The organism is Blastococcus sp. SYSU DS0552, from assembly GCF_054050815.1.
In genome coordinates this window covers 112,068-202,142 of record NZ_JBJHAB010000008.1, presented here as the reverse complement: position 1 = coordinate 202,142, position 90,075 = coordinate 112,068, and the positions used below count along the sequence as shown (strand labels likewise).

At 72.2% G+C, this 90,075-nt stretch carries 75 protein-coding genes, 2 tRNA genes, 1 pseudogene and 1 other annotated feature (1 of these 79 cut by a window edge); of the genes and pseudogenes, 30 read left to right on the top strand and 48 right to left on the bottom strand.

From position 1 onward, the window contains the following. Positions 1-115: 115 nt before the first annotated feature. The 5 genes from ACI8AG_RS10795 to ACI8AG_RS10775 all read right to left on the bottom strand — a co-directional run bounded on the left by ACI8AG_RS10795 (position 116) and on the right by ACI8AG_RS10775 (position 5,644). Positions 116-1,120 (bottom strand): tripartite tricarboxylate transporter substrate binding protein, encoded by a 1,005-nt coding sequence (locus ACI8AG_RS10795; protein ID WP_456597037.1) that lies wholly within the window; start codon positions 1,118-1,120, stop codon positions 116-118. A gap of 42 nt (positions 1,121-1,162) precedes the next feature. Then, positions 1,163-2,167 (bottom strand): tripartite tricarboxylate transporter substrate binding protein, encoded by a 1,005-nt coding sequence (locus ACI8AG_RS10790; RefSeq protein WP_456597036.1) that lies wholly within the window; start codon positions 2,165-2,167, stop codon positions 1,163-1,165. 124 nt (positions 2,168-2,291) lie between these two features. Beyond that, entirely contained in the window at positions 2,292-3,842 is a 1,551-nt protein-coding gene (locus tag ACI8AG_RS10785) for an acetolactate synthase large subunit (protein ID WP_456597035.1), read from the bottom strand. A gap of 97 nt (positions 3,843-3,939) precedes the next feature. Further along, the gene (locus ACI8AG_RS10780; RefSeq protein ID WP_456597043.1) at positions 3,940-4,341 is read right to left on the bottom strand and encodes a MarR family winged helix-turn-helix transcriptional regulator; all 402 of its coding nucleotides are present in this window, start codon (positions 4,339-4,341) and stop codon (positions 3,940-3,942) included. A gap of 139 nt (positions 4,342-4,480) precedes the next feature. Continuing rightward, on the bottom strand, positions 4,481-5,644 hold the full coding sequence (locus ACI8AG_RS10775) for a hypothetical protein (RefSeq protein ID WP_456597034.1): 1,164 nt from the start codon (positions 5,642-5,644) through the stop codon (positions 4,481-4,483). 321 nt (positions 5,645-5,965) lie between these two features. On the opposite strand from ACI8AG_RS10775, the gene ACI8AG_RS10770 reads away from it, so the two are divergent. Continuing rightward, the gene (locus ACI8AG_RS10770) at positions 5,966-7,246 is read left to right on the top strand and encodes an alpha-hydroxy-acid oxidizing protein (RefSeq protein ID WP_456597033.1); all 1,281 of its coding nucleotides are present in this window, start codon (positions 5,966-5,968) and stop codon (positions 7,244-7,246) included. A gap of 149 nt (positions 7,247-7,395) precedes the next feature. Here the strand turns inward: ACI8AG_RS10770 and ACI8AG_RS10765 are convergent, their stop codons facing one another. The 6 genes from ACI8AG_RS10765 to ACI8AG_RS10740 form a co-directional block, all read right to left on the bottom strand. Next, on the bottom strand, positions 7,396-10,077 hold the full coding sequence (locus tag ACI8AG_RS10765; protein ID WP_456597032.1) for a transglycosylase domain-containing protein: 2,682 nt from the start codon (positions 10,075-10,077) through the stop codon (positions 7,396-7,398). Positions 10,078-10,302: 225 nt separating this feature from the next. Continuing rightward, positions 10,303-12,537 (bottom strand): MMPL family transporter, encoded by a 2,235-nt coding sequence (locus tag ACI8AG_RS10760; RefSeq protein ID WP_456597031.1) that lies wholly within the window; start codon positions 12,535-12,537, stop codon positions 10,303-10,305. Between the two features lie 208 nt (positions 12,538-12,745). Next, positions 12,746-12,868, bottom strand: coding sequence for a hypothetical protein (locus ACI8AG_RS10755; protein ID WP_456597030.1), 123 nt, complete (start codon positions 12,866-12,868; stop codon positions 12,746-12,748). A 195-nt stretch (positions 12,869-13,063) separates the two neighbouring features. Then, a tRNA-Arg gene (locus tag ACI8AG_RS10750) sits at positions 13,064-13,136 on the bottom strand. Between the two features lie 20 nt (positions 13,137-13,156). Continuing rightward, positions 13,157-13,245: transfer RNA gene (locus ACI8AG_RS10745), tRNA-Ser, on the bottom strand. A gap of 159 nt (positions 13,246-13,404) precedes the next feature. Continuing rightward, positions 13,405-14,604, bottom strand: a complete 1,200-nt coding sequence (locus ACI8AG_RS10740; protein WP_456588402.1) for an MFS transporter — start codon at positions 14,602-14,604, stop codon at positions 13,405-13,407. A 103-nt stretch (positions 14,605-14,707) separates the two neighbouring features. Here ACI8AG_RS10740 and ACI8AG_RS10735 point away from each other — a divergent pair, with 103 nt between their 5' ends. From ACI8AG_RS10735 to ACI8AG_RS10720, 4 genes are all read left to right on the top strand, one after another. Beyond that, positions 14,708-15,238, top strand: a complete 531-nt coding sequence (locus ACI8AG_RS10735) for a CGNR zinc finger domain-containing protein (protein ID WP_456597029.1) — start codon at positions 14,708-14,710, stop codon at positions 15,236-15,238. 119 nt (positions 15,239-15,357) lie between these two features. Beyond that, positions 15,358-15,876, top strand: a complete 519-nt coding sequence (locus tag ACI8AG_RS10730; protein WP_456597028.1) for a phosphatase PAP2 family protein — start codon at positions 15,358-15,360, stop codon at positions 15,874-15,876. A 107-nt stretch (positions 15,877-15,983) separates the two neighbouring features. Beyond that, a complete protein-coding gene (locus ACI8AG_RS10725) occupies positions 15,984-17,354 on the top strand; it encodes a TrkH family potassium uptake protein (RefSeq protein WP_456597027.1) in 1,371 nt (456 codons plus the stop codon). Then, entirely contained in the window at positions 17,347-18,009 is a 663-nt protein-coding gene (locus tag ACI8AG_RS10720) for a potassium channel family protein (RefSeq protein WP_456588398.1), read from the top strand. The genes ACI8AG_RS10725 and ACI8AG_RS10720 overlap by 8 nt, the downstream gene beginning before the upstream one ends. Positions 18,010-18,018: 9 nt before the next feature. Here ACI8AG_RS10720 and ACI8AG_RS10715 read toward each other — a convergent pair whose 3' ends face one another. After that, positions 18,019-18,351, bottom strand: coding sequence for a hypothetical protein (locus ACI8AG_RS10715; protein ID WP_456597026.1), 333 nt, complete (start codon positions 18,349-18,351; stop codon positions 18,019-18,021). A 102-nt stretch (positions 18,352-18,453) separates the two neighbouring features. On the opposite strand from ACI8AG_RS10715, the gene ACI8AG_RS10710 reads away from it, so the two are divergent. From ACI8AG_RS10710 to ACI8AG_RS10695, 4 genes are all read left to right on the top strand, one after another. Continuing rightward, entirely contained in the window at positions 18,454-18,636 is a 183-nt protein-coding gene (locus ACI8AG_RS10710) for a hypothetical protein (RefSeq protein WP_456588396.1), read from the top strand. Between the two features lie 159 nt (positions 18,637-18,795). Continuing rightward, positions 18,796-19,368, top strand: a complete 573-nt coding sequence (locus tag ACI8AG_RS10705) for a DoxX family protein (protein WP_456588395.1) — start codon at positions 18,796-18,798, stop codon at positions 19,366-19,368. Next, a complete protein-coding gene (locus ACI8AG_RS10700; RefSeq protein WP_456597042.1) occupies positions 19,365-20,414 on the top strand; it encodes a PHP domain-containing protein in 1,050 nt (349 codons plus the stop codon). Before ACI8AG_RS10705 ends, ACI8AG_RS10700 begins: the two co-directional genes overlap by 4 nt. A 181-nt stretch (positions 20,415-20,595) precedes the next feature. Next, entirely contained in the window at positions 20,596-20,778 is a 183-nt protein-coding gene (locus ACI8AG_RS10695) for a hypothetical protein (protein WP_456597025.1), read from the top strand. A gap of 16 nt (positions 20,779-20,794) precedes the next feature. Here the strand turns inward: ACI8AG_RS10695 and ACI8AG_RS10690 are convergent, their stop codons facing one another. Together ACI8AG_RS10690 and ACI8AG_RS10685 are read right to left on the bottom strand one after the other, a co-directional pair. Then, positions 20,795-21,640 (bottom strand): hypothetical protein, encoded by an 846-nt coding sequence (locus ACI8AG_RS10690; RefSeq protein ID WP_456597024.1) that lies wholly within the window; start codon positions 21,638-21,640, stop codon positions 20,795-20,797. Between the two features lie 117 nt (positions 21,641-21,757). Beyond that, positions 21,758-23,827, bottom strand: coding sequence for an acyltransferase family protein (locus ACI8AG_RS10685; RefSeq protein WP_456597023.1), 2,070 nt, complete (start codon positions 23,825-23,827; stop codon positions 21,758-21,760). Between the two features lie 340 nt (positions 23,828-24,167). On the opposite strand from ACI8AG_RS10685, the gene ACI8AG_RS10680 reads away from it, so the two are divergent. Next, positions 24,168-24,812, top strand: coding sequence for an arsenate-mycothiol transferase ArsC (locus tag ACI8AG_RS10680; protein ID WP_456597022.1), 645 nt, complete (start codon positions 24,168-24,170; stop codon positions 24,810-24,812). On the opposite strand, the gene ACI8AG_RS10675 is transcribed toward ACI8AG_RS10680, so the two are convergent. After that, entirely contained in the window at positions 24,809-25,777 is a 969-nt protein-coding gene (locus ACI8AG_RS10675; protein WP_456597021.1) for an LCP family protein, read from the bottom strand. The genes ACI8AG_RS10680 and ACI8AG_RS10675 overlap by 4 nt on opposite strands. 368 nt (positions 25,778-26,145) lie before the next feature. On the opposite strand from ACI8AG_RS10675, the gene ACI8AG_RS10670 reads away from it, so the two are divergent. Continuing rightward, complete coding sequence (locus ACI8AG_RS10670) at positions 26,146-27,339, top strand: glycosyltransferase (RefSeq protein WP_456597020.1); 1,194 nt, start codon at positions 26,146-26,148, stop codon at positions 27,337-27,339. Between the two features lie 7 nt (positions 27,340-27,346). On the opposite strand, the gene ACI8AG_RS10665 is transcribed toward ACI8AG_RS10670, so the two are convergent. The 6 genes from ACI8AG_RS10665 to ACI8AG_RS10640 form a co-directional block, all read right to left on the bottom strand. Further along, entirely contained in the window at positions 27,347-28,708 is a 1,362-nt protein-coding gene (locus tag ACI8AG_RS10665) for a hypothetical protein (protein WP_456597019.1), read from the bottom strand. 313 nt (positions 28,709-29,021) lie between these two features. Next, positions 29,022-30,320, bottom strand: a complete 1,299-nt coding sequence (locus ACI8AG_RS10660) for a hypothetical protein (RefSeq protein WP_456597018.1) — start codon at positions 30,318-30,320, stop codon at positions 29,022-29,024. 77 nt (positions 30,321-30,397) lie between these two features. Then, on the bottom strand, positions 30,398-31,510 hold the full coding sequence (gene wecB, locus ACI8AG_RS10655; protein WP_456597017.1) for a non-hydrolyzing UDP-N-acetylglucosamine 2-epimerase: 1,113 nt from the start codon (positions 31,508-31,510) through the stop codon (positions 30,398-30,400). Between the two features lie 30 nt (positions 31,511-31,540). Further along, positions 31,541-32,647, bottom strand: coding sequence for a polysaccharide biosynthesis C-terminal domain-containing protein (locus ACI8AG_RS10650; protein ID WP_456597016.1), 1,107 nt, complete (start codon positions 32,645-32,647; stop codon positions 31,541-31,543). Further along, complete coding sequence (locus ACI8AG_RS10645) at positions 32,644-33,675, bottom strand: SDR family NAD(P)-dependent oxidoreductase (protein WP_456597015.1); 1,032 nt, start codon at positions 33,673-33,675, stop codon at positions 32,644-32,646. Before ACI8AG_RS10645 ends, ACI8AG_RS10650 begins: the two co-directional genes overlap by 4 nt. Positions 33,676-33,739: 64 nt before the next feature. Further along, a complete protein-coding gene (locus ACI8AG_RS10640; protein WP_456597014.1) occupies positions 33,740-34,957 on the bottom strand; it encodes a glycosyltransferase family 4 protein in 1,218 nt (405 codons plus the stop codon). Positions 34,958-35,150: 193 nt separating this feature from the next. Between ACI8AG_RS10640 and ACI8AG_RS10635 the strand changes: the two genes are divergently transcribed. The 4 genes from ACI8AG_RS10635 to ACI8AG_RS10620 are packed head-to-tail and all read left to right on the top strand — an operon-like array spanning position 35,151 to position 38,632. Continuing rightward, positions 35,151-35,807, top strand: coding sequence for a sugar transferase (locus tag ACI8AG_RS10635; protein ID WP_456597013.1), 657 nt, complete (start codon positions 35,151-35,153; stop codon positions 35,805-35,807). Further along, complete coding sequence (locus ACI8AG_RS10630; RefSeq protein ID WP_456597012.1) at positions 35,804-36,595, top strand: GNAT family N-acetyltransferase; 792 nt, start codon at positions 35,804-35,806, stop codon at positions 36,593-36,595. Before ACI8AG_RS10635 ends, ACI8AG_RS10630 begins: the two co-directional genes overlap by 4 nt. Before the next feature lie 31 nt (positions 36,596-36,626). Further along, positions 36,627-37,571: a DegT/DnrJ/EryC1/StrS family aminotransferase gene (locus ACI8AG_RS10625; protein ID WP_456597011.1), complete on the top strand. Its 945-nt coding sequence runs from the start codon at positions 36,627-36,629 to the stop codon at positions 37,569-37,571. Then, on the top strand, positions 37,571-38,632 hold the full coding sequence (locus ACI8AG_RS10620; protein WP_456597010.1) for a GNAT family N-acetyltransferase: 1,062 nt from the start codon (positions 37,571-37,573) through the stop codon (positions 38,630-38,632). The genes ACI8AG_RS10625 and ACI8AG_RS10620 overlap by 1 nt, the downstream gene beginning before the upstream one ends. Positions 38,633-38,653: 21 nt before the next feature. On the opposite strand, the gene ACI8AG_RS10615 is transcribed toward ACI8AG_RS10620, so the two are convergent. The 3 genes from ACI8AG_RS10615 to ACI8AG_RS10605 all read right to left on the bottom strand — a co-directional run bounded on the left by ACI8AG_RS10615 (position 38,654) and on the right by ACI8AG_RS10605 (position 43,210). Continuing rightward, complete coding sequence (locus ACI8AG_RS10615) at positions 38,654-39,811, bottom strand: DegT/DnrJ/EryC1/StrS family aminotransferase (RefSeq protein WP_456597009.1); 1,158 nt, start codon at positions 39,809-39,811, stop codon at positions 38,654-38,656. Continuing rightward, positions 39,808-41,622, bottom strand: a complete 1,815-nt coding sequence (locus ACI8AG_RS10610; protein ID WP_456597008.1) for a polysaccharide biosynthesis protein — start codon at positions 41,620-41,622, stop codon at positions 39,808-39,810. Before ACI8AG_RS10610 ends, ACI8AG_RS10615 begins: the two co-directional genes overlap by 4 nt. A gap of 112 nt (positions 41,623-41,734) precedes the next feature. Continuing rightward, positions 41,735-43,210: a polysaccharide biosynthesis tyrosine autokinase gene (locus ACI8AG_RS10605; RefSeq protein WP_456597007.1), complete on the bottom strand. Its 1,476-nt coding sequence runs from the start codon at positions 43,208-43,210 to the stop codon at positions 41,735-41,737. A 229-nt stretch (positions 43,211-43,439) separates the two neighbouring features. Between ACI8AG_RS10605 and ACI8AG_RS10600 the strand changes: the two genes are divergently transcribed. Then, positions 43,440-44,141 carry an arsenate reductase/protein-tyrosine-phosphatase family protein gene (locus ACI8AG_RS10600; RefSeq protein ID WP_456597006.1) on the top strand — a complete coding sequence of 234 codons (702 nt, stop codon included), beginning with the start codon at positions 43,440-43,442 and terminating at the stop codon, positions 44,139-44,141. 16 nt (positions 44,142-44,157) lie between these two features. Here ACI8AG_RS10600 and ACI8AG_RS10595 read toward each other — a convergent pair. The 4 genes and pseudogenes from ACI8AG_RS10595 to rfbB form a co-directional block, all read right to left on the bottom strand. Next, a pseudogene (locus tag ACI8AG_RS10595) lies at positions 44,158-45,376 on the bottom strand (IS3 family transposase). Continuing rightward, positions 45,028-45,156: a sequence feature (AL1L pseudoknot), on the bottom strand. (Overlaps the previous pseudogene by 129 nt.) A gap of 225 nt (positions 45,377-45,601) precedes the next feature. Then, positions 45,602-46,366, bottom strand: a complete 765-nt coding sequence (locus ACI8AG_RS10590; protein ID WP_456597005.1) for an SGNH/GDSL hydrolase family protein — start codon at positions 46,364-46,366, stop codon at positions 45,602-45,604. A 189-nt stretch (positions 46,367-46,555) separates the two neighbouring features. Beyond that, positions 46,556-47,440 (bottom strand): SDR family oxidoreductase, encoded by an 885-nt coding sequence (locus tag ACI8AG_RS10585; protein WP_456597004.1) that lies wholly within the window; start codon positions 47,438-47,440, stop codon positions 46,556-46,558. Then, entirely contained in the window at positions 47,437-48,432 is a 996-nt protein-coding gene (gene rfbB, locus ACI8AG_RS10580; RefSeq protein WP_456597003.1) for a dTDP-glucose 4,6-dehydratase, read from the bottom strand. The genes ACI8AG_RS10585 and rfbB overlap by 4 nt, the downstream gene beginning before the upstream one ends. Positions 48,433-48,757: 325 nt before the next feature. Here rfbB and ACI8AG_RS10575 point away from each other — a divergent pair, with 325 nt between their 5' ends. Then, a complete protein-coding gene (locus ACI8AG_RS10575; RefSeq protein WP_456597002.1) occupies positions 48,758-50,086 on the top strand; it encodes a hypothetical protein in 1,329 nt (442 codons plus the stop codon). A gap of 149 nt (positions 50,087-50,235) precedes the next feature. Continuing rightward, positions 50,236-51,741 carry a sugar transferase gene (locus ACI8AG_RS10570; protein WP_456597001.1) on the top strand — a complete coding sequence of 502 codons (1,506 nt, stop codon included), beginning with the start codon at positions 50,236-50,238 and terminating at the stop codon, positions 51,739-51,741. Positions 51,742-51,798: 57 nt separating this feature from the next. Here the strand turns inward: ACI8AG_RS10570 and ACI8AG_RS10565 are convergent, their stop codons facing one another. Beyond that, a complete protein-coding gene (locus ACI8AG_RS10565) occupies positions 51,799-53,061 on the bottom strand; it encodes a hypothetical protein (RefSeq protein ID WP_456597000.1) in 1,263 nt (420 codons plus the stop codon). 205 nt (positions 53,062-53,266) lie between these two features. Here ACI8AG_RS10565 and ACI8AG_RS10560 point away from each other — a divergent pair, with 205 nt between their 5' ends. Then, positions 53,267-53,437, top strand: coding sequence for a hypothetical protein (locus ACI8AG_RS10560; protein WP_456588369.1), 171 nt, complete (start codon positions 53,267-53,269; stop codon positions 53,435-53,437). Here the strand turns inward: ACI8AG_RS10560 and ACI8AG_RS10555 are convergent. Beyond that, a complete protein-coding gene (locus ACI8AG_RS10555; RefSeq protein WP_456596999.1) occupies positions 53,434-54,240 on the bottom strand; it encodes an arsenate reductase/protein-tyrosine-phosphatase family protein in 807 nt (268 codons plus the stop codon). The genes ACI8AG_RS10560 and ACI8AG_RS10555 overlap by 4 nt on opposite strands. 250 nt (positions 54,241-54,490) lie before the next feature. Here ACI8AG_RS10555 and ACI8AG_RS10550 point away from each other — a divergent pair, with 250 nt between their 5' ends. Both ACI8AG_RS10550 and ACI8AG_RS10545 read left to right on the top strand, forming a co-directional pair. Continuing rightward, positions 54,491-55,327 (top strand): ATP-grasp fold amidoligase family protein, encoded by an 837-nt coding sequence (locus ACI8AG_RS10550; RefSeq protein ID WP_456596998.1) that lies wholly within the window; start codon positions 54,491-54,493, stop codon positions 55,325-55,327. A 10-nt stretch (positions 55,328-55,337) separates the two neighbouring features. Continuing rightward, positions 55,338-56,450: a glycosyltransferase family 4 protein gene (locus tag ACI8AG_RS10545; protein ID WP_456596997.1), complete on the top strand. Its 1,113-nt coding sequence runs from the start codon at positions 55,338-55,340 to the stop codon at positions 56,448-56,450. Positions 56,451-56,472: 22 nt separating this feature from the next. Here the strand turns inward: ACI8AG_RS10545 and ACI8AG_RS10540 are convergent, their stop codons facing one another. From ACI8AG_RS10540 to ACI8AG_RS10520, 5 genes are all read right to left on the bottom strand, one after another. Further along, on the bottom strand, positions 56,473-57,948 hold the full coding sequence (locus ACI8AG_RS10540) for a sugar transferase (protein WP_456596996.1): 1,476 nt from the start codon (positions 57,946-57,948) through the stop codon (positions 56,473-56,475). A 298-nt stretch (positions 57,949-58,246) separates the two neighbouring features. Beyond that, the gene (locus ACI8AG_RS10535) at positions 58,247-59,800 is read right to left on the bottom strand and encodes a polysaccharide biosynthesis tyrosine autokinase (RefSeq protein WP_456596995.1); all 1,554 of its coding nucleotides are present in this window, start codon (positions 59,798-59,800) and stop codon (positions 58,247-58,249) included. Positions 59,801-59,951: 151 nt separating this feature from the next. Beyond that, positions 59,952-60,989 (bottom strand): glycosyltransferase family 4 protein, encoded by a 1,038-nt coding sequence (locus ACI8AG_RS10530; protein WP_456596994.1) that lies wholly within the window; start codon positions 60,987-60,989, stop codon positions 59,952-59,954. After that, complete coding sequence (locus ACI8AG_RS10525; protein ID WP_456596993.1) at positions 60,986-61,951, bottom strand: glycosyltransferase; 966 nt, start codon at positions 61,949-61,951, stop codon at positions 60,986-60,988. Before ACI8AG_RS10525 ends, ACI8AG_RS10530 begins: the two co-directional genes overlap by 4 nt. 133 nt (positions 61,952-62,084) lie before the next feature. After that, positions 62,085-63,584, bottom strand: coding sequence for an O-antigen ligase family protein (locus ACI8AG_RS10520; protein WP_456596992.1), 1,500 nt, complete (start codon positions 63,582-63,584; stop codon positions 62,085-62,087). A gap of 324 nt (positions 63,585-63,908) precedes the next feature. Between ACI8AG_RS10520 and ACI8AG_RS10515 the strand changes: the two genes are divergently transcribed. After that, positions 63,909-65,228 (top strand): UDP-glucose dehydrogenase family protein, encoded by a 1,320-nt coding sequence (locus ACI8AG_RS10515; RefSeq protein ID WP_456596991.1) that lies wholly within the window; start codon positions 63,909-63,911, stop codon positions 65,226-65,228. 51 nt (positions 65,229-65,279) lie between these two features. Next, the gene (locus ACI8AG_RS10510; RefSeq protein WP_456596990.1) at positions 65,280-66,611 is read left to right on the top strand and encodes a hypothetical protein; all 1,332 of its coding nucleotides are present in this window, start codon (positions 65,280-65,282) and stop codon (positions 66,609-66,611) included. 3 nt (positions 66,612-66,614) lie between these two features. Here the strand turns inward: ACI8AG_RS10510 and ACI8AG_RS10505 are convergent, their stop codons facing one another. Beyond that, entirely contained in the window at positions 66,615-67,595 is a 981-nt protein-coding gene (locus tag ACI8AG_RS10505; protein ID WP_456596989.1) for a heparin lyase I family protein, read from the bottom strand. A 301-nt stretch (positions 67,596-67,896) separates the two neighbouring features. Here ACI8AG_RS10505 and ACI8AG_RS10500 point away from each other — a divergent pair, with 301 nt between their 5' ends. The 3 genes from ACI8AG_RS10500 (at position 67,897) to ACI8AG_RS10490 (ending at position 70,798) form a co-directional block, all read left to right on the top strand. Beyond that, the gene (locus ACI8AG_RS10500; RefSeq protein WP_456596988.1) at positions 67,897-69,129 is read left to right on the top strand and encodes an acyltransferase family protein; all 1,233 of its coding nucleotides are present in this window, start codon (positions 67,897-67,899) and stop codon (positions 69,127-69,129) included. A gap of 187 nt (positions 69,130-69,316) precedes the next feature. Continuing rightward, the gene (locus ACI8AG_RS10495; protein WP_456596987.1) at positions 69,317-69,592 is read left to right on the top strand and encodes a hypothetical protein; all 276 of its coding nucleotides are present in this window, start codon (positions 69,317-69,319) and stop codon (positions 69,590-69,592) included. Between the two features lie 153 nt (positions 69,593-69,745). After that, positions 69,746-70,798 carry an LCP family protein gene (locus ACI8AG_RS10490; protein WP_456596986.1) on the top strand — a complete coding sequence of 351 codons (1,053 nt, stop codon included), beginning with the start codon at positions 69,746-69,748 and terminating at the stop codon, positions 70,796-70,798. Positions 70,799-71,044: 246 nt separating this feature from the next. Here the strand turns inward: ACI8AG_RS10490 and ACI8AG_RS10485 are convergent, their stop codons facing one another. From ACI8AG_RS10485 to ACI8AG_RS10455, 7 genes are all read right to left on the bottom strand, one after another. Further along, the gene (locus ACI8AG_RS10485) at positions 71,045-72,556 is read right to left on the bottom strand and encodes a sugar transferase (RefSeq protein WP_456596985.1); all 1,512 of its coding nucleotides are present in this window, start codon (positions 72,554-72,556) and stop codon (positions 71,045-71,047) included. A gap of 235 nt (positions 72,557-72,791) precedes the next feature. Then, the gene (locus ACI8AG_RS10480; RefSeq protein WP_456596984.1) at positions 72,792-74,165 is read right to left on the bottom strand and encodes a polysaccharide biosynthesis tyrosine autokinase; all 1,374 of its coding nucleotides are present in this window, start codon (positions 74,163-74,165) and stop codon (positions 72,792-72,794) included. Positions 74,166-74,271: 106 nt separating this feature from the next. After that, a complete protein-coding gene (locus ACI8AG_RS10475) occupies positions 74,272-75,384 on the bottom strand; it encodes a polysaccharide pyruvyl transferase family protein (RefSeq protein WP_456597041.1) in 1,113 nt (370 codons plus the stop codon). Between the two features lie 5 nt (positions 75,385-75,389). Then, positions 75,390-76,430 (bottom strand): glycosyltransferase, encoded by a 1,041-nt coding sequence (locus tag ACI8AG_RS10470; protein WP_456596983.1) that lies wholly within the window; start codon positions 76,428-76,430, stop codon positions 75,390-75,392. Continuing rightward, the gene (locus ACI8AG_RS10465) at positions 76,393-77,454 is read right to left on the bottom strand and encodes a hypothetical protein (protein WP_456596982.1); all 1,062 of its coding nucleotides are present in this window, start codon (positions 77,452-77,454) and stop codon (positions 76,393-76,395) included. Before ACI8AG_RS10465 ends, ACI8AG_RS10470 begins: the two co-directional genes overlap by 38 nt. Before the next feature lie 53 nt (positions 77,455-77,507). Beyond that, a complete protein-coding gene (locus ACI8AG_RS10460; protein ID WP_456596981.1) occupies positions 77,508-78,773 on the bottom strand; it encodes a lipopolysaccharide biosynthesis protein in 1,266 nt (421 codons plus the stop codon). A 1-nt stretch (position 78,774) separates the two neighbouring features. After that, positions 78,775-79,251: a serine O-acetyltransferase gene (locus ACI8AG_RS10455; RefSeq protein ID WP_456597040.1), complete on the bottom strand. Its 477-nt coding sequence runs from the start codon at positions 79,249-79,251 to the stop codon at positions 78,775-78,777. A gap of 912 nt (positions 79,252-80,163) precedes the next feature. Here ACI8AG_RS10455 and ACI8AG_RS10450 point away from each other — a divergent pair. The 3 genes from ACI8AG_RS10450 to ACI8AG_RS10440 all read left to right on the top strand — a co-directional run bounded on the left by ACI8AG_RS10450 (position 80,164) and on the right by ACI8AG_RS10440 (position 83,254). Next, positions 80,164-80,961, top strand: a complete 798-nt coding sequence (locus tag ACI8AG_RS10450) for a hypothetical protein (protein ID WP_456596980.1) — start codon at positions 80,164-80,166, stop codon at positions 80,959-80,961. 351 nt (positions 80,962-81,312) lie between these two features. Further along, on the top strand, positions 81,313-82,140 hold the full coding sequence (locus tag ACI8AG_RS10445) for a hypothetical protein (RefSeq protein ID WP_456596979.1): 828 nt from the start codon (positions 81,313-81,315) through the stop codon (positions 82,138-82,140). A gap of 145 nt (positions 82,141-82,285) precedes the next feature. Next, the gene (locus ACI8AG_RS10440; protein ID WP_456596978.1) at positions 82,286-83,254 is read left to right on the top strand and encodes a hypothetical protein; all 969 of its coding nucleotides are present in this window, start codon (positions 82,286-82,288) and stop codon (positions 83,252-83,254) included. Here ACI8AG_RS10440 and ACI8AG_RS10435 read toward each other — a convergent pair. The 5 genes from ACI8AG_RS10435 to ACI8AG_RS10415 form a co-directional block, all read right to left on the bottom strand. After that, positions 83,212-84,081 carry a polysaccharide deacetylase family protein gene (locus ACI8AG_RS10435; protein ID WP_456596977.1) on the bottom strand — a complete coding sequence of 290 codons (870 nt, stop codon included), beginning with the start codon at positions 84,079-84,081 and terminating at the stop codon, positions 83,212-83,214. The genes ACI8AG_RS10440 and ACI8AG_RS10435 overlap by 43 nt on opposite strands. Next, positions 84,078-85,592 (bottom strand): hypothetical protein, encoded by a 1,515-nt coding sequence (locus tag ACI8AG_RS10430; RefSeq protein WP_456596976.1) that lies wholly within the window; start codon positions 85,590-85,592, stop codon positions 84,078-84,080. Before ACI8AG_RS10430 ends, ACI8AG_RS10435 begins: the two co-directional genes overlap by 4 nt. Continuing rightward, a complete protein-coding gene (locus tag ACI8AG_RS10425) occupies positions 85,589-85,762 on the bottom strand; it encodes a hypothetical protein (RefSeq protein ID WP_456596975.1) in 174 nt (57 codons plus the stop codon). Before ACI8AG_RS10425 ends, ACI8AG_RS10430 begins: the two co-directional genes overlap by 4 nt. Next, entirely contained in the window at positions 85,762-86,967 is a 1,206-nt protein-coding gene (locus ACI8AG_RS10420) for a glycosyltransferase (RefSeq protein WP_456596974.1), read from the bottom strand. The genes ACI8AG_RS10425 and ACI8AG_RS10420 overlap by 1 nt, the downstream gene beginning before the upstream one ends. Before the next feature lie 855 nt (positions 86,968-87,822). Then, on the bottom strand, positions 87,823-88,107 hold the full coding sequence (locus tag ACI8AG_RS10415; protein WP_456596973.1) for a hypothetical protein: 285 nt from the start codon (positions 88,105-88,107) through the stop codon (positions 87,823-87,825). Positions 88,108-88,306: 199 nt separating this feature from the next. Here ACI8AG_RS10415 and ACI8AG_RS10410 point away from each other — a divergent pair, with 199 nt between their 5' ends. Further along, on the top strand, positions 88,307-90,075 hold the 5' portion of the coding sequence (locus tag ACI8AG_RS10410) for a putative bifunctional diguanylate cyclase/phosphodiesterase (RefSeq protein WP_456596972.1). The gene runs 550 nt beyond the window's last position; 1,769 of the gene's 2,319 nt are visible here — the first part of the coding sequence; it begins with the start codon at positions 88,307-88,309; its stop codon lies beyond the right edge, outside the window.

The following is a 90,075-nucleotide window of genomic DNA, read 5'->3' as shown; positions in this document are numbered from 1 at the left end:
CGGGGGGCATTGGTGTCAATGGTGTTAGACAGGCGGGTGGCGGGGGTTGGGGGGGGGGGGGGGGGGGGGGGGGGGGGGGGGGGGGGGCCGCCCCCCCCCCCCGCGACAGGATGGCTCACTCCTGCAGGATCGGCCCGTAGGCCTCGACGATCTCGTCGATCCGCTGGGAGAAGGCGTCGCTGCCGATGAACTCGTCGGGCACGTACTGCTCGCCGAGCTGCTCACGCACCTGGTCCTTCTGCAGGCACGTGTCGACCGTGTCCTCGAGGGTCGAGACCACGTCGTCCGGGACGCCCGCCGGGGCGGCCAGGCCGAAGACCGACACGCTGTTGGTGAGCTCCGGGTACCCGGACTCGGCCAGCGTCGGCGCGTCGATGTAGTCGACCGGCTCGGGCGGGCTGACCGCCAGCGGGACGAAGTCGCCCGCGTCGATGTTCTCCAGGACGTCCTGCGAGGAGTTGATGAAGACGGCGTCGACGTTGCCGCCGCGGATCGCCGTGGTCATCTCCGCGTTGCCGGTGAACGGCACCGCGGTGACCTCGACGCCGTACTCCTCCGCGAGCCGCCGCAGCTCCATCGCCTGCGACGTCGTCGTCCCGGGGACGCCGACGTTGAGCTCGCCGGGGTTCTCCTCGGCGTAGCTGAAGAACTCCTCGGCGGTGGAGAACCGGGAGTCCGGCCCCACGACGAGCGCCGAGGGGATCTCGGTGACGGCGGCGATCGGGACGTAGTCGTCGTTGGTGTAGCCGACGTCCTGCTGCAGCGGGTTGGTGGCCGAGGCCGGCACCGCGATCAGCGACAGCGTGTGCCCGTCGTTCCCACCGGCGAGCATCGCCTGCATCCCGACGGAGCCGGAGGCGCCCTCGCGGTTCTCCACGACGACGGTCTGGCCCAGCTCCTCCTCGATGCAGCTGCCGATGGTGCGCCCGGCGAGGTCGGTCGGGCCTCCGGCGGCGTAGGGGACGATCAGGGTGATGTTCTCCGTCGGGTAGTCCGACGCGGCGGCGTCGCCGCCACCGCCCCCTCCGCCGGTGTCGCCCCCGTCGTCACCACCACAGGCGGCGAGGGTGAGCACGGACGCGGCGATCAGCGCGGGCCAGGTCGAGCGGGTACGGCGCATGGGTTCCTCCGGTGGTCGGGGGTGGGTCGTGCGGGGATCGGGTCAGCCGAGGATCGGCTCGTAGACCTCCTGGGTCCGGTCGAGGACCTCGGCGAGCTCCTCGGCGCCGGCGAACTCCTCCGGGACGTACTGCTCGCCGATCCGCTCCTGTACCTCCGGCTTCTCCAGGCAGGTCTGCAGGGTCTCCTCGAGCGTCGAGACGACGTCGTCCGGGAGCCCGGCCGGGCCGGCCAGGCCGAAGGTCGAGCCGGAGAGGGTCAGGCCGTCGTAGCCGAGCTCGGCGAAGGTGGGGGTGTCGGGCAGCCAGGAGAGCCGCTCCTCGGGCGAGGCGACGAGCGGGACGAAGTCGCCCGACTCGATGTTCTCGACCACGTCGATCGAGGCGTTGATCAGCACGGCGTCCACGTTGCCGCCGAGGAGGGCGGTGGTCATCTCGGCGTTGCCGTTGAAGGGGACGGCGGTGACCTGCACCCCGTGCTCGTCGGCCAGCCGCTGCAGCTCGATGGCCTGGGGGGTCGAGGCGCCGGGGGTGCCGACGGTGACCGTGCCGGGCTGGGCCTCGACCGCGGCGAAGAAGTCCTCGGCGGAGGCGTACGGCGAGTTCTGCCCGACCGCGAGGACCGACGGCACCTCGGCCATGACCCCCACCGGCGCGATGTCGTCCTTGGTGTAGCCCACCTCGTTGGCCAGCGGCGTCAGCACCATGGTGCCCGCGGTCACCAGCGAGAGGGTGTGCCCGTCGGGCTCGGCGGCGATCAGCTCGGTCGTGGCCAGCGCGCCGGAGCCGCCCGGCAGGTTCTCGACCACCACGGTCTGCCCGAGCTCCTGCTCGAGGCAGGTCCCGACGGTGCGGGTGGTCAGGTCGGTGGGCCCGCCGGCGCCGTACGGCACGAGCATCCGGATCGACTCGGTCGGGTAGGACGCCGCGTTCCCGCCCCCCTCGGCGGTGGTGCCGGTGGTGCCGCCGCCACCGCCGCCGTCGTCCCCGCCGCACGCGGCGACGAGTCCGACCAGCGCGACGGCCGCGATGCCTGACGAGATGCGCATGTCTCTCCCCCAACGATCGCCGTTGATCGCTCCGCCGGACACGCCTGGCGGTGGTCCGGATCACCTGGATACAAGCACAGGGGTGGGTGGCCAGCGCCCCGAAAAGACAACGATCCGGACTCGGTCAGGGCACCGGGAGGACGACGTCGATCAGGTACGGTCCGGGCTCGGTGATCGCCCGGCGGAACTGCGCGGCGAACTCCTCCGCGGTCGTCGCCCGGCCGCCGGGCACGCCCATCCCGGCGGCCAGCGCGACGAAGTCCAGATCCGGCCGGGCCAGCTCCAGCAGGTCCCTCGACCGCGGCCCGGAGGCCTCCGCCCCCACGTTGCGCAGCTCCCCCTCGAGGATCCGGTAGGAGCGGTTGCTGAACACGACCGTCGTCACGTCGAGCGACTCCCGGGCCTGCGTCCACAGCGCCGAGATGGTGTACATGGCACTGCCGTCGCCCTCCAGGCAGACGACGCGCTGCCCGGGGCGGGCGATCGCCGCACCCGTGGCGACCGGGAGCCCCTGCCCGATCGCGCCGCCGGTGAGGGTGAGCCAGTCGTGGCGCGGCGCCCCGGTGGTCGGCACCGGCATCTGCCGGCTCGACGTCACCCCCTCGTCGACGACGATCGCCCCCTCCGGCAGGAGGGCGCCGAGCACCGCGCCCACGGTGTCGGGGGTCAGCGCGCCGGTGGGGAGGTCGGGCCGCTCCAGGGGCTGCTCCTCCGGCTCCTCCGCCGGGCCGACGAGGTCGGCGAGCCGGGCCAGGGCGTCGACCACGTCGTCCGCGCCCTCGGCGAGCACGTGCACCTGGCACCCCTCGGGGACCAGGCTGCTGGGCCGGTCGGGGTAGGCGAAGAACTCCACTGGCGGCCGGGCGCCGGCGAGCACGAGGTGCCGGACGCCGGCCAGCCGCTGGGCGACCTGCTGCCCGGCCCGGGGCAGGCGCTCGACCGGCGGCAGGCCCGCCCCGCGCTCCAGCCTGGCCGGGAAGGTCTCGCAGTGCAGCCGGGCGCCGGTCGCACGGGCGACCCGGCTCGCCGCCCGCAGCCCCGGTGCCCGCGTCGCCGCTCCGCCCACGAGGACCGCGCAGGGCTCACCGGAGGTCAGCAGCCCCGCGAGCCGGGTGACGACGTCGTCCGGCACCGCCCGCGGCCTGCCCGGCTCCGGGGTCGCGGCGGGCTCGGCGCCCTCGGACCAGGAGACGTCGGCGGGCAGGACGAGCGTCGCGATCCCGCCGGGGGCCGTGCGGGCGGCGGCGATCGCCTCCGCCGCATCGGCCCCGACGTCCGCCGCCCGGCCGGAGCGGCGCACCCACGCCGACACCGTGCCGGCGAGCGCGTCGATGTCCGACTCCAGCGGGGAGTCGTACTCCTTGTGGTACCCGGCGTGGTCGCCGACGACGGTGACCATCGGCGTCGCCGCGCGGCGGGCGTTGTGCAGGTTGGCCAGGCCGTTGGCGAGACCCGGGCCGAGGTGCAGCAGGACGCCGGCCGGCCGGTCGACCATCCGGCCGTAGCCGTCCGCGGCCCCGGTGGCCACGCCCTCGAACAGGCAGAGCACGCCCCGCATCCCGGGAACGGCGTCGAGCGCGGCGACGAAGTGCATCTCCGAGGTGCCCGGGTTGGCGAAGCAGACGTCGACCCCGCCGTCCACGAGCGTGCGGATGAGGGCGCGGGCGCCGTTCACGCCACCACCCCCGCGCGGCCGGTGCGGACGTGGGCTGGATCACGCTGGGCACCCATGGGGGCACCGTACGCGGGCCGGCAGCGCGCGGACGGACGGGTCAGCGGCGGGTGCGGGTGGCGGCCGAGACCCGTGCGAGGGCATCGGTGACGACGGCGGCGTCGTCACCCAGCAGGCTCAGCAGGTGCGCGACGAGCTCGTCGTGCGTGGTGCGGGCCGCGGCCACCCGTTCCCGCCCCGCGGTGGTCAGCCGGGCGTGCAGCAGGCGCTTGTCGGCCTCCACCCGTTCGCGGATGACCAGCCCTTGGGCGACCAGCCGGTTGATGGTGCTGGTGACCCCGGGCCGGGAGAGGCCGACCGCTTCGGCCACCTCTCCCATGGAGGCCCGCTCCCCCGGCGACTCGGCGATGCGGCGCAGCGCCTCGAAGCCGGTGAGGGAGAGGTCGTGGTGGCGGTGGAGCGCCGAGTCGACCCGCCGGGTGATGCGGTCGTGCACCTGCACGATGCGCAACCACGTCTCGGCGGGGCGGGGAGCGACTCCGGGAAGAGCGGCAGCATCCCGGGGGACACCGCGCGCGAGCGCGTCCTCGGACCGTGGCACCCGCTCAGACTCCCCGGATCACGCGCCGGTGAAACCGAACTCAGACGGCGGAGATCGAGCCCACGGCGCGCCGCCCGGCGTGCTGGCGCCCGGCGACCGAGACCAGCCCGCCGGCGGTGGCCACGAGCGCCACCGCGGCGACCGCCAGGGAGGCCAGCGACACCACGCCCCGGGCGGGCGCGGCCTCCTCCACGGCGGCGGCGACCTGCAGGGCGACACCGGTCCGCACCGCGGAGTCGGCGCCCACCAGGTCGAGGGTGGCGGGGCCCGCCGCGGCGCCCTCGGGGATGCGCACGTCGACGCGGACCTCGCCGGCGAGGTTCGCGGTCGCCGTGGCCAGCACGGTCTCGCCGCCGTGGAACACGATGCTCACCTGCTCCCCGGGGTTGAAGCCGGCGCCGCGCAGCACCACCGTGCCACCGGGCTGGACCTGGGGAAGGCCGCCGCCCGGTCCGCCCGCCGCGAACGCCCCGACGTCGCCGGAGGTGCGCGTCGGGGTGCCCGTGGTCGTGGTCCCGGAGCCCGTCGGGGTGCCAGTGCTCGGCGGGGAACCGGGCGTCGTCGTGGTGCCGGGGGTCCCCGGCGCGGTGGTCCCCGGGAGGGTGGATCCCGTGGTCGGGCCGCCGGTGGTCGGGGCGCCGCTGGTCGTGGGCGCCGGTTCGGACGGCTCGACCGTGGCCGTCGGCGGCGCCGGCGGGGGCGGCGGTGGGGACAGGGCGACCTGGCAGTCCTCGACCGTGGGCCGGGTGAGCGTGTAGTCCGCCAGCTCGTCGACGTAGGTCCGGCCCGACCCGTCGCGCGCGGTGAACTCCAGCCGCGGGTCGATCGTCTCGCCGGGGGCGACGTCGTCGGTGCGCAGCACCACGCTGCCCAGGGGCGCGAGCGTGGCCTCGTCCTCACCGGACGGCGTCCGGGTGGTGGCCAGGCGCACACTGTAGGGAGCGGTGCCGGCGACGACCTCCACCACGATCCCGCCCGGGTGGCAGCTGGGGCCGTGGGTGACGCGGGCGTCGGGCCGGGTGGGGTCGTCGAGCGCCTGCGCGGGGGCGGCCGTGGAGACGGCGAGGCCGAGCAGGACGACGAGGAGGCCGGTCACGACACCGGCGGGGAGGGCGCCGCGGACCACCCGGGCCGACGTCGTCCGCGTCTGCCCGGTGATCCGCTCGAAGCTGCCGTTCAGCCCGCTCTCCCCTTTGCGATGCACTCGAGTTCCAGATGATGACGGAAGTGACGCTTCGTTGCTAGCCCGTTACGCGCGTGTCGGGCGTGTCGTGCGGCGTGTCTGGATCGACCCGCCGTCCCCCCGTTCGGGGGAACCGCCGGACGCCCGTTCGTCATCCCCGGCGAGCTCGGGCACTACCCGGATCCCCCGCTCCTCACCCACGGGACTTCGCCACCCCCAGCGCCCGCCACCACGCGCCCCGGGCCTCCGGTCGGCCATGACCGGGTGCGGACCAGGCAACGAGCCCCGGAGCGACCGCGCCCCTCCTCCTGCCGCCGTGAGGGGGGTCACTACGGTGACCGCGTGGACGAAGCGGGTGCGGGCCGACGGCGGCAGAACGAGGTGTACCGGGCCGGGGTGTACGGCCGCTCCCCGCGGGTGCCGGTCGGCGTCCGGCGGCTGCAGGAGCGCGCCAAGCGGGTCCTGGACGCCCGCGCCTACGCCTACGTCGCGGGCGGAGCGGGCGACGAGGTGACCCAGCGGGCCAACCGGGCAGCGTTCGACCGGTGGGCCGTGGTGCCGCGGGTGCTGCGCGACGCGAGCGTCCGCGACACCTCGGTGGAGCTGTTCGGGCGCCGGCTCCCCGCCCCGCTGCTGCTCGGCCCGGTGGGCGCGCTGGAGCTGGTGCACCCGGAGGCCGACCTGGCCGTCGCCCGCGCCGCCGCCGCCACCGGCGTGCCGATGGTCTTCTCCAACCAGGGCTCGCGGTCGATGGAGGAGTGCGCGGCCGCGATGGGCGGGTCGCCGCGGTGGTTCCAGCTGTACTGGTCGACGTCCGACCAGCTCGTGGAGAGCCTGGTCCACCGGGCGGAGACCGCCGGCTGCGAGGCCCTGGTGGTCACCCTCGACACGACGATGCTCGGTTGGCGCCCGCGCGACCTCGACCTCGGGCACCTGCCGTTCGCCCTGGGCAAGGGCATCGCGCAGTACACCTCCGACCCGGTGTTCCGCCGCCTGGTCGAGGAGCGCGCCGCGGCCGCCGGCCCCCGCGAACCACAGCCCCGGCCCACCCCGGCGGCGATCAAGGCGCTGGTGTCGATGGCGCGGGCCTGGCCCGGGTCGTTCCGCGACAACCTGCGCTCACCGCTGCCCCGCGCGGCAGTGGAGACCTTCCTGGCCATCTACTCGCGGCCGTCGATCAGCTGGGCCGATCTGGCCTGGCTGCGCTCCCGCACGAAGCTGCCGATCCTGCTCAAGGGCGTACTGCACCCCGACGACGCGCGGCGCGCGCTGGACGAGGGCATGGACGGCGTGGTCGTGAGCACGCACGGCGGGCGCCAGGTCGACCGGTCGATCGCCGCGCTCGACGCGCTGCCCGACGTCGTCGCGGCCGTGGGCGACCGGGCGCCGGTGCTGCTCGACAGCGGCATCCGCAGCGGCGCCGACGTCTTCACCGCCGTCGCCCTGGGTGCCCGCGCGGTGCTGCTGGGCCGGCCGTTCGCCTGGGGTCTCGCGCTGGCCGGCGAGGCGGGTGTGCGGCAGGTCGTCGAGGATGTCGTCGGCGAGTTCGACCTGACGCTGGGGCTGACCGGGCACACCGCCGTCGACCAGCTGACGCCGGAGGTCCTGCGCCGCGTCGGCTGACGGACGCTCCGGCGCCGCGGGTTGACGCCGCCTGTGGCCTGGGTCACAGTGGGAACCGGGCGGGGGCAGCCGGGAAACAGTGGCTACCCACTGCTGGGTAGACCGACCAACGCGGCCAGACCGTCAGGACCGGCCCCCCGCCCCCACTCCTACTGCACCGCGTCCGGCGGGGGGTCCGCCGTCTCCGGGGTCGGCGGTTCCGCGGGCGGCTCCGTCGGCGTCTCCGGCTCCGTCGGCGGGTCGGGCTCGGTCGGCGGCGGAGGCGGCGGCTCCGGCCTCGTCGGCGGAGGGGGCGGCGGCTCCGGGGTCGTCGGCGGGTCGGGCTCCGTCGGCGGCGGAGGCGGCGGAGGCGGCGGCTCCGGGCTCGGCGGCGGAGGCGGCGGCTCCGGGCTCGGCGGCGGAGGCGGCGGCTCCGGGCTCGGCGGAGGCGGCGGAGGCGGCTCCGGGCTCGGCGGAGGCGGCGGAGGCGGCTCCGGGCTCGGCGGCGGAGGCGGCGGCGGAGCGGGGGCCGGGGACGGCTCGGGCGCGGGCCGCGGCGCCGGGGTCGGCGCGGGGCGCGGCGGGTTCCAGCGGGCGCCGTTGCTGACCAGCACCGTCACCGTGTCACCGCGCTGGAGGAGCGTGCCCGGCGCGGGGTCGACGCCGACGACGGTGCCCGGGCGGAGCGCGCTGCTGACGCGGACGAACGAGGCACCGAGGTCCCGGGCGGCGAGCAGCTGGCGGCAGCCGGCAGCGGACCGGCCGGGGCAGCCGGCGGGCACCCCGGCCCGGGTCCCCTCCACGAACTGCGGGTCGGCCGGCGGGAAGGGCACCGGCTCCCGGGTGCTCAGGACCGGCTGCATGGCGTCGTGCCAGATCTGGGCACCCTTGCCGCCGCCGAAGCCGCCGACGTCCTGGTTCTCCACCGGGTTGTAGACCATCACGCTGGCCGAGACCTGGGGCGTGTAGCCGACGAACGCGATGGAGAAGTTGTCCTGCGTCGTCCCGGTCTTGCCGGCGATCTGGTGGCCCGGCACGTACGCGCGGCGGCCGGTCTGCCCGGGGTGGCCCGGCTCGACGTCCTTGCGCAGCGCCTGGTTGAGCGTGTTCGCCAGCCCGGGGGCGACGACCTCCTCGCATCGCGGGCCACCGAGCGGCTGCCCGTCCTCGCCCAGCACCGGCTCCCCGGAGCGGTCGAGCACGCGCTGCACCGGCATCGGCTCGCAGCGGGTACCGCTCGCGGCCAGCGTGGCGTAGGCGTTCGCCAGGTCCAGCGGGCTGGTGGCCTCGGCGCCGAAGGTGAACGACCCGCGGTTCTCGGCGACGATCTGGTCGGCGACGGGGTCGAGGGAGCGCAGGCCCAGGCGCTGGGCCATGCGCACCGGCGCCTCCACGCTGCCGAGCTGGTCGGACAACGCGAGGAAGTAGGTGTTGGAGGACATGTAGAGCGCCTGCTCCATGTCCAGCGTCGCCCGGTAGCGGCCGGCGTTCTCGACGTCGTAGGGGCCGTCGCCGTCCCGGTAGACCGTCGACTCGTAGGGGTCGGAGGTGGTGATGCGGTGCTCCAGGCCGAGACCCTGCTCGAGCGCGGCGGCGGCGGTGAAGACCTTGTACGTCGACCCGGTGCCCTGCCCGGCCGCGACGTTGAGGTTGACCATCGTCTGGGTGGGGTCGCCCTCGTCGGCGCCGTAGGTCCGGTTGACCGACATCGCCAGCACCCGGCCGGTGCCCGGCTCCACGGCCGTGTGGATCCCCGCGCGCGGGTCGTCGGGCGCCAGGGTCGCCAGGACGGCGGCGTCCCCGGCCTGCTGCACGGCGGGGTCCAGCGTCGTCTCGATGGTGAGCCCGCCGGTCTCGATCGCCTCCTCGTCGAGCCCGAGCGTGCCGGTCAGGTAGCTCATGGCGTAGTCGCAGAAGAAGCCGCCGATCCGGGCCTCCTGGCAGCCCCGCGGTGGCCCCTCGCCGGGCGTGGGGACCACCGGTTCGCTCCGGGCCTCCTCGACCGCGGCGGGATCGGCCATCCCGAGCTCCGCCATGCGCGCGAGGACGACGTCACGGCGCTGGGTGGCCCGGTCGGGGGCCACGAACGGGTCGTACTGCGCGGGGCTCTGCACCAGGCCGGCGAGCGTGGCCGCCTGGGCGAGGGTCAGCGCGTCCGGCGTCACGCCGAAGTAGGTCTCGGCCGCGGCGGCGACCCCGTAGGCACCGGCGCCGAAGTAGACCCGGTTGAGGTACCGGGTGAGGATCTCGTCCTTGGTGTAGTCCTGCTCCAGGGCGAGGGCCAGCTGGGCTTCCCGGAGCTTGCGGGCCACGCTCTCGTCGGTGGCGGCCTGCCGGCTGTCGGGGTCGGTGGCCGACTGCAGGCGGATCTGCTTGACCAGCTGCTGGGTCAGCGTCGAGCCGCCCTCGACCACCTCGCCGGCGGAGAGGTTGCGAACCAGCGCACGGGCGAGCCCCTTGCCGTCGACGCCACTGTGGTCGAAGAACCGGCTGTCCTCGATCGCGACGAGCGCGTCCTTCATCACCGGGGCGATCGCCTCGGAGGGGACCACCGTGCGGTTGCGCCGGTAGAACTCGGCGATGAGGGACCCGTCCGCAGCGAGCATGCGGGTGTTGCCGGCCGGGGTGCGGTCCAGCAGTTCGTCGTCGACGGGGCGCATCAGGTCGGTGCCGGCGCGGGTGGCGAGAGTGGCGCCGCCCACGAGCGGCAGGGCGAAGCCGGCGAGCAGCGCACCGGCCAGCACGACCGCCATCGCCAGGCCCAGCAGCGCGCGCCACCGGCGAGGGCGCCGGGCGGGCGCTTCCTCGACCCCGGGCAGGGGCAGACCTCCGGAGACGGGACGGGGCGACACGGAACTCCTCGGCACAGGCGACAACGGCGGCGCCCACGCGGAGCGGACCCGTGTTCCTCGGTACCCCGCGAGGTGCGAAGTGCCAGCCGGCGGACCGATCTGTCACACAATCGCAAAGAGCCGCCTCCGCCCCGAACGCAGCTCTGGGGGCCGAGTTCGCGATCTGCGGGCCCTGCAGGACCCCCGGAGCGCGTGCTCGACCCCCAGAGCGGGGAGCGAACGCGGTCAGTCCCCCGCCGGTACCAGCGGCGCCGCAGGCGCCGGCCGCGGGACCGGCACCACGGCCGGCAGCTCGCCGGCCGGCTCGTGCCGGACGGTCGGCAGCCACCCCAGCCACCGCGGCAGGTACCAGTTGCGCTCGCCAAGCAGCTGCATCACCGCGGGCAGCAGCAGCGCCCGGACCACGGTGGCGTCCAGCAGCACCGCCACCGCCAGGCCCAGCCCGATCTGCTTCATGCTCGTCATCGACAGCGTCACGAAAGTCAGGAAGACGAACACCATGATCACCGCGGCGCTGGTGACGACCCCGGCCGAGGACGTGATGCCCTGCGCGACGGCGTCCCGGGTGGCGAGCCCCCGGTCCCGGGCCTCGCGGATCCGGCTGAGGATGAACACGTGGTAGTCCATCGACAGGCCGAAGAGGATGACGAACAGGAACAGCGGGATCCAGTTCACGATCGCCCCGGTCCGGTCGAGGTCGATGAGACCGGCGCCGATGCCCTCCTCGAAGACGAGCACCATCACGCCGTAGGCAGCGGCCACGCTCAGCAGGTTGAGCACGATCGCGGTGATCGCGACGGTCACCGAGCGGAACGAGACCAGCAGCAGGAGGAAGGCCAGCACCAGGACGAAGCCGAACACCCACGGGGTGCGCTCGGCCATGAGCTCGTCGAAGGCCACCGAGTAGGCCGTGCCGCCGCTGACGACCGCGGTCACGCCGTCCAGCGCGCCGACGGTCTCGGGCACGATCTCGTCGGCGAGGGTCGCGAGGGCGTCGCGGGAGGCCTGCTCCTCGCCGTCGCCGGTGAGCGGCACCCCTACGACGGCGACCGTGCCGGCCTCGTTGGTCTCGACGGCGATCGGCTCGTTCATCTCCCCGCTGGCCAGGGCGCGCTCGCGCAGCTCGGCGATCGCGGCCTGCACCTGCGGGGCGGCGACGTCGGGCGCCTCGATGACCACCTCGGCCGGTGAGGGTCCGCCGGGGAACGCCTCGGTGATCCGGTTGTAGGTCTGGATCACCGCGAGGTCCTGCGGCAGGTCCTGGACGCCCTCGGCACGGAGGTCCATCGACGCCGCCGGGACGGCCAGCCCGACGAGGACACCACCGGCGACGACGGCGGCGACCAGCGGCCGGCGGAGCACCGCCCCGAGGACGACGGGCCAGAAGCGGCCGGGCCGGTCGGCGGCGCGCCGGCGCAGGAACGGCAGCCGGCCCTTCTCCACCCGGTCACCGAGCCACGCCATCATCGCCGGCAGCACCGTGAGCGAGCCGAGCACCGAGCAGGCGACGACCAGGATGGTGGCGGAGGCGACGCCGGTGAAGACCGAGAAGCCAGTGAGGAACATGCCGGCCATCGCGACCATGACGGTGATGCCGGAGATGAGCACCGAGTGCCCGGAGGTCGCGGCGGCGATGTCGAGGGCGTTCACCGGGCCGGCGCCCTTGGCCCGCTCCTCGCGCTCCCGCTTGAGGTAGAAGAGCGAGTAGTCCACGCCGACGGCCAGGCCGATCAGCAGCATGACGATCTGCGCGGTCTGGTCGACGTGCCAGATCTGGCTGGTGAGGCTGAGCAGCCCGAGGGCGCCGACGAAAGCCGTCAGCGCGAACACCAGCGGGAGGAGGGCGGCGACCAGCGCACCGAAGGTCAGCAGCAGCACCGCCAGCGTGATCGGGATGGAGAGCAACTCGGCGCGCTGGAAGTCGGCGTCCAGGGTCTCGTTCAGCGCGAGGTCGGCGCTGGTGCCGCCGAACTGCTCGACGCGCACGTCGTCGTGCTCGGCAGCCACCGCGGCGACCGCGGCCTGCACGGGGGCGATCCGCTCGGCGGCGTCGTCCGGGTCGCCGGCGAGGTCGAAGGTGACCAGGGCGGAGCGGCCGTCGGCGGAGACCAGCGGAGCGCCGTCGAGCGGGCTGACCAGGTTCGTGACCTCGGGGGTGCCTCGCAGCTCGTCGACGAGGTCGGTGAGCGCGGCGGTGGCCGCGGCCTCGGGGACGTCGGCCTCGCGCTGCACCAGGACCATCTCCGCGGCCGGCTCCTCCCAGCCGTGGTCGGTGAGGATCTGCTGGGCCCGGGCGGGCTCGCCGAGGGTCTGCTCGGCCGAGGTCAGCTGGGCCTGCGGCACGAACGAGCCGAGTGCGACGGCGGCCACCACGAAGGCCAGCCAGCCGAATACCGCCGTCTTCCGGTGCCGGGCGCTCCAGCGTCCGACCCGTCCCGCGAGGTTGCGGGATCCATCCATCGTCGCCTCCTGTCCGAATGCGGGTGTCCGCATGCCAACCTGCTGGTCACGGGCGCACGCGCCCATCCCGCCAGCTGGTCGGGCGCGGGTCGGGGCGGTCCGACCGTCGGGGCGCGGCCCGCCGGCGGAGAGACTTCCGGAGGAGGGGGGGCCGAACATCAGGGAAACCCCTGAGCCGGTCCCTGATCTTGGTCCCGGGCTCACGGGATCAGCGGTTCAGGCGGGCCTGGACGACGTCGATGGCGACCGCGAGCACGACGATCGCGAGGAGGACGAGGACGCCGACCGCGAGCTCATCGGTGGCACGGGGGCGGCGGCGAGCTCCGGTCACGAGGTGAGGCGTCGGCGACGTCAGCGCCCACGCCGCTCTGCGGGTCCTGTGCACGCGAGAGGGCCGTTGCAGGACCCCTGAGCGGGCGCAGCACTCCCAGAGCGGGCCGCGCGCGCGTGTGGCAGCGCACGTTGAAGACGAAGCGGCCCCGCACTTCCGTCGAAGTGCGGGGCCGCTCGGTGTCTCAACCAGACGTGCACCCGAAGGGATTCGAACCCCTAACCTTCTGATCCGTAGTCAGATGCTCTATCCGTTGAGCTACGGGTGCGGATGTTCAGTTGTCGTGCGCGGAGGCTCCGGGATTTGAACCCGGGATGGGGATTAACCCAAACCGCATTAGCAGTGCGGCGCCATAGACCGGACTAGGCGAAGCCTCCCGGGGCTCGAGTCACCTCGTAACCACCGAGGAGAGAGACTACCAGCGCTGCCGGACCCGGGTCTTCGGGGGGTGCAGCCCCGGTCCGCGCGAGCGAGTGCGACGAACTCGCGGCCACCAGGCCGCGAGCACCACGAGTTCGTCGCACTCGGCGCAGCAGTCAGGCGGCGACCGTCTCCCGCGACCGGGTGGGGGCCAGCGGGCTGCGGCCGGGCACGAGGGTGACGACGACGGCGGCGGCCGCCCCGGCGCAGGCCAGCAGGAGCGCCCCCGGCACCCCGGACGACGTCTCGATCAGCGCACCACCCAGGGCCGCGCCGATGGCCGAGGCGCCGACGGTGATCGTGGAGAGCCAGGTGAACGCCTCGGTGGTGGCGTGCACCGGCGCGAGCGAGCCGACCAGCGAGTTCTGCACCGTCAGGGTCGGCGCGATCGCCGTCCCCCCGAGGAACAGCAGCACGCCCAGCGCCCACGGGCTGGATACCCAGGCCAGCGGCGCGAGGCCGATCGTGACGCCGAACAGCAGCCAGCGGTACTGCCGGGGCAGCGACGCGCTCATCACCCGCGCCCCGAACCACAGGCCACCGGCGACCGACCCCAGCGACCAGACCGCCAGCAGGACCCCCGAGAGGCCCGGGGAGCCGGTGGAGCCGGCGAACGCCGGGATCGCGACCTCCAGCGCCCCGAACCCCAGCATCACGGCCGATCCGCTGAGCAGCACCCGGGGCATGCCGGGGGCGAGCACGGTGCTGAACAGGCCGGCAGTGGGCGCCGCCGCGGGCACCCACGACCGGGCGGCACGGGCGACGCCGAGCGCGCCGACGACGGCCAGCGCGCCGGCGAGCCCCACGGCCCACGCCGGCGCGGCCAGCACCGCCAGCGCGGCGACCAGCGTCGGGCCGACGACGAACACCAGCTCGGTGGCCGTGGCGTCGAGGGCGTAGGCGGTGGAGCGGACGCGCGGGTCGGTGCGCGACCACAGGGCGCGGACGGTGCCGGAGACCAGCGGCGTGCTGGCGCCGGCCAGGGCGGAGGCGGCCACGACGGCGGTGTCCGGCGCGCCGCCGAGGGTCACCGCCACCAGCAGGGCGAGCAGCAGCGGGTAGAGCGCCGACTGCGCAAGCAGGATGCGGCGGGGTCCCTTCCGGTCGGCGAGGCGGCCGAGGACCGGCGCCATCACGGCCGACGCGATGCCGAGGGTGGCCGCGGCCAGGCCGGCGATCGCGTAGGAGCCGGTCTGCTGCTGCACCATGAGCAGCAGCGCGAGCGGCACCATGGACGACGGCAGACGGCCGGCGAAGCCGGCGAGGAGGAGCACCTTGGCGGAAGGAAGGCGCCAGACGGCGAGGTAGGCACGCACGCTTGCACTCGTTTCGCACTGCAGGGGAAGGAAGAGTAGGCGGTCAAAGAGCGTTGACCGCCTACGCAGTCCCGAGACTAGGGACAGATGAGTAGGGAGTCAATTGGACTACGACACCTACGGATCGACCGCGGTCGAGCTGGCCATCGCCCTGGCCAACGCCGACCTGGCGCCCGAGGACGGGATGCCGCGCTTCCTGGCGGCGCACGACGAGTGGTTCACGCCCGGCACCTCGCTGGACCTCACGCCGGCCGACGCCCAGAAGGCCGCCGCCACGGCGCAGCTGGTGCGCGCGGTCGCGCTGGCCGAGTCGCAGCCCGACGTGCTCGCCCGGCTCAACGAGCTGCTGGCACTGGCCCGCCCCCGGCCCTACGCCACCGACCACGACGGCGACCTGCACCTGCACTACGCCCGCCCCGACGCCCCGGCCCTCGAGCAGCTGACGACGACGGTCGCGATGGGCCTGTCGCAGGTGGTGGTGCAGCACGGCTGGCAGCGCCTGGGCGTGTGCTCGGCCGAGGGCTGCGACGACGTCTACGTCGACACCTCCCGCAACGCCAGCCGCCGCTACTGCTCCAACACCTGCGCCAGCCGCTCGACCGTGGCCGCCTACCGGGCCCGCCGGAAGTCCTGACCCCGCCCCGAATGATCAGGTGACCTGGTCATTCGGGGTCCTGGCTCACCATCGACACCGAGCCAGGACCCGGAACGATCAGGTGGGCTGATCATCGACGCGGCGGCTAGCGTCCGGTCGTGCCCATCCCCCGCGACGTCGACGCGCGGCTGCACGCCTGGATCGGCGGGTTCCCGACCACCCCGGCCGACCGCTGGCTGCGCCACCTCTCGGCCGCGGCCGACCACGGGAAGCTGTGGCTGCTGCTCGCGCTCGCGCTGGGCGGCCGCCCCGGCCGGCTGCGGCGCGGCGCCCTCCGCGGGGTGGGGTCGATGCTGGTCACCAGCGCGGTGGTCAACGCCGTCCTCAAGCCGGCGTTCGGCCGGGTGCGCCCGGACCTGGCGAACCTGCGCACCGAACGCCGGCTGCGCCGCGAACCAGGGAGCCTGTCCTTCCCCAGCGGGCACTCGGGCTCGGCCGCGGCCTTCGTCACCGGGCTGGCCCTGGAAGCCCCCGCGGCCGGAGCCGGGCTCGCCCCGCTGGCGCTGGCCATCGGCTACTCGCGGGTGCACGTCGGCGTGCACTACCCCGGGGACGTGCTGGCCGGGTTCGCGGTGGGCGCCGCGGTCGCCGGGGCCGGCCGGCGCGTCCGGCGCTGAGCGGCCGGGCCGGATGACCCGCCGGACCGGCTGCGTGAGAAGCCCACGGGCGGTGTGCGAAGGTGGCTCGCCCACCGACCGTCGGAGGCGCTGACGGGAGGAGCGCGGTGACGCAGGGCTACCGCGCACCGACGCCCCAGCGGGCCATCGCCCGGGGGTTCCGGCACCCGGGGCGGGTCATCGCCGGGGCGTTCCTGCTCGCGATCGCCGTGGGCACCGCGCTGCTGTCGCTCCCACTGGCGACGCCGGGGCCCGGCCGCGCCGACCTCCTCACCGCGCTCTTCCACGCGACCTCCGCCGTCTGCGTCACCGGGCTGGTGACCGTGGACACCAGCACCTACTGGTCCGGCTTCGGGCAGGCTGTCATCCTGGGGCTCATCCAGGCGGGCGGGCTGGGGATCATGACCCTGGCCAGCCTGGTCGCGCTGCTGCTCTCCCGGCGGCTGGGGCTCCGGGCACGCCTGATCGCGCAGGCCGAGACCAAGTCGCTGTCGGCGGCCGACGTGCGCCGGGTGATCGTCCGGGTCGTGCTGTTCAGCCTCGCCTGCGAGGCGGTGGCGGCGGCGATGCTGACCACCCGGTTCGCCCTCGGCTACGACCAGCCGGCCCCCGCAGCCCTGTACAACGGGGTGTTCCACGCGATCTCGGCGTTCAACAACGCCGGCTTCGGGCTCCACGCGGACAGCCTGGTGCGCTACGTCGGCGACCCCTGGGTGAGCCTGACGATCGCGGCGGCGGTCATCGTCGGCGGCCTGGGCTTCCCGGTCGTGTTCGAGCTGGTCCGGTCGTGGCGCCGGCCGCGGACCTGGTCGGTGCTCACCCGGATCACGGTGATCGTCACGGCCGCGCTGCTCGTCGTCGGCACGGCCGGCTACCTGCTCGCCGAGTGGCGGAACCCCCGGACGCTCGGTCCGCTCGGGTTCGGCGACACCGTCATGGCGGCCTTCGTCGCCGGGGTGATGCCGCGCACGGCGGGGTTCAACAACCTCGACATCTCCGCGCTGCAGCCGGAGACCCTGCTGCTCACCGACGCGCTGATGTTCATCGGCGGGGGCAGCGCCGGCACCGCCGGCGGGATCAAGGTGACGACGTTCGGGTTGCTGGCCTACGTGCTGTGGGCGGAGCTGCGCGGGGACGTCGACGTCGAGGTGGGCCGCCGCCGGGTGCCCCCGACGAACCAGCGCCAGGCGCTGGCGGTGGCGCTGCTCGGCATCGGGGTGGTCACCGTCGCCACCTTCGTGATGGAGGCGCTGACCGACTTCTCCTTCGAGCAGGTGCTGTTCGAGACCGTCTCGGCGTTCTCCACCGTCGGCCTCTCCACGGGCATCACCGCGGCCCTGCCGCCGGGTGCCCAGCTGCTCGTCGTCCTGCTCATGTTCGTCGGCCGGATCGGCCCGCTCACACTGGCCTCGGGCCTGGCCCTGCGGGACCGCGCCCGGCCCTACCAGCTCCCCGAGGAGAGGACCATCGTTGGCTAGTCACAGGGATCCGGTCGCCGTGATCGGGCTGGGCCGGTTCGGCACCGCCCTGGCCACGGAGCTGGCCGGCGGCGGCACCGAGGTGCTGGCGATCGACCACCGGCCGGAGATCGTCCAGCGGCTCTCCGGCCAGCTGGGGCAGGTGGTCGTCGCCGACGGCACCGACCTGGACGCGCTGCGGCAACTCGGTGTGGGCGAGTTCCGCCGGGTGGTCGTGGCCATCGGCACCGACCTGGAGGCCAGCATCCTGACGACGTCGCTGCTGGTCGAGCTGGAGATCGCCGACATCTGGGCCAAGGCGCTGAGCAGCCAGCACGGCAAGATCCTGGAGCGGATCGGCGCCCACCACGTGGTGTTCCCCGAGCACGAGATGGGCGAGCGCGTCGCGCACCTGGTCTCCGGCCGGCTGCTGGACTGGGTGGAGCTGGACCCGCAGTGGGTGTTCGCCAAGACGAAGCCGCCGCGGGAGATCGTCGGGGTGCCGCTCGGGGAGACCGGGCTGCGCAGGCGGCACCGGGTCACCGTGGTGTCGGTCAAGCCGGAGGGCGACGAGGCCTACACGCACGCCGCCGTCGACACGGTGCTCACCTACGGCTCGACGATCGTGATCGCCGGCCGGCCGCGGGACGTCGAGCGGTTCGTCGACCTGCAGTGACCCCCCGGGTCAGCCGCTGCCGTAGGTGATCAGGCCGACGGCGAACAGCGGCAGCGCCACGAACAGGAAGACCCCGAGCGCCGTCAGCGGCTCGTCGCCGCCGGACTCCTCCTGGCCCGGCCCCTGGCCGAGGAAGGCGCGCGCCTCGGCGGTGGCCAGGCGGGGCGCGAGCGTGCCGCCGACGAGCGCCAGCAGGCCGGCGACCACCATCAGCGAGAGCGCGAAGCGGCTGCGGAACCCCTCGTCGGCCACCACCGCCCACACCCCGCCGGCGAGGGCCGCGGCCAGGCCCGCAGCCGCGAGCATGACGACGACCTGGCGGAGCGCGGCGGCGACGGGCACCAGGTGACCCTAGGGCAGCGATCCGGATTTCCGGCACCGCCGAGTCCCGCGCGCCGCCGTCGAGCAGCCCGTGCACCCCGGGGCACCGGTACGGTCCGCACCATGGCGGAGCCGACGAAGCCCCCGGAGAAGGACTGGCAGCAGGGCACCGGCCTGGCCCTGGGGCTGGCCCTGGGCGCGGGGCTCGGGCTGTCGCTGTTCGAGAACCCGGGCGTCGGCGCGGGCATCGGCCTGGCCGTCGGCGTCGCGATCGACGCCGCCATGCGGCGGAGGACGCGGGACTGATCCGCTGCGGTGACGCCCGGTCGACCCGGGCCGAGGGGTAGCCGGGCACGTCGCGGCAGGTGGAGACGGGACGCCCGAGTTGCGCCGCGTGATTGCCGGATGGATCTTCCGGGCAGTGCACGCTGCGACTGCCCAGTGGCATCGAGGAAAGAGGTCACCATGCTCGTTCGCCGGATCGCCCGGCCCCTGCTCGCCGCGCCCTTCATCTACGGGGGGATCAGCACGCTGCGCCAGCCGCAGGACCGCGTGCCGGGCGCCACCCCCGTGGTGGAGAAGATCGCCGAGACCGCCGACAAGCAGCTCCCGGTGGAGCTGCCCCGTGACGTCGAGCAGTGGGTCAAGGTCGACGCCGCCATCAAGGTGGCCGCCGGTTCGCTGTTTGCCCTGAACAAGTTCCCGCGGCTGACCGCCATCGCGCTGTCGGCGTCGGTCGTCCCGACGACGCTGGCCGGGCACCGGTTCTGGGAGCACGACGACCCGAAGGAGAAGTTCGGGCAGCTCTCGAACTTCCTCAAGAACACCGGCCTGTTCGGCGGGCTGCTGCTGGCCGCCGTCGACACCGAGGGCAAGCCGTCGGTGGGCTACCGCGCCAGGCGGGCGGCGAAGCGGGCTGCCGACGCGACCGAGAAGAACTACGAGAAGGCCTCCAAGCGCGCCGTCAAGGCGCAGAAGAAGGCCTCCCGCAAGGCCGGCAAGAAGACCGGCAAGGGCGCCCTCAAGGCGCTTCGCTGAGCGCTCCGCTCCCGCCCGCGGCCGCGCTCCGGAGGATCGCCTTCCTCCTGGAGCGCGCCCGCGAGGCCAGCTACCGCGTGGGTGCGTACCGCACCGCCGCGGCGGTGGTCGACGGCCTGGACGAGGCCGAGCTGGACCGCCGCATCCGCACCAACACGCTGAAGGACCTCAAGGGCATCGGCCCGAAGACGGCGACGGCGGTCGCCCAGGCCCACCGGGGCGAGGTGCCCGAGTACCTGGCCGCGCTGGAGGAGACCTACGCCGGGGAGCTGCCGGCGGCCGAGGACGTCGCCGCCTTCCGCGCCGCGCTCAAAGGCGACCTGCACGCCCACTCCGACTGGTCCGACGGTGGCAGCCCGATCCGCGAGATGGCCGAGGCCGCGATCGCGCTGGGCCACGAGTACCTGGCGCTGACCGACCACTCCCCCCGGCTCACGGTGGCCAACGGGCTCTCCCCCGAACGCCTGGAGCAGCAGCTCGACGTCGTCGCCGCGCTGAACGAGGAGCTCGCGCCCTTCCGGATCCTCACCGGCATCGAGTGCGACATCAACGTCGACGGCTCGCTGGACCAGAGCGAGGAGCTGCTGGGCCGCCTGGACGTCGTCGTCGCGAGCGTGCACTCCGACCTGCGGGCCGAGCGCTCGGCGATGACCGAGCGGATGCTCGCCGCCGTCGCCAACCCGCACACCGACGTCCTCGGTCACTGCACCGGTCGGCTGGTCATCGGCCGGAGGCAACGCGACGGGACGCAGAAGCCGCGGCCGGAGAGCCAGTTCGACGCCGAGGCGGTGTTCTCCGCCTGCATCGAGCACGGCACCGCGGTGGAGATCAACTCCCGCCCCGAGCGGCTGGACCCACCGCGGCGGCTGCTGAGCCTGGCGGTGGAGCTGGGCTGCGAGTTCGCCGTGGACACCGACGCGCACGCCCCCGGCCAGCTGGACTGGCAGTACAACGGCTGCGAGCGGGCGGTCGAGTGCGGCGTCCCTGTGGAGCGGGTGATCAACACCAGGTCCGCCGAGGACCTGCTGGCCTGGACCGCTGGCTGATCGGTGACCACGGCCCGCTAGGGAACCTATGCGTATCGTGACGACCACGCGGGTGGTCGGTCTTGTCGCGCACCGTTCACCGGGCGGACGCCCGCCCGCCCGGGAACGTGGGTACACCGGTGCCCGGACAGTCTCGGCGCCCGCGCGAACGCGCGGCAGATCCGGATGGAGGTGCTCGGAGGTGGCCCAGCCCGTGTCCACCCAGCAGGTCCACGCGCCGAACGGCACACGGCCCGCCCCGGCGCCCGAGCCGAAGCGCCCCTCCGCGCGGCACGTGCACTGGTTCCGCTGGCGCAGCGAGGACGCCTTCAGCGGCTCGTCGCTCTACGCCTGCCGCTGCGGGCAGGTCCGCCCCTCGCTCTGAGGCGCGGGCGCCCGGCTCAGCGGAGGGGCTCCTCCAGCGGCTGCACGAGCTCCAGGGAGTGGGCGTCGTCCGTCCGGCGCAGCGCCCAGTCGGCCGGGAGCACCAGCCGCGGCGCGACACCGATGAGGACGGCGACCAGGAACGCCACCCCGGCCAGCGCCTCGCCGGACTCCTCGACGAAGGTGGCGGTGGCCCGGAGCGAGTCGGGGGCGACGACGGAGAGGGCGGAGAGCCCGACCGCGGCGACGCCGTAGCCGGCCAGGCTGCCGAGGACGCGGCGCCGGTCACGGCGCTCGGTGCGGCTGAGGAAGAACAGCGCCCCGACGACGGCCAGGGCGACGAGGGCGCTGAGGGTGATGGCGGCGGGCCGGCCGACGGCGGCGTCCAGGGCGGTCATCGCGTCGGCGTGCACGGTGCCCCCGGCCTTGACCGAGGCGATGCCGGCCGCGACCAGCCCGACGGCCAGCCACCAGGTGCGGCGGCCCGGGTTGCGGGCGGCGCCGGCGACGGCGGCGAGGGCGGCGACGGCGAACAGCCCCGCCACGAAGAGACGGGGCAGGGAGAAGGGCGCGTCCATGGAGAGGGCGCGGGCAGCGGTGCCGGTGGCCCCGGTCAGGCGCAGCAGGAAGCCGGTGGCCATGAGCGCCACCGCGGCGGCGGCCAGCCCGACGCCCACCGGGGGCAGCGGGACGGCACGGCGGCGGGTGCGCGCGGCGGCGGGCTGCGGTGCGTGAGCCGGCTCGACCCAGGAGGCGGCCGCGCGCTCGTCCGCGTGCCGGATCGTCCGGCCGATGAGGACGCCGAGCACGGCGGCGATCGCCATCCAGACGACCAGTCCGCCGATGATCCACGCCCACGACACACGGCGATCATCGGCAGGCGGGTGGCAGACCTTGACCCCTGCGGCCCACGTGGCGTGGCACCTGGGGCGCTCGGGTCAGCTGGGTGAGTTGTGCTGCCTGAGTGAGCTCACCCGCGCCTATGAGGCGCCGACCTCGCCGCTGGCTCGCGTACTGGGCCGGGGCCCCGATTCCGCGGCGCCGCGGTCGGAACCGTCGGCCCCGGGCACGACGGAGCGGATACGGTCCACCAGCAGGGCGGCCATCGTGGCCGTGAGGTGGTGCTGGTCCCGGTACACGACGACGTTGCCACCCAGCGCGGGGCACGTGCCGTCGCATACCCATTCGAAAGTCGGTGCGAACGTCACGCGCCCTCCGGCCAGGGCGGCCTCGCCGGCCTGGATCTCCTCGTCGATGAGCTCGCCGACGGCCCGGGAGCACGCACCCGGCCCCGTGATGTGCGCACTGAGGCAGTCGACGGGCGACTGCTCCCAGGCAGGGGTGTCACCGAGGATCACCACCTGCGTGCGTTCGGGGAGGCGCTCGATGAACCCCTGCAGCGCCTGCGTCCAGGGAGCAGGGGAGGCCTGGGCCTGGAGCTCGATGTACTTGGCGGCGAAGTTGGACAGCACCACGACGTCGGGCTGTTCCGCGTGCACGCGGCTGACGACCGCGTCGTTCCACGCCTGGCACTCCGTGTACGGGCGCCCGAGGCTGTCGTTGGGCACCAGGACGTCGATGCTGGGGCAGGCGCTCTTGGTCAGGCTGATGAACCGCCAGCCGTCGTCGGCGGCAAGCCGGTCGAGGGCAGGGAACCACTGGGCGGCGTGCGAGTCCCCCAGCAGCATGACGGTGCGGCTCGCTGATCCGTCGCCGAACTGGCAGGGCCCTGGGGTCACGACCTCGAAGTCCGCGTGGCAGCCGTCGCGGTAGGTGGGAGGCAGGTCGTCCGACACCGAGGCCAGGGCCGGGCTCACGTTCGCCGGGACCACAGCCGGAGATGCCACCGCTCGAGCGACCGCCGCGGTGGTCAGTTCCGGGACGCGCTGGTCGGTCGCCAGCTTCGGCAGCACGCCTGCCCCGAGGGCAGCCGCGAGCGCCACGGCCGTCACAGCGACGCTCAGGGCGTAGCTCCGGCCCGGACGACCGGCCAGCCGACCCGATCGCCGCACCGGGTCCTCCACGAATCGGTACATCAGCCAGGCCAGGGCAACGGCCAGGAGCACCAGGGCGGCTCGGGTCGCAGGCGACAACTCGCCGTACCGGGCCGCGGGGAGGACGAGGACCGGCCAGTGCCAGAGGTAGAGGGAGTACGAGAGCCTGCCGACCACCTGCATGGGCCGGCGCGCCAAGACCACGTCGGCCGAGCCGGGCGCCTGCCGGAGTCCCCCGGCCAGCAGCGCGGCCGTGGCCATGACGGGGACGGTGGCAGCCCAGCCGGGGAAGGTGGTCGCGTCCGTGTAGAGCAGCGCCGAGGCTGCTGCGACCAGCAGTCCCGCCCATGTCAGCGCACGAGCCAGGGCCACCGGCAGCAGTGCCAGCCGCCCTGCTGCCAGTGCGACCAGACCACCTACCCCCAGCTCCCACGCCCGCGTGGGAAGGCTGAAGAAGGCCCAGGGCTGGCTCACCGACGTGGTGACGAGGCACAGCAGGAAGGACGCCACCACGAGCAGCACCAGCCCGACGCCGATGCGCGCCCGGCTGCCGCGGAAGAGGCGGAAGGCCAGCACGAGCAGGACCGGCCACACCAGGTAGAACTGCTCCTCCACCGCCAGGGACCAGTAGTGCTGCAGAGGAGAGGGCGCCTCGCTGGCGAGATAGTCGGTCCCGGTGTAGGCGAACCACACGTTGGACACGTAGAGCGCGGTCGCCGCCCCGGCCTTCGCGATGGTCGGCAGCGCAAGGGGCGGCAGCAGGAGCTTGGCCAGAGCGAGCGTGGACACCAGGACCAGCACTGCCGCCGGGAGCAGCCGGCGGATCCGTCGGGCGTAGAAGGCGCGAAGCCTCACCGTGCCGGTCGCGTCCAGTTCCCGCAGGACGAGAGCGGTCATGAGGTAACCGGAGATGACGAAGAAGACGTCCACCCCGACATAGCCACCGGGCAGCCACGGCAGGCCTGCGTGGTAGAGGACGACGAGACCGACCGCCAGGGCGCGCAGACCTTCGATGTCGGGGCGGAAACCGACCCGCGTGTATGCCGTACCGGTCACGCCCGCCCCCACACCATCGATGACCGCCGAAGGCTATGTCACATGACGGTCACAGTGCGGGCACTCAGAGTCATCCGTGACCACACTCGCCTCGTGCGCACGCGGGCCTCCCATGCGTATCGCCTCGCGGCCGACGCGGCACCGTCCACCGGGGCCGGTGCGCTGTTCCCGGGTGGTCCGGGCGACGAGATGACCAGGCAGAGGACGAAGCCGCCGCCGGCGGCCCACCGCGGTCCGAGGGCCGGTCGCCCTTCCGCCGATGTCCTCGCTCGTGGGCCCATCGTGCGCACACGACCGCACACGCCTCCACCAACTGCCGAGCGGCATAGGCTGGGCCCCGGTGTCCACGTATCCGCAGCAGCCGACCGCGAAGGTGCTGTTCGTCTGCACCGGCAACATCTGCCGCTCCGCGGCTGCCGAACGACTGCTGCGCGCCTGGAGCCCGGACGGCGGTCAGCGGGTGGAGGTGCGCAGCGCCGGAACCCAGGCGCGCCCCGGCCGGGCCATGCACCCGCGGACCGAGCGCGCTCTTGCGCGCCACGGCGTCCGGGCGGACGGCTTCGCCTCCCGGCGCCTGTCGGAGGCCGATGTCGACTGGGCCGATCTCGTGCTGACCATGACCGGGGACCATCGGGACGAGGTGGTGGCGATCAGCCCTCGCGGCCTCCAGAAGGTGTTCACGGTCATGGAAGCGGCAGCTCTCGCGCAGGCGCTGGGACCGAGTTGGGCCCCCGGCTCCGCGCACCGGCATGGCAGCGAGCTCACCCAGGCGCTGCGCGAGGCACGCGCCCGGTTCGCCCGCTCCCGTGGCGCGGAGTTCGACGTGCCCGATCCCATCGAGGGTTCGTCACGGGTGCACGCGGAGGCCGTCGACCAGATCGCCGACGCGCTCGAGTTCCTCGCCCCACTGCTGGAGGACCGCGCGCCGCTGACCGAGGAGACGGTACGGATGCCGCGGATCCCCCCGGTGCCGCCGCGGATCTAGTTCGGTACCGCGGGTAGCGCGTCGACGGCGAACTCTGCCGCGTGCTGACCCAGCGAGTCAGTGCGCAGGTAGCCCCACATCTGCTCCGCCCGGGTCGGCTCGAGGTAGACCACGCTCTGCGCGCCCTCGCGACCCGTACCGGCGACGGGCGCGGTCAGGAACGTCACGGCATCCGGACGCAGCGACCGCAGCTCGTAGGCCATGCCGAGCAGATCTGTGTTCGACAGGCCTTCGTCCACCGCCATGGCGTCGGTCAACGCGACCATGAAGCCGTCGAGAGCCCCCATGTCGGTGAACACGTTCTGCCGGGAGAGGGCGCCGAAGACCGACCGCAGGTACTGCTGCTGGCGCTTGACCCGGTCGAAGTCGCCGCCCGGCAGGCCGTAGCGCTGGCGCACGTAGAAGAGCGCCTCCTCGCCATCGAGGCGGTTGAGCCCGGCCTGGTAGGTGTAGGGGCCGTTGCTGGTCGTCTCGGCGACCTGCACGTCGACCCCGCCCAGCGAGTCGGTCATCTGCACGAATCCCTGGAAATCCATGGCCGCGTAGTGATCGATACGGACGCCGGTCATGTTCTCGACGGTCTGCACCAGCAGCGTCGGCCCCCCGTAGGCGTAGGCCGCATTGAGCTTCGACATGCCGTAGCCAGGAATCGCGACCCATGAATCGCGCGGGAGGGAGATGACCTGGGCCTGCTGACGGTCGGCGGCGAAGCGGACCAGCATCATGACGTCGGAACGACCATCGGGGCGCTCGCCCTCCGGCACGTCGGCCCGCGTGTCGGAGCCGACGACCAGGAAGGTCAGGGCCGCGCTCTCGGCCGCAGCCGGGCGCTGGGTGTCGTCGAGGCCGGCGAACACGCCGTCCAGGCGCTCGAGCCCTCCGGCGTAGCGGCTGGCGAGGTACCAGACGCCTCCCGCCATGACGAGCAGCAGCACGACCACGCTGGCGGCCAGCGCCAGGAACACCTTCTTCCGACGACGGCTCCGGGCCGGCGGCCCGTGAACGTCGGTGTCGTACCCCGACATCCCCGAGGCTTGGACGTCTGCACTCGAACGCATTGAAATCCCGTCTCCGTCGCCGACCTGCTTCACGAGGCTAGGCCGATTCGTCCCCGCTGCTGGGAGTTCCGGGTCAATCGGGGACAGGTGGTACGTCTGATGCGCATGGCGCGCAATCCGAGCCGTCCCGGACGCCCCGGACGTCACCGGGAGGAGGTGCCAGGGGTCCTGCCGGAGCCGTGGAGGATGGTTGGATGGACTGGCCGGGCCGCCACCCGGCCGACGGGAGACCCCGGGCCGGGCGGTGCCGGTGTGCGACGGAAGGCATCGCAGCTGTGGTGGAGCGTGCAGACGAGGACCAGCCGGCGTCGTTCTCCGTGCTGGCGTCCTGCGGGGCGTTCGAGCCGGGCTTCCGAGCCGGTGGACCGATCCGGTCGATGGCCCACATCGTCGACACGCTGCCCGACGACGTCCGCCTCCTCCTCGTCACCAGCGACCGGGACCTCGGGGACGACGCCCCGTATCCCGGCTTGTCGGGCCGCTGGGTGGAACGGGGCCGAGCACGGGTCTTCTATCTCGACAGGCGCAGCAGCAGGCAATGGATCCGGCTCTGGCGCGACCTCCGGCGGCAGCGGTTCGACGTGGTCTACCTGAACAGCCTCTTCTCGCCGACCTTCTCGCTGCTCCCCGTGCTCGCGGTCCACCTCCGGCTCATCAGGACACGGGCGGTCCTCGTCGCCCCGCGAGGGGAGCTGTCCCCCGGGGCCCTCGCCCAGAAGTCCGCGAAGAAGCTGGCCTTCCTGCGGTTGTGGCGGCTCGCGCTCGGCAGGCCCGATGTGTTCTGGCAGAGCACGTCCGCACTGGAGACGGCGCACATCACCGACCGCTTCCCTCACGCGACGGTGGTGGCCAACGGGAACCAGTCGGGCCTCCCGGCCCGGGCCCTGCCACCCGGGCCACCGAACGAGACCCCACGGCTGGTCTACGTCGGCCGCATCTCCCCCAAGAAGAACCTCGCTCACACCCTCGCGGCACTGGCGCACGTCCCGGGCCCGGTCAGCTTCGACATCTACGGGCCCGTGGACGATGACGCGTATTGGCGGCGGTGCCAGGAGCTCATGGCGGAGCTGCCGCCGGAGGTCTCGGTGACGTACCGGGGTGCCGTGCGGCCGGACGCCGTCCGCGCGACCTTCGCCGACTACGACGCGTTCGTCTTCCCCACGCTGGGCGAGAACTTCGGGCACGTGATCGCCGAGAGCCTGTCGAGCTCGTGCCCGGTCGTCACCTCGGACGAGACCCCCTGGTCCGACGTGCTCCGCAACGGCGGCGGGTACGTCCTCGACGACCTGACGGTCGCGTCCCTGTCCATGGTGCTCACCGAGATCCTCGCCGCAGATGCCGGGCACCGGCAGGAAGCACGGGAGCGAGCGGGACACGCGTTCGAGTCCTGGCGCGCCGCAGCGGCGGGGGGTCGTCACCTCTTCGACGACTTCCGGGCCGCCTACCTGAAGCGGACGGGTACCGCCTAGCAGCGCCTCACTGCCGGACGCGTGCTCCCGGAGCACGGCCGGGCCGCACGGCCGAGGCGCGCTCGCGGCCGCGGCCGCCGAACGGGCGGCGCCGGGTGACGTCGCCGCGTGCCGACAGCGACGCCGTCACGTCGGCCGGCTGCGAGGGACGCGGGAAGTCGTTCTCGGTCGTCTCGCGGGCGGCCCAGGACGCAGCGATGGCCAGGGCCGCGATCAGCCAGAAGAGCGTTGCCACACGGTTGGCGGTCAGCACGGGAAGGCCCATGCTCCCGCCTGCGGCCAGCACGGCGACGGCGAGCATGAGGACCCGCCGATGCGGGTCGGGGTCGCGACGGCCGGCGTGCCACATCCACACGAGCGCGAACGTGTACGCGAGCACACCGATCAGCCCGGCCAGCACGTAGGCCTCGACCCAGCCGTTGTCGTACGGGACGGCGAGGCCCTCCGCGCCGACGCCGAAGAAGGGGTTGATGCGCGTCACCTCGCGGATGACGCTCAGCAGCGTCGATCCCTCACCAACCCTGCCGGCGGTGAAGAACGAGAGCGCGTCCGCATTCCCGGGGCTGAGGATGCCCCTCAGGTACGTCAGGCCTGTCCAGTTCAGGGCCAACCCCGACGCCACGATGCCGGAGAGCCCGGCACCGACCACGAAGACGAGCCCGAGGCGGGAGGAGCTGTCCCGGGAACGCCAGACCAGCCACAGGATGATCGGCAGCGCGCCGAGAACGAAGATCTTGCTCACCGTGACCAGCCCGCCGAGGACGATGGGCAGCAAGACCAGGTACATCCGCGCCGGCCGGTGCTGCCACGCGTACCAGGCGCAGACGCCGGCCAGGCCGTACACCGCGCCGCCCTCCGCGGGATGGTTGAAGACCCCGCTGACCCGTCCGAGTCCCGCCGCGTACTCGGCGGTGGTCATCCCGGTGGACGCCGACCAGAACGGCCGCAGCAGGCCGGACAGATCGACCTGGGTCATGACCAGGGCGAGCATGCCGTTGCCGGCCATCGCCACGGCGATGAGCTTGGCGGCGAGCAGGAGGAGGTGCTGGGCCCTCGACGGGTCGACGGTGAGCCAGACCAGGAGCATCACGGCGAACGGGGACAGCACGTTGTCCAGACCGGCCAGCAGGTCCCCCTGCTTCCACGGGGCAGGTGACCAGAGCACGCCGAGCGATGCGGCGGCGGCCACCCCGACGTAGGCCGACCACGTGCCGAGCAGCCGCCACGGCGTGGGCCCGCGGAGGCTGTGCCGCCGTAGCGTCGGAGCCGCGACGACTCCGACGAGCAGCAGGAGTCCGTACACACCGACCTGCTCGGACCTGACGCCCTTCCAGACGTAGGGGCCCAGGGCGCCCAGGATCGTCACCACGACGACCACCGCGGCGCGTCGGTTCGAGCGCCGGGCCCGGGCTGCGCGCAGCACCTTCCCGCTTGGCTCATCGGCGACTGCGAGGCGGAGGGGAGCCTTCACCGGGTCCTGCACGTTCGCGGTCACGACTGCTCCGAGGGGTCATGGCGGGCTTGCCCGCCCGTCACGGCGCGGCGGTCTCCGACGCCGGCGCGGCCCGCCGTCCACGTCCGGCGACGACACGCACGGCCCCCGACCACAGCCACCACTGCTACATAGTGCCTGACTCCATAACGCTTCGTGATACTCCCGGAGCGTGGAGTGGCGGATGTGGTCAGCGTCCCTCTGCGGTCGACGTCCCGGTGGTCGAACCGGGCGGGGCGAGGACAGCAGCCGACGCTGCCACGGCCTCCGGCGCCGGCTCGGAGTCGGGTGTCGCGTGTCGGCCGAGGACGAGGAAGGTCCAGCTGAGAGCTGCCGCCGCAGCAGCGCAGCCGACGAAGGCCGCCGCCATGAACCGGACGTCGCTCACCACGAACGCCAGCGGAACACCGAGGCACAGCACGCCCGCCGCGTAGAGCGTCCGAGCCCGAGCATGGAGGCGGGCCGCCCCACGCGCCTGGAGAACCGTGCCCGCCGCGATCGATGCGGCTCCGAACAGGGCCTCCGCCGAGATGAACGGCAGCACGTCCCGCGCTCCGGTCCACGATTCGCCGAGCAGGGCGCGCCCCGCGCCGTCGGGAAGCAGCAGCAGGATCGTCGCCCACGTCAGGACGACGAGAGCGAGGCCGGCGTACATGCATCCCGCAATGCGCAGCACCGGCACGCTCCGCCCCATCCGGGCGATCTCCGGGAGCACGGCGAACGTCATGGCGGCGAAGAGCAGGTTGACCGGCCCCATCAGGGTGCCCGCACCGCGCAGCGCGGCGACGTCAGGACTGCTCAGTCCGACGGCGACCACGGCGAGGACGACCAGCATCGCCACCTGCGGCAGCACTACGGCGATGGTCAGGTCGGAGCGCAGCCGCAGTGATCCCCGCAAGCGGTTGGCCACCCCGGCCGGGACGACGGTCGGCTTCAGCCAGGCCACGGCGACCAGCGCTCCGGCGACTCCGCCGATGACCCACACCGACACGGCGGAGAGCACATCCGTCCGGTGGACCTCCTGCACGTCGGCGAGGAGCGCGGCGCCGACCGCCAGGAGCCAGAGTGTGTCGATCCCCAGCGCGACCCTCGGCCGGCCGGCGGCGATCGCGCCATGCCGGCAGACGTCCTGCAACACCGCGACCGGGGCACCGACACCCAGGACCACCGCGATCGCCGGCGCGCTGCCGGCCACGAGCACCGACGCCGCCACGAGGAGACCGCCGATCAACCCCAGGCCGCAGCCCAGCACCAGCGCGTCCCCGAGCCGCCCACGCCGTCCGTCGTCGGCAGCACCGATCAGCAGCGGCGTCCCCAGAGCCGCCCGGCCGAAGGCCAGGAGGAGGACGATCCCCGCGTATCCCACGCTGAACGCGCCGAAATCGGCAGCACTGGCCGACCGAGCGACGAGCACGACGAAGACGAAGTTGCTGGCACTGGAGACCACCTGATCGGCGATGCCCTCCAGCGTCCGGCGCGGCACCCGCACGGCTCAGCCCCGCCGGCGGCCGAGGCGCGGGGGGGCGCTGAGCCCGCGCCCGGCGACCCGCGCTGCGACAGCCCGTCTCACCGGATGCCCGCCCACTCCCTGTGGCGACGCACCGTGCTCAGCACGAACCTGACCACCCTCGCCGACGTGTCCGAGATCTGGTACTCCGCAGGCGTGGCAGCGCGCGCCTCGCCGAACATGGCAAGGGTCGTCGTCACGGCTTCGACGACGCCCGTGGGGTCGAGCCCGGTCATCATGATCGAACCGGTGTCCAGGGCCTCGGGCCGTTCGATCGAGTTGCGAAGCGTCACGGCCGGGAATCCCAGGATCGACGACTCCTCGCTGATCGTCCCACTGTCCGACAGGACGCAGAGGGAGTCCTGCTGGAGCCGCACGTAGTCGATGAACCCGAGCGGGGCGTGGAAGATCACGTCGGGCACGGTGCGACCGAGGGCCTCGAGCCGCTTCCGGGTGCGCGGGTGGGTGGAGAACAGCACCGGCACCCGCCACTGCTGCCGGGCCGCCTCAACGCAGTCGAGCAGCAGGCCGAGGCGTTCGGGGGCGTCGACGTTCTCTTCGCGGTGGGCGCTGACGAGCAGGTATCCCTGCGGCGTGAGGCCGAGTCGCTCCAGCACGTCGCTCCCCCGGAATTCCTCGGCGTGGTGCAGGAGGACCTCTCGCATCGGGGACCCGGTGAGCTGGATGCGCCGAGCGGGGATGCCCTCCGCGAGCAGGTTCCGCCGGGCGTGCTCGGTGTAGACGAGGTTGAAGTCGGCCACGTGGTCGATCAGCCGGCGGTTCGTCTCCTCGGGCACGTTCTCGTCGAAGGAGCGGTTCCCCGCCTCCATGTGGTACGTGGGGATGCGCATCCGCTTGGCCATGAGCGCGGCGATGCAGCTGTTGGTGTCCCCCAGGACCAGGACGCCGTCCGGGCGCTCCTCCCGGAGCACCTCCTCGACCTTGATGAGGGTCTCACCGAGCACGTGCCCGAGGCTGCTCGTGTCGACGCCGAGGAAGTGGTCCGGCCTGCGCACGCCGAGCTCGTCGAAGAAGATGCCGTTGAGCTCGTAGTCGTAGTTCTGGCCGGTGTGGACGAGGACGTGCTCGGTGGTCGCGTCCAGCCGGCTGATCACCCGGGAGAGCCGGATGATCTCCGGACGGGTGCCGACGACGGTCAGGATCTTGGTCATGCTGCCCTTCATCGTGTTGCGCGGATGCGCTCAGGTCTCGTAGACGGGGAACCGGTAGGTGTCCGGGTTCTCGGGATCGAGCAGCTCGTTGGACCAGAACGCCGTCACGGCCGGCCCGGTACCGACGTTCCTCAGCGAATGCGCCCACATGGTGGGCATGTCGACGGCCTGCGGCTGCCGCCCGGACACATGGAACTGCACCTGCTCCCCCGTCACCATTCGCCGGAGACGGATCTCCACGTCCCCCTCGATGACGAAGAACCTTTCGACCTTCCGCCGGTGGTAGTGCTGCCCGCGGACTGCACCGGGAACCGTCGTGGAGATGAAGGAGAGGGAGTCGGTCCTCCGGGCCCTCGTGGTCTCGAACAGCACCCCCCGGTCGTCGCTGTGCACCGCGCTGGCGAAGGGGAACCTCGACGGGAAGCAGTAGGACTGGAAGGTCGTGAACAGCGCGACCTTCATCGGCGAGGACAGATCCGGGAAGTGGCCGGTGCGGGCGTAATCGGAGATGTCCTCCAGCGTGGCGAGCAGGTCGGACACGAGCATGTCCTGACCCTGCGGGCGCACCACCGTGGAGCTGTCGGCGACCAGGCAGTCGATCAGCGCGTCGGCGGCGTCCTGCGCGTGCAGCAGCGGGATCACCTTGTCGTCGCGGACCTCGGGCGTCCGGCCGGCCACGAGCTCGGAGCAGAACGTTGCGACGACGGAGTTGTAGTGCGGGCGCCCGCCCTCGCCGAAGAGATTGGGCAGGACGACGTCGCTGAACGTCGCGCCCACCGCCGCGGCCGCCCGACCCAGCTCCTCCGAGGCGAACGCCTTGCTGGTCCCGAAGGCGGTCGGCGCACCGGCGTGGATGGAGTTGCCGTACACGACCTGGCGGACGGGGGTCCCCGGCAACGCGTCCGCCAGCGCCTGCGCCAGATCTCGGTTGCCGGCGGCCACCCGTTCCTCGGTGTCCCGGTTCACGCCGGCCAGGTGGACGACCGCGTCACACGTGGCGAGGAGTTCGTGCAGATGTCGCGGGTCCCCCATCTCGGGCCTGCCCAGCGGCACCACCTCGTGCTCGGCGTGGGCGGCGAGTGCGCAGCGCAGGTGCCAGGCCAGGAACCCGTCGGCGCCCGTGATCGCCACCCTCATGCGGCGAGCCGCTCCACCCCGGCCATGACCTCCGGCACCCCTCGGAGCAGGTCTGCGACGCCCGTGACCGTGAGCTGACGCGTGTTGTGCGAGGTGTAGTCCTCGATCGACGCCTCGGTCCGGTCGCCCTCGTCGAAGTACAGCCCGTAGTTCAGCGAGCGCGCATCGAGCGGGACCCGGTAGTAGTCACCGTGGTCCTCGGCGCGCAGCACCTCCTCGCGCGAGAGGAGGGTCTCGAACACCTTTTCGCCGTGCCGGGTGCCGATCACGGTGGTGGTCGCTTCCCGGCCCGCGAGCATCGCCACGCCCTCTGCCAGGCAACGGACCGTGGCCGCGGGGGCCTTGCGCACGAAGAGGTCGCCCGGTTGGGCCGACACCAGCGCGTACCGGACGAGGTCGACCGACTGCTCCAGGGACATCAGGAACCGGGTCATCGCGGGGTCGGTCAGCGTCATCGGTCGGCCACTGCCCAGCTGCTCGAGGAACAGCGGGACGACCGATCCACGAGACTGGAGCACGTTGCCGTACCGCACGACGGAGACGACGGTGTCGGACTCGGGGTTGTTGCGGGCGAAGGCCTGAGCGGTCTTCTCCATGAGCGCCTTGGTCATGCCCATGGCGTTGATGGGGTAGACCGCCTTGTCGGTGCTCAGCATGACGACCGACCGGACGCCGTAGCGGTGCGACGCTTCGATGACGTTGTGGCTGCCGGTGACATTGGTGAGCACGGCCTGCGAGGGGAAGAACTCGCACGACGGCACCTGCTTGAGCGCGGCGGCGTGGAACACCTTGTCGACGCCGCGGACGGCGTCGCCGACGCTCGCCGGATCCCGGACGTCACCGACGTAGAAGCGCATCCGCTCGTCGTTCAGCCGGCGCCGGAGCTCGTCCTGCTTGGCCTCGTCGCGGCTGAGGATCCTGATCTGGGCCACTCCCTCGGCGAGGAGCGATCTGGCCATCGTGGAACCGAAGGACCCGGTGCCGCCGGTGATCAGGATGGTGGATCCGGCGATCGCGTTGTCCGTCATCGTCTACCTTTCTGCTGCAGCTGGCGTACCGACTCGTGGGCGACGCGAGGCCGCCCGTCCGAAGTCATCGGCGAGCCGCTCCCTGGAGTATCTGCTCGATCCGGCCGACGCCGATCGACGCCGCCATGGTCGCTTCGTAGTAGGCCCGCCCGGCGCTACCCCGTTCACGCCGTTCCTGCTGCGACGCGGCGTGCACACTGCGGAACGCGCGCTCGAGACCGTCGACGTCCTCGCTCTCGCAGGTCCACCCGGCGCCGGCGTTCTCCACGAGCCGGCGGGCGTCCCCGCCCGCCGCGCAGATCACCGGCAGCCCGCTGGCCATGACGCTGCCCAGCTTGCTGGGGATGGTGCCCCGCAGGAACGGCCGGTCCAGCAGGCTCACCAGCTGGACGTCCGCCGCGGCGGTGATGGCGTTCATCTCGTGCAGCGGGCGGGAACCGAGGAACATCACGTTCGTGGCGCCGAGCTCGTCGACCAGGCGTTCCAGATCCGGGCGGGCGACCCCGTCGCCCACGAGCACGAGCCGGAAGTCGGGGAGGTCCTGGACCCGCGCGGCCGCACGGACCGCCGTCTCCAGGCCCTGCACGGGGCCGAGGTTGCCCGCGAACATGACGGAGGTCCGCCCCGCGAGACCGAGCGCCTCCGCGACTGACTCGTCACGCGGCGTCGGGGAGAACACCGTCTCGTCCGCCCAGTTGGGGACCACGTCCAGCCGGTCCTCCGCCGTCCCACGGTCGCGGAGCATCTGCGCCATCGTGGGGGCGATGCACACCACGGCGGCCGCGCCGCGGTAGAGGACGCGGCACACCCGGTCGAGCACCCGCGCGACGACACCCGCGGAGCGCGGGGCGAGCATGTCGGCTGCCACGACCGAATCCGGCCACAGGTCCTGCACGTGCAGGACGTAGGGCGCCCCGCCGGAGATCTTGCTCAGCCATGGCCCGATCACCGTGGTGAGCGGGGGGTGGTAGACGTACACCACGTCGGCGGACCGCAGGTCGCGCCAGCCGAAGACCGCGGCAGCGAGCCCGAAGCTGAGATAGCTCGCGGCCCGGCGGGCCGGCGACGCGTCATGACTGGGGAACTGCACGACCCGCTTCACGCGGTACCCGTGCCACTCGAAGTTCTGCCAGGGCCGCTGGCGCCAGCCGTCGTAGACCTTCCCCGTCGGATAGTTGGGGAAGCCGGTGAGGACCGTGACTTCGTGGCCCCCGGCGTGCAGCCCGTCGGCGATGTCGGCGATCAGGCCGGCCTTCTCGGGCGGGAACCACTGCGTACACACGACCGCTCGCACGCTGAACCGCCTCTCGATGTGCCGGGTGCCGCGCGCTCTCGCGTCCGCGACGCGGCGCCGGGCCGGCGGACATGCCCCGCCCGTAGAGTAGCTGCGGACCTCCAGCCAGGAGCGGCTGCAGAGGGCCACTGGTGCCGGTGTGACGAACGGTGCGACACGGTCGAAAGGGCAGGTGCAGAACGTGGTGGTGCGGCGCGCCGGACGGGTTGGTGGGGCCCGGACCAGCGCGACCAAGCGGGTCCTGGACGTGTGCGTCTCCGCCGGTGCGCTGGCGCTCCTCTCTCCCGTCCTCGCGGTCGCCGCCGTCGCGGTGCGGGCGTCGTTGGGCTCGCCCGTCATCTACCGCCAGGACCGTCCCGGACTCGACGGCCGCAGCTTCCGCATGTACAAGCTCCGCACCCTCTCCGACGCGCGCGACAGCGCCGGGGAACCACTGCCCGACGCGCAACGGCAGACGAAGCTGGGGGCCTTCCTGCGCGGGACGAGCGTGGACGAGCTGCCCGAGCTGTGGAACGTCCTCCGGGGCGACATGAGCCTGGTGGGGCCGCGTCCGCTGCTGCACCGGTACACGGCCTGGTTCACGCCGGAGGAACGGCGCCGCTTCGATGTGCGGCCAGGGATCACCGGGTGGGCGCAGATCAACGGCCGCAACGACATGCCCTGGGACGAGCGCCTGGCGCATGACGTCTGGTACGTGGACAACTGGTCGCTGATGCTGGACCTGCGGATCCTCGCCCGCACGGCGCTGGGCGTCCTGCGCCGCGAGGGCGTCGTCATCGACCCGGGGTCGGCCATGCTCAACCTGGACGACGAGCGACGGATGCGCACCGGCTCGTGACCGCGCACCCGGCACACCACCCGGCCGAGCTCGGGTCGGACAGCGCAGACGCGGCCGCAGCGTTGCTCCGGGAATCCTTCGAGGCACGCCTCCACCCCTACGTGCCCTACTGCCAGCCCGAGGTCGGTCAGTACCTCGCCACCGTCGTGGACCATCCGCGCGGCTTCGCCGATCGCCACCTGTACGGCGCCCGCTCGCCCGGCGGCCAGCTGACGGCGTTCGCCGAGTTCCGTGCCGTGGGTGCGAACTCCGATCTGCTGTCTTACATCTGCGTGGCCCCGGAGGCGAGGGGGCAGGGCCTGGCGCAGCGAATGCTCCAGGAGCACCTGCACGCCAGTCCGCACGTCCGAGAGCTCGTCCTCGACGTCTTCGCGCACAACGAGCCCGCCCGCGGGCTCTACCGGCGGCTGGGTTTCGAGGAGGTCAGCCGGACGACGTGGTGGAGTCGGGACCTGCCGGCCGCTGCTCCCGGGACGAGCGGTCGGCTGCGGGTGCACGACTGGCACCTCTCGGTGGCCGCACTGCACCGGTACGGGTTCTGCATGATCGACGCCGAGTGGTCGGGTCGGCGCCTGACCCTCGGGGTACCGGGCCGATCGGTCGTGCGCGTGCCGGATGAGATCGCCTTCCGGGACCAGCGCCTGCTGTCGGAGGTGCGGGCACTGCTGCCGACGCTCGAGCGCGCGCTGCTCATCAGCCCTTCGGCACCCGAAGACCGGACGGACTGCGCGCGCGTGGTCGACTCGTGGCGTCTGCGGGCGCCGGTTCCGACAGGTTCCCTGCCCTGACCGCCGCCCATCACCTGGAGGAACGTTGTCGATGACGATCACCAAGGGCGCCGCGGATCGCGACCGCTTCCGCCGGCCGGCCTTCTTCTACGGATCGGCGCGCGAGGCCTTCGGCGACTTCCTGGACCACGGACGGCGCGACGCGGCGGCGCCGGTCCTCCTGCCCGCGTTCATCGGGTGGTCGCCCAACGAGGGCAGCGGGGTGTTCGACCCGGTGGGTCAACGGGACCTGTCCGCCACCTTCTACAAGGTGAACCGCGACCTGACCGCCGATGTCGACGACCTGGCCCGCTGCCTGGAGGAGCGCCCGCATTCGGCGATCGTCCTGATCCACTACTACGGCCGCACCGACCCTGCGCTCGACCGGGTGCGTGCCCTGGCCGACCAGCACGGGATCCCTCTGGTCGAGGACAACGCGCACGCCTTCTTCACCGCCGCGGTCGGCGGCGTCGCGGGTTCCCGGGGAGATCTGTCGATCTACTCGCTCCACAAGATGTTCCCGCTGCCGGCCGGCGGAATGGCGGTGTACCGGGCGGGCACCGATGTCGAGGGACGGCGCAGCACCGATCCGGGGCTGGCCACGGAGATCCTGTCCTACGACTGGGCCGAGGTCTCACGGGCCCGACGTTCGAACTTCCTCCTGGGCACCGGCCTGCTGGAGGAGGCAAGGGACCGAGGGGCGCCCCTCGAGCTGATCTGGCCGGTTCTCGCCGAGACGGACGTTCCCCAGACGCTGCCGTTGTACGTCCTCACCGGCACGCGTGACGAGCTCTACGGACGGCTGAATGCCGCGGGTCTCGGCGTGGTCAGCCTGTACCACACCCTGATCCCGCAGCTGCGGGAGGAGTTCCCCGCGTCCAGCTGGTCGGCGAGCCATGTGCTGAACCTCCCGGTGCACCAGGACGTCGAACCCGGCCAGATGCACCACCTGGTCGCCACGCTGGAGAACCTCCTGAGCGAGCCGGGCCTCAGCTGATGCTGCGGGTGCTCGACGGCCAGACCGAGCAGGCGGAGTGGCACGCCCTGTGGGCGGGGAGCGGCCGTGAGCCGTTCGCCCATCCGGCGTACGCCGCGTTGTTCGCCGCCCCCGAGGAGCGAACGGTGCTGCTCGCGATCGGAGGCGACCAGCGGCCCGTGCTCGTGCCGCTGATCATCCGCCCGGCCACCCAGCTCCCGTGGGCCACCGGATCGCCCACGCGACCGCTCGACGCGACCTCCCCCTATGGCTACGGGGGCCCGTTCGGACTGTCGCCGGACGCCGCCGTCCCGACACTGGAGGCCCTGCACCGGTGGGGAGAGGAGGAGGGCCTGGCTTCAACCTTCCTCCGGCTGTCCCTCGACGCCCCGTGCCCGCCCGGCTCGCCCCATGCCGGCGTGGAGATCGTCGAAACTGCCGAGAACGTGCGGGTGGACCTGCGCCGGGCGGCGGAGGACATCTGGCGCGGGTACGAGCACAAGGTGCGGAAGAACGTGAAGAAGGCCGTGCGCGCCGGGTGCACGGTCGAGCGCCACGACGACTTCGCCGGACTCGACAGCTTCCTGAGCGTCTATCACGCCACCATGAGCAGGCGAAACGCCGCCGAGTGGTACCGCTTCGATCGCCAGTTCTTCGCGACCCTGGCCGCCGAGATGCCCGGATGCTTCACGGTCTTCTACGTGCGCGACGCGCAGGGACGGGTGGTGAGCACCGAACTCGTCCTCCAGAGCGACCGTCACCTGTACTCGTTCCTGGGCGGAACGCTGGCCGAGGCGTTCCCCATGGCACCCAACGACCTCTTGAAGCACCACGTCATCGAGTACGGGCGGGACAGCGGCAGGGACACGTTCGTGCTCGGTGGGGGCGCCCGCCGAGGGGACGGGATCTTCTCGTACAAGCGGTCGTTCGACCCGACGGGGGTGCGGATGTTCTGCACGGCACGCATCGTCAACGACGACTCGACCTATGCCGGGCTCGTGGACCAGTGGAGGGAGCACGCCGGCGGCAGGCCGGCCCCACCCGACTACTTCCCGGCCTACCGGGCTCCGCTGGAGTCCTGAGCCCGACGAGGAGCCCGAGGATCAGGCCCGGGAGGCCAGGAACCTCTCCAGCTCCCCGTCGACGACGTCCAGGTCGGCGACCGACATGGCGGAACCACTCGGAAGCGTCAGACCGCGGTGGAACAACTCTTCGGCCGCACCGGACGCGAAGCTCCGGGATCGGGCGAAGACCGGCTGGAGATGCATGGGCTTCCACAGGGGCCGTGACTCGATGTCGGCCGCCGCGAGCCAGGACGCCAGCTCCTGGGCCGACCACCCGGCCACGTCGGGGTCGACGACCACGGCCGAGAGCCAGCAGTTGTCGGCCTCGGACCTGTCGCGCTGGAAGACGTCCACACCGGGGATGCCGCGGAACCGCTCGACATATCGTGCCCGCACGGCCCGCCGCCGGGCGATCATCCCGTCCAGCCGCTCGAGCTGGGCCACACCGACCGCAGCCAGCAGGTTGCTGAGCCGGTAGTTGTAACCGACCTCGGTGTGCTCGTAGTGGGCGACCGGCTGACGGGCCTGGGTGCTCAGGTACCGGACACGCTCTGCGCACCGCGCGTCGTCGGTGAGCAGCATGCCACCGCCACTGGTGGTCATGATCTTGTTGCCGTTGAAGGACAGCGCGGCCAGCCGGCCGAACGACCCGGCGGGACGCCCCGCGTGCGACGAACCGACGGCCTCCGCCGCGTCGGAGAGCACGGGGACACCGAAGCGCTCGCAGATCGCCGACAGGCTCGTGTAGTCGGCACACCGGCCGAGCAGGTCCACGGGCACCACGGCCGCCACCGGTACGCCCTCTGACCGGAGGCGGCCGAGGCACGCCTCCAGCAGTGCGGGGTCCAGGTTCCCGGTGCTGGGCAGGCAGTCGACGAACACCGGTTCGGCGCCGGTGTACACCACCGCATTGGCGGTGGCGGCGAAGGTCATGGTCGGCACGACGACCACAGTTCCCGGCCCTGCGCCCAGCTCCAGGAGGGCCAGGTGCAGCGCGGCGGTCCCCGAGGACAGCGCGACGGCATGAGCGCGGCCACAGCGCGCGGCCATGCCCTCCTCGAACGCGTCGACCATCGGGCCCAGCGGGGCGATCCACCCCGAGCGCACGGCCTCGACGACCAGCTCCTCCTCCCGGAGCCCCACGTCCGGCGACGACAGGAGGATCCGGCCGCGCGTCCGCTCAGGGGTCAGGGTCACCGGGCCACCGCCTGGTCGAGCCACTCCGCGCTCTCACGCGACGCCGGCACGGCCCAGATGTCGCTCCCGCGACGGCCGATCCGCCTGAGCATCCACTCCTCGAGGGGTCCCACCGGGACGTGGCTGATCAGGGGGTGGGCGTCCCGGGACGCCGCCTCGCCGGCACCGAACAGTTCCTCGTGCAGCTTCTCCCCCGAGCGCAGCCCGGTGAAGACGATCGGGATGTCCCGACCGGAGAGCGCGACCAGCTGACGGGCGACCTCTGCGATGCGCACCGGCTCCCCCATGTCGAGCACCAGCGCCTCCCCGTCGTGGCCGATCGCGCCGGCCTGGATGACGAGCTGGACGGCCTCGGGGATGGTCATGAAGAAGCGCGTCACCTCAGGGTCGGTGACCGTGACCGGGCCACCGCGGGCGATCTGGGCGGCGAACGTGGTCAGCACCGATCCACGGCTGCCCAGCACGTTGCCGAACCGGACCGAGAGGAAGGCGCCGGCATTGCGCTGGGCGTAGGTGGCGGTGAGCTGCTCGGCCATCCGCTTGGTCCGCCCCAGCACGTTCACCGGATCGGCGGCCTTGTCGGTGGAGACGTTGATGAAGTGGCTGACGCCGACCGCGGTGGCTGCCTCGAGCACGTTGCGGGTGCCCAGCACGTTGGTCTTCCAGCCCTCGTCGGGGTACTGCTCGAGCATCGTGACGTGCTTGAGGGCCGCGGCGTGGAACACGACGTCGGGACGGCGGGCCTGGAAGATGCCCAGCAGCGTCTCGGAGTCCCGGATGTCGGCCAGGACGACCTCGGGCAGGTCGAGACGGGCCTCGCCGTGGATCCCCAGCTGGACGGCGTGCAGGGCGGACTCGTCACGGTCGAGCATGATCAACTCGGCGGGCGCGTACTTGGAGATCTGTCGGCACAGCTCAGAGCCGATCGAGCCACCGGCGCCCGTGACGAGCACCCGCTTGCCGGCCAGGTAGCCGGCGATCGCGTCGATGTTGGTGTCGATCTGCCGCCGGCCGAGCAGGTCGGCGATGTCGATGTCCCGCACGTCGCGGATGCCGACGCTCGTGTTGTCCAGGTCGGACAACCGCGGAAGCACCTTGACCGTCAGGCCGGCGGCGATGGCCAACCGGGAGAGCTCACGGACGAGTGCCGACTCCGCCGAGGGGAGGGCGATGACCAGCGCCTCGGCGCCCGTGGCCCGTGCGACCTCGGCGATGTCGTTCCGACCGCCGAGCATCCGGATGCCGCCGATGCGGGCGTAGCGCTTCTTCGGGTCGTCGTCCAGGACGCCGACGGGGATGAACGGGCTCTCCGGCCGGCCGAGCATGGAGCGGACCAACTGGTGACCCGCGTCGCCCGCCCCGAAGATGAGCGTCGGCCGGCCCTGCTGCGGGCGGACGGACAGCTCGCGCAGGCGCCGCACGGCCAGGCGGACCGACAGCATGAACACGAAGGCCACGGGTACGGCCACGAGCGGCACCGATCGCGGCACGAGGTGCGCCGCGCCATCGGCGATGTCGAACGACATCACGGTGAGGCATGCAGCGGTGACGGCCAGCGCCATCGCCGTGACCTCGTCGGCGCTCCCCACCGGGTGGCGTCCCTGGTGCAGGCGCAGCGCCATGGAGACGACGAGGTAGACCATGACGGCGATGCCGGCGGCCATCGCCAGACCCGCCTCGTCGATCCGGCTGATCTCGCCGTCGTAGCGCGCCACGGTGGCCAGCGCCAGTCCGCCGCCGATGAGCAGCACGTCGGCGGACAGCAGACCCCATCGCCGGAGGCGCCAGCGCCACGCCGACCGTCGCTCCATCGGACCTCCTCCGGTCAACACACCGTCATTCGTCGAAGCCACTGGGGCCATGGCCGGCTCCTGCTCCTCGCGGCCGACGCGCCGCACCACCGTCATCGGGAGTCCAGCCCGTTCAGCGCCGGGACCGCACAACGGCCACGGGCCCCGTGTCGTCGACCGGCTCAGGGGCTCGGCCACGCCCGGACCGGGCGCTGGTCATCGATCGGACGACGCCGGTCGTGTCCCGGCCCGGGTCGGCCTCGTAGCTGTAGGCATAGCCGTAGCCGCGGGCGGCGCCGGCGGACTGCGGAACCCGGTTGAGGATGACGCCGAGCAACGTGGCGTCGATCCGCTCCAGGGCTGCGGCTGCCTCCTCGAGCTCCTCGAGCCGCGTCTTCCCGTAACGGGTGGAGAGCACGCATCCGTCGGAGATGGCGGTGAGCACGGCCGCGTCGGTGACCGCCAGCAGCGGCGGCGCGTCGATCAGGACGTAGTCGTACCGCTCGCGGAGCTCGTCCAGCAGCATCTTCATGTGCCGCGAACCGAGCATCTCGCTCGGGTTCGGCGGCATGGGCCCGGCGGCGAGCACGTTGAGGCGGCCGTCGCCCCACGGCTGGGCCACCTCGTGCAGCATGGCGGTACCGCCGAGCACGTTGGTGAGGCCGGCCCCGCTGATGAGCCCCATGTAGCGGGTGACGCGGGGGCGGCGCAGGTCGGCCTCGATGAGCATGACCCGGCTGCCGGCCTGGGCGAGCACCGTGGCGAGGTTGACCGCGAGCGTGGACTTGCCCTCGCCGGGGATCGCGCTGGAGATGACGATGACCCGGGGTGGGTGGTCGACGTTGAGGAACTGGAGATTCGTGCGGATCGAGCGGTAGGCCTCGGCGGCGATGGAGTGCCGGTCCTGGTCGGTCACCACGTGGTCCTCACCGACGCGCGGGTCCTCCATGACGGTCCCGATCACGCCGACACCCGTCAGGTGCGAGATGTCCTCGCTCGTCTTCACGGTGTTGTCCATGCGGCTGCGCAGCAGCGCCAGGGCCACTCCCGCGAGGAGCCCGAGCACCACGCCGAGCGCGACGTTGCGGGCAGCGTCGGGGCTGACGGGCGCCTCGTTCAGCGCGGCCGGCTGGACGACGGCGACCTTGACCGTCGAGGCGGTGGCACCGGCCGGCGTCTCGAGCTGGGTGATCTGCTCGGAGAACTGTCGGCCGAGGGATGCGGCGACGTCCTGCGCGCGCTGGGCGGAGGTGTCGGTGACCGTGACGGTGAGGATGACGGTCTCGGGCACGGCGGTCGCCGACACTTTGGCCGCCAACTCCTCCGGCGTCATGTCCAGCCGGAGCTCCTCGACCACCTGGGCCGCGAGCTGGACCCCGCTCAGCAGCTCGGCGTAGGACGCCACGCGCTGCTGGGAGAACAGGTTGCCCTGGTAGGCCGACGAGGTGTCCGTCGTCGTGGACGTCGACACGAAGAGCTTCGTCGTCGACCCGTACAGCGGCGTGGCCGACCAGGTCAGCGCACCTCCCCCGGCGATACCCAGGAGAACCGTGGCGGCGACGAGCCACCATCCGGCTCGCAATGCCTGCACGACATCTTTCAGGTCCACGGACCCCCCGCTCTTCATCTCGCCAACGGCCAAGCACACTCAGGGAGGACGGCGGCGTACCGCGACGATGGTTGAAACATAACCCTCCGATGTCGATAAGTCGCTCAACGTGTGGGCTTTGGGGCGGCGTGTCACTTGTGTGACGGAGGAGTTGCCAACCGACCGACACGAGCGACCCCGTGAGCTACGGAGAGGCAGTCGAACCGGTCCGCGAAGGTTGAATCCCTTCGTGCGCATCCTCTTCGTCTGTACCGGGAACATCTGCCGCTCTCCCATGGGGGAGCGGCTCACCCGGGCCTTCCTCGACGACGCGCTCGGCGCCTCGGCCGCTGCGGTCGGGACGTCGAGCGCCGGGACCCACGCGGTCGTCGGAAGCGGCATGGAGCTCTCCTCGGCGCGCGTGCTATCCGGGCTGGGCGGGGACCCGGCCGGCTTCACCGCCCAGCAGCTGACCGGCGACCTCATCGACGCCGCCGATCTCACGCTGACGATGACTCGTCGACACCGGCGCTCGGCGCTCAAGCTCGCCCCGCGGGCCATGTTCCGCACCTACACCCTGCGCGAGGCGGCGGAACTGCTGGGAGGTGTCGACCTGCGAGCGCTCCCTCCCGTCAGCTCCCTCGACGAGCGGGCGAAGGCACTGGTCGCCGCCCTGGGTGCGCAGCGAGCGACGCGCCGCCTCGCGGAGCGGGAGTCCGACGACGTGCTCGACCCGATGGGCCACGCCTCCGCGGTGCACCAGGAGGTCGGCGACCAGATCTTCGGCGCGGTCATCCCATTGCTGCGAGCGCTCTGCGGAACGAGCGTCGAAACGCCGGTCGACCTCTCCGACACCCAGGTGGGCACGGCGAGGAACCTTCCTCCAGTCCCCGCGCGGCCTCCCATCCCGGCGCGCGCGGTGGCGACCGCTTCCCCGTTCAAGCTGTACTGACCGAACCGCCCCGGGTTCAGTGGAGGCTGGGTTCTGCCGGTTGGTCCTCGGTGAGGCCGGCGATCGAGCGGTAGTGGTTGTGTTCGTACTCGACCGGCGGGATGTTCCCGCAAGCGCCGTGTAGACGTCGGTGGTTGAACCAGTCGACGTACTCGAGGGTGGCCAACTCGACGTCGTCGAGGCCGCCCCGCCGGGGCCGCGGCGGCGGATCAGTTCCGTCTTGCAGAGGCCGATGAGGGACTCGACTGCGGCGTTGGCGTAGGAGTCGACCTTGCTGCCCACCGAGCGGACGGCGCCCGCGGCGTCGAGGCGTTCGGTGTAGCGGATCGCCAGGTACTGGGCGGAATCAAGCCCTGCACGCCGCGGTCGGAGTGATGGACCAGGCGGCCGGTCACGTCCCGGGGGTCGCGGGCCCGGGGCCACAGGCCCTGCTCGAGAGCGTCGAGCGCCAGGTCCGCCCGCAGCGAGGTGGAGGCGCGCCAGCCGACGATCCGGCGCGAGTAGACGTCCATGACAAAGGCGACGTAGACGAACCCCGACCAGGAGACCACGTAGGTGAGGTGAGGTCGGCTACCCACAGCCGGTTCGGCGCCGGCGCGGTGAAGTTCCGGTCGACCAGATCACCGGGGCGGGCAGCCACGTCGGCGGGCATCGTGGTGCCCTTGACCTTGCCCCGCACCGCGCCGGCCAGCCCGAGTTCGCGCATCAGCCGCTCGATCCGGCAGCGGCCCACCGGAACGCCTTCGCGGTCGAGCGCCCGCCAGACCTTGCGGACGCCGTAGACGCCCAGGTTGGCCTCGTGCACCCAGGTGAACTCTGCCTTCAGCTGCTGGTCGGCGACGGCCCGGGCCGAGGGCGGACGGGCATGGCGCGCGTAGTAGGTGCTCGGGGCGATCTTCGCGCCGGCGGCAGTCAGCGCCCGGCAGATCGGCTCGACCCCGAACCGCTCCTTGTGCTGGTCGATGTAGGCGGTCAGCGCCGATGTGGGCGGTCGAGCTCCGCCGCAAAGAAAGCCGACGCCGACTTCTAGATCTCGTTCCCCCGGCCCAGCTCTCGGTTCTCGCGCTCGGCGATCCGCTGCCGGTCATCGGTCGAGGTCCCCGGCCGCACGCCGCCCGTCGATCTCGGCCTGGTTCACCCAGTTGCGCAGCGTCTCGGGATCGATACCGAGCTGCTGGGCGTTGGGCCAGCGCGCCCTTGCGCTGTCCGGACTGCTCGCGGATCTCGAACACCATCCGCACGGCCCGCTCACGCAGCCCGTCGGGGTACTTCTTCGGCGCCGGCACTGCTCCACCCTTCCGTGGCTTCAGTGTCTCCATCAATCCCGGGGCGGTTCAACGGGTACCGCATCGGCGAGATGGCGCGGCCGGTCCCGCCGCAGCCGGGAGGCACAAAGGCCACAGCTCCACCGGCTGAGGGTGATCTGTGGCTGCGGGCCTCCGGTCGGGGTGACGTATGGGCTATTCCAGGGCGGCGGTGACCACCGGGGCGATCTGCTCCGCGAGGTAGGCGTGACCGGCGTCCGTAGGCGAGATGCCGTCGGACGAGATGAGCCCGCTGCCGGTGCTGAACCAGCCGGCGGTGAGGGGGTCCACGAAGGAGGCGCCAGCGCTCTGCGCCGCGGTCTGCACGACGTTCCGCACCGCGAGAACGCTCGCCGGCACGTCGCCGTCGTCCCAGACCGGCCCGATGACGACCAGGGTTGCCTGCGGCGCGTTCTGCGCGGCAGCCGCCATGGTTGCGACGACCTGCGCCTGCACCTGCGCCAAGTCTTCGTCGGCGTCGTTGCGACTGCCGAAGAGCAGCGTGATGTCGGCATCCGGTACCGGGTCGGCCGCCAGCAGGCCCGCATAGTCCTGGCCGGTGATGCCGATGGAGGCATAGCCGGCCTGCGGCACGGCGTGGAGGGCCAGTTGGGTCCCGGTCCGCTGCGCGACGAGCGCCGGCCAACCGGTCGCCCCCTGACCACCCATCTCGTTCCCGGAGGCGTACCCGTCGCCGTAGACGGCCAGAACCGCGGGCTCGCTCGACTCCGTCTCTGCGTGAGCCACGGGCGACTCCGCCGGGACCGGCGAGTCCGCTCCGACCGACGCCTGGCTCACATAGGTGTCCGCCGGAGCCGGATGCATGCCCATGAAGGTGAACAGCGCGACGTTGCCCAGCACCAGCAGGACCAGCGTCAGGGTGCCCCAGGTGGGTGGACGCTCGAGGGCCAGTCGTCGCATGGAAAGAGCGTAAAGGTTCGACTCCATTGAGTGAGGGCGTTGAGGCGAGCGTGTCGCCTGTGGCCACTGTGACAGGGGAGACGGCCCTCACCGGTCCGGTGCTCCGATGCACCATGCCGGGTTATCACGGCCGCTCGTCGGCAGCGGCACCCCGGGGCCGCAATGCCAGGGAGGAGGTCAGCCGAACGGTCAGGAACGACCGCTGCCGAGCTCGCCCCCCTCACTCATGCTCCCGAGGACCAGCAGGTAGCCGGCCAGCGCCGCGCGCCAGTCGCGTGGCCGGAAGCCGGCGGCACGGATCTTCGCCAGGTCCAGCACGGAGTTCAGCGGTCTCGGCGCGACGCCGGTGCGCCCGGCGAAGTACTCGGCGGTGCTCACGCGCTGCACGTCGTCGGCGGAGCGGCCGCGGGCGGTGAAGACCAGCGCGGCGACGTCGGCCCAGGACACGGGCTCGCCCTCGCCGGTGAGGTTGTAGGTGCCGTACGGCGCCCCCGTGCCGACCAGGTGGCGGATGCCGGCGGCGAGGTCGGCGGCGGTGGTGGGCCGGCCGATCTGGTCGTCGACGACCGAGGGGCTGATCCCGCGGTCGGCGAGGCCGGCCATGGTGCGCACGAAGTTGCCGCCCTCCCCCACCACCCAGGTGGTGCGCACCAGCCAGTGCCGCTCGACGGCGGCGGCGCAGGCGTCGCCGTCGGCCTTGCTGCGGCCGTAGACCGACAGCGGCGTGGGCGGGAGGTCCTCGGGGATCGGGCCGGGATGGGTGCCGTCGAAGACGTACTCGCTGGAGAGGTGGACCAGCGCCGCGCCGGCCCGGTCGGCGGCGTGCGCGAGGTGCGCGACGGCATCGACGTTGACCGCGCGCACCGCGGCCAGGTTCGCCGGGTCCTCCGCGGCGTCGACGGCGGTCCAGGCGGCGGCGTTGAGCACGACGTCGACGCCGGTCCAGTCGAAGGCCCGCACGGCGGCGGCGTCGGTGACGTCGAGCGCGGCCCGGTCCAGCGCCTCGGCGTCGGGGAACTCGCGTCGCAGCGCGCAGCCGAGCTGCCCGCCGGCGCCGAGGATGACGGCGTTCACTGCCCCTGGGCCGCGTACTGCGCCTCGACGCCGTCCTTGAGCGGGCGCCACCAGACCGTGTTCTCCCGGTACCAGTCGATGGTGGCTGCCAGGCCGTCGCGGAAGTCGGTGTAGCGCGGCGTCCACCCGAGCTCGGTGCGCAGCTTCGTGGCGTCGATGGCGTAGCGCAGGTCGTGGCCGGCCCGGTCGGGAACCGAGTCGAAGGCGTCGGCCGGCCGGCCGAGCAGCTCGAGGATCAGCCCCAGCACCTCGCGGTTGTTCTTCTCCCCGTCCGCGCCGATCAGGTAGGTCTCGCCGGAGCGTCCCCGGTCGAGCACCGCGTGGACGGCGGAGTTGTGGTCGTCGACGTGGATCCAGTCGCGCACGTTCTCGCCCGCGCCGTAGAGCTTGGGGCGCAGCCCGGCGAGCACGTTGGTGATCTGCCGCGGGATGAACTTCTCGACGTGCTGGTAGGGCCCGTAGTTGTTGGAGCAGTTGGAGATGGTGGCGTGGATGCCGAAGGAGCGCACCCAGGCCCGCACCAGCAGGTCCGAGCCCGCCTTGGTCGACGAGTAGGGGCTGGACGGGTTGTACGGCGTCTCCGGCGTGAACTTCGCCGGGTCGTCCAGCTCCAGGTCGCCGTAGACCTCGTCGGTGGAGATGTGGTGGTAGCGGACGCCGTGCCGGCGCACCGCCTCGAGCAGCGTGAACGTGCCGACGACGTTGGTCTGCAGGAACGGCGAGGGGTCGCGCAGCGAGTTGTCGTTGTGGCTCTCGGCCGCGAAATGGACGACGACGTCGCAGCGGGCCACCAGCCGGTCGACCAGGTCCGCGTCGGCGACCGAGCCGTGGACGAACTCGATGTCGTCGCGGACGGGCGCCAGGGACGCCTCGTTCCCCGCGTAGGTCAGCGCGTCGAGCACGGTGACCTCGTACTCGGGGTGCTCGCGCAGCGTCTGGTGCACGAAGTTGGCGCCGATGAAGCCGGCACCCCCGGTGACGAGCATGCGCATCGCCTGCTGAACCTCCGCCGTGGATCGCGACCGGACGAGGACCCCGCCCGGTGCCCGCGCCGCGGCGGGCCGTCGTGCAGGGCATGACGGTAGTCGCCCCAGGGGGTGCTCATCGCCGGTTCCCGGCCTCGGCGACCCCGATCGAGGGGGGCGCCCGCTCGCGCCGGACCTCGACCACATGGCCGCGATACCGATCGGTCATGTAACCGACAGTGAGGCCGGGCCGCGCGCCGCCGCTGTTAAGCCGCACGCCACCCGATCCCGGTTCCCCTCGCCGGGAGTTGGGCCGAAGGTGTCTCACGAGGCGAGGAACAGGAGGAGGCGCGTGTCCATCGGCCGGGCGGCGGGAGCGCTGTCGGGACCGCACGCCCTCGTCGCGCCGCACGCCGGCCTCCCCGGGCGCGGGGCGTGGCCGCGCCGCCTGCTGATGGCCGCCCTGCTGTCCCTGGGCGCCTGGCTGCTGCTCGCCGTCTCCGCCGACGCGGCGCGGGCCGACTCCGCCGGCCACACGGAGGGCGACACCTCCGTGGCCGCGCCGCCCGGTCCCGAGGAACCGCCCCCCGACGTCCCCGCGGACCCCCCACCCGACGTCCCGACGGACCCCTCGCCCGACGTCCCCGCAGACCCCCCGCCCGACGTGCCGGCGGACCCCCCGCCCGACGTGCCGGCGGACCCCCCGCCCGACGTACCGGCGGACCCCTCACCCGACGTCCCCGCGGACCCCCCGCCGGCCGGGCCCCCGGCTACTCCCGCCACCCCGGCCGTGCCCGGGCCGACACCGACCACCCCGACCGACGGCGACGTCCCCCCGCCCGTGGCGCCGACGCCGCCACCCGCGGAACCGGACGTCACCCCGCCTGCGGCCGACCCGGCACCCGTCGACCCGGCACCCGTCGACCCCGCACCCATCGACCCCGCACCCGCCGACCCCGCACCCGCCGATCAGTCGCCGCCGGACAGCGAACCCGTCGACGGCGAGCCGACCGACGAGGAGCCCGCCGGCCCCACCGAGGGCGACCCCACCGAGGGCGAACCCAGCGACGAGGAGCCCGCCGGGCCCACCGAGGGCGAACCGACCGAGAGCGAGTCCGGCGGCACCGAGCCCACCGAGCCCACCAAGGCAGGCACGGAGCTCGCCGACACTCAGCCCGCGAACGCCCCGCTTCCGGCCACCTCGGCGACCAAGCCGCCGACGGCGCTGCCGCAGAGCGCGCCGACGCCGGACGCCACCGCGCCGCCGTGCCTCCCCGCCGCCGCGGAGACGACCACGACGGGGGCGGCGGCCTCCGCGTCCCCGTCCGCGCGCGGGGCCGGCACCACCCAGCCGGTCACACCGACCCTCACCGCGACCCCGCAGCCCCCCGGCCCGCCGCCCGCGGCCCCGCCACCGGCACCGGTGCGCCCGCCGGGCCAGCACGGCCCTCCGGCGGCGCCGGTCGCACCGGTGCCCGCGAGCGGCCCGGGCGGCCCTGCGTCCGCCACCGCGTCCGGCAGCGGTGGGTTCGGCGCCGGCCACACCGACCACGCGGACTGCGTGCTCGCGGTGCTCGACGCGGGCTTCCCCGCATCTCTCGCCGGCTCGATCCGGACCGGTCGCGGGAACGACGCCGCCCTCCTCGGCCGCGTCGAGGAGCCGGGCGCCAGCCCCGACTGACGGGCGCACGCTCCCCTCTTCGCCCGCCCCGCCGGTCCGTCGATCGGCTCGTCGAACAGTCCACGACTCCGCACGCGCGTCCCGCCCCCGGTGTGCCTCTCTCCCCACCGGGCGCCGGATCGCCGTTCGAACCGCAGGGAACTCACCCGATGAGCAGTGAAGCCATCCCGTCCGAACACTTCACCCACCACCGTGCCGCGCCGCCTCCGCGGCTGACGCGGGCCGACCGGCTGCGCGGGGCGGGCACCGCCGCCCGCCGCGCCTGGCGCGGCCCCTACGTCCGCCGCCTGGTCGTGTGGGACGCCGTCTGCGCGTCCGTCGCCGCCGGCAGCGGTCTGCTCGCCCGCTTCCACCCGCCGGACGTCGGTGCCACCAGCGCGTCCCTGGCCATCGCCGTCGCCCTGCCCGGCGTCTGGCTGTTCGCCATGGTGGTCGCCCGCAGCTACGAGAGCCGCTACCTGTGGGAGGGGCCGGAGGAGTTCCGCCGCGTCTTCTTCGCCGCCGCGCTGCTGCTCGCCCTGGTGGGCACCGTCTCCTGGGCGCTGAAGCTGGAGGTCGCCCGCGGTTTCATCGTCGTCGCCCTGCCGCTGGCCACCGCGCTCACCCTCGCCCACCGCCAGGCACACCGGTCGTGGCTGCGCCGACAGCGGGCCCGCGGCCGCTTCCAGCAGACGACGCTGCTCGTCGGCCACCGCAACGGCGTGGCCGCGCTCCGGGAGCAGCTGCACCGGGAGGTCGACCAGGGCTACTCCGTCATCGGCTGCTGCCTGCCTGCGCGCTCCGGGGCCCGCGGCGGCTCCGTCGGTCTGCCGGTGCTCGGCGGCCTCGACGAGGTGGTCGACGTCGTCGAGCGGTACGAGGTGGACACCGTGGCCGTCCTGCCGTGCCCCGAGCTGGACGGTGCGGCGCTGCGCCGGCTGGGCTGGGAGCTGGAGAAGACGCAGGCCGACCTGCTGCTCGCGCCGGCCGTCTCCGAGGTCGCCGGTCCGCGCATCCGGGTGCGCCTGGTGTGCGGGCTCTCGCTGCTGCAGATGGAGCGGCCCGAGCTGCGCGGCCTCCACCGGCTGGTGAAGGAGTCCTTCGACCGGTTCTGCGCCGTCCTGCTCCTGCTGCTGCTGGCCCCGGTCCTCGTCGTCGCCGGCCTGGCCGTCAAGCTCGACAGCCCGGGGCCGGTGTTCTACCGCCAGGTGCGGGTGGGCCGGGACGGGCACCGGTTCCCGATGCTGAAGTTCCGGAGCATGCACGTCGGGGCCGACCGCCTGGTCACCCGCCTGGCCCCGGTGAGCGACGGCAACGGCGTGCTGTTCAAGATGCGGCGCGACCCGCGGGTGACGCGGGTGGGCCGGGTCCTGCGGCGGTACTCGGTCGACGAGCTGCCCCAGCTGATCAACATCCTCCGCGGGGAGATGTCGATGGTCGGCCCCCGCCCGCCGCTGCCCTCGGAGGTCGAGCGGTACGGGGTGGAGATGCACCGCCGGCTGGTGGTCAAGCCCGGCCTGACCGGGCTGTGGCAGGTGAGCGGCAGGTCCGACCTGTCCTGGACCGACTCGGTGCGGCTGGACATCCACTACGTGGAGAACTGGTCCCTGATGCTGGACCTGATGATCCTGTGGCGGACGGTGGGGGCGGTCCTCACCGGTCGCGGTGCGTACTGAGACGCCGAAGGGGCGGGCGCCGCGCGTCTCGCGCGGCACCCGCCCCTCACGGTCGGGTCAGCGGTAACCGGGGCTGACGTACCCGATGCCGACGGAGCCGGCCGGGACGAAGTCACCCGACGCGGGCTTGCCCTGCGTGAGGGTGCCGGTCAGGTTCCCGATCGACGGCCACGAGACGACGCCGTTGCTGATCTTCGCGGGGCAGCTGCGGTCATCGGTCTGCGGCCACACGCTGTAGCCCATGTCCCGGCCGGAGCGCGGGTCGAGGTAGACGTTCTCGAGGGCCAGCGGGTAGGTGTTGCAGTCGATGCGGATGAACTGCCCGCCCCGCTCGATCGGGTTCACCTCGGAGCTGCCGACGTTGGTGTTCCGGATGGTGCCCTTGCCGATGGCGCCGAGGTCCTGGCGCACCTGGATGCCCTGGTAGTTGGTCGTGCCGCTGAGCCGGTCGATCCGGTACTCGCGCACCCCGCCCCACGGCTGGAAGACGTCGGCGTGGTTCACCGAGTAGGTGCCGCGCAGGGCCTCCATGCGGACGTTCTGGATCTGCACGGTGGCCTCGGGGGCGTTCACGGCGATGCCGTCGGCCTGGGAGCCCGGGACGTTGCCGTTGATGAGGACGCCCTCGATGTGCACGGTGCCGGTGCACTTGTGCACGTAGATGGCGCGCTGGTCGTCGTTGCCGAAGCGGGCGGTGGGCGCGACGGTGATCTGCCCGCCCATGATGACGGCGTTGCGGCAGTTGGCGATGGTGATCGGCCCGGCCGGGCGGTCGGCGGGCAGCTTGACCAGGACGTCGCCGCCCCGGGCCCCGATGGTCGTGACCGAGTTGCTCGGGGTGACGTTGGTGACCGGGTAGTTCTGCCAGCCGGCCGGCGGGGCCCAGCTGAGGGCGCCGCTCGCGGGAGCGGCGACGGGCTTCGCGGGGGTGGTCGCGGGCTGCGTGGGCGCGGGAGCCGGGGCAGGGGCGGTGGGAGCCGTGGTCGTCGGGCCGGTGGGGCGCGTGCCGGTCCGGGAATCGGCGACCGGGGCCGGCTGCTCGTTCGGGACCGGAGCCTGCGCCTGGGTGCCGGCGGGGGCGGGGGTGTCGACGGCCGGCGGGGCACCGACGGGGGGCTGCGCGGCGGGGCGGGAGTCCCGGGTCTCCGCGGGCTGCGGGGACTGGCTCGCGACGACGTCGGCCCCCTGGTTCTGCACGAGTGGGTAGCTGAGCGGGAGGATGCCGACCAGGGCGAGGGAGAGCTGCGCCAGCCGACGTCGGGAGAGACGCCTGCGGCGGGGCTGGTGGTTTCGCCACTGTCGGTAAGCGGTTCGTGACACGCGACAGAAGGTAGCGTCACGATTACGTAACGCCAAGCCCGATCGAGTGAATTTCTCGGGCTTCGCGCCGAGCCGCCCCCGGTTCTGCTAAGCGACTCGCGGCCCGACCTGCGCGGACACCCGCACATGCGGCCAGACTATTTTTCGGCAGGTTCTGCCCGCGTCGGACCCGGTCCGCTCGCAGCGGTCCGCCTAGGAAGGTCCCATGACATGGCTGCTGGTCCTCGCGACCGCCTGGATGACGCTGGCCGGCCTCCTGGCGCTCGTCATCGGCCGGGCGGTCCGCGTGGCCGACCGCCGGCAGACTCCGGGCACCCCGCCGGTGCCGGACTTCGTGCCCGCGGAGTGGACGACCTCCCCGATCACCCCGCGCTAGGAACCGGAGCCGGCGCCCCGGCGGAAGCCCAGGACGCCGAACGAACGCCGCGCGGGACGCCCGGGCCGATCCGCCGCCGGTGCGGAGCCACCCGCGGTCGGGCCCTCCTCGCCGGACGGCCGGCCCTCGGCCGCATGGGCACCGCCACGGTCGACGTGCGCGGCGCCCCCCCGGGGATCGGGCACGGCCGCGTCGTGCAGGGACGGGTGCAGCGCGGCCAGCGTGGCCAGCACCGGCAGCAGCGCCTCGGCCACCGCCTGCCCCATCTCCTCGTGACCCTGCAGGGGCCGGCCGATCGGATCGGCGATGTCGTCGTCCTCCCCGCCGCTGCGCCCGGGGCGCGCCGCGGCCAGGGCGGCGACCAGCGCGCGGACCCGGTCGGCGAAGCCGCCTCCCGCGGGCTGCCGGTCGTCGAGCGCGTCGAGCAGCGCCGCGGCCTCCCGCAGGGTGAAGGTGCGCGCCAGGGCCCGGGGCACGAGCCCCAGCACGTCGCGGCGGTGGTCGCGGGTCAGGGTGAGGACCAGGTCGGCGTCGGCGACCATCCCGGGCTCCAGCTGACGGGCCACGAACCCCTCGGGGTCCCCGCCCAGCCCGGACAGGACCAGCGCGCTGTGCGGGTGCATCCGCGAGCCGGCGACCGCACGCGTGCCCGCGCTGACCAGCCGGACGTCGGACACCGCCGGCCCGAGGAGTTCGTGCAGGTAGGCCCGCCCCAGCCCCTGCCCCAGGGCCGACCGGCAGATGTTCCCGGTGCACACCAGCAGGACGGTGACGGGGTTCGCGGGCGGATGCTGGTCGGGCACGGCACCCAGTGTGGGCGGTGCGGGCCGTTCCCGGACACCTCCGATGGGGTGGTTGCGCTGCGCGGGAGGTCGATCCGGAACGCCGGGTACTAGGCTCGCCCGCGACAGCGGACGCCGGACGGCGCGCCGGGAACCGACACAGCCGGCGTGCCCACGTCTCACACCAGAAGGGGTCAGCATGCCCCGGAGCGGCTTGAACGAGAGCCTCCGACACGTTTTCCAGCCGGCTCACCGCAGGGTCGCCGGCCTGATGCCCCTTCCTCTCCGGCGGCGATACCTGTACCTGGCCGGGCACGGGCGGCTGCCGCGGCTCCGCGATCCGCAGACGTTCGGCGAGAAGATCAACTGGCGCATCCTCCACGACCGGCGCCCGTTGCTGGCCTGGACCTGCGACAAGCTGGCGATGAAGGACCACGCGGCCCAGGTGCAGGAGGAGGCCGGCATCTCGGTGCCGGAGACCTTCTGGTCGGGCACGGACCTCACCGAGGTGGCCGGCCGGATGTTCGACCGGCCCTGGGTGCTCAAGCCCAACCACCGCAGCGGCCTGGTGCGCTTCGGCAGCGAGAAGGAGACGGTCGACGCCCGGACGATCGCGGAGACGAGGACCTGGCTGCGCGACGACCAGAGCGTCCTGCTCGGCGAGTGGGCGTACAGCGAGGCGCGCCCCCTGTACGTCATCGAGGAGGCCATCGGCGACGGCGTGACGCCGCCCGACGACTACAAGTACCTGGTCTTCGACGGCAAGATCGCCGCGGTGTCGGTCGATACGGGCCGGTTCACCAAGCAGCACTCACGCACCTTCTACACGGCCGACTGGGAACCGCTGCACGTGGCGACCGCCCTGGGCAGCGGCGAGCCCGGCCCGCCGCCGGAGAACCTGGCCGAGCTGAACCACGCGGCGGAGGTGCTCGGCCGCGACTTCGACTTCATGCGGGTCGACCTCTACAACGTCGACGGCACCATCTGGTTCAGCGAGTTCACCCCCTACCCGGGCGGGGGTGTGCTGCCGTTCGAGCCGCACAGCTTCGACGCCTGGCTCGGGGAGCAGTGGACGCTGCCCGCCCTCGACGACGTCTCGGGCCGGTGAGCCGGGCACGATGCGGAACGGAACGACGGGCCCCGGCCACCACGACGACGCCGACGGCGCGCTCCGGGTCCTGAGCGTCGGCCCGACCGGCGGGCAGCCCGGCGGCATGGCCTCGGTCGTCGCCGAGCTGGAGACCCAGAACCGGCTCAGCGCCACCCCCGTGCAGCTGCGGGTGGTGGACTCCGGCGGGATCGGCCCCGTCCCGCAGCGGGCCGTGGCGTTCGCCCACAGCCTGCTGACGGCCGGCACGGCGCGCGCCGACGTCGTCCACCTGCACGTGGCCAGCCGCGGCAGCACCTGGCGCAAGCTGGCGATCGCCCGTGCCTGCGCGGTGCGCGGCCTGCCCTACGGCATCCACCTGCACGGCGCCGGGTACCGGGACTTCCTCGCGACGCTCTCGCCGGCCGCGAAGCGCCGGGTCGAGCGGTTCTTCCAGCGCGCGGCGTTCGTGGTGGTCCTGGGAAAGCCGTGGGCCCGGCTGGTCTGCGAGGAGCTGGGCGTCCCCGCCGCGCGGGTGCACGTCGTGCACAACGGCGTGGCGGACGGCGCACCGCCGGTCGTGCCGTGGCCCGCCGGTCGCACCAAGCGGGTGCTCCTGCTCGGCCGGATGGACGAGGGCAAGGGCGTGCCCGAGCTGCTGCGCGCGTTCGAGCGGCTCGACGACGTCCCCGACGCGGAGCTGGTGCTCGCCGGTCCCCCGGCCGAGCCCCGCGTCGTCGCACTGGTGGAGGAGGCGGTCCGGGCCCGCCCCGGCCGCATCACCTACGCGGGGTCGCTCCCCCGCGCGCAGGCGCAGGAGCTCCTGCGAGAGGCCTACCTGCTGGCCCTGCCGAGCCACGCCGAGGGCCTGCCGATGGTGGTCATCGAGGCCATGAGCCGGGGCATCCCAGCCGTCACGACCCCGGTCGGCGCCATGGCCGAGCTGGTCACCTCGGGCGCCAACGGCTACCTCGTCCCGCCCGGCGACGTCGACGCCCTGACCGAGCACCTGCGGCTCCTCCTGGGTGGTGAGGAGCTGCGCGACGCGATGGCGCAGGCGGCCTACGCGACGTGGCAGGCGGGATTCGACGCCCGCTCCATGTACGCCGACATCCGCGCCTTGTGGCAGGCGGCCGCCGGCTGACCCGGGGCCGCCCGGCCGGGCGTCAGTAGGCGCCGCGGCCGCGGAGGACGGCTCCGAGGGTCTTCCACAGGATCATCATGTCGAAGCTCAGCGACCAGTTCTCCACGTAGCGCACGTCGATGCGCACGGAGTCGTCCCAGGAGAGGTCCGAGCGGCCGCTGATCTGCCACAGCCCGGTGATGCCCGGCTTGACCAGGAAGCGGCGGCGCATGTCGAAGCCGTAGCGCTCGGTCTCGCTGGGCAGCGGCGGGCGCGGGCCGACCAGGCTCATGTCGCCGCGCAGCACGTTGATCAGCTGCGGCAGCTCGTCGAGGGAGTACCGGCGCAGCACCCGCCCGACCCGCGTCACGCGCGGGTCGGCCTTCCGCTTGTAGAGGACGCCGTTGCCGTCGTTGTCGGACTCGAGCACCTCGACCATCCGGTCGGCGCCCTGCACCATGCTGCGGAACTTGAGCATGGAGAACGTCTGCCCGTCGCGGCCGACGCGGGTCTGCTTGAAGAACACCGGGCCGCGGCTGGTCGTCTTCAGGGCCAGCGCGATGACGAGGAACAGCGGGAGCGTCAGGAGCAGCGCGACGGCGGCGAGGGAGGTGTCGACCACCGTCTTGGCCAGCCGGCGCACCCCGCGGAGCTCGGGCCGCTCGACGTGCAGCAGCGGGAGCCCGCACACGGGGCGGATGGCCACCCGCGGCCCGACGACCTCGGTGACGGCCGGGGCGAGCAGCAGCTCGGCCTCGGTCTTCTCCAGCTCCCAGCCGAGCCGGCGCAGCGACGAGCCGTCCAGCTCCGGGCTGGGCATGACGGCGACGGTGTCGACCTCGTACCGCTTCACCACGTCGAGCACCTCGTCGAGGCCGCCGAGGACGGGCAGGCCGTCGAAGTCGGTGGGCACGTCGGCCGCCTTGCCGTCGGGCAGGCAGCACCCGATGACCTGGTAGCCGTGGTAGGCGGCGCGGTCGAGCTCGGCGTGCAGCGAGGCCACGGCGTTGCGGTGCCCGACGATGACGGTGGTCTGCTGGAACGCCCCACCGGTGCGGGCCCGGTGCAGCGCCTGCCGGCGCACGTAGCGGTACAGCAGGGTGAGCACGGTGGCCAGCGGGAGGGCGACGACGACGAAGCCGCGGGCGACGCGCAGGTCCAGCCCCCAGGAGACCACGGCCACGACGGCCAGCAGGACCGCAGCGGAGTGCAGGACCCGGCGGAACTCCTCGGCGCCGACCCAGAGGAAGCGCTCCTCGTAGCTGCGGCCGACGTGCATGGCGGCCAGCCACAGGAAGGGCATGAGCAGGGCGGCCCACAGCGAGTACTGGGCCGCGCCGTCGACTTCGGTGCCGAACCGGACGAAGTAGCCGATCGTGGCCGCGAGCACGGCGCAGACCGCATCCCCGAGGACGATGCTGCGGACGTAGGCCGAGCGCCACGCCCGTCGGGCCTCGGTGCCTTCGCCGCGCAGGCGGCGGAGGCCGTAGAAGCGGGTCCGCACCTTCGCGGGCAGCACCTCACGAGTCGTCTGTTCGTGAGCAACCTGCATCGAGATACCGAGCCCCCTGGGTGCGTCTGGTCGTCGTGGTGGCGAACCCGCCAACACACCGCCTCGCCCACCTGTACGGAGAGTGAGCACGCATGGGCAGCCGGGCACCATTGCACCGGCCGGTCGAGCCGCCGGACACGACGTTAACGGCTCAGGGCCGAAATGTCTCGGCCACGACATAACAGTACGTAACGGAGATCCTCCGTCACAGACGGTCAGCGACCCCGGTCACAGCCGCGTTCCACCCGGGTGGCGGCGACCCCGCTCAGTGCCGGCTCGGGTAGTCCGACCGCTCGGCACCGGCAGGCTCGGCGGCCGCGGATGGGATCTCGACCCGCGTCGCTCCCGCCGGCTCGGCCTGGCCGTCGTCCCCCGGCACGACGCCCGACGCCGCAGGGGGCTCCTGCTCGGCGACGACGGGCCCGGGCTTCGGCTCGTCGGACTCCGTGGGGCCCTCCCCCGCGTAGCCGTACGCGTGCGGCAGCGCCGACGCCGGGGCGAGGTTGAGGATGACCCCCAGCATCCGTGCGCCGACCCGGTCGAGGAGCGCCGCGGCCCGCTCCACCTCGTCCCGCCGGGTCTTGCCCTGGCGGACCGACAGCAGCACGCCGTCCATGGCCGCCGCGACGGCGCTGCCGTCGGCGACCGGCAGCAGCGGCGGGGTGTCGAAGACGACGAAGTCGTGGGTGGCCCGCAGCCGGTCGACCACGTTGCGCAGCTGGCTGGAGGCCAGCAGCTCGCTGGGATTGGGCGGGATGGAGCCGGCGCCGAGGACGGACATCCGGCCGTTGCCGTAGGGCTGGAGGACGTCGTCGAGGTCGGCGGTACCGGCCAGGACGCTGGTCAGCCCGGCGCCGTCGACCAGCCCGAGGTACTTGACCACGCGGGGGTGCCGCAGGTCGGACTCGACCAGCGCCACCCGGTGGCCGCCCTCGGCCAGGGTGACGGCCAGGTTGATGGCGAGGGTGGTCTTCCCCTCCGCGGCGGCCGCGCTCGACACCATGATCACGCGCGGCGGCTCGTCGACGTCGAGGAACTGCAGGTTGGTGCGCAGCTGCCGGAACGCCTCGGCGTTGCCCGACCTGCTGTGCCGCTCGAGCACGTGCTGGGAGGCGAGGTGGGGATCGCGGGCGATGGTCCCGATCACCGGGGCGCCGGCCGCCGCGGCGGCGACCGTCCCGTCGCGCACGGAGCGGTCCATCCGCACCCGTGCGTAGGCCAGCGCCAGGCCGACCAGCAGGCCGACCAGCACGCCGACGGCGGTGTTGGCGACGAGGTTCGGGGAGGCGGGCTCCTGCGCGACCTCGGGCGTGTCGAGGACGGTCACCTTCACCGGGATGCTCGTCACCGGCTCGACCTCGGGGTCGGTCGGCGTCGTGGTGGTCGCCTCGACCTCCTCCACCAGGTCGGTGAACTCGGCGGCGACGGCGGCCGCCAGGTCGCGCGCCCGCTCGGCCGAGGTGTCGGTGACCACGATGTCGAGGACGGTCGTGTCGGGCACGACCGAGGCCTCGATCTTCCCCTGCACGGCCGGCGCGGCCAGGTCCAGGTCGAGCCGGTCGACGACGCCGTCGGCCAGCCGCTCGCTGGTGAGGAGCTGGACGTACGAGGCCACCCGGTTCTGGGAGAACTGGCTGCCCTGGAAGGCGGCGGTGGTGGTGGTCGCGTCCGTCGAGGTCACCCACAGCTGGGTCCCCGACGTGTAGGTCGGCGTCATCGCCAGGGCGGTACCGGCCCCGACCGCGCCGCCCACCAGCACCCCGATCACGGGCAGGAACCACCCGGCGCGGAAGGCCGCGATGGTGTCTCTGAGTTCCACTACTTCCTCGTCTCCGGTGATCGACGCTCACGGGCGTGAGCTCCAGGCGGTCGCGGACGTCGCGCGGGCCCGCACGTTCCCGGTTCTGCCGACTCAAGCAGTTGCTGGGCCGTCCAGGCTAGATATCGTGCGGGGGATCCGGGGGGAGGGTTCACCCGGACGGGCCATGGCCGACGCACTTGCGCCAGTGTTCGACGAACTTGCGCCGCACGACGTCGTTCGAGTGCCGGGCCCGCACCCGCTCCCAGGCGCGGCGCCCCAGCGACAGGGCGAGCTCCGGGGAATCGGCCATCCGGCGCAGCGCCGCGCCGAGCGCCTCGGAGTCGGCCGGGGGCACGACCATCCCCGTGTCGTCGACCACCTCGGCGATCTGGCCGACGTCGCTGGCGATGACCGGCGTCGCCAGGCTCATCGACTCGAGGATGATCATCGGCATGGCCTCCGCCCGGCTGGGCAGCACGAGCGCGAGCGCCGTCCGCAGCCGGGCGCGCACCTGCTCCGGCGCGACGGGCCCTTCGAACACCACGCCGTCGGGGAGCGGGGCGGGCAGTCGGAACTGGGGCGCGAGGTCGCCGAAGAGGATCAGCTGCTGGCCGTCCAGCCGCGCCTCCGACCACGCGTCGAGGAGGACGTCGGCGCCCTTGCGCTGCCCGACCTCGCCGGCGAAGACGAACCCCGAGCGGCCGTCGGCGACCGGGCTCTCCTCGATGGGCACGGAGTTGGCCACCCGGACGGCGTCGATGCCGAGGGAGCGCACGACCTCGGCCGCCGGATCGGTGAGCACGAACACCATCGCGGGCCAGCGCAGCACCAGCCGGGCCAGCCGGCGGTTGCCCTCGGCGAACGCGACGAACTGCGAGCCGTGCACCAGTGCGGTGCAGCAGATCCCGCGCCGGCGGGCGATGCCGAGCAGCAGCCCCTCGCGGAGGAAGGAGCCGTGCTGGGTCAGGTGGAAGTGCCAGACGTCGGTGGGCTCCGCCCGGCTGAGCAGGACCTTCAACGCCGTCCGGGCGAACGTGGCGAGGGTCCGCCGCCGGTCGCCGTGCCAGTAGGAGGGCCACTCGCGCACGACGAGGTCGTCCCCGCTCCAGGTGTTCATCGTGCGCACAACGGAGGAGACACCGCCGCGCCCCTGCGACGCGTTGCCGATCTGCGTGACGCGCAGCGCGGGCCGCGGGGGGCGGCTCACGCCGACGTGTCCCCGGCTCGGCGGATCACCACGCCGGAGGGGTCGAGGTCCGCGGCGGTCAGCTCCCCGGGCGCCCGCAGCAGGACCAGCCCGCGCCCGGCGAGCTCACGGGCCACCTGCAGCTGGTGGTCGTCGACGTGCTCGCCGCGCTCGGCCAGCCGCGGGACGACGACGGGCCGGACACCGAGCTCGAGGGCGCGCATCAGGGTGCCCACGCCGGCGTGGGTCACGAAGACGTCGCTCTCGGCCACCAGGCGGTCGAAGTCCTCGGCGCGCATCTCCTGGTTCACGTCCCCCGGCAGGTCGTCGCGCGTCGTGGCGCCCAGCTGCCAGGTGACGGTGTCGCCGGGCCGCAACCCGTCCCGCACCGCGTCGACCAGCGCGTCGAAGCGGAACGGCTTGATGGTGCCGAGGCTGACGAAGACGCGGCGTCCCCCGCCGCTGGGGGCGGGGCCGTCGGGAGCGGGGACGGCGGTGTAGTCGTCGAGGAGCGAGGGGCCCAGCTGCCAGCCGGGGCGGTCGGCCCACGTGGCGTGCTGGCAGTAGCGCTGGACCCGTGGCAGCCGCTCGAGGATGCGGCCGGTGGCCGAGGGCCCGTCGAAGCGGGACACGCTCTCGATGTAGACGAACGGGAGGCGCCGCAGCTGCGCGATCGCGTAGGCGGAGAGACCGACCGCGGCACCGGTGCTCAGGACGACGTCGAAGGGCTCCCGGCGGGTCTCCCGGTGCAGCCGGACGGCAGCGCGGACCGCCGGTGCCAGGCCTCGCGGAGGCACGTAGTCGAGGGCGACCACGCGACGCCCGCCGAGCAGCGACCGGCTCTGCTCGGACTCGAACGTGGCGAAGACCGAGTCCGGCCGGAGGGCGAAGCGCTCGGCCCACCGGACGATCTGCGCGAGGTGACCACCGGTCGAGGCGACCAGGAGGGCGCGCTTGCCGCTGAGCGCCGCGGACAGCTCCACCCTCTCACCTGCCGGTTCGGTTCGATCCCGTCGTGGTGGCACTCCCGCAGCGTAATGGGGCGCGGGGACGGAGCCTTTCCCGCGCGCGCCGATTCGCCGGTTGGGGTGGCTGCCGGCAGCGGATGGGGACGGGCTAGGTGACGTTCGCCACGTCCGCGCGCGCCGGTTCGGCACGCCGCCGGTCCGGATGCGCTCCGCCCGGCCGCTCGCCGGCGGCCCCGTCCTCCTCGGCGGACCGTGCACCGAACGATCCCAGCAGGCCGATCAGGACGAACAGGGGGATGTAGGAGGGCGGGGAGACGAACACCGGGTTGCCCGTGGACTCGAGCAGGTACTGGACCAGCCAGGCGATCCCGGTCAGCCCGAGGAACCGCGCCACCGGCTCGGCGTCGCGCGACAGCCGGCTCGCGGTCCGCCACACGGCGACGAGCGCGGCGAGGAACGCCAGCATCCCGAGGAACCCGGACTCCCCCAGCACCGCCGGCCACATGGTGTCGGTGAGGAACATCGCGTTGCCGGTGCGCTCGGACAGCCCCCAGACGTACTGGTAGCCGCGCTCGAGGTAGAGCGGGCTGTAGAACTCCGAGGCCGTGTCCGAGCCGAACCGGCCGAAGCCGGCGCCCAGCGGGAAGTAGTCCTGGGCGACGAAGAAGGAGTCGCGGGTCATCAGCGTGCGCGCCGCGGTGCCCTCGGACTGGTCCACGTAGGTCGCGACGATGCCCTGCAGCGCGTTCAGCAGCGTCGACCAGAAGACGATGACGATGCCGGCGACGACGGTGAGCGCCGCCGGGAAGACGCCGGCGCGGCCGGCCCGGGAGCTCAGCCACAGGAAGCTGCCCATCATCCCCAGCCAGGTCTTGCGCCGGAAGGAGAGGACGGCGACCAGGGCCATGCCGGCCGACAGCAGCCAGGTGAAGCGGGTCGCGCCCATGCTGGTGTTCCAGGCGACGACCCCGAGGAACCCCAGGGCGGCCATGATGCCGAGCGTGCCCGGCTCGACGAACGGCCCGATCAGCGACGGGATGGCCGCGCGGTAGCTGAGCTGGTCGATGTTGCCGACCGTGCTCTGCCAGGTCTGCGGGATGGCGAGGTTGACCAGGCAGCAGGCGATGATGACCAGCAGGACGGCGACGCCGCCCTTGGCCAGGCGGCGCACGTCCGCGCTGGACCAGCGCAGCTGCGCCACGGCCAGCGCGAGCAGGATGCCCTTGCCGGCCAGCGCCGCGCCCGAGGCCAGGACGACGAGCGGCACGTTCGCGACCAGCCCGCTGACCACCCCCAGTACCCCGTAGAGGGCGAACCAGCCCAGCCCCGGGAAGGTCCGGAGCGGCTCTCCGCGGAGCAGCCGGGGCCCGACGCAGACGAGCAGCGTGGCCCCGATCGCCGCCTCGTCGAGGTAGTCCACCTGGGCGATGCCGCTCACCTGGGCGGCCGACTTGTTGAACAGGCTGATCAGGACGGCGGCCGCGACGAAGCGCTTGGGGTGCTGGCAGCCCCACACGAGCACCGGGACGCCGACCACCAGCAGGAGCACCGGGACCGGCTGGTAGGACGCCGCCACGGTGAGCCCGACGACGGCGAGCACGCAGACGAGCAGCGAGCGGGGCACGGTCCTGGTCAGCGCGTCACCCACCCCGACCCCTTCCACGCCACGGGCCGCTCGCTCCGGGCGATACGGTCCCCGCTGGTCCGACGCGAGCGTTCCACGCGTACCGGTGCTCCGACAATGCCACGCCGCCGCGACCCCCCGGCCGGGCGACGCCTGGGTATGGCTGCCGTCACACGGCCGCGGGGTCACCGCCACCTGCACGGTGGATTCTGCCCCTCCCCGTCGCCGTCCGGCTGGCGTTCCGGGTGGTGCGTGGTCGAACATGGCGGAGGCCTGCAACGGACGGACGGGGAACGCCGGGGCCAGACCTGCCCGACCACTCCCCCACTCGGACTACAGGAGCACTGCGTGAAGATCTCGGTCATCGGCTGCGGATACCTGGGCGCGGTGCACGCCGCCTCGATGGCCGAGCTGGGTCACGACGTCGTCGGCATCGACGTGGACCAGGCGAAGATCGACTCGCTGGCCAAGGCCCAGGCGCCCTTCTTCGAGCCGGGCTTCGAGGAGCTGCTCGAGCGCACCCTGGCCACCGGGCGGCTGCGCTTCACCACCGACATGGCCGATGCGGCCGGCTCCGCCGTCCACTTCGTCTGCGTCGGCACCCCGCAGAAGCGCGGCGAGTACGCCGCCGACATGCGCTACGTGCAGGGCGCCGTCGAGTCGCTGCTCGAGGTCCTCTCCCCCGGCGAGCTCGTCGTCGGCAAGTCCACAGTGCCGGTGGGGACGGCGGCCCGGCTGGCCGAGCTGATCGACGAGAAGGTGCCCGGCGCCCTGCTGGCGTGGAACCCCGAGTTCCTGCGCGAGGGCTTCGCCGTCCAGGACACGCTGCACCCCGACCGGCTGGTCTACGGCCTGCCGGCCGGGCCCGACGCCGAGACGGCCCGGAAGCTGCTGGACGAGGTGTACGCCACGATCGTCGCGCGGGGCACGCCCAAGGTGGAGAGCGACTACGCCACCGCCGAGATGGTGAAGACCGCCGCCAACTCGTTCCTGGCCACCAAGATCTCCTTCATCAACGCCATGGCCGAGCTGTGCGAGGCGACCGGCGCCGACGTGAAGCTGCTCGCCGACGCGATCGGCTACGACGACCGGATCGGCCGCAAGTTCCTCAACGCCGGCCTCGGCTTCGGCGGCGGCTGCCTGCCCAAGGACATCCGCGCCTTCATGGCCCGCGCCGGGGAGCTGGGCGCCGACCAGGCGCTGACGTTCCTGCGCGAGGTCGACAACATCAACATGCGCCGGCGCATCCGCATGGTGGAGCTGGCCCGCGAGGTCTGCGACGGTTCGCTGCTGGGCAAGAAGGTCGCCGTCCTGGGTGCGGCGTTCAAGCCCGACAGCGACGACATCCGCGACTCCCCGGCGCTGAACGTCGCCGCCCAGCTGCAGCTGCAGGGCGCCGTCGTCCGGGTGACCGACCCGGCCGCCATCGAGAACAGCCGCCGGCAGTGGCCGCAGCTGGACTACGCGGCCACGCCGGAGGAGGCGGCCGAGGGCGCCGACGCCGTGCTGGTGCTCACCGAGTGGAAGCAGTACCGCGAGCTGGACCCGGTGGCGTTCGGCCGGGTGGTGTCGCAGAAGCGGGTGCTCGACGGCCGCAACGCGCTGAGCCGCAGCGAGTGGACCGCCGCGGGCTGGACCTACCGGGCGCTCGGCCGCCGCGCCGGCTGACCCCGACCCGCCGATCTCGTCTGCCGTGCCGCTGACCCTCCGCGCCGCCCGATGGTGATCCGACGGCTGGGCCGCGCCCTGCGCGGGGGGAAGCTGGTCAGCCGAGGGCTCACCGTCGCCGACCAGGCGATCTCCAGCGCCAGCAACATGCTGCTGTCGGTGGCGATCGCCTCCGGCGTGAGCGCGAGCGTCTTCGGCGAGTTCGCGATCATCTACAGCATCTACTGGCTGCTGCTGGGCGGAACCCGCGCCGCGGTCCTCGACCCGCTGCTCATCACCCAGCGGAACGTGCTCAAGGGCGCGCCGGTGCACCTGGTCGCCGTGGCGTCGGCGGCGGCGGTCGGGGCCATCGGCATCCCGGTCGGCCTGCTCCTGCTGGCCACCCCCCTGGACGTCGCCTGGGTGGTGTTCTTCCTGGGGCTGCCCGCCCTGCTGGTGCAGGACGCGCTCCGCTACGTCGGCTTCTTCGAGCAGCGGCCGGGCCGGGCGGTGCTGCTGGACGGCGTCTGGCTGGTCGTGATGATCGTCGCCACCGTGCTGGCCCTGACCGACGTCATCTCGGGCACCGCCGTCGTCCTGGGCCTGTGGATCCTCGGCGCACTGCTGGCCGACGTGATCGGCCTGGTCGCCTTCCGGCTGCGCCGCGAGCCCCTGCACCTGCGGGCGCGGCTGCGGGCGATGTGGCCGGTGTCCGGCCCGCTGCTCGGCGACTTCGCGCTCTCCTCGGGCTCCGGCCAGCTGACGATCTTCGTGCTGCCGCTGGTGGCGAGCACCGCGCTGCTCGGTTCGCTGAAGGCCGCGCAGGTGGCCAACGGCCCGCTCAACATCACCGTGGCCGCGGCGAGCGTCATCTGCCTGCCGATGGTGGCGAGCGCGGTGGAGTCCGACCGGAACCGGGCACTGCGCATCGGCCGGTTCGCCTCGCTGGCGCTGGCCGGGGTCGCCGTGGTGTACGGCACGGTGCTCGTGCTGCTGCCGCAGGGCGTCGGGCAGGCGCTGTTCGGCGAGTCGTGGGGCTCGGGCTGGCTGGTGGCCGCGGTGAGCGTGCAGATGGTGCTGTTCGGCATCACGCACGGGGCGCTGCTGGCGATGCGCGGTTCGCGCAACACCGGGGCCGCACTGAAGGTGCGGATCGCGGTGGCGCCGATCGCGGTGCTCCTGCCCGTCGCGCTGACCGCCGTCTGGGGCCGCACGGGCCTGATGGCGGGGCTGGTGATCGCCGCCGCGACGATGTCGCTGGTGAGCTGGCTGGTCGCCGTCCGGGTCGTGCCGAGGACCCCGCCGCCGGAGGAGGGCACGGCCGGCGACGAGGCCGTCGAGGTCCTGGAGGACGCCCCGACCGGCAAGAACCCGCTGGGCTCGCCGGCGTCCACGGCGCAGTAGCCGTCAGTCGGCCGCCGCCGCGTCGAGCGCGACGCTCTTCCGCGACTCGCCCCAGCGGGCGTCGGAGAAGTAGAGGGTGTGCTCGCGCCGGGTGTTGCTCGCCGCGTAGATGCCCTGCTTGAAGTAGACGCTCTGCCCCTCGAACAGGGTCGCCGCGACGGCGTTGACCAGCCGCTCGTCGTTGATCCACACCTGCACGCCGCCCTTCTCCGGGTCGGTGGACCACTCGATGCGGACGGTGTGGTCCAGCCACTCGCCCCGCTCCAGCGGGCCGAGGTCGTAGGTGGCGACGTACTGCGCGGACTCGCGGCCCTGCAGCCCGCCGCGCACGGAGAGCCGGATCTCGGGCTGCGGCCCCGGGGTGACCCAGAGGTCGACGTTGGGCGACCCCTCGTTCGCCGTCTGGTGCCACTGGGTGTAGATCAGGAACTCGCCGCCGCCGTCCCACAGGAAGTCCTCGGGGAAGTACGTCGACCACGAGTACCACTGCACGTCGCCCTCCCGGGGAGCACCGGCCTCCTCGATGGTCGAGCGCACCTCCCCGCGGATGGTGGTGTTGACCCCGAAGGTGAAGTCGCCCGGGCGGGCGGAGAAGGCGGCGGAGTACTCGTACCCGGGGCGGACCGGCTCGTCGACGACCCGCACCTGCTCGGGCCGGGCAGCCTGCACCTCGCTCCAGTCGGAGAGGTCGCCGTCGGCGTAGCTCCACACCTGCTCGGGCTCCGCCGGCTGGTCCGACGACGTCGATCCCGAGGTGGCGGAGGACCTCGACCGGGAGGTGGTGAACCGGTCCCCCGTCGTCGGGACCGGATCGAGCTCGGCCCGCGGGATGGCGGTGCTCTCGATCGGGGTCGACGTCGGCTGCGCAGTGGCGTGCGGGGATTCCTCCTGGCCGTCGTCGGAGTCGCCCGAGCCGCAGGCGCTCAGGACCAGCGACGCCGCCACCGCCAGGGCGAGCGGGAGCCGTCGTCGTCCTCGAGTCACTGCGGTTCCCTCTTGGTCCTGGTCTCAGCGCGGTGGGCGGCGCAGCGCCCCGGACGACGGCCTGCTCCCCCGGCACGAGCCCGCACCGGGCAACCACGGGCGGGCCGCCCGAGGCTACTCATCGAGAGCTCGTGACCGCAGGGTCACCGCCACGCACGTGGAAACGAGGTGTTCACGTCCCGTGTTCCCCGATGCGCAGCGGGGACGCCGAGCAGCCCTTATTGTCGGTAGCGATGATCTTCCCCCGGCGTGTCGTGGACGAGCAGCCCGAGGTGCCCGGCGCACCTCGGGTGGGTTAGCGGTGTCGACACCACGCCCCGGCACGACGTCGCGCAGCGCCGCCACGCGGCCGGCGGGCCAGGGGGCGGGTGAGCGGCAGTCGCGCCGCGCGGCGGCGCTGCCGGCGCGTCCGCGGGCGTCGTCGTCCGGCCCCCTTCCGCCGAAGCCGACCGCGCGGCTGGACTCGCTGACCGGCCTGCGGTTCGTCGCGGCGCTGCTGGTCTTCGGCTCGCACCTCATCGCGACGTTCGAGTTCACGCCGGTGGCCGACACGGTCTACCCGTACCTGGAGCCGGGCGCGGCCGGGGTGAGCTTCTTCTTCATCCTCAGCGGGTTCGTTCTCACCTGGACGCACCGCCCCGGTGACCGGGCCGGCCCGTTCTACCGCCGGCGGTTCGCCCGGATCGCACCCGCGTACTGGGTGGCGGTGATCGCGTTCATCCCGCTGAACGCGCTGGCCCGCCCGGAGGAAACCGGGACGCTGCTGCTGCACATGGCGCCGCAGTTCCTCGGCCTGCACGCGTGGATCCCGGACTCCGACTACTACTGGGCCGGGAACGGCGTCACGTGGTCGATCTCCTGCGAGATGTTCTTCTACGCGCTGTTCCCGCTGCTGATCGTGCAGGCGATGCGCCTGTCGCAGCGGGCGCGGTGGTGGGTCGCCGGGGTGCTCTGCGTGCTGGTGATCGTGCCCCCGATCGTGCTGGCGCCGCTCACCCACGGCGAGACGGTGGCCGACTGGGCGATCTTCATCTTCCCGGTGCAGCGGCTGTGGGAGTTCTGCCTCGGCATCCTGATCGCGCTGTGGATCAAGGAGGGCGCCCGCGTCCGCCGCATCGGGCTCGGCGGCTCGCTCGCGCTGGTCGCCGTCGCCTACGTCGTCGCGGCGTTCGCGCCCGCCTACCTGATCTGGGTGGCGATCCCGTTCATCCCGTTCGCGCTCACCATCGCGACGGCCGCGCAGGCTGACCTCGACGGGCGCCGGTCGGTGTTCCGCCACCCGGTGCTGGTGAAGCTCGGCGAGTGGTCGTTCGCCTTCTACCTCACCCACCAGCTCGTGATCCGGGCGGTGGACTACGTGCTCGAGCCCACCACCGTGCCGGGCGCCCTCGGCGCCTCGGTGCTGGCCCTGGTCGGATCCATCGCCAGCGCCTACGTGCTGTTCACCGTCGTCGAGAAGCCGCTGGAGCGGCGACTGCGCGGCGGCACGCTGCCGGTGAGCACCGGCGGCGGAGGCCACGTCCAGAAGCGGTAGCGCGACGCAGGAGCGCTGGGCGCACTCCGCCCGGCACATCCACCAAAGTGGGGGGATGCTGGTGATGCGCAGCTGTGATCCGCCCGGCCGGTATGCAGGCGTACCGTCGGGGTAAGTGATCACGGTCACGGAGCAGGGTAGTTTCCCGCGTATCCGGCGACGAGCCGGCGACACCAAGGAAGAGCCCATGAGCTGGGTGCTGATCCTCATCGCAGTGTGGGTGGCGGCGGGCGTCGCCGTCGCCCTGGTGATCGGGCGCGGGGTCCGCCTGGCCGACGACGAGGTCGCCGTAGCCGCGACTCTGCGTGCCGAGCCGGCCACCGACGAGGCGTGGCCGACCCCGGGCGGGGCCGCGACGCAGGGGGCTCCACGCAGGGCACGCCCATCCGGCCACCCGGCCATCGGGCACTGCATCCCCGCCCCCGAGCGCGCGCCGACCGATCGCGAGCGCGGTCTGGCCTGAGCCTCACCCCCGCGAGGCAGGGCCGGCGCTGCCCCCTCCTATGTCGCCGTACCCTCGGCCGGGTTCGACGGCGACGGGGGGCAGGCGATGCAGAGCGATGACAGCGGCGTGCGCGACAGCGGGCGCACGGGTGACACCTCCCCCCTCCCCCTCGTGACCGCCGACGATCACGCGGACGAGACGGCAGAGGGACGCCCCCGTCGCCGCGGGCTACGGCGGGTGCTGATCAGCCTCGGGATCCTGGCGCTCACGTTGGTGCTGCTGGTCGGAGGCGGCTTCTGGTTCCTCGCCGACCGCTGGGCCGGCAACATCGACCGCGTCTCCGACGTCTTCGCCGACATCGAGGAGGACGCACGTCCCGCGCCGGCCACCCCGGAGCAGAGCGCCGGCGAGGAGCCGGTCACCTTCCTGCTGGTGGGTTCCGACACCCGTAGCGAAGGCGAGCAGGGCGTCGACCCCGGCGGCCGCTCGGACGCGATCATGCTCGCCCGTCTTTCCGCCGACCGGCAGCACGCCCAGCTGATCTCCATCCCCCGCGACTCATGGGTGGAGATCCCCGGCCACGGCATGAACAAGATCAACGCGAGCTACGCCTTCGGTGGCCCCTCGCTGCTGGTGCAAACCGTCGAGCAGCTCACCCAGGTGCGCATCGACCACTACGTCGCCATCGACTTCGAGGGCTTGATCCAGGTGACCGACGACCTCGGCGGCGTGGACGTGGTGGTCGCCGAGACGACGACAAACGGCCCGTACACCTTCACCGAGGGCGTCAACCACCTCGACGGCGACCAGGCCCGCTGGTACCTCGCACAGCGCTACGGCCTGCCCGGCGGGGACTTCGACCGGGTGAAGCGGCAGCAGCAGTACCTGCGGGCCATGTTCGACAAGCTGTTCAGCTCCGAGACCTTCACAAGCCCGCCAAAGCTCGACGCGGCGATGCTCGCCATCACGAGCGCGGTGAGCGTCGACGACACCCTGAGCAACGCCGACCTGGTGAGCCTCGCCTACTCGATGCGCAACGTGACTCCGGGCGACATCGAGTTCTTCACCGCGCCGGTGATGGGCCTCGGCATGGAGGGGGAGGCCAGCGTCGTCTACCTCGACGACGTGACCGCCGGCCGCATGTGGGAGTACCTGCGCAGCGACTCCCTCGGCCAGAACGCCGACGAGTTCGCCGACGAGGCACTGCCCGAGGTCCCGCGCTAGCGGTGCTGCCACCTCAGGGCAGCGCACGGGGCTTGGTCGGCCCCGGTCGCGAAAACAGCTTGCCTGCTGGCCCGCCAGGGGCTGCTGGGCACCCCCGCGGAGGCGTGCGCGTCGCCAACGACAGAACCGGCGCCGAACCCAGCCCTTAGGCCGGGAAACGACTCAGCCCCTCGGCCAGGCCGAGGGGCTGAGTCGCAGCTGCGGACGTACTGGGCGATGATCGCTCGCCGCCCGGCGGCGAGGCCGTCAGTAGGCCCCGGAGCCCCGCACGACGGCGCCGAAGGTCTTCCACAGGATCATCAGGTCGAAGGACAGAGTCCAGTTCTCCACGTACCGCACGTCGATGCGCACCGAATCGTCCCACGACAGGTCCGAACGGCCACTGACCTGCCAGAGCCCGGTGATGCCCGGCTTGACCAGCAGTCGGCGGGCCATGTCGTAGCCGTACTGCTCGACCTCCCGGGTGACGTGCGGCCGGGGGCCGACGAGACTCATGCTGCCGTTCAGGACATTGAACAGCTGGGGCAACTCGTCCAGCGAGTAGCGCCGCATGATGGCGCCCACGGGCGTGACGCGGGGGTCCCGCTTCATCTTGAACTGGACGTCGTTGCCCTCGTTGCTCTCCTCGAACAGGGCATCCACCAGCTTGTCGGCGTCCGGCACCATGCTGCGGAACTTGTAGACCTCGAAGGGCTGGCCGCCCAGGCCGATCCGCTCGTGCTTGTAGAGGACCGGCCCCCGGCTGGTGAGCTTGACGGCAAGCGCGAGAGCGACGAGCACTGGCGAGATGAGCAGGATGCCGACGAGGGCCGCGGAGCGGTCGAAAACGTTCTTGACGATTCTCCGGTGACCGGTGAACTCCGGGCGCTCCACGTGCATGAGAGGCAGGCCAGCGACGGGCCGGATGCGCACGCGGGGCCCGGCGACTTCGGTGACGGCAGGGGCGAGAAGGAGCTCGGCCTGCGTGCTCTCCAGGTCCCACCCGAGCTGCCGAAGGGCCGGCCCGTCGAGCTCGCGGGAGGGCAGGACGGCGACGGTGTCGACCTCGTACCGCCGGACCACGTCAACGACGTCGTCGAGGCCACCGAGCACCGGGAGACCGTCGAAGGTGGACGTTGACGCGTGCCCGTTGGGCACGCAGCACCCGATGACGCGGTAGCCGTGCTCGGTCTGGCGGTTGAACTGTTCGTGCAGGGCCGCCACGCCGCCCCGGTGGCCGACGACAATGGCGGTCTGCTGGAACTTGCCGCCTGCACGCTCCCGGTGCAGCCGCCGACGCTGAACCAGCCTGTGGCCCAGCGTGAGGGCGGTGACAAGAGGCAGCGCCACGATCGCGAAGCCGCGGGCGACCTCGAGGCGGAACGCCCACGAGATGGTGGCGAGGGTGCCGACGATCAGGACGGCCGCGAAGAAGACGCGGCGGAACTCCTCGGCGCCGATCCAGAGAAACCGCTCCTCGTAGGCCCGGGCGACCAGCATTGCGCCGGCCCAGAGAACCGGGACAAGGACGACGGTCCAGAGAGGGCTGCCCGCCGTAGCGAACGTCCCGCTGGCGGGGCCGACCTCGATGACCTGGGCAACGACGGCCGCCACGACCGCGGCGACGACATCGAGGATGACGAGCCGGCGGACGTACTGCGCCCGCCAGGCACGGCGAGCCTCGGTGCCTTCGCCGCGCAGCCGGGCTGCGGGCCATGACGTTCTGCGCCCGCGCTGCTGCGGAATGTGACGAACCACCTCGTCACGAACATCGAGCATGGACAAGCAAACCCCCGTGCGCTCAACCCGGGCATGCGACTGCCCCGGCGTCTGACCCCCGTGTGCGCCAGGAACTTCACTGTTCAACCGGCAGAGGTAACGTACCGAAGAGTCTCGCTGCGCGGAAGGTCAGCGCCGACACATTCCGGCATGTAGCCCATCCGTGCGTACGCCCACGCCCACGCCCTCCCATGCGGCACCCACGCCGCGGAGGGCCCCAGCCGCGGCCACCGGTTCAACGCGCGTGCTTGGGGCTCTCTTCATACGCATATCCGTACCCGTACGCGGAGGCAGCGTCGGCCTTCGGCGGCACAATGTTCAAGATCACCCCAAGGGTGCGGGCCCCGACTTGCTCAAGCGTCGTGGCTGCCTGGTGTAGCTGCTCCCTCCGAGTGTGCCCATACCTGACCGAGATCAGGACTCCGTCCACTATCACTGCAAGACTCGTCGCATCAGCGACCGGGAGGATCGGAGGCGCATCGATTAGCACGAACTCCGACTGCGCCCGTAGCGTTTCGAGCAGCGCGACCATGTGCTTCGACGCGAGCAACTCACTGGGGTTTGGCGGAGTGGGGCCAGAGCCCAGCACGCTCATCCCACTGTCACCGTAAGGCTGCAGTACGTCCACAACATCGGCGGCGCCCGCCAGCACGTTCGTCAGTCCAGCGTCGCCAACCAGTCCAAGATACCCAGACACACGCGGACGCCGAAGATCCCCGTCAACGAGGGTCACCTGACGCCCCGCCTCCGCGAGGGCGAGCGCCAAATTGATCGCAGCCGTCGTCTTGCCCTCGGCAGGCATCGCGCTAGATACCATGATCACCCGGGGTGGATTGTCCACATTGAGGAACTGCAGGTTCGTGCGAAGCTGTCGGTAGTCCTCCACGACCCGCGTGCGCGCGCGCCGGTCGATGACGTGCCGAGCAGCCAAATCCTCGCTGCGGACGATCGCGCCGATGACAGGTGCGCCACTGGCGTTAATCGCCTCCTCCGAGTCCCTGACCGTCCGGTCTACCTCCGCCCGAATGACCACCACAGCTCCACCGGCCAGCAACCCGAATATGGCTGCTAGCAAGACATTCGTCGCGAGGTCAGGAGAGCTAGGCTCGTCCGGCAACTCCGGCTGACTCGTTACGGTTACCTTGACTGGCGACTGTACCGACCCCTCGGGAGTTTCCAGTTCGGTCACGAAGGCTGTGAACTCAACACCAAGGCGATCGGCTATCCGCCGGGCACGAGCGGGGGACTCATCAGTCACCGCCACGTCGAGAAGCACGGTGTCCGTGACCGCCGTCGCAGTTATGCGGGACGTCAACTCCGATGGTGCGATGTCCAAGCCTATGCTCTCTATGACACGCTCAGCCAGCTCTCGTCCGGTCAGTAGACGGGCGTAGGAGGCAACGCGCTGTTGCGAGAACTGGCTCCCTTGGAGCGCCTCCGCCGACGACGCGTCGTCACTCAAGGTGGAGACGAAGAACTGGGTTTCCGCCGTGTACTGGGGATCGAGCGAGGCAGTCACTCCCCATGCGCCGGCAGCAAACACGGCCGCTGCGACGAGCGGGATGAACCAAGCCCTCTTGAGCGCGGCTAGCATACGACGGAGTTCCAACGATATCCCCAAGCACGGCGGCGAACATTACGGACTGATCAAGTGGCAGCGAGGTAAAAGGGCTGTCTAATGATGCTGGCCGTGGGAAGCCAGCACAAGCCAGCCGTCACCCCAGCGGGCGAGAATGAGCCTTACGCAAAGCGTCTATAACGGTTGCGCGAGCCTGCTGGATGACCGGCCTCACACGCTCGACCCTGGCCCAGTAGTCTCCTGGGTCTTGGATAATCTGCTCAACAGCTTCCATGACTGCATCTGGGGCGAAGTTCCGCGCGTTGAACACAAAATCCTTGAGGCCTAGATCTTGAAACGCCGAGACACTCTTGCGCTCATACCCGAGGTGGATTGCCGGGACTCCAGACATGATCGCCTCCAAAGCGCCGTGCAGACGGACGGAGACGACCAAGCGCACACCGTTGTCACCAATTGCCTCCGGCAGAGACTGAGGGACAGTTTGACCCGTCATTTGCAGAACAAATGAACGGTCGTCGTTTCCGGAGTAATCGGATTGAAGCACCGATACCCAATCGCTGCGCAAGCTGAGCAGTCGCCTGACGCCGTCTTCGTAAGCTCCGGGCTTCGACAGGCGTCTCAAGACCAGTCCGACACCATCTCCTGTACGGGAGCGGCCTGACGGTGGTGACGCATTCGCGAGACCTAGAACAGCACTATCCGGCACACGGTGCACATTGGCCAGACCACCCAGGTCCTCCAACGACCGGTCGTCACGCACGAATACGGCGTCAGCTCGCGACAAGAGCCCGCGCACGGCCGGCCACACCCTCCGAGGGTATGGGCCAACACTCTGAGGAAGGGCAACCCATGGCTTGTTCGCTGCGGCTGCCAGCCTGGTCTGGCTCAGTTGCATCAACGTAGTCTTGGCCAACTCGCCTGGCGTAGAACCTCGTAGATAGGCCCCCCCAACAGACACCAGGACGTCCACCTCATCCAGAAGGTTCCGCAACGGGGTGGAGCAGGTGGCCCTCCCAGCTACAAGCGTCAACAAACCCCCGACCGCACGAACGGGCAGCGAGGCACCCTCCCAACGGTGAGGGTAGATCGCAGCATTGAGGCCCGGCGTCTTTGCGAATGACTTGGGGTCTTGGCCCACGACTACCAACTTGACGGCCGACCCGTACGCCTCCTGGAGCATGTCAACCGCCAAGTCGACTAGGAGTCCGTCACCCCGATTACCGCGACTGTACGCATTGAGTAGTCCCACCGTGGTCACAGAGCTTCCCCATTTTCTGTTACGAGCCGGTCGTACGCGAGATGCGCATCCTCCGCCAACGAATCCGGACTGTACCGTTCTGCGATGCGCTTTCGCGCTCTGCTGCCCATTTGGTCGCGTAGCTGGCTGTCCGTTACAAGCTGCCGGACGGATGCCTGTAGTTGATCGAATCCGGCGCAGACGAATCCCGTGCTTCCGTGACTCACCACCTCTGCGTTCGGTGGGATATCGGAGACAACCGAAGGCACGCCGTATGCCTGCGATTCGAGGAGTGCCATCGGCAGGCCCTCCCACTGCGAAGCCAACACGAATACGTCGGCACCCTTGAGTCGGCGGATCACTTCCTCACGAGCCACCCAGCCCGACACTCGGACGGGCGAACCTCCCAGCCACCGTTCGCGCTCCCTTGGCTCACCGTCCCCAATCCATTCGAACTCGGCCAAGTCACCCATGAGCCGAGCCAGATTACCGAACCGCCAAGGAGCCTTCTGTGCCGAGATCCGGCCAACGGTCACGACCTTCGGCTTCTCTGATTCGGTACGGACAGGTGCCGGGCCAACCACCACACGGTTGAGGAGAACAGCGAGCCGGTCGCGGGCCAGTAGACTTTGAGCGACCGCAGCTTCGGCCTCAGAGACGAGAACGAGACCAGCACACCTACGGGCAAGTAACGCCTCTACGAGCCAGAAGAATGCCCGAACTGGCCAGCGCAAGTCCTTTCGCAGGAAGCTGAACCCGTGTGGGCTGTAGACGGTACGAAGACGTTGCGCTGCACTTGACGGCAGTCGTCCCGCAATACCAGCCCACGTTGAGTGCAAATGCACAATAGTGGGCTGCCACGCCCTCGTCTCCTCAGTCACGGCCCTTCGCAACGCTAGAATGAGCCCAGGTCCCCGCCGAACCGCGACCATCTCAGCTAGTTCTACCCGGGCCCCGACTGCGGCTTGCAACTCATCGCGAGCGGGCGTTCCATCACCACGGACGTACAGAATCCGGACCTCATCCCCGGCTGCTGCTAGAGCCCGCGACAACTCCACTATGGCCGTCAGCGTCCCAGCTGCTGCCGCCTCGGTTACATGCAAGATTCGACGTGCCACGTTGTCCTCCAACAAGCCGGGCGAAGCCAAGCACGATCGGCAGCGCGGGGAGCAAATGCCGGAGATAGGAACCAAAGTCTGGCTCAAAGAGGCTTAATGTCACCAGATAGGCCAACGATATCGCCGCATACCTGGCCACCCTCACACAGGAGGTGCTCGCACAGCAGTCACCTCGCCAGTACTGACTGCGCCACCAGAACAGAGCCCACGTCGCCGCGATGACGAACCCAGCACCCAGGTGGGTCACGCTACCACCGGCGATTAGCGGATACGGGAACTGGAGTACGACCACAGCGTGCAGTGAGTTAACGAACTGCGCCACCAGACCGTCACCAGACACCGGGTCCGAGATTGCCGAAGCCGGGAATACGGATATGTCCTCCAGTACGCTTGTCCTGTAGTGGTTCACTGGCACGTCCAGCACCACGTTAAAGATTGCAACCAGTGCGGCACATGCGATCGGTACTCCCAGCGGCACCCAGCGGGGCCACCTGGAAAGCGCGCGAAACCCGATATAGAGCGCGGCCACGATGAACCAGTAAGGTCGGACGGCGGCTGCATACCCGATCATTAGTGCAACGAATAGTGCTTCCGCCGCGATATTCTTCGGTAGACTGACCAGGGCGACAAACAGTGCAACAACGAATAGTTCCTTCGTGTACATGAACAAGAAGACGCCAGCTACTATCGGCAGGAGGCAGTACAGAACCACGTCTACCACCCCGCCGGCAGCGTATCCGACCTGGTATGCAACCAGCACTGTCAGGGTGACAAAGAGAGCGAACCCGCATGCGCCGGCGAACGCCTCCGACCCAGTCAACCCGAGCAATCGATACAGCTGTGCCGTACCTCGATAGGAGCCGTCCTTACTGGCTAAGCGCCCTCCCTCGATGAAGAGCTCCAGTCTTGCGGAGTCCTTGAAAAAGTTTGGCGACAAAAGTGATCGGTTGAACGTGCCGATCACGGCCCCCAGCACTATTGAGCACAACAACAGGTAAGTCTTGCCGATCCCACTAGTCACAGCGAAGCCACACCGTCCTCGTGGACATGTCGGGCGGATACGGCTTTATTGGCCACTTGCTGTGTGGCGATAACGGACCAGATGAGGGCGAGGCAAGAAACACCGGCAAATCCTGCGACCGTCCCCCGGACGCTGCCAGTCATGGCCCATGTGACCAGCATCGCGATTGCGGCCGAGAGCACCCTAACCAACTGCAGTCCAGCGAGTCTGGCGGAAAACCCCATCGCGGGGAAGATCGGTAAGGTTGCTCTGACAACCAACTGAAGCCCATAGGGGATGGCCAAGATCGAGGTCAGAATGCCAGCCTCGCCCCATTGGGCGCCGAATACCACTGGCATTACGACCGGCGCGGAGACTGCCACGAGGATGGCCAAGATTCCGCCCACAGCGATCAACCTGAGTTGCAGCCGCTTAACGTAGGCCGGGACCGTCGATGCGTGACTGAGCAGCATACTCGAGAGACGGACCACGAAGCTCTGAGCTAGCCCTGCTCCCAGAACCGTGGCCAGCGCCCCCGCAGTGCGCTGCGCCAATGCCAATTGGGCGGCCTCCTCCGCCCCGGCCAGGCCGCCGACGACAATGAGCGGGGATTGAGCAGCGACGTTTGAGAGGACCACCGCCGCGGGCCAACTGATGATTTCCTTAACGCCCACGACGGGCATTGAGGACCCTCGACGAGGCAAGCGGGCGCCCCGTTTCGCGGGCCGGATAAGATGGGCGAGCATCCGGCCAATCAGGATCGCGGCTACTAGGCTCGTTACGGTGGGCCAAGCGAGGCCGAGAACAACTTGAAGGGCCGCCGCCGAGATGCCGTAAGTCGCACTCCTCGCCGCCAAGACGGATGGTTCGTTCAGTCGAGCAAGTCGCGCATTGTCTAATGCAGCCCAGCAGTATGCGGCGTTGATGATGGATACGCTTACGATTCCTAGCCCGATGGAGGGTAATCCGCTTGCCAGGAAAGCGATGCCGGTGGCTAGGGCCAGCAAAGTTAGAGCCACCACCGACAGCGTCGCCCGCTTCAACTGGCCACTCGCCACGTTGGGATCGGATTGCTGAGGAACCCTGAATTCGACTCCGAGTGTGCAGGCATATTGGGTGATGACTGCGACTGCGAACGCAATCTGGAACTGACCGATGACTGCGGGGTCATAGATGCGCGTCAAAAATGGCGTGACAGCCACGAGCGCCAACTGGCCAAATACCGTGCCGCTAAGGATTTTGGCGGTGGCGGTATTCAGTCTCGCGACGACTGTTCCCCGCACGTTAGGCGGAAGGGAGGATTCGAGCGGGGTTTCCTACCGCTACTCGGCCAGCGGGAACGTCGTTCAGAACGACGGCACCCGCTCCAATGGTTGCCCCGTCTCCGATGTGGACGCCACCGAGTATCAGAGCGCTTGCGCCCACGTTGACGTTATCTCCGAGAACGGGAGCCTGGCCGCCAGCGTGACGGAGACCGATTGTTACCGACTGATGAATAGAGACGCCCGATCCAAGAACGGCTCCCGTGTGCACGACTGTGGCGTATCCGTGAAACAGGCGCAGTCCGCCTCCGATTGAGGTCTCCGGACGAAGCTCGATGCCGTAAATAACCTCGGTGATAAGCCGGTGAACTAGAGTAGCCACCGTGCCGAGTCGTCGGCTGCGCGCGCGCGCCCACTGGCTGAGTCGGAGGGACACCAGAACAAACTGTTCCTTCGGGTGCCCCTTGTTCGCGCGAAGATCAGCACGCAGAGCCTCCATGGCTTTCTGCATCGCGCCGTTGTCCCCGTCCATTGCTCCCCGTTCCCGCAAGCCGGCGTCGCCATGCCCGGTCAGTGGGCTAGCCGTCGGCATAGTTTCAGAGTGAACGACGACGCGCTACGTTGGGCCCGTGTGCCAACCACAACGGGGGACGAGGTCAAAAGCTGCGTCTGTTCACTGATGCCTCGCTCTCCCCGGCCAACTGTCTACGCCGAACCAGCTACCTGATCCAGTAGTGATCGCTAGCGGTCTCTCGATAGCGGGGACCATCCCGGTACGCGGTTTCCGTGTCCCCCTAGGCGGGTATGCCTCCGCTTCGGTTGGGGCGAGGCGCGCGACTGCTGTCTGTACCACGGCGGACGGCAACCGCGGGTGCAACGCGGCGCCGCGGTCCGATCAGGGCATCAGCGTCCGCTCCGCTGCCCACCAGCGCGTCGAGCACGGGGTTGCACGACGAGCGGGATGAGCAGGCCGCGACGCCCGCGGCTTCATTGGTCATTCAGGCGGACTGGCTGATCGCCACCGTCAGCGCACCGTCACCGAAGCCGACATCGCACCGCCCACTAGCCAGCGCTTCCGGCGCCTGCGTTGGGCCGTGCCCGGCACCGCCGCGACCACGGTTGCCATGGTTGCCGCCACCCTCGCGGATCCACTCCTCAAAGGAGATGGGGCCCGAAGCCGCGGCGGCTGAGCCGACGGCCGGCGTGCGTTAAAGGCAACCTGCCACAACCAGCGGGGCAACGGCGCACTTGTGAGCGGGAAGCCACCGCAGAGGCCCGCCGCCCCCGAGCCGACGGGCGGCACGGGCCGGTGGGCGAACGGCCGGGACAGCTGTGACAGCGGAGACCGGGCGGGCCCGACACGGCCCGGATGCGCCGGTCGGGATTGGCACCCGCTCCTACCCTTCGCGGCATGCCCTGTCCCTCCTGTGGGGCGACGGCCACGCGCGCGCAGATCCTCCCCGGCTACTGGCGGTGCGACGCCGACGTCCGCGTCGACCAGCTCGTCGGTGCCCCCTCCGGTACGGACCCCGTAGCGGCGCCGGCCGCGCCCCGGCGCTGCGGCACCGTCTACCTCCAGACCCGCGACGACGACGCCGCCGCCACCTGCCGCTGTGGCGAACCCGCCATGGGCGAGTGCACCGAGTGCACCCGCGCCGTCTGCGCCGACCACTCCGACCTGTGGCAGGGCTGGCGGGTGTGCGACCGCGACCTCGCCAACGCCCGCCTGCGTGCCCGCGCGGCCGCCGTCGCCGAGGAGAAGCGCCGCGAGGCCGAGGCCGCCGCCGCGGAGGCCGAGCGCCTGCGGCAGCGCACCACGTTGCTCGAGCTCGCCGACGAGGACGCCGTCTGGCTGCTCTACGCCCGCGACGAGGCACGCACCGAGCAGCAGGTCCGCTCCGCCGTCCACGTGCTCCGCCGGCTCACCGCCGCCCAGTTCACCGACGTCTGCCTCTACCTGCTCCCCTACGCGCGTGAGCCCGAAACCCAGCGCACGGGGCTCACCCGGCTGACCGGCTGGGCCTTCGAGGGGCCCGACTATCACGGCCGCTCGTGGTTTCTGACCCGCAAGGGCGAGTGGTACCGCGGCGGCGCCTTCGGCGATGAGCAGCGCCGCCGGTGGAAGGACGTGCGCTTCGACGACGTCGAGAAGCGCGCCGTCATCGACGAGCTGGCCTGGCAGCAGTCGATCGACAGCCGGCTGCGCTGACTGGCCACGGGCGCCCTGCGCATTCGGCGGCAGCTGCACGAACCCGGCCGTCCCCCGCCGGGTGGGCGCAGCGGCGGGGTCAGGGCCACTGCGCCGCTCCCATCGGTCTGCTCGGCCGGGCTGACCACCCCCGTGCTGGTCAGCCCGGCCGAGGTGAGGACGGCGTGCTCCAGACCCTCGCTATGCGGACGACTTCGTACTGAACCCCGCGCCGCGCCACCGCGGCAACGACGGCGCGGTGCAAGCCGCCCGCAGATTGAGCGCAGCACCATCTGCGTGCGGCCTGCGCCAAATCGCCGCCCGCTGCGCTAGGTTGCCCCGCAACCGGTTGGGAGCTACGGGGGTGGCCGGATGAGCGGGTCGACGGGCGAACCGCGGGAGCCGGCGGCCACCACCCCGGCGTTCGATCCCTTCGTGGCGCAGGTGGGCTGGCTGATCGCGGCGGCGGGTGGGAAGGACCAGCTCGTCCAGCGCTCCGGCGGGCTGGTCAGCGCGCGCACGCTCGACAACTGGATGGCCGGCAGCTACCCGCGCACCAAGGTGACCGGCGCCGTCCGCGAGCTGGACACGTGGGCGCGGGCCGAGATGCCCAGCTACCCGGAGGCGGCCGGGGTGCCGGCACTCGTCGAGTCCTGCGGGCCCTACCGCGGGCCCTCCGCCGTTCCGGTGGCCCCGGCCGAGCCGGCTGCCGAGCCCGCCGCCGAGGGCGCCGACCCGGCACCGCAGCGGCGCCGGCAGCCCACCTGGACGCTGATGGCTGCCGCCCTGGTGCTGGTCGCGGTCCTCTCCTCCGCCCTCACCGCCCTCGTGATCGGCGACGGCGCCCCCGAGGCGGCCGCGGCGGACTCCACCGACAGCCTGGTGGACGTGCCGCTGCCCAGCACCGGCGACGGCACGCTCGTCGAGGAGGAGGCCGGCAGCATCGGCGCCAACACCTTCGCCGACCCGCGCACGCTCTCCGGACGCGGCCCGGCCATCCCGCCGCACACCCGGATCCTGGTGCGCTGCCGCTACTACGCACCGAGCGTGCCCAGCGTCAGCCCCGACGGCTTCTGGTACCTGGTCGAGACCGAGCCGTGGAACGGCCTCTGGACGCCGGCGAACTCCTACATGAACGGCGATCCGCCGGGCGGCCCGTACCTGCACAACACCGACTTCGCCGTGCCCGTCTGCCAGTGACGGCACGGGCCGCGCGGCACAGGGGGCACGCGACCTCCCGAAGGATCCGGGTCGCCCGGCAGGGCTCCTAGGATCGGCCCCAGCGGGTGCCCGCGCACGCCTGCCGGGCACCCCCGGGCGCGGACGACTGCAGGAGGGGGTGCCGGTGCTCTCTCCTGGCCGCCGGAAGGCGGTGCCGTTCCTCGTCGGCGTCGTCGCGCTGACCGTCGCGATCGGAGTGGTCACCGCAGTGCGCTCGACAGGTGAGCCCGAGGGAGCGTCCGTGGTGGATCCCCTCCCCCGGGCGGTCGTCGCCGAGTACTGGCGGGCCGACGGCTCGCCCCGGCTGACCACTGCCAGCCACCGCGTCACCGTCTTCTTCCTCGCCTTCGCCACGAGCGCGCAGCCCGGCACCGGCCGGCTCGAGTTCGACCCCGACCAGGGCAGCGGCGTCACCCCCGAGCAGATGCGCGCCGACATCGCGGCCGTGCAGGCCCGCGGCGCCGCGGTCCTGCTCTCCGTCGGCGGCGCGGAGGACGGCGGGATCGTCGTGCGCACCGACGAGCAGGTCGACGAGGTCGTCAGCAGCATCGAGCGGATCTGCGACACCTACGGCTGCGTCGGCGTCGACTGGGACCTCGAGCAGGGCGGCGCCGGCACCGACCTACGGGCCCTGGTCAGCGCCAGCGCCCGGCTCAAGGCGAGCCGGGGAGCCGACTTCGCCGTCACCGTCTCCGCCGAGCCGGGCCTGCGCCTGTACGAGGACTTCGCCCTGGCCGAGGGCGAGGCCACCGTGGACGGCCGGACGTGGCGTGGCCGGGTCTGCGACCTCTACGGGCCGCAGTTCTACGACTTCGCCCAGACCCCCGAGAAGCGCCGGGCCGACATCGTGGCCACAGCGCAGCGGTTGGTCGACCGCGGACTCGAACCGTCCCGGTTCACGATCGGCACCACCTATGCCGGCTCCGCGCTCGGCGACCCGGGGCAGATGCCGGTCGAGGAGTACCTCGCCGCCTACCGCGCCCTCGCCGACGCCGGAGTCCGGGTGCGTGGCGCCTACGTGTGGGACATGACGATCGAGAGCGCGGAGGGCTACCCGTTCGCCGAGGCCTTCGGCGCCGAGCTCGGCACCTGAACCGCGGTCGGCCCGGGCTCCAGCATCCGGCCGGTCGCATCGGGCCGCACCTCGGTGGTGGCGCAGAGCCCGCGCTCGTTCATCGCGTCGACGATCGGCTGCAGGGCCTCGATCGAGTTGAGCGTCGCCTGCCCCAGGCCGTCGTGCATGGTGATGATCGAGCCGTCCCGCATCGGCCCGACGACGTTGGCCGCGATCTCCTCGGCGGAGATCCCCTCGGTGTCGTGCGAGTCGACCAGGTTGTCGCTCGCGTCCCGGCCGAAGGACATGACCAGCCGCAGCCCGAGCGCCTGCGCGACGTCGTCCACCTGCTGGTTCACCGCCCCGTACGGCGGCCGGTAGAGGTCGGGCACCGGGGCGCCCTCGGCCACCAGCAGCTCGTTGGCCCGACGCAGCTCCTCGCGGATCTGCGCGTCGCCCCACGGCGCCACCTGCTCGCCGGAGGGCAGCTCCCCGGTGGTGAGGTTCGCGTGCGACTGGGTGTGGTTGCCCAGGACGTGCCCCTCGGCGACGGCTCGCCGGACGAGCTCCCCCCGGCCCTCGATGTTGTGCCCGCTCCAGAAGAAGACGGCGGGAAGGCCCAGGTCGCGGAGCCGGTCCAGCAGTGCGCCGGTGTGCTGCCGCGGGCCGTCGTCGAAGCTGAGGACGACGTACCCGCCGGAGCAGTCGCTGGTGAGGGGGCGGAGCTCCACCGGCTCACCCGCCGACGCCGGTGCGGCCGACGCCACCTCGCTCCCCGACACGTCCGAGACCACCCGGTAGCCGGTGAAGGTCAGCCCCAGCACGACCGCCAGTGCGACCAGCAGCATCCGCCGCCGGCGGCTCACCGGGCCACCTGCCGGTAGAGCAGCCAGACGTCGGCGTCGGCGACGCCCGAGGCCGGGATGGTCGCCACCAGTTCGTAGTCGGTGTAGTTGTCGTGCAGCGCCGTGAGGATGACCTCCTCCATGGCATCCTCGGCCGGCGAGCCGGTGCTGGCCGTGTGCAGGACGATCGCCTCGTAGTCGAGGTCCTCGATGGCCACCCGGACGGCGTCCTCGCCGCGGGCGTAGAGCCCGTAGGTGTCGGCCCACTGCACCGCGGGCCGGTCGTTCGTGTAGTACTCGAGCGCCTCCGCGGCGGTGCCGCTGGCCAGGTAGGACCCCGCCGCGGGGTCGTCGAGGATCTCGGCGACGACCGGCCGCACGTCCGGCCAGGCCGCGTAGACCGCCCCCGACCGGGAGACGCCGAACAGCACCAGCACGGGCAGGATCAGCAGCACCGGCCCCAGCCGCCACGTGCCCCGCGACAGCCGGGTCAGCGCGAGTCCGGCGAGGGGCGCCAGGAAGAGCGCCGAGTACGCCAGGTTGCGGTCGAACGCCACCGCAGAGCCCGTCCACAGCTGCGCGGCCGGGAACACCGCGCTCCCGGCGAGCAGCACCGCCGCCAGCAGCGCGTTCGACCTGCCCGTGCCTGCGAGCCGCACCGCCCCGGCGCCGGCCAGCAGCACGAGGATCCCGATGTCGAGCACGAGCCACCCGACCAGCCCGGTCCACGGGTGCGGGCTGAGCGGCACGTTGCCGAGGATGTCGGTCCACGCCCGCGTGCCAGGCCCCGCTCCGAGCAGGTGCACCATGCCCGTCAGGAGCATCGCCGTGCCGCCGACGAGAGCCGTCCGGCGGAGCGCACCGGCACCGGCCAGGGCCGCACCCGCGACGAGGACGAGCGGGACGAGGAGGGCGGTGGAGTACTGGAGGACCGGCACCAGGGCGAGCAGGGCGCCGGCTCCCAACGCCGATGCGGCGCCGCCGCGCGCCGCGATCGCCCAGAGGGCGGCCGCCAGGCCGGCCAGCGCCACGGCGTCCGCCGTCCCGAGCCCCGCGACGAACACCACCGGCGCGCTCAGCGCGAAGGCGACCGCCGTCAGGACGCCCGCCCGGTGCGGGAAGCGCGCCGCGACCGCGCCCGACAGCAGCACCATCGCGGCGACCACACAGGCCAGCCCGAACGCGCGGACGAGGAACAGCCCGCCGACGCTGTCGAGCGCGGCGGCCAGCACGGGGTAGAGGAAGGGAGCGCCGGGCAGCGCCTCGACGGGCACGCCGGCCGCTGCCTCCGCGATCCACTGCCCGATGACGTCCCGGCCGGTGTTGACGGCGAGCGCCTCGTCGGCCGAGGCGCCGTTGCGCAGCCGCAGCGCCAGGACCGCGAGCACGACGGCCGTCAGGACGAGTGGGAGCCGGGCGATCCACCGGCGGCTCACCGGGCGGACCAGGCGTGCGGGGAGGGACAGCAGCACTGCGTCGTGCCAGTGCGGTGCCCGGTAGGTGCCAGAGGGCGCGGCGGGGGTGACGGTCATCGCCGTCCCTCCTCGCGCGCCGGCAGGGTGTCGTCACGGTCGTTCTTCGGGAGGATGCGTCGCACCGCCAGGGACAGCATCAGCACCGTGACCGCCGTCAGGACGGCGGTGGCGCCCATGAACCCGTCGTGGCTCACCTGCTCCAGGAGAGCGGGGAATCCGGCGTCCATCAGGTGATCCACTCGGGCTCGGCGCCGTGCAGCGCGCGGGACAGCGCCTGCCAGTTCACGATCGACTGGGCCATGTCGTAGACGACCATCGGGAGCAGGAACGCCGCGTAGATGCGGCCCCGCCGGCCCGCCTTCCACGACGCCAGCACCTGGTCGAGGACGAAGACCGGGATGATCACCAGCCAGACCAGGTGCAGCGACGGCTCCTCGAGGGCCAGCGCGTAGGACCAGGCAGCGATCATGAGCAGCGGCACGAGGCTGCGGAAGTACGTCCACACCTGGACCAGCCACGCCTTGCGCGTGTGCTCGACGAAGCCGTACGTCATGAGCGTCTCGAGCGTGCCCCGCTGCCAGCGCAGCCGCTGTGTCCGCCAGTCCGACCAGGTCGGCATGATGTCGGTGACCACCGTGCAGTCCGGCGCGCACCGGGGGTCGTACCCGAGCCGCTGCAGGGCGACGGTCAGCTCGTAGTCCTCGGTGAGCGACGCCTCGTGGTAGACCTGCCCCGGCACGCCGGGCAGCAGCGCGGAGCCGCGGGCGGCAGCCACGGCCCGCAGCGCCTCCGCCGTGAACATGGTGGCCGCCCCGGAGAGCACGTGGATCCGGCCCGCGCGGCGGTGCACCGTTCGCAGCCCCTGGGCGTACTCGATCTTCTGCAGCAGCCCGATCCGCGACGGGTGGTCAGCGGCCTCGTAGGAGCCGCTGATGCCACCGCGCTTCCGGTAGGCCTCGAAGTAGCGCATCCCGCGCTCGATGAAGTCGGGGCTGAGCCGGCTGTCGGCGTCCATCGACAGGACGACGTCGTCGGGTTCGAGCGCCGCCAGGACCAGCGCCAGCCCCTGGTTCAGCGCGCCCGCCTTCTTGGCGGTGTTGCCCCGGGTCTCCAGCACGTCGACGCCCAAGGCCCGGGCGATCTCGACCGTGCCGTCCGTGCAGTTGTCGGCCGCGACGAGGATGCGCTGGGGTGGCATGGTCTGCCGGCGGAGGCTCGCGATCGTCTGCGCGATGCCGACTTCCTCGTTGTGCGCCGGGATGACCGCCGTGACGCGCGCCTGCCGGCGATGGGCGCCCCTGCCGGGCTCCGGCGCTGTGCGCGGGGTCTCGGCCGGCGCCAGCACCGCGGCGTTGGACTCGAAGCGGTACTGCCGGGGGATCTCCGGCGCGAACGTCGTGCGCGCCTCCGCGGCGGGGCCGAGGCCGTCCACAGGATGCGTGCGAGCGCCCTCGATTCCTGCAGTTCCCACCGGATCCCCCCGATTGCCGCGAGCGACCCGGCACGTGCGCCTCGGGCTCACGGATCTTCATCCCGCACGTTCCTCCTCACCGCGGCAACGAGAGGAGGCGCCGAGAACGTATGACGGGGAAGGGTGGTCGGGAAAGGCTTTACCGGCGCGATCTTTGTGCGCTCAACTGACTACGCTGAGTCATCGCCAACTTTCGGTCACAGCCGCGTGACGTGCACGTTCGCCCCCGGGTCGACCGCGCGCCGGGCCGCGCGAGCCTGGCATCGTTACTCTGAGTTTCTGCCGCACGAGCCTTTTTCGTCGCATTTCCCCCGAGCCCCTCGCGCATTCATCGCCCATTCCCCTCGCTCGCCTCCCCGCCCTTGCGGAGCGCCCCTTCGGCACTCCCGTCCGGTCCGGGCCGGCGCACCCACCCCGAGGAGAACCGGCTGGTAGGAGCAGTGGTGCGAGGACGTGCCGGCTGGTCCGAGGCGGCTCGACCGCGAGATCCCACGGTCTGCGCCGAACCGAGAAGCGTGGTGGACTGCGGTGGAAATGCAGCGGCACGGCACACATGCAGGCCCGAACGAACGAGTTGTGCCCTGTCGATCTCGTTGACGGTGCGCGGATCCGGACGACCCGCCACCGACGACCTCGCCCGCCACGCCTCGGCTCACCGCTCGAAGAAGGCCGCGCGCCTACCACGAGCCGTGATCCGATCGGCTGTGCGACATGGTGCCGTGAGGTAGATCACTCACGTGCCGACGGATCGGCACCCTCGATCGGGCGACTCCGCCGGCAGCCGCTGCAGCCAGGGCACCTGGCGCTGTTCCTGCGCTATGCCGCCCGGGGGAGCAGGCGGAGGCGGGCCAGGAAGCCGGTCACCCTCGCCGGCACCTCGTCGTCCGACGACCGGGCGCCGGTGACGGCGGCGGCCTCGGCCACGTCGTCGGCGGCCTCCACCGCCGCGTCCCCGCCGTCCACCCACTCCGCCGGACGGAGACGGGGAGGTGGCACGGGAGCCAAGCGGTGGACGTCGGCCGGTCCGTACGCGGACGGCGGCGCGGCGTGGCGGCCGTAGCTCTCGGCTCCGGAACTGCGGAGGACGACCGTGGCGCTCATCGTCGCCGGGTCGGCATCGTGATCCACCGTCCACGGCAGTACCGCTGCATGCTCATCGGATTGCCCCACACCTATCTCATCGGCAGCCGAGGTCGCGTCCGTGACGCTGCCCGGTCGACAGCGCGGCGGCTCCCCCCTCCGGGTGATCCGGGCCTCGGGACGGGTGAACCCGCGCCGTCCCGAGGCCGATGCCCCTGCCATGCACCAGCCAGACCAGGACGCTGCCCTGCGGCGGCGCCCCGGCCGCGCGCTGCTCCTGACCATCGGGCTGGTCGCGCTCTTCGCCACCGGCATCGGGCCGCGGCCGGCCGGCGCGGCGTGGGACCGGACCTACGACGTCGTCCTCTACAACCTGCCCTACCTCGCCGCCGCGGCCGTCTGCGTCATGGCGGCCCGGCGGGTGCGGTCGGAGCGGATCGCCTGGGGCACGCTCGCCGTCGCCCTGGCCCTCGGCGCGCTCGGCAACGTGCTGCGCGTGCTCTCCGCCGGGTTGGAGGGCAACGAACCGTCGTCCACCCTCTCGCACGCGGTCATGCTGGTGGCCTACCTGGCCATGTACGTGCCGGTCGTCGTGCTGATCCGCACCCGGGTGCCGCGCTTCCACCCGAGCATGTGGCTCGACGGGGTGGTGGCCGCCCTCGGCAGCCTCGCCGCCGGCGTCGCCTTCCTCCTGGGCCCCTACCTGCTGACCGACCCCGGCGAGAGACCGGTGGCGGCCGTCGACCTCGCGGCACCGATCACGACGATCCTGCTCATCGGCATGGTCATGGCCGTCGGCGGCATCCTCGGCGTGCGCCTCGACCGCACCTTCGTGCTGCTCGGCGCCGCGCTGGGCCTGATCTGCCTGTCGGACCTCATCCTGTTCGGCCTCAAGGTGCAGGGCACCTACGTCGACGGCGGGCCGCTGGAGCTCGGCTGGCTCCTCTCCGTCGTCCTGGCCGCCGCGGCCGCCGCGGGCGCGGTCGAGCCGCCCCGACTCCTCCGCAGCGGCGGCTCCCGCACCGGCTGGCGGCTGCTCGCCGTGCCGCTCGCCTGCCTGGTCGCCAGCCTCGTCGTGCTCAGCCCCTGGTCGCAGCCCGTGCCCGACGTCGCCGGCTGGCTGGCCATCGGGTGCGTGCTGGCCGGCGTCGTCCGCATCGCCGTCACCTTCCGCGAGGTGCGCGGGTACAACCAGGTCAAGCTGGAGTCGCGCACCGACGAGCTCACCGCCCTCGCCAACCGCCGGGCGCTCATCGAACGGGCCCAGCGGGTCGTCGCCTCGGCCACGCCAGAGCAGCCCGCCGCCCTCCTGCTGCTCGACCTCGACGGGTTCAAGGAGATCAACGACAGCCTCGGCCACTCCGCCGGCGACGACCTGCTCCGCCAGATCGGGCCGCGGCTGCTCGGCTCCCTGCGCGCCGGCGACGTCCTGGCCCGGCTCGGGGGCGACGAGTTCGCCGTCCTGATGCCGGCCGCGGCGGCCGACGAGGCGCGGGCGCTCGCCGAACGGCTGCGCGAGCTGCTGCTCGCACCGTTCACGGTCGCCGACGTCCGGCTGCACGTCGGCGTCAGCATCGGCGTCGCCACCACGCCGGCCCCGGCGGCGACCGTCGAGGAGCTGCTGCACTGCGCCGACGTCGCCATGTACAGCGCCAAGCGCGCCCGCGAGGGGGTGCACGTCTACGTGCCCGACCCCGTCACCGGCACCGCCGGCAGCGACCGCCTGCGCACCATGGAGGAGCTGCGGACCGCCCTCGACGGGGACGAGATCTGCGTCTTCCTGCAGCCGCAGGTGGATCTGCGCGACGGCCGGATCGTGGGCACCGAGGCGCTGGTCCGGTGGAACCACCCCACCCGGGGACTGCTCTCCCCCGCCCACCTGCTGCCGGCGGCCGAGCAGGCGGGGTTGCTGCGACCGCTCACCGACCGGGTGCTCGAACTGGCGCTCACCGCGGCCGCCCGCTGGTGGCCCGAGCGTGAGGTGCCGGT

What these genes read in the sequence shown, in the direction of transcription:
- ACI8AG_RS10445 (WP_456596979.1), top strand. Translation starts at nt 81,313, where the DNA reads ATGAGCGGGTCGACGGGCGAACCGCGGGAGCCGGCGGCCACCACCCCG.
- ACI8AG_RS10620 (WP_456597010.1), top strand. Translation starts at nt 37,571, where the DNA reads ATGCTGCGGGTGCTCGACGGCCAGACCGAGCAGGCGGAGTGGCACGCC.
- ACI8AG_RS10485 (WP_456596985.1), bottom strand. Translation starts at nt 72,556, where the DNA reads ATGCTCGATGTTCGTGACGAGGTGGTTCGTCACATTCCGCAGCAGCGC.
- ACI8AG_RS10430 (WP_456596976.1), bottom strand. Translation starts at nt 85,592, where the DNA reads ATGACCGTCACCCCCGCCGCGCCCTCTGGCACCTACCGGGCACCGCAC.
- wecB (WP_456597017.1), bottom strand. Translation starts at nt 31,510, where the DNA reads ATGACCAAGATCCTGACCGTCGTCGGCACCCGTCCGGAGATCATCCGG.
- ACI8AG_RS10450 (WP_456596980.1), top strand. Translation starts at nt 80,164, where the DNA reads ATGCCCTGTCCCTCCTGTGGGGCGACGGCCACGCGCGCGCAGATCCTC.
- ACI8AG_RS10550 (WP_456596998.1), top strand. Translation starts at nt 54,491, where the DNA reads ATGCCCCTTCCTCTCCGGCGGCGATACCTGTACCTGGCCGGGCACGGG.
- ACI8AG_RS10495 (WP_456596987.1), top strand. Translation starts at nt 69,317, where the DNA reads ATGAGCTGGGTGCTGATCCTCATCGCAGTGTGGGTGGCGGCGGGCGTC.
- rfbB (WP_456597003.1), bottom strand. Translation starts at nt 48,432, where the DNA reads ATGCGCATGCTCGTCACCGGGGGTGCCGGCTTCATCGGCGCCAACTTC.
- ACI8AG_RS10610 (WP_456597008.1), bottom strand. Translation starts at nt 41,622, where the DNA reads ATGGAGCGACGGTCGGCGTGGCGCTGGCGCCTCCGGCGATGGGGTCTG.
- ACI8AG_RS10590 (WP_456597005.1), bottom strand. Translation starts at nt 46,366, where the DNA reads ATGCGACGACTGGCCCTCGAGCGTCCACCCACCTGGGGCACCCTGACG.
- ACI8AG_RS10760 (WP_456597031.1), bottom strand. Translation starts at nt 12,537, where the DNA reads ATGGATGGATCCCGCAACCTCGCGGGACGGGTCGGACGCTGGAGCGCC.
- ACI8AG_RS10545 (WP_456596997.1), top strand. Translation starts at nt 55,338, where the DNA reads ATGCGGAACGGAACGACGGGCCCCGGCCACCACGACGACGCCGACGGC.
- ACI8AG_RS10425 (WP_456596975.1), bottom strand. Translation starts at nt 85,762, where the DNA reads ATGGACGCCGGATTCCCCGCTCTCCTGGAGCAGGTGAGCCACGACGGG.
- ACI8AG_RS10510 (WP_456596990.1), top strand. Translation starts at nt 65,280, where the DNA reads ATGGTGATCCGACGGCTGGGCCGCGCCCTGCGCGGGGGGAAGCTGGTC.
- ACI8AG_RS10705 (WP_456588395.1), top strand. Translation starts at nt 18,796, where the DNA reads ATGCTCGTTCGCCGGATCGCCCGGCCCCTGCTCGCCGCGCCCTTCATC.
- ACI8AG_RS10415 (WP_456596973.1), bottom strand. Translation starts at nt 88,107, where the DNA reads ATGAGCGCCACGGTCGTCCTCCGCAGTTCCGGAGCCGAGAGCTACGGC.
- ACI8AG_RS10560 (WP_456588369.1), top strand. Translation starts at nt 53,267, where the DNA reads ATGACATGGCTGCTGGTCCTCGCGACCGCCTGGATGACGCTGGCCGGC.
- ACI8AG_RS10645 (WP_456597015.1), bottom strand. Translation starts at nt 33,675, where the DNA reads ATGACGGACAACGCGATCGCCGGATCCACCATCCTGATCACCGGCGGC.
- ACI8AG_RS10795 (WP_456597037.1), bottom strand. Translation starts at nt 1,120, where the DNA reads ATGCGCCGTACCCGCTCGACCTGGCCCGCGCTGATCGCCGCGTCCGTG.
- ACI8AG_RS10625 (WP_456597011.1), top strand. Translation starts at nt 36,627, where the DNA reads ATGACGATCACCAAGGGCGCCGCGGATCGCGACCGCTTCCGCCGGCCG.
- ACI8AG_RS10650 (WP_456597016.1), bottom strand. Translation starts at nt 32,647, where the DNA reads ATGAGGGTGGCGATCACGGGCGCCGACGGGTTCCTGGCCTGGCACCTG.
- ACI8AG_RS10710 (WP_456588396.1), top strand. Translation starts at nt 18,454, where the DNA reads ATGGCGGAGCCGACGAAGCCCCCGGAGAAGGACTGGCAGCAGGGCACC.
- ACI8AG_RS10455 (WP_456597040.1), bottom strand. Translation starts at nt 79,251, where the DNA reads ATGGAGGCTCTGCGTGCTGATCTTCGCGCGAACAAGGGGCACCCGAAG.
- ACI8AG_RS10790 (WP_456597036.1), bottom strand. Translation starts at nt 2,167, where the DNA reads ATGCGCATCTCGTCAGGCATCGCGGCCGTCGCGCTGGTCGGACTCGTC.
- ACI8AG_RS10570 (WP_456597001.1), top strand. Translation starts at nt 50,236, where the DNA reads ATGAGCAGTGAAGCCATCCCGTCCGAACACTTCACCCACCACCGTGCC.